The organism is Marinobacter sp. THAF197a (assembly GCF_009363275.1).
Taxonomy (GTDB): Bacteria; Pseudomonadota; Gammaproteobacteria; order Pseudomonadales; family Oleiphilaceae; genus Marinobacter.
In genome coordinates, this window is sequence record NZ_CP045324.1 from 1721488 (window position 1) to 1834343 (window position 112856).

Sequence of the window (112856 nt, forward strand, 5' to 3'; positions counted from 1 at the left end):
TGTTCTGCGCCGGCGAGCATGTCGTGGTAGCCGATCAGACCGGTCACTTCACCACTAAAGTTGACCACCGCCAGGTGCCGTATCCGGTGATCAATCAGCAAATCCCGGGCGTGAATCAACGGGTCTTCTTCGTTGACGGTGAGCAGGGGGCGCGTCGCCAGCTCATGTACCGGAGTGTTGCTGGTGTGGCGGGCGATAAAACGCACCATATCCCTTTCTGTCAGGATGCCCAGTTCACCGTCGCCACAAGTCACCACCACCGCATCTGCGTGGTGACGGTGCATCTGGCTGGCTACTTCAGCGAGTGATTGGGTTCCATTGGCCAACAAGGGTGGCCGGGCAACCACGGCCCGGACTTCCCGGAGTCTCAGGTAGGGTTCCAGCCCCTGATTAAGCGCCAGGTCGGTCTGGGACAAGATGCCAACGGGGGATTGATTTTCATCGACGACCAGGAAGTGTCGCTTGCCGCTGTCTCTCAATCTGATGGCTGCCTGGCCGGCGTCCATGGTGCTGGGTAAGGTCAGAACCGGGGAGCTCATCACCGTGCTGACCGGCTGGTTGAACCGGTCGGGGTCAGTGAAATCCAGTGCCAGGGCATCATGTTCTGTCCAGATGCCGATCACCTGGTCCTGTTCCGCGATCAGGATCGAGCTAACGGAGTTTTCCGACATTCGCGCCGCTGCGTCGGCAATACTGGTTTGTGGACTACATTGCAGTAAAAGCCCGCTGTACATGATGCGGGAAATGGGGAGCGGCTGCGCCATGGATAATCCTGTTTTTATCAGCGTTTTATCACCGCTCCAGTTTAGCAACGACCGGCCTCCGCTGCCTTAACTTTCACGTAGCTGCCCGGCGCATCCTCCAGGATGTCAAGCTTGCCGTCTCCGGGCTGCCGCGCTGGCACCTGGGGGCCTTCAAAGTTCGCTATCCAGGTTTTCCAGTGCGGCCACCAGGAACCCGGGTGGTGCTCTGCGGACTTGAACCAGTCGTCGGCGTCCGCCGGCAGGTTGTCGTTGGTCCAGTAACCGTACTTTTCCTTGTAGGGTGGATTGATAACCCCTGCGATGTGTCCGGAACCAGACAGTACGAAAGTGACCTGACCTCCGTAAACCTTGGCGCCTTCGTAGGTGGTTTTCCACTTGGCGATGTGGTCCTGGCGGGCAGACAGGAAGAACGACGGTACCTGAATCTCGGCCAGGTTGATGGACTCGCCAGCCAGGGTGAGGGCATCGGGCTCGACCAGCCGGTTGTGCAGGTACATTTCCCGCAAGTAGTAGCTATGCATTCGAGCGGGCAGGTTGGTGCCGTCGGTGTTCCAGTAGAGCAGGTCAAACGCGGCGGGTTTCAGGCCTTTGAGATAGTTATTGGTCCAGTACGACCAGAACAGATCGTTCTCTCGCAGCAGGTTAAAGGTAAAGGCCATGGCGCGGCCATCCAGATACCCTTTCCTGTCCATGGCGCGTTCAATACCACGAATTGAGTGGTCGTTGATAAATACACCAATACCGCCGGGATCAGAAAAATCCAGCAACGTGGTCAGGTAGGTGGTGCTGACAACAGGCTTGCGCTTTTTTTTCTCGAGCCAGGCCATGGTAGAGCCTAACAGGGTGCCGCCAATACAGTAACCTATGGCGTTCATCCGCTCTTCGCCAGTTGCTTCTCTGACAGCATCCATGGCAGCCAGTGGCCCCAGGGTCATGTAATCTTCCCAGCCTTTGTCCTTTTGCGCTGGCCCCGGGTTGCGCCAGGACACAACGAAAACCGTCTGGCCCTGGTCGACCAGCCATCGGATAAAGGAGTTCCTGGCGGTCAGGTCCAGGATATAGAACTTGTTGATCCAGGGCGGGACAATCAGCAGCGGGCTCTGGGCGACGGTTTTGGTCGTCGGCGTATACTGGATCAGTTGCATCAGCTCATTCTGGTAAACCACCTTGCCTGGGGTCGTGGCCAGGTTGCCGCCCACTTCAAATGCCGAGCGGTCGGTCATGCCCACATTGAACAGGTTCGGGTTCTGGCGCAGGTCTTCAACCAGGTTGCGCATGCCGTCAACCAGGTTCATGCCTTTGCGTTCCCAGGTAATGCGCAGAACTTCCGGGTTGGTCAGCGGGTAATTGGATGGTGACAACGCACTGGTCAGTTGGCGTGCGTAGAACAGCATCTGGTCCCGGCTTGGGCCAGGCAGCCCCTCCATATTCTCAACCCATTGCAGGAAGGCTTTCGAATTGATCAGGTAGGCCTGCTGAAGTACGTCGAACGGCAGATGTTTCTGCCAGTCTTGGGCCAGAAAACGGCGGTCGTCCTGGTCGGGTTCAACAACCGGACCAGCGGGTTTGCCAGTCAGGCGGGCAAGAGTGTAACGGGCCAGGCCCAGGTGCTTTTTGGCCAGGTCAATTTCCGCGCTGGCAAACCGCAACGGGTGAAGCAAAAGGTCTTCAGCCATAGTCCGATAGGCGTCCGACATCTCGCTCAGGGTAGAAAGCTTGGTGTCGTCTACCAGGCCGGTGTCGCCGAGCCATTTTTCCAGCTGTTGCTGGCCCTGGCGGACATTGTCATCGAACGCCTTTACCCACTGGGTTGCGGTTTTACTGACCAAATCCAGACCAAACATGGCGCCTCCTGGCAACAGATATAAAAAGGTCGGAAAGGCACTGCCAATCCGACCGTTGCAGCTGTTAAAACATCAGGCCGCGGATTTGTTACCGCCAGATTTCTGGGCCGGGGCTTTCTCTTTGGCGGTTTCAGGGGCTTCGGCCTCAAACACTTTCTGCACCTGCTCACGGGTCTCGGTGAGATAGTCCTGCCAGGCTTTCCAGTCACTGGTGAACTGTTCGCTAAGCGATTTGAGAGTTTCTGCCTGTTCGGAGGTTACCTGCTTCAGGCCATCCAGGTCGCGTACTTCGGATACCTTGCGGGCCTGATCCATGGCAACGTCGGCATAGCGACGAAAGGCTTCCATCTGCATTTCGGTAGCTTTGCTGAACTGGGCGAACAGGGTTTGGTTCAGGCGGTTGGCTTTTTCGAAAAGATCTGTGCTCATTTAATACAACTCCTTTGTATATGGGATGACTGAGCAGCTAGTCTACCGTATGGGGAATGACACGATTTTGACAGGCGTCAAACCCCGATTCAGCATATTCTCTAGGGTATAGACCAATAACAACCCGCCGGGAGATGGCCATGAGCAATCGTAAATCTGAACTTGAAACCCTGAAGGCCGACCTTGAAGCCAGGCTGGTGCGTTATCAGGCTCATCAGCGCCGGGAGACCGGAGCCCTTGACAAGGATTTTGAAGAGCAGGCTAGCCAGACCCAGAACGACGAGGTGGTGGATTCGTTGGAAGCAGAAACCCGGGCAGAGCTTGTTCAGATTGCCCATGCCCTTGATCGTATCAACAACGGCCTTGGGGACGAGTGCGAGAAGTGTGGTGAGGAAATTGACCCCAGACGTTTGCAGGTGTTGCCCTACACCACAGTTTGTGTAGATTGCGCCGCTGATTGAGCAGGCCAGTTCATCGTCCCAAACCAGGGGGAATACATGACAGCAACGCAGTCTTCGGATAGCAAGCCTCGGGGTTTACCCAAAAGCCAGATTATCGGTTTCTTCCTGGGTGTCCTGTTTCTTCTTATCACTCTTCTGGTGCCGGCGCCGGAGACCATGAGCCCGGAGGCTTGGGCGGCGTTGGGGCTGATGTTGCTGATGGCCACCTGGTGGTCAACGGAGGCCATCCCGATTCCAGCGACCGCATTGCTGCCGATTGTGCTGATTCCGGCCCTGGGGCTGGGGTCTATTGGCCAGGCGACGTCACCTTACGCCAATCCGATTATTTTCCTGTTCCTGGGTGGCTTCACCCTGGGGCTGGCCATGCAGCGCTGGAACCTGCACCGTCGAATAGCCCTGCTCACGCTCAGGGCCGTGGGAGACCAGCCAAAGCGACAGGTGGCCGGGTTCATGTTAGCCACCGCCTTTCTCAGCATGTGGGTCAGCAATACGGCCACGGCCATCATGATGTTGCCCATAGGTTTGTCTGTGGTGGCGATGATGGACAGCTCCAACCCTGAGGGTGTTCGTCGCTATGCAACCGCCTTGCTGTTGGCCATTGCCTATTCGGCGAGTATTGGCGGAATTGCCACCCTGATTGGCACGCCGCCTAATGCCTTGTTGGCAGCCTACCTGAGCGAAAACCAGGGCATTTCCGTGGGTTTTGCCCAATGGATGCTGTTGGGAGTGCCGGTATCTGTGGTCATGCTGGTTCTTGCCTGGTGGTGGTTGACCCGTAAGGATTTCGGTATTGGAGGCTCGGCAGACAGCGGTGAGATGATTCGTGATGAGCTGGCAAAGCTCGGCGCCATGAGCCGGGGTGAGAAGCTGGTGGCCCTGGTGTTTCTGGTAACGGCGGCCGCCTGGATTTTCCGGCCTCTGTTGTCCGCCAGCCTGATGCCGTGGCTCAGCGATACCGGTATCGCGATTGCCGCTGCTGTTGCCATGTTTATTATTCCTGTTAACACCGCCGAGCGGGTGTTTGTGCTGGATTGGGATTCGGCCAACAAGCTGCCCTGGGGTGTGCTCCTGCTATTCGGTGGTGGTCTGGCCATGGCGGGTGTTATCAGTAGCTCAGGGCTGGCGGAGTGGATTGCCCAAAGCCTTGGTGTTGCCGGGGTGTTGCCAACACTTGTCATGATTGTTCTGGTGGCTACCGTCATTATCTTTCTGACGGAAGTGACCAGCAATACCGCCACCGCCGCTGCGTTCCTGCCGCTGTTGGGTGCCCTGGCCATGTCGCAGGGTGTTTCGCCGTTGTTGCTGACGGTGCCTGCGGCCATCGCGGCCAGTTGTGCCTTTATGATGCCGGTAGCGACGCCGCCCAACGCGATTGTGTTTTCCAGTGGCCACATGCGAATTGCCGATATGATTCGAGCTGGTTTTGCCCTGAACATTATTGGCATCATCGTTGTGACCCTGATCAGCTACCTGCTGCTAGGGGTTGTCTTTACCCTCTGATGCGGTAGCTCGCCCATCGGTTTTCCTTCCCCGCGGCCTGTTTCGGATACCTTCCGGAGCCGGCCGGCGTTCGTGGTTCCGTCGAGCCTTGAACCAGTTCTCAGTCCTTCCATGTCAGGCCCCTTCTGCAGCGACAGATTTGAGGCACAGTTATCTTTAAGCCAGTCGCGATTTCGGTATCGTACCGTAACAACATGTAACCCGATAAGTTGCACGTCTAATAAAAACAGGGACTTTCCAAGATGCTGCTGGTGCTGGCCGGATCCATTCTCACGTTCACTATGGTGCAGGAAGCCACCGAGGTTGAGCCGTTTGATCGGGGCACGATTGTTATCCAGCAGAACGTGGACACCAGTCCGGCGCTGCTACGTTCTGATGTTCGGGTCGAGCCTCTGGTTGAACAGAAATTCCGTAACATCGTCCGTCAGGCATACGACTACAGCTGCGGCAGTGCGGCCCTGACAACCGTCCTGAATTTCTATCTGGGCAGAAACCTGTCGGAACGTCAGGTAATGGAAGGATTGCTCCACTACGGTGAAAGTGAACGCATTGTTCAGCGCCGCGCGTTTTCAATGTTGGACATGAAGCGACTGGTCACCGCCCTGGGTTATCCCTCCGGTGGCTTCCGGGCCAAGATTGATGACCTCATGGAGCTGGACCACCCCGCCATCGTTCCCATCGATCATGCCGGTTTCAAGCATTTTGTGGTGCTTAGGACCATTCGTGACGGGCGGGTATACCTGGCAGATCCTGCCGTTGGCAACATCTCCTTCACACTCGATCAGTTCGAAGAGAAATGGGACGACAACGTTCTGTTTATCGTTTTTCCGGGTAGTGACAAGCCGCTGGATAACCTTGAACTCAAAGAAGAAGATCTGCGATTTGTGGATGACCAGACCATGACCCTGCTGGCTTTGCAGCAAATGCCTGTATTCCATGAATCCACCGAAAGACGTATCCAGAATGTGCTCGAACGTCAGAAAAACAATCCGGACGGCAGCGTAGAGAATACCCGAAAACAGCTGTACTACCGCCGCAACTAATTTTCCGGGCGGCAAGCCCGGAACAGGAATAAAACCAATAAAAGTAGGGAGTCAGGATGAATCGTTGGTTAGTGCGAGGCTTTATCCTTGTTTCCGCCTCGGGTCTGCTTCCGGCCATGTCGATGGCCCAGGATGGCAATGTTGATCAGGCGCGGGAAGCGCTGGCCCGTCAGGAAGGCGATGAGGATGCCACAAGGCAGCTGGAGGAAGTGTTCCAGGCGGCGGAAAAGAATTATTCACTGCAGAAAAAGGGCACTCACTCCCTGAACTATTCCTTTGACTACTCCTACACCGGTGACCAGCGCCTGGACCTGGCCATTACCAATGGTTCGGTTCGTAATCTCGATGTTGTGCCCACAGCCACGCACAACTTCACCAACGCTTTCTCCTACGACTATGGCCTGCTGGATAACCTGACCGTCGGCACACGTATTCCCCTGGTGGTGAAATACGACACCGAGGACGAGCTGTCAGTCTATGACTTTGGTGACATCTCCTTCACCGGACGCTGGCAGCCCTTCGCTTACGTGCCGGGCAAGGTATCAACTACCTTCTTTGGAACGCTGACCTCGAAAACCGGTGTCAGCCCCTATGAAATTGACATCAAGGAGCAGCTGTCCACGGGCAGCGGATATTACTCCATCGGCGGTGGCCTCAGCATGTCGAAGGTGTTGGACCCGGTGGTGGTCTTCGGCTCGGTCAGTGCTACCTACAACATTGAAGAGGATGGTCTGGAGCAGGTCCGGGGCGCTCGCCTGCTGACCAAGGTTGAGCCCGGCTTCGGGTTGTCCGGTTCTGCCGGTTTTGCCTATTCGCTGTCTTACGATATTTCCCTGAGCATTTCCGCCCAGCTCAGTTACAGCGATGAAACTGTGCTCACGTTCCGCAATGGCGATCAAGCCGTTGCACAAGACCAGATGACCGGCTTTCTGAGCATGTCCCTGGGTACCCGGGTGAGTGACACCACCATCGTCAACACCAGCCTGGGCATCGGGCTGACCGAAGATGCTCCGGATTTCTCCCTGGGTGTATCCCTGCCCATTAATTTCTCCGGCCTCAAAGAGTGATTGGAGCTGCAGACGATTTAAGGGAAGGGAAGAACTTCATGGCACATTTCAGCCAAAAAAAGCAGCTTCTGGGAGCCGTTATCGCTGCAACCCTGTCCTGTGGTGCACACGCGCAGCTGGCCCAGAACCTTACCATTCATCCCAAAGCTCTGGCTTTGGGAAACGCGGTGACGGCGGATCCCCCCGGCGTCATGGCCATTCATTACAATCCGGCTGGTTTGACGAGGCTGAAAGATCGTCAGCTTGAGGTAAACCTGCTGAGTATCTATCTGGATATCGATGCCGATTTCATCGCGCCGGATGGGTACGAAATCTTCGGTATCGACGGGCTTGAAATCGACCCGAACACGGGTAAACAGCGGGATCCCGTGGCCAATACTCACAGCCACACCAACAACGTAGCGCTCTACGTGCCAGGGTTCGGGATTCTGAAAGCGCCACCGGGCCCAGCAGTTGCGCCGTCTGCGGGCATCAGTATCAATCCTCCGGGGTCAAAGCTGACCTTTGCCAACGCCTTCTACCTGCCGCTGGCCGCCGGTTTCTATCGGGACAAGGACGACCCGGGCCGTTACCAGCCGCAGGCCACGGCATTGCAGCGCACCACCTATCTGTCGCCAAGCGTTGGTTATGAAATCAATGACCAGTGGTCGGTTGGTGCGGGTATTCACCTGTCACACATGGGTATTGCAGCCGATCAGTATATGCGTGCTCCCAACATGTTGTTGGGTGTTGCGGAAGTGCTTCAGGATGCGTTCAACTGTGAGAGTGGCGATGAACCCCTGCAGCCCTGGCTGGCCCTGTGTGGCGGTAACGTGGGGCCCTGGGATGATATTGGTGCTTTGAGCATCAACGTACAGGAAACCATATCGCCAACCTACACCCTGGGTGTGCTCTGGGAGCCGAATGACTGGTTTCGCTGGGGGGCAAGCTATACCTCTGAAGCGGACATGAACCTCAAAGGGACGTTCGAGATCCAGTACACCGACGACTGGTCCGGTTTCTGGCAGAGCGTTAACGGTTCGGTATTGGGGGCCATTACCTCTGCCATTCTGAGCCTGCCATCGGGGGCCCCCCGGGAAGCGGGTAACGTCAGCATGGATCTGGTGTATCCGCAGCATTTCCAGACCGGTATCAGTGTCGATGTTCACCCCAGGCTGACGCTGAATGCCGATGTGGGTTGGACAGATTACGCCCAGTGGGATGCCTTCGTGTTCCGCTTTGACCGTAATCTGGAATTCCTGAACGCCGCGCGGATTCTGTCGCCCGATAACGCGACGCCGAACACCCTTCGCCTGCCGCTGGGCTTCAAGAGTCAGTGGAACTGGGCGTTTGGGGCTGAATTCCATGCGTCATCACGACTGGATCTGCGGGCCGGTGTCGAGATTCGGGACTCAGTCATTCCGGATGACCAGCGCTCGATCATGGCGCCGTTCGGTGGCGCCAACCTCTACAGCATCGGAATGGGGTACAAGTGGGACAAAAACACTGAGATTGATATGAACCTTTCCTACCTGCAGTCCATTGAAACCATTCCGGCCAACACCAGCTGCAACGTGAACTGTGACAACATCACCAACATCATCTATAACCCCTATGCCGGGCTGGATATAAAAACCTCGTTGCGGGTGGTTATGGCGGGGCTGAGCTTCCGGACCAAGTTCTGATTGTTGCTGGCGGGAAAAGGGTATGACAACGGCTCAATTGAAATGCCTGACGGCGTTCATGGCTGCGATGGTGATAACCGGCTGCCAATCGCCTGGAAAGCCTGCGGGGGAACGCGAGGGTTATTTCTCCTGGGTGGATGAGCAGGGCCGTGTTCAATACACCCGCATTCCAGACACCGAAGCCCTGCCAGCATCTTCGCAGACGGAGGGCGCCAGGCACTCCGCCGAGCGCGAGAAACCAGCGCTTGAGCCGGATGCCGAGTATACCCTCGACAGCTATCCCGATGGCGACGAGCTGGACAAAGCCGGCAATCTTCGGCCTGGTCAGCGACAGCCTTATTTCACCTGGCGGGATGCCGATGGCAATGTCCGTGTCAGCTACTATACGCCCGATACCCGTAGCGACGTTGAGAAGGGCTTGATTGCGGCACCTGTGGAGTTGAGCCCGGCGAGCGTTTATCACCCAGGTGAAAGCGCCTATACCGAGCCAGTGGAGGGTTACGATCCGGATGCCTTTGCCATACTGGGCGTTGAGCAGGAACCTGAAGGTGAGTTTGAAGCGTTCAGTCGTCACTGTTGTGGCAGTCTGTCGTCCCGCTCCTCTCAGACCTGGCAAGAGGGGCGTGAATTCAGTGTCAGGCTTGAGGCGTCGTCCCCGGAACATGATTTTGACACCGGTCGCTCGCCGTTCCAGTTGATTGCCTTGCCTACCCGAGCCACCGTGCCGGCCTTTGTGGCCCGATTGAGAAGTTATGATCACAACGGCATGGTTATTCCAAGCCTGGCATTTCTCGACAAGGATTTTCAGCCAGTCCGGCTGGTGACCGATCTGGTCATGGACTACTCACCAGAGACCTGGCGCCGAAGGGGTTACTTGGAGGCCTGGGTGCCGGTGTTCCCGGGCCAGGGCGAGCGCTGGCTGCTGCTTTATACCCGTGAGCAGGATTTGCAGGCTCAAACCGTTGTTGAGACCCGACAGGGCCCGAAGGCGATACCGCACGTCCGGTTCGGGGAGTTTGGTATCGCCACCTTCGAAGATTAACCGCTCAGTCTTCGGGTTTCGACCGGTCCAGCCATTGTTGTGACAGCCAATAGAAACTGCCTTGTCCGGCCGGGTGAGTGCAATTGTAGCGAAAACGCCGGCTTTGCCCGGCTTTGGGAGCCTGAACCCGGACGACGCCGTCAACCACGTCGAAGTCGATACGGCCCTGGCCGGTGGCAAAGCAGGTGAGCCGGTTGGCATCCAGTTTGTCGCCCAGTGGGAAGGTCAGTAAGGGCGGGTTCTTATCCAGAATACCATCTGGCAGGTCTTTGGCAGGGGCAGGGAAGCCTTTACTCAATAGCTTGTCTTTCAGGCTGCCAAGCTGGCCGTACGGATTGGCCATGGGGAACCTGGGCAGCCGTGTCTCGTGAGACCAACGACCAATGGCGCCGGATTGTTGCCCATAGCCGTACCAGCCACGCTCCGCAAGCTTGGCTTCCAGGGCTTCGTCGTACTCCCCGTACGGATAAGCAAACATGGGCTCTTCAACGCCCAGTCTTTCCTTGAGAACCTTCTGGGCAACATCCAGGCTGCGGGTGACCCGTTCTTTCCAGTCTGCTTCGGGTTCATCGATCTTGCGCGCCAGGTGCCCATGGTCTGTGCTGTGGTTGGCAATGGTCACGCTTTCATGGCTACCCAGTTCCCTGAGTTCGTCCCATGTCATGTAGCCCCTTGAACCGATGGCGTCGGTATTCACGAAAATGGTGTAAGGCATGTCAAAGCGTTCGAGAAGGGGAGCCGCTGCGCTATAAACGGATTCATAGGCATCGTCAAACGTGATGGCAATCTGATGGCGGCTATCCAGCTCGCCTGCCAATGCCTGCCGGGTACCTTCCAGAAGGGGCACCACCTCCAGTTCCAGGTCTGCGATCATCTGCAGCTGGGCTTTAAACAGTGACCGGGAGGTACTGGTTGATGCCGGCGTACTGTCGTCCACGTGATGGTATTGCAGAACCACCAGATCCGCTTTTGCGCTGGCGCCCGCCATGGAGAGGGCGGTGATCATCATAAGGAACGTAAACCGTTTGATCATGATCGTCGTCTGTCCTGAATATCGGTTAAATGGATTATGCGTAGTGTGCTTTCAAGACCGAAAAGGCCTCATTAAGTTTCTGGACTGCTTCGGTATTGCCGCCACGGTCAGGGTGAGCCTGCATCACCAGCTTACGAAATCGCTGTTTGATCGGAGAGAAGTGTTCAGGCAGTTCGGTAAAACCGAGTGTTCCGGCAGCCTCTGATACCGCCGGCAGGTCTGGCCGTGTGCGGCACTGCCCACGCCAGAAGTTATCCATCATCTGGTGGATGGTTGCTTCGGGCATATGATACTGGGACAGATCCAGATAGAACGCCCTGAGTTTGTCTTCTTCCCCCGGCAATCCATCACCAGCAACGGTTTGCTGCTTGGTAATGGTCAGGCGCAACGGTGAAATCAGCAGCGACTCCCCACCGGGAGCCAGTTGGTCCCGTAGTCGGTAGAGTACGTGAAAGAGCAGAAAATGCACCGGGTAGAGCTGATCCGGTTCGTGGTAGTTGACACGACCAATCAGTGCCCAGGGTTCTGCCTGAAGCGCCTTGATCAGCTCCAGCTCACTTAATCCGGCTGGTCCCACCTGGCGTAGCTCATGCTCTACCGCCACCAGCAAGTGCTCTGTGTGCTGCTCCAGCCATCGCAGTTCTGAGCTGGCGACAGTGGTATCCGGTTCTGTTGCGGTCACGTCTGGGGAAGTCATCATGACTCCATGGTATGCGACTCAGCCCTGGCTTGAAAGCTCGGCCATGGCGGGTAGCCCGCCCAGGAACAGTTCGGTGGAGAAACGGGCCGCCTTCTCGGCCTCCTGCTGAGCAAGCTCCGGCTCCTGGTGTGTACGCCTGGCCACCACTGTACTGATGTCATAGGCAACACCGAAGAAAGCTGCGCACAGGTACTCCGGGTCGAGATCCGGCAGCAGGCCCCTGGCGATGGCGTCACGCACGTCTTCTTCCAGTGATAACATGGCCAGGCCAAGAATGTCTGAGCCGAAAAGATCCCGCAAGGCGCGTTGGTTCTGGTGTGCCAGTTCATAGATCGCCGGGTCTCTGGCGGTGGCGGAATAGAGTGCCAGGTAGGCGTAGTAGATAAAGTCGCGGGTTGAGCTGGCGGACCGGCGGTAGCGGCTCATGTCTTCATTAAGGTGACCCAGGAAATCCGTCAGAAGTGCGGCAAAGATGTCCTGTTTGCTGGAGAAGTAATTGTAGAAGGTACCTGCCGCCAGGCCGGTTCTGCGGACCATGTCACGGATGGTGGAGTTATCGTAGCCATTTTCGCGAAAGCACTCCCTGGCCGCGACCAGTATGGCATTGCGGTTGCGGATCCGGTTCATTGCCCGTTTTCCGCCAACGTCTTCGCTCATTTTCAACATATCCATGTTGCTATCCTGTCCCTGATACTTTGTGACGCGTATAATTGCCCGCTCACTTATCCTGTGAACGTGCGAGAGTATGTCCCAAGCAATGACCGCCAATCCCGAACTGACCGCTGTTTCTGAGCAGGATCGTCGCCAGAAACTGGAACTGAACAAACTGCAGAAACGCCTGCGCCGGGAAGTCGGGCAGGCCATTGCCGATTTTTCGATGATCGAAGCCGGCGACAAGGTCATGTGCTGCCTGTCCGGTGGCAAGGATTCCTACGCGATGCTGGATATCCTGCTGAACCTGCAGAAAAGCGCGCCGGTCGACTTCGAACTGATTGCTGTGAACCTTGATCAGAAACAACCGGGTTTTCCTGAGCATGTGCTCCCAGAATACCTGAAGTCCCTGAGTATCGAGTATCACATCATCGAAAAAGATACCTACAGTATTGTTAAGGAAAAAGTTCCTGAAGGGAAGACCACTTGCGGACTGTGTTCACGCTTGCGCCGGGGAATTCTCTATAATTTTGCGGAAGAGCACGGTGTCACCAAGATTGCTTTGGGCCACCACCGGGACGATATGCTGGAAACGCTGTTCCTGAACATGTTTTACGGGGGCAAACTCAAGTCCATGCCGCCGGTATTGCACAGTGATGACGGCCGCAATACCGTGATTCGTCCGCTGGCCTATGCCCGCGAGAAAGACATTGCCCGATACGCCTCACTGCGAGAATACCCCATTATTCCTTGTAACCTGTGCGGCTCCCAGGAGAACCTTCAGCGCCAGGTGATCAAGGACATGTTCCAGACCTGGGACAAGCAGCATCCGGGCCGCCTGGAAACCATGTTCCGGGCTTTGTGCAATGTGGAGCCTTCACACCTGGCTGATCCGAATCTATACGATTTCAAGGAAGGCAAGCGGTTGGGGGGCAAGCGCCAGGCGGTGCAGACAGCCAGCCCTGAGCCGGACTACGGCCGATTGGATGTGCTGAATCTCTGAGGGTCGGCTCAGTGCATCAAGGCCTGGAAAGGAAGCGTCCATAATCCGAACAGGATTAGCAGCGCTCCACTGATTCTCCGGAAACCCCGGTTGCCCTGAAGGTTGCGAATCCAGTTGGCGGCGTAACCGGTGGCCAGCATCGATGGCAGGGTGCCAAGACCAAAGAACAGCATGGTGAGGGCGGCAGCGCCAATCGTGGGTTGCAGGGCTGCCCAGCCCAGAGTGCTATAAACCAGACCGCAGGGTAGCCAGCCCCAAAGTGCACCCAGGGCCAGGGCCTGGCCGGGATTGTTGACGGGAATAAAGCGGCGGGTCAGGGGTGCCAGGCGTTTCCATACCGGGGCCCCTACTTTCTCAACAAAGCGGATTCCCTGCCACCATTGGCCCATCGATAGCCCCATAAAGATCAGTAGCAGCCCGGCCAGGGTCATCAACAACAGGGCCGCCCAGCGCCACTGGCCCGCTGCGCTGGTACTGAAAATGGCAATCAAAGCGGCAATCAGCGCGTAGCTTCCAACCCGGCCCAGATTGAAGGCCAGCAACATCACGGTCTGGCGCAGCCGGAACCCTTTGCCCACCGGCAGGGTCATCGACAGCGAGGCACTGATCCCACCGCACATCCCCAGACAATGGGTGCTCCCCAGCAGCCCGATCAGAAACGCACTGGAGTAACTGAGGTAGAGTTCAGGTTGCATTCAGGCTTTGTCTTCCGGATCGCTCTGTTTCGAAGAAGGCTCGGGGTCGGTATCGTCTGAACGGGCTTTATCCTGACGAGCTTCGTCGGGAATCATGTCTTTGTCGTCGTCATAGAGAATCCGGTGCGCAGGGCCTTCCAGATCATCGTATTGGCCGTTCTTCACCGCCCAGGAAAACAGCACGACCCCCAGTGCCACCAGAACCAGCATCAGGGGGACCAGGAACATGACTATCTGCACGATGCGCTCCTAAACGATAAGTAGGTGATTACGGTATCAAGCCGTAGCATGAGAGCCAACTGTATCAGGTTCCTGGCCGGACCTCTTTGAGGATGTGCCAAGCCGCAAGGCATTGAGCACGACCAAAAGAGAGCTGGCCGACATACCGATGGCCGCCATCCATGGGGTGACCAGGCCCGCTGCTGCGAGGGGCAGGGCGGCGACGTTGTAGGCAAGCGCCCAGAGCATATTCTGCCGAATGATCCTGCGGGTCTGCTGGCTTGCCTTGATAGCCTGGAGCAGTTGCATCAGCTGACCATTCATCAGCACCGCATCGGCTTTTAGCTGGGTCAGGTCGGCGGCGGTGCCCATGGCGACCGAGATACCCGCACCGGCCATAGAGGGGAGGTCGTTCAGGCCATCGCCCACCATCATTACTTTGTGACCTTCATCGCGAAGCTGATCGAGCACCGCCAGCTTCTGTTCCGGTGAGGCTTCGCCAATCGCCGTTTTGATACCCAGTGCCTCAGCAACCTGCTGGACATGGGCCGATCGATCACCACTGAGGAGCAGGGTCCGTATTCCGGCTTGATTGAGTGCCTTGATGGCTTGCCCGGCATCTTCGCGGATTTGATCATCCAGTTGGAAGCTGGCAAGCCATTGATCGGCGGTAGCGAGCCAGATTTCCATGCCAGAAGCAATTTCTGCATGGGGGGGCGGAGCGGAAGTGTGTTGCTCAACGAACGCCTTGTGACCGATAAACACGGGCTTGCCATTAAAAGTACCAGACAAGCCTCCGCCCAGATGGTTGTTCACATTCTCCACGGCCACCGATGCACATTCGTGAAAAACTCTGGCGATCGGATGTTCGGAGTGTTTTTCCAGGCCGGCTGCCAGTTTCTGGCAGCTGGCTTGGTCCATGTCACCGAAGGTCTGGCTACCAGTCAGGGTCAGCTCGCCACGAGTCAAGGTGCCGGTTTTATCGAACACCACGGTGTCGATGCTGTACAGGGATTCAAGTGTGTGGCCTTTGGTGGGCAGGAAGCCGAGTTTTCGCAGCCGCATGGTGGCTGAGGTGAGTGCTGTTGGTGTTGCGAGAGAGAGGGCGCAGGGGCAGGTAACCACCAGCACGGACAAAGCGATGTCGAAGGCATTACCGGCGCCGGCCAGAACCCAGCCACCCCAGACAAGGGGCGTCAGTATCAGTACCTGGCGAATAAACTTCCCGGCAATGCGATCTGCCAGGCGCGCCACGGGGGGCTTCTCGGACTGCACCCGGTCCAGTATCCGGAGGATACCGGAAAGCCGGGTTTCTGCACCGGCTTTGACTACCCGGATATCCAGTGGATTCTCGCCGTTAATGCTGCCCGCATGAACGATGTCGCCAGGGCCTCGGGACTCGGGCAGGTATTCGCCGGTCAGGGCTGCTTCGTTTAGTGTGGATTCACCGGACACGATCTCTCCGTCCACCGGCAGTGTCTCGCCCGGGCGTACACGAATAACATCACCAGCTTTGACTTCGTGGGCCGGCACCAGATCTGTCTCGCCATCCCGTACCATAGAGGCGACGGTTGGCTGAAATCCCGCCAGGGCACCGCCTGTCAGGCCTGCGCGGTAACGGGCCTGGACTTCCACATAGCGCCCCAGCAGAAGGAAAAAGGTAAACATGCATACGGATTCGAAATACACCTCTTCGCCACCGAACACGGTGACCCAGGCACTGGCCACATAGGCGAGGCCGATAGCGATGGCCACCGGCACATCCATGGTCAGATGGCGGGTAGTCAGGTCACGCCAGGCGTTCTCGAAAAACGGTCGGGCACTGTACAGCAACACTGGCGTTGCCACGATCAGACTGAACCATCGAAAGAAGCTGACGTATTCCGGAGATAACTCACTGATCAGCTCAAAATAGAGCGGAAACGCCAGCATCATGGTCTGGAACGAACCGGCGCCGGCAACCAGCAGCCGGATCAGCATGGTGCGGTGTTCGGCTTTCAGGGTCTGCTCGGCTTCGTCCGCCTGGTAGGGGCGAGCGGTATAGCCAAGCTGGTGGATGGCAATCAGCAGATCGCTGAGGCGGGTCTTATCCTGTGCCCACACCAGGCGCGCTCTCTGGGTACTGTGGTTAATCGAGAAAGCCTGAACGCCGGGGTGCTGCTTGAGGTGGTTCTCCAGCAACCAGATACAGGCCGCGCAGGTGATGCCGCTGATCAGCAGGTTCGCTTCCTGCCCGCCTTTTACCGGGACGACGAAGGATTTCTGGACCAGCGGGTGGTCCAGCTCCTTCAGGCGATCGGTTTCTGAACGGGTCAGCTCCCGCGGGGTAACGGCGGGTTCTGTTCGAAACTGATAGAAGCCTGTGAGCCCTTCGTTATGAATAGTTTCGCACACAGCCTTACAACCCTGGCAACAGAAGGGCCGGGTTTCGCCATCAAGTTCCAGGGTTATCGGCGGGTGGCCGTCCGCTGGCTCACCGCAATGGAAGCATTTCAGGCCACTCACCCCTGGGTGGAGCTGGTCGCTTTCAGGGCGATTTTGTCGGACGCCGGCAGCCAGAATTCGCCTTTTACACGCCAGTCGTTGTCTGGGCCCTGCAGGTCGTAGTACCAGCGGCCATCCATATCCTCGATCAGGTTACCGGTGTACTCTCCGGCTGCCATTCGACGAAACTGGATGGTGCGATCCCGCTCTGACATGGTCGGGTGGTACAGGTTGAGAACCAGGTACGGGTAGTCTGCTGCGCCTTCGTTGCTTTCCAGAGTCAGGCGTGCAGAGCGCTCGTCCACGGTCAGTCCGCCTTTCAGACCAAGATCCAGGGCTTTCTGGTCCCGTGCGATGGCCATATTGATGCCGCGCCCTTCACGGGAGTAGTCATCCGTCACCATGGAAGGAGAAAGAATGCTGCCCACCGTCAGTATGGTCATACCGGAGATAATTGCAGCGATCGGAAATATCGTCAAAAACCAGAACCAGGGTTGGCGATACCAGGGTGCTACGGGGGTGTTGTCAGTCATTACGCTATCAACTCTTGTCAGTGTATCGGGTCTGCGGCTCACGATATCCTATCGCGGCCTTGGACCAACAAAACGGCTTTCAGTTTCAAGAATAAGTGATGGATCTGTTTCGGACTCCGCATAGAAACGGATGGTGTTATTGGTGTCCGGGATAGATTCGGGCGGAACATCCACGACGGTCGGCAGTGAGCGGATTTCGGAGCTGGCAACTGTGACGTTGGTTGTTGTCAGAATCCGGATGCCTTCAAGCCCCTCAACCGACAGGTTGAAGGTCTGGGGAACTTCCGACATGTTCTGGATTTTTATCGTGTACGAGTTCTCAACGTGGCCTTCGCCGTTGAAGCTGAAAAGCGCGCCACGGTCACGCAGTACGTCCATTTTGGCCGGTACCCGCGTGACCAGAGTGAAAATAATCGCTCCGATCATCAGGGTCAGAACCGCACCGTAGCCAAAGGTCCTTGGCCGCAGAAGCTTCGAGGTCTTGCCTTCCAGCTCGTTCTCGGTGGTGTATCGGATCAGGCCTTTGGGGTAATCCATTTTTTCCATGACTTCATCGCAGGCGTCGATACACAGCGCGCAGCCAATGCATTCATACTGCAAGCCATCGCGGATATCGATACCTGTGGGGCATACCTGCACGCACTGGCCGCAGTCAATGCAGTCACCCAGGCCGACGTCTGCGGGATTGACGCTTTTCTTGCGGCCACCACGGGGCTCACCCCGGTTTGGGTCATAGGAGACAATCCGGGTGTTCGGGTCGAACATGACAGACTGGAAACGGGCATACGGGCACATGTACAGGCAAACCTGCTCGCGCATCCAGCCTGCGTTCAGGTAGGTGGCGACAGTGAAGAACGCCACCCAGAAATAGGCCCACCCGTTGGCCTGAAGGGTGAACAGGTCAATGATCAGTTCCCGGATCGGGTAGAAGTAGCCGACAAATGTCAGGCCCGTCGCCAGTGCCACGAAAAGCCACAAGCCGTGCTTGATGGATTTCTTGGTTATTTTTTCCGGTGAGTTGGGGGCTTTGTCCAGCTTCATGCGCTTGTTGCGGCTGCCCTCAACTTTCTCCTCAATCCACATGAAGATGAAGGTCCAGACAGTCTGGGGGCAGGTATAGCCGCACCAGACCCGGCCAAACAGGGTGGTAATGAAGAACAGGCCAAAGGCACAGATAATCAGCATGCCCGAGAGCAGGAAGAAGTCTTTGGGGAAGAAGGTGACGCCATACAGGTGGAATTCCCGTGCCGGCAGATCAAAGTGAATCAGCGGCTGGCCATCGAGTGTCAGCCAGACAAACAGAAAGTACATGCCCATGAGCAGCGTCAGGCTGACGTTGCGGATCTTCTGGAACGTGCCTTTCACTTCCTTGACGTAAATCTTCTTACGGCTGGCGTAGAGATCGACGGTTTCCGGCTGGTCTTTTTTATTGGGGGGCTCGGAGGAAGGGTCTACCTGGGTGACCGGAATTTCATTGCTCATGGGTATCTCCCGAAAGGTGTCGTGCTGGGAGCGGGCCTCGAGGGTCAGCTGATCTTCTCAAGCCTGCACCCGCGGGGCAGGTGCAGGGTTGAGAAGACCGGGCCGGGATATTCCCGGCCGGTCTGGCTCAGTTTGACAGGCTGTAAACGTAGGCTGCCAGGATCTGGATCTGATCGTCTGTCAGACGGCCTTCCTGAGCTGGCATCTCGTTCTGGCGACCGTGTTCGACGGTCTCCCGGATCCACTCGTAGGTAGAGCCGTACAGCCAGATGTTGTCGGTCAGGTTGGGCGCACCCATTGCGGTCATGCCGGTGCCATCTGCACCGTGACAAGCCGCACAGGCTTGCTGGTAAACAGCTTCACCCGCTTTTGCAGCCTCGGCATCCCGCTCACGACCACTGTAGCTCAGTACAAAGTTGACAACCTGATCAACCTGTTGGCTGGTCATGTTGGGCATAACGCCTTTGGCAGGCATGTTACCCTGGCGACCTTTGGCGATGCTGTGCCAGATTTGCTCGGGTTCACCGCCCCACAGCCAGTCGTCGTCGGTCAGGTTGGGGAAGCCCACCTGGCCGCGAGCGGCAGTACCGTGGCACACCGAACAGTTGTTGGCATACAAGCGCTGGCCAATTTTCATGGCATCTTCGTTCTGCGCCAGCTCCGGGATCGGGGTGTCGCCAAACTGGGCGTAGATTTCACCATACCTGGCATCGGCTTTGGCCACTTCCGCTTCCCACTGGTTGGCAGAGGTCCAGCCCAGAATGCCCTTGAAGTTACCCAGGCCCGGATAGAGAGCCAGGTATCCCAGTGCAAACACACAGGTTGCGATGAACAGGTAAAACCACCACTTTGGCAGCGGGTTGTCGTATTCCTCGATGCCATCGAAGGAATGGCCCATTGTGCGGTCGGTTTCGGTATCGGTCGTCTGGCTTTTGCGGGTGGCCCAAAGCAGCCACCAGCAGCCGAAGATGGTACCGAGCACGATCACGCTGATCCAGATGCTCCAGAAGGTACTCATTGTTTCTTCTCCGTTTTTTCCTGTTCGAGCGTACGCTTGGCTACTTCATCGTCGTCATCGGAGAAGGGTAGCTTTGAGGCTTCCTCATTCGCCTTCTTTCGGTGGGCGCTGAACGCCCACCAAATGATGCCGAGAAAAATCGCCATGATGACCAGCGAGTGTATGCCGCGTAACTCATTAATATCCATGGGATCACCGTTTGTCTGAAATCACAGTACCCAGCTGTTGCAGGTATGCGACCAGTGCTTCGATTTCAAACTTGCCTTCGATGTCTGAGGCAGCACTTGCTACCTGCTCGTCGGTATAAGGCACGCCGAGGGTCTGCAGTGTTCTCATTCGGGCTTCGATGGTGGTGTGCTTCACACGGTTATCAAACAGCCAGGGGAAAGCCGGCATGTTGGACTCAGGCACCACGCTGCGCGGATCGTACAGGTGCTGGCGCTGCCAGGCATCGGAGTAACGACCACCCACGCGGGCCAGGTCAGGGCCGGTGCGCTTGGATCCCCACAGGAACGGGCGGTCATAAACGAACTCGCCCGCCACGGAGTAGTGGCCATAACGCTCGGTTTCCGCCCGGAACGGGCGAATCTGCTGGGTATGGCACACGTGGCAGCCCTCGCGGATGTAGATGTCCCGGCCTTCCAGTTCCAGTGCGGACAGCGGTTCCAGACCATCAACGGGCTGGTTCACGTCCTTCTGGAAGAACAGGGGCACTACTTCGGCCAGAAAGCCGCCGCTGATGACCACCACAATCAGGACGATCATCAGGCCAAGGTTCTTTTCTACTATTTCGTGTCTCATCTGGTCTCTCCCCTTACGCCGCTTGAACGGCAGCGTTGTCCTGTGCTGCGGCTTCTTTCTGGCGTACGGTCATGTACACGTTGTAAGCCATGATCAGCATGCCGGTCAGGAAGATGGCGCCACCAATAAACCGGACGAAATAGCCGGGGTAGGACGCTTCCAGAGATTCAACGAAGCTGTAGGTCAGAGTGCCGTCTTCGTTAACTGCGCGCCACATCAGGCCCTGCATGATACCGTTAACCCACATGGCAACGATGTACAGGACGGTACCAACAGTAGCCAGCCAGAAGTGAACGTTGATCAGCGCACTGCTGTACATGGCTTGCAGGCCCCACAGTTTCGGGACCAGGTGGTAGACCGCACCGATACTGATCATGGCTACCCAGCCCAGGGCACCGGAGTGCACGTGGCCGATGGTCCAGTCAGTGTTGTGGGACAGTGCGTTAACGGTCTTGATGGACATCATCGGGCCTTCGAAGGTCGACATGCCGTAGAAGGACAGGGAGACCACCAGGAAGCGCAGAATCGGATCGGTACGCAGTTTGTGCCAGGCACCAGACAGGGTCATCATGCCGTTGATCATGCCGCCCCAGGACGGAGCCAGCAGGATCAGAGACATGACCATGCCTGCAGTCTGTGCCCAGTCAGGCAGCGCAGAGTAGTGCAGGTGGTGGCCGCCGGCCCACACGTAGGTGGTGATCAGCGCCCAGAAGTGCACGATCGACAAGCGGTAGGAGTAAACCGGACGGTTTGCCTGCTTGGGTACGAAATAGTACATCATGCCCAGGAAGCCGGCGGTCAGGAAGAAGCCAACGGCGTTGTGGCCGTACCACCATTGCATCATGGCGTCAGTGACACCCGCGTACGCCGAGTAGGATTTCCAGGCGGTAGCTGGCAGGGCCATGTTGTTACCGATGTGCAGAACTGCCACGGTAATGATGAATGCGCCGTAGAACCAGTTGGCCACATAGATGTGCGGTGTGCTGCGCTTCATCACGGTACCGAAGAATACCAGCGCGTAGGTTACCCACACGATGGCAATGGCGATATCAATCGGCCATTCCAGCTCTGCGTATTCCTTGGAAGAGGTGATGCCCAGTGGCAAGGTAATGGCGGCCGATACAATGATCGCCTGCCAGCCCCAGAATGTGAACGCTGCCATACCATCGGAGAACAGGCGGGCCTGACAGGTCCGCTGTACAACGTAGTAAGAGGTAGCAAACAGGGCACTTCCACCAAAGCCGAAGATGACGGCGTTGGTGTGCAGCGGCCGCAGGCGACCGAAGTGAGTCCAGGGCAGATCGAGGTTGAGGGATGGCCAAACCAGCTGTGCTGCAATCAGCACACCCAGAGCCATGCCTACAATACCCCATACCACTGTCATGATGGCGAATTGTCTCACCACCTTGTAGTTGTATGTCAGGTTTGCATTTACTGTGCTCATAGCCTTACCAATGGGTTTAGGATGGGGAAATATGCGGGCGCAAGTATGGAGAAACCATTAGGCCTTTGCAATGATTCAGGTCAACTCCTGACATTCGTCAAATCCGCTGGAATCAGCAGTTTGGCCAACAGTTTGCAAGACTTGAACCGCGTTACAAAAGCACCTTGAAGGTTTCTGCTCGGTTGCTAATGATACCCCCTGACAGCGAGGAGTTGAATGTTGTGAACCGGATTAAGACCAAAGGCTACGGTAAAGGGGTCAAAAGAGTCATGTTGCTGGCCCATGGGGCCGGCGCGCCCATGGACTCCCCTTTTATGGAGCAACTATCTGAAGCTTTGGATCGGCAGGGGATTGCAACGGTCAGGTTTGAGTTTCCGTATATGGTTCGGCGGCGGGAAGACGGCCGCAAGCGGCCACCGGACCGAATGCCTGTGTTGCTGGATTCATTCCAGGCCGAAGTGGCGCGGGTGCGAGATGAGGTGGGTGAAGATTGCCAGGTGCTGGTTGGAGGGAAGTCGATGGGTGGTCGGGTTGCCTCAATGCTGGCCAGTGACCATGCTACGGATATTTCCGGGGTTATCTGCTATGGCTACCCATTCCATCCCCCGGGCAAGCCCGATCGTTGGCGTATTGATCACTTTTCGACCGTTGGCTGCCCGATGATGATTGTACAGGGAACCCGGGACCCTTTCGGCAAGCCGGAGGAGGTAGCGGCCCAGGGCGAGATGCCGGGGCTTGCCCGGCTGTGCTGGCTGGATGGCGGAAACCATGACTTTCAGACGCCGGCAAGGCATCCGGACAGCCAGGCAACCCTTATCGAGCGGGCGGCTGGCGAAACCGGCCGATTTGTTCAGGAGTTGCTGGCGGGCTCGGAGCTGCGTTGAGCAAGGGTGGTTGCGTCCCGGCCGGCGGCTTTGGAGGCGTAGAGGGCTTCATCGGCGCGTCGGAACAGGCTGTCTGGCTGCTCTTCGACGCCCAGTTCCGCGATGCCGGCGCTAACGGTGAGGCTGATGGCTGTACCATCGGGAGCGGTAATGCGAGAGTCCCGCACCGCCTCAAGAATGTCCTGGCACAATTTGGAGGCGCCGGTGGCGTCTGTACCCGGTAGCAGCAGGGCAAATTCCTCGCCACCAAAACGGACCGCGACATCCCGTGGTCGCTTGATCTGGTTCTTCAGGCAGGTGGCGATGTGCCTGAGGCATTGGTCACCGAAATCGTGGCCCCAGCTGTCGTTAATCCGCTTGAAATGATCGGCATCAACCAGCGCCAGCGACAATGGCTGGCCGGTTCGACGAGCTTCACGGCAGAGTTCCGGTAACAGGTTATCCATATGCCGGCGGTTGTGCAGTCCGGTCAGGGCATCGTTCAGGCTGAGGGACGCCAGTTTCCGGTTCGCCTGCTCAAGTTCCCGCATGGTATTGCGCAGTTGTGCGGTGCGCTCGTGAACCTTGAACTCCAGCTCTGTGCGTGCCTGGTGCTCAATATCCAGCAACTTCTGATTCAGCAGGCGCCAGCGTTGCACCATGGCATAGTTCAGCAGGATAACCTGACCCCCGACAGCCGCTTGCATCATGACCTCGCGGGCCAGGTAGTCGCCCAGGTAGCCGAAGGCCGCCAGGGCATAGGCCAGGGCACCGACCACCATGATCATCCAGGCAGCGATGTACCAGAAGGCGGGCAGATAGCCCTGGCGCCAGCGGATAGTCGCAATGACCGACAACGCGGCAATCACCACCAGCGCATGGGCTGTGTTGAGCAGGATGGCTTTGGAGTAGGGTAGCAGGAAGGTCAGGGCCAGGAAGCCCACAGCAGACCAGACCAGCCCCCGGAGCACGGATTCTGAAATCGTGCCGGCACTGACATCAAGAAATGACCAGCCAAACAGTGCCATGGCGGCTGAACAGATGACCAGGGTGAGTGGGATCGACAGGTTCGCCAGCTGTGCACTCTCGGGCCAGAAATACTGATTCGCGAAGCCGCCCATGGCAAACAGAAACATCGCCATGGAGCTGATATAGAAAGCGTTATAGAAGTAGTACCGGGTGCCGGAGCTGAAGAATAGCAGCAGGTTAAAGGCGGCCAGAATCAGCAGCGCCCCGTAGAACAGGCCGTGGATCAAGGTCAGGTGATTGCTTTCCGCAATGACCTCTTCCGGTGTCATCAGGGCCAGGGGCACATTCAGCGCCCCGCTGCTGTGAACCCGAATGGTAATGGTGCGCCGTTCGGACGGATCCAGCGTGACCGGTAACAGGTAATAACGGTAATCTATACCCCGGGTGGCAAACGGCAGTGAATCACCTGTGGCCAGTGGTGGTGCGGCCTCGGTGACGACATCCGGGCTGCCTGGCTGATGGCGGTGCTGCCAGAAGGTGATTTCGTCCAGCAGCGGGTAGTTAAGTTTCAGATACCAGAGCGCTCGGTTGGCGCCCGAGTTGTGGACGGTCAGTTGTATCCAGTAGACGGCGTCTGTATGGCTGAACACCAGGTCATGGCCGTTGGCGGGTGTCCAGGGCATATCCGCCGGCAGTTCTGATGCGCTCTGAGCGGCGTGGGCTGGCTCGCCGGGGCGGGCGGAATGGAAGCACAAGTGATGATTAATTGCGCTCCGGGCTTCGGGGTTGGTCGCCTGTAGGATCGGACATGGTTCCGCCGCCATGCTGTAACCGGGCATAATGCCGGCAAAGGCCAGCAGGCCAAGCATCAGCAGGGCGCAGAATCGAGGCGTCATCAACGAAATCCCATGTCGAATGAAGGCGGAAGTGTAGCCAGCGTAAACAAATCCTGCTGTTAAACAGGTTCAAGTTTCTTGTTTGTCAGGGTGTCAGATTCCTGACAATTTTGAATGAAAAGGTGATAGATGCAACAGGTTATGCTGGTGTGCCGCCCGGGATTCGAAGCCGAGGCGGGCCAGGAAGTGACGGATCAGGCAGCCCTTAAAGGCGTGTTTGGTTACTTTCAGCCGGTCAGGAATAGCGGGCTGGTTCGGTTTACCATTGGCAGTGAGGAAAGCCCGGAGGAACTGATGGGCCGCCTGCCGTTGGACGAACTGGTATTTGTCCGGGATTGGTTCGTTATCCTGGGCGATTGCGCGTTGCCAGTACAGGATCGGGTTGGAGCCGTTGTCGGTTTTCTGCGAGATCAGGATTGGAATGGTAGTGGCTGTGCAAGGGTAGAGGTGCGTTTACCGGAGAACAACGAGGACCGGGACCTGGGCAACTTTTCCCGAAAATGGGTAGCGCCGTTATCCAAGGGCCTGCGGGGCGCGGGATTGCTTCAGGAAACGGCGGATGCAAAAACCGGAAAACGGCTGGAAATACTGCTGGCAGACTTTGGCACGGCTGTGATTGGGTACAGCCTCGCTGGTAACCGGTCGCCGTTCCCGGGGGGCGTGCCGCGGCTCAGATTACCCGCCTCGGCCCCCAGCCGCTCTGCGCTCAAACTCGAGGAAGCCTGGAAGGTATTTCTGCCGGAGGATCGCTGGCTCGACTACCTTGGTGGTGGCAGGAAAGCCGTCGATCTGGGAGCCGCGCCCGGCGGTTGGACCTGGCAACTGGTGAACCAGGGTATGATGGTGACGGCTGTTGATAATGGCCCGATGAATCCGGATTTGATGGCCAGTGGGCATGTTGAGCACATTGAGGCGGATGGTTATGCCTGGCGCCCGAAGCGGGCGGTCGACTGGATGGTTTGCGACATAGTCGATAAGCCGCGACGCACCGCCCGGATGGCAGTGGACTGGCTGGCAGACAGGCTTTGCCGTTACACGGTATTCAACCTGAAGTTACCGATGAAGAAGCGCTACGACGAATGGCTGGTATGCCAGGACATCCTGGTGCGTGGTCTTGAGGAGGCGGGCCTGACTTGCCATGTACGGGCCCGCCACCTTTATCATGATCGAGAGGAAATCACCTGTTTTATCGAGCGCCTGGACTAAGCCGGAGTGGCTCAGGGCATAGGGCTTTGCTCAAGAACCGTGATGATTTCATCGCGGTCCATCATGGGCACCAGTTCTGCCATCAGCTCGCGCCGCTCCCGGGAATGGTACCAGCGATCCCAGTCAGCTTCAGAGCGCCAGTTGGCAAGGGTGATACGGTGGTTCGGGTCATGGCTGTCGACCAGCGTCTCACCTGAAATAAAACCGGGTGTACTAACGGCCTGCTGCAGTACCAAACGTGAACGCTCCTCGTAGGCGGTTTCCAGAGACTCTGCGATGTGTCGTTCAATCAAAACCCGAATCATGCAATTGGTCCTTTATTTTCGTTGCTGTAAACAATAATTTAGCACCGGATTCTGAAAATCACGAGAACTGGAGGTGGCTGTTGTGACAACCCTGGAGTTTCAAGCCGAGCTGGACGCTCGAGGGCTGTTCTGCCCGGAACCGGTAATGATGCTGCACACCCGGATCAACGATGTTGGCGTGGGGGAAGTGTTGCGCGTTGTAGCGACCGATCCTTCAACAACCCGGGATATACCCCGTTTTTGTCAGTTCCTGGGCCATGAGCTGCTGAGCCAACAGGAACTGGAAGGGGAATTCCATTTCCTGATTCGCCGTTGTGAGAGCTGAGCACACCGCTCAGCTCTCCCGGGCCACCTTGCCAAGATGGTCAAGGAACTGCCTACGGTTCATTTCCCCGAGCACCCGTGCTTCCTGTAGCTCTTCGCCGTTGGTTCGATAGAACAGAATTGCCGGCGGACCAAACAGCCCGAGTTCATCCAGCAGGGCCTGTTGGTCACGGGTGTTGTCGGTCATGTCGATTTGCAACAGGGTGTAGGGTGCTAACGCCTGGATCACGTCCTGGTCGCTGAACACGTTCCGCTCCATGATTTTGCACGACACGCACCAATCCGCGTAGAAGTCGAGCACAACAGGTTGCTGGTTGGCGCGGGCATCGGCCAGCATTGCGCGAATCTGTTGCGGATCTTCGACCCGCTGGAAGTCTGCATGGCTGGCGCCGCCGCCCTGAACCTGGCCGGCAGATGCGGTAAACGGTGCCAGCGGCCGCAGCGGATCATTGGCGCCGCTGAACGCCCCTGCCAGGAGCGCCAGGCCATAGGCGAACATTACCAGGCCCAGGCCCTTGCGTGTGCGTTCCCAGCCAGCCCTGGCCGCATCAAAAGCACCCAACTGAACGCCTGTGATGGCGACCAGTAGCCCCCACATGGTCAGGCCTGCCCAGGCTGGTACCATCCGCTCGATAAGCCAGATGGCAACGGCAAGCAGCATGACGCCGTAAAAATGTTTGACGGTCGTCATCCAGTGGCCTGAGGTAGGCAGCAGCTTGCGACCGCCGACGGCCACAAGAATCAGTGGCACACCCATGCCAAGCCCAAGTGCAAGCAGGGCAACGCCACCTATGACGGCGTCCTGGGTGGTAGAGATGTAAAGCAGGCTACCGGCCAGAGGCGCAGAGACACAGGGCGAGACAATCAGTGCCGACAATGAACCAATGCCGAAGATACTGATCACCCGGGTGCCGGTCAGCTTCTGGCTGGCATCGTTCAGCGGCTCGCGGATAAACTTGGGTAGCTGAATCTCAAACAGGTCAAACATCGCCAGGGCAAACACCACAAACAGTGCCGCAAAAACACCGAGTACGAGGGGCGACTGGAGTTGTGCCTGCAGGTTGAAACTGGCGCCCAGCAGGCCGGTAATCACCCCAGCGGCGGCGTAGGTAAGCGCCATGCCCAGCACGTAGCTTCCGGAAAGAAGGAGAGCATGGCCTGTCGTGCGGGTGTTGTGGCCTGAGACCATAGTGGAAATAATCGGCACCATGGGCAACACGCACGGGGTGAAGGTCAGCCCCAGCCCCAGCAGGAAGAATACCCCGGCGATCATCCAGATCGACTGGCTGGACAGGAATCCGGCCAGGCCGGTTGCCGAAGAAGTGTTATCTGTCGTGTTGAATGCTCCGCTGCTGGAGCCGCTGCCTGAAGCGGGTGAGGAACGACTGCCCTGGCTATCACCTTTACCCGGATAGTACAGAACGTCCCGCGTCTGCGGCGGATAACACAGACCCGCCTTTGCGCAGCCCTGGTAGGTCACTTGCAGTTCCGCTTCCTGTATACCCTCGGGAAGGATGACCGGCACCCGGGCCTCGACCGGATCGAAGAACACCATCATCTCGCCGAAGTATTCGTCTTCGGTCAGGGTGCCGGGCAGGGAGAACTCGGGCTCGCCAATGCTGACGCCTTCAGTGACCGGAGTAATCTGTATACGGCTTTTGTAGAGATAGTGTTCCGGGGCAATATTCCAGGACAGGACAACGCTGTCGCCTTCCGTGCTGTGGTTGAAGGGCAGCGCCTCGTCTACGGGCAGGAAGCCGTTGTTGCCGCCACCAAACAGGGAGCTTCCTGAGTTGCCAAAGGCCAGGGCGGAGGCCGGAAGCAGGGTAAACAGCAGTGCCAGCAAGGCCACGAGCTGGGAGACCGGGCGGCGCAATCGTTGATGGGAGTCCGGAATAGCTGTCATGAATTCTTCGTTATCCTGGGTGTTTCCAATGGGGGCGGTATCGCGGCTCGTCGCCTTGCTGCCAGTGACATCATTGCCATGGCAAAGTTCCCTCTGGTATTGCCTGCATTAAAGTCGCACAATAGCCAACCGATGAATCACAATCCAGACGATCTTATCATGCTGTTCAACGACCTGTTCCGGGAATCCTTCCGGACCATTCTGGTCAGGGGCAGTGACGAACCGGAGTACCTGCCTGCCAGCGAGCCAGACGGACTTGCCCGGGTAGTGTTTGCCCACGGTTTTTTTGCCAGTGCCCTCCACGAGATTGCCCATTGGTGTATAGCCGGTGAGCATCGGCGCACATTGCACGATTACGGATACTGGTATTGTCCGGATGGTCGCAGCCTGGAACAACAGCAGGCGTTTGAGCAGGTGGAGGTCAAGCCTCAGGCCGTTGAATGGCTGTTTTCCCTGGCCGCCGGCTCTCGCTTTCATATCAGCGTTGATAACCTTGCCGGCAGCGGCGCGGCCAATGAGCAAGGCTTCCGCCAGAATGTGCGCCTGCAGGCCTCCCGGTATCTGGCTCATGGCCTGCCATCAAGGGCTCAGCAATTTTTCGATACACTCAAGTCTTTCTACGGGACTGCCGACAGGGTCCAGCATCACTGGAACCAGGACAAGCGCCGTTTGGCGCCCATGGCAACCGAACACGACCAATCAAGGATAACAGAACCTCTATGACAGCTGACCTAAAACCTACCGGCGATTTACGCTTCAGCGATCTTAACCTGGACAAGCGTCTGCTGGATGCCATCAGTAAAATCGGATTTGAATACTGCACGCCCATTCAGGCCGAAACCCTGCCCTGGACCTTGGCTTGCGAAGACCTGATCGGCCAGGCCCAGACCGGTACCGGTAAAACGGCAGCCTTCCTGATTACTGCGATACAGACTCTGCTGGAAACACCGGTGGATGAAAAAGACCGGTTTGCCTCTGAGCCCAGAGTGCTTGCCCTGGCTCCAACCCGTGAATTGGCGATGCAGATTGCCAAGGACGCAGAGCAGCTGTGCCAGTACACCGGCCACAATGTGGTCACCGTGGTGGGCGGTATGAACTACGACAAGCAGCGTGAGCAGTTGCAGAACGAGATTGTCGACATTCTGGTGGCAACCCCGGGCCGGTTGATCGACTTCCTGGGCTCCCAGGACGTGTTTCTGGACCAGATCGACATCCTGATTCTGGATGAAGCAGACCGTATGCTGGATATGGGGTTCATCCCCGACGTCAAACGTATTATCCGCAAGTGCACTGGCAAAGAAGATCGCCAAACCCTGCTGTTCAGCGCCACCTTCAACCAGGACGTTCTGAACCTGGCGTCCATGTGGACCCAAAACGCAGAGTTTGTTGAGATCGAGCCGGAGCAGAAAACCGCCGAACGGGTAGAACAGACCGTGTATCTGGTGTCTGACGACGACAAACTGCCTGTGCTGGTGAACTACCTCAAACGTCCGGAAGTTGAGAAAGCCATTGTGTTTGCCAATCGTCGTGACCAGTGCCGGGATCTTGAGGAGGATCTGAAGAATCAGGGCGTGAAAGTGTCCCTGATGTCTGGTGAGATCGCCCAGAACAAACGGTTGAAAACCCTGGATCAGTTCAAAAAGGGGCAGATCCAGGTGCTGGTGGCTACCGATGTGGCAGGCCGGGGCATTCACGTGAATGGCGTTACCCACGTATTCAACTACAACCTGCCTGAGAACGCCGAAGATTACGTACACCGGATTGGTCGTACCGGACGCGCAGGCAAGACCGGTGTTTCCGTCAGCTTTGCCGGAGAAGACGACTCTTTTGCCTTACCGGAGATCGAGAAGTACATTAGCCAGAAGCTGAAAACCGCGGTGCCAGACGAAGACTTGATGGTCACCATGGATAACCCGCCGATCACTCGCAAGCGCGGTGGTCGCCGCCCCCAGAGTGGCCGCGGGCCGGCAGGGCGGGGCGGTTCGCGGCCCCGGCGCAACTGAGTCGCGTTGGTGTAGGGCGATTTAGGGTAATGGAGACCAGGTCATGCTGATCGTTGCGGACGAGAACATTCCTTTACTGGACGCGTTCTTCGGTGATATTGGAGAAATACGCCGGGTTACAGGGCGAACGCTGAGCCGTGAGCAGGTGCAGGATGCGGATATCCTGCTGGTTCGTTCGGTGACCCGTGTTAACCGGGAGTTGCTGGAAGGCAGCCGGGTTCGTTTTGTGGGTACTGCGACCATTGGCACGGACCATATTGACCTGGAGTGGTTGCAGGCTCAGGGCATCGGCTTTGCCGCCGCCCCCGGATGCAACGCCAGCAGTGTGGCTGAGTATGTGTTGTCGGTGGTATCGCTGTATGCTGAACGACGGGGGCTGGACGATTGGACATCCCTGACGGTTGGTATCGTTGGCGTTGGTAATGTCGGTGGCCAGCTGGCTCAATGCCTGGAGCGCCTCGGTTTTGAGGTGCGCCTGTGTGACCCGCCGAGGCAGGAACGGGAACCCGGGGCTGAGCCGCCCTTTGTCAGTCTCGCTGAGGCGCTGGAGTGTGACGTGGTTACCCTGCATACGCCATTAACCCGCCATCAGCCCCATGCCACCTGGCACATGGTGTCAGACCCGGAACTGGCTTTGATCGGCGCCGATCAGCTGCTGATCAACGGTGGCAGGGGAGAGGTGGTTGATACCGAGGCTTTGATGCGCCGGCTGGAGCAAGCCGATGCACCGCTGGTGGCCCTGGATGTCTGGGAGCACGAGCCCGGGATAAGTCCTGATCTTGTGGACAAGGTATGGATGGCGACGCCCCATGTTGCTGGCTATAGCCTGGAAGGCAAGATGCAGGGCACGGAAATGGTTTATCGGGCGCTGTGTCAGTTCCTGGGACTGCCCATACGCAAGAAAGCAGGCCAGTTTTTACCTGAACCAGCGGTCAGCAAAGTCTCGTTTACCAGTTCCGCCGAGGAAGATGAGGCCATTCGTACGGCACTGCGGGTCTGTTATGACCCAAGGCGGGATGATGCCAGGCTGAGACTGGCTATGCGGGGAAATCCGGAGCAACGGGCTGTGGCGTTTGACCGCCTGCGCCGGGACTATCCGGTGCGCCGGGAGTGCTCCAGCCTGAAGGTTCAACTCAAAGGGACCAGTAAATCGCTCCAGGACGGTTTCCGTGCGCTGGGCTGCAAACTCAAGATCTGATCAACATTACCTGATTGCACATGCAAAGGGGGCGCCGATAGCGCCCCCTTTTGTTTTCTGTCAAACCCTGGCGTTCTGCAGAGCTGCGATGCGATCTTCCAGTGGTGGGTGAGTCATGAACAAGGCTGCCAGGCCGGCCCGGGCGCCGCGATTAATGCCGAAGGCCTGGAGGGTATCGGGCATTTGATCCGGCACTTCACTTTCCTGCTTCAGGCGAGCCAGCGCGCTGATCATCGCTCCGGTACCGGCAAGCTGAGCTCCAGCGATGTCAGCCCGGAATTCCCGGCGACGGGAGAACCAGAACACAATGGTGCTGGCCAGTATGCCAAGGACAATCTCGGCTGCGATGCTGACCACGAAAAAGCCAATGCCATGGCCGTTTTCGTTCTTGAACACCACCCGGTCGACAAAGGAGCCGATGACCCGGGACGCGAAAATCACAAAGGTGTTCACCACACCCTGAATCAGCGCAAGCGTGACCATATCACCATTGGCCACATGGCCAATCTCATGGCCCAGTACGGCCCGGATTTCATCCTTGTTGAAGCGGTGCAGCAGCCCCTCACTGACGGCCACCAGTGAGTCGTTCTTGTTCCAGCCGGTGGCAAAAGCGTTGGATTGGGAGGCCGGGAAAATCGCCACCTCGGGCATGCCAATGCCCGCTTTCTTTGACAGCTCTGCCACGGTGTCCACCAGCCAGCGTTCGGCCGGGGTTCTGGGCGAGTCGATAACCCGGGCCTTGGTACTCCACTTGGCCATGGGTTTGGAAATCAGCAGCGAGACGATGGCACCCGCAAAGCCGAATACGGCTGCAAACGCCAGGAGCGAGCCGTAATTGATGCCCTGTTGGGCCAGATAGCTGTCAACGCCCAGCAGGCGCAAGGTAAAACTTGCGACCAGGATGACCGCCAGGTTGGTGGCCAGAAACAACAAAATCCGCATAGTCTATTCCCGTGTTAACGATCCCTGAAACTGGTTGCCTGTCTGACCGATATATGTGGTCCGGGTTCACTCCTTCAAGAGCCTTACCTGGATTTAATGCACGCTCCCCGCGCCGGTATCAATGAAGAAGGACGACTGAACGGCCAGGCTGATTCGGCTGGAACTGCCACTCTTGAGGGCCGATCTCAGCAGGTGGATATAGGTTGATAAATCCTTTTGTACGGAGGGAGGCAGTTCCGCTTCAGCGCTGGAGGCATTAAGCTCCCGTATCAACGCCTGGGGCGCCGGGGCACTGAGGCGCACAAACGCCTCGCGGGTCAGAACAGCCTGGTCCAGGGCTTCCTGCCGAATGGTGTCGACGTAGCGCAACAGGCCTTCCTCTGAAAGCCACAGGAGCGCTCCAAAGCAGGCCATGTGCCGTTTACTGTGCAGTCCGAATTCATCCGGCTCGTCTGGCCCGGCGATGTCTTCCACGAACAGGTTGATCCTTCTCGGGAACGCGGCATAAAGCTGGATCAGCGCAATAGCGACGTCCTTGTAGAACTCCTCGACATGTATGTCGGCCATATCAGCTCCGGTTACTGGCGGTAATGCTCCAGGAAATTGCCCAGGCGGCCCATGGCGTCTGCCAGGGTATCTTCCCGGGGCAGGAAAACGACGCGCAGATGCTGTTTGTCATCAATGTTGAAGGCGGAGCCCTGAACCAGCAGGATTTTCTCCTGCAGCAGCAAGTCGAGCACCAGCTTTTCATCGTTGACCACCGGGAAGTGCTTCGGGTCCAGTCTCGGGAACAGGTACAGGGCACCCTGGGGTTTGACACAGCTGACGCCGGGAATGTCGTTGAGCATGCGCCAGGCGGTTTCCCTCTGCTCATAAAGCCGGCCGCCGGGTGCCACCAGGTCGTTGATGGACTGATAGCCACCCAGAGACGTCTGGATGGCCAGCTGTGCCGGAACGTTGGCACACAGGCGCATGTTGGAAAGCATTTCGATGCCTTCGATCAGGTCTCGGGCGCGATGTTTGGCACCACTGATAATCATCCAGCCAGAGCGGTAGCCGGCGGCCCGGTAGTTCTTCGACAGCCCGTTGTAGGTGAAGAACAGCACGTCGTCGGCCAGGGAGGCAACGGAGGTGTGCTGGGTGCCGTCATACAGGATCTTGTCGTAGATCTCGTCTGACAGGATGATCAGGTTGTGCTGCCTGGCCAGTTCGATGACCTGCTGCAACAACTCTTCCGAATACACCGCACCGGTGGGGTTGTTGGGGTTGATCAGCACAATGGCCCGGGTACGGCGGGTGATCTTTTTCTTGATGTCATCAATGTCCGGGAACCAGCCCTGTTGTTCATCGCACCGGTAGTGCACCGGCTTGCCGCTGGAGAGGGTAACGGCAGCGGTCCAGAGCGGGTAATCCGGTGCCGGAATCAGCACTTCATCGCCGGTGTTCAGCAGTGCCTGCATGGACATGACGATCAGCTCACTGACGCCGTTGCCCAGGAAAATGTCGTCGATGTCGACCTTGGCGATACCCCGTTGCTGGCAGTAATGCATCACGGCTTTTCGGGCAGAGAACAGACCCTTGGACTCCACGTATCCCTGGGCCTGGTGCATGTTGTAGATAACGTCTTGCTGGATCTCTTCCGGTACATCCAGCTCGAACGCCGCCGGGTTGCCAATGTTCAGCTTGAGAACCCGATGGCCCTCTTCTTCAAGGCGACGCGCCTCACGCAGAACCACGCCACGAATTTCATAGCACACATTGTCGAGCTTGGCGGATTTGAAATAGTTCTGCATGGGTCGCTGGCGTCCTTAACAAACAGTCTGAAAGAGGTACCGGTAAACGGAAGCATCCTATTCTAGCGGAGGGGAGCCCCGGGGCAACAGGGGCAAATGTGTTGAATTGTGGCCAAATACGGATAGTTTGCGGCGGTTTTTGAAAGTGAACTCTGGATCACTGGCCCATTAAGACTTTCCAGAGTGTGGCTTTGCCAAATTATATTGTGCACAATGTAATTTCACGAAAATCCTCGGCAGGAGTAAACGTATGTCTGGCGAATCCATTTACGATTTCAGTGTTCGTGACATTAAGGGCAATGAAGCCTCCATGGCGGATTACAAGGGAAAGGTCTTGCTGATTGTAAACACCGCTTCAAAGTGCGGCTTTACTCCGCAATTTGAGGGCTTGCAGGCATTGCATGAGCAGCTGGGCGACCAGGGCTTTGAGGTTCTGGGTTTTCCCTGTAACCAGTTCATGAACCAGGACCCCGCTAACGAGGATGCCATCAGTCAGTTCTGTTCACTGAACTATGGTGTCAGCTTTCCGATGTTTGCCAAGGTTGACGTGAACGGGGATGGCGCACATCCGCTGTTCCAGTTTTTGAAGAGGGAAGCCAGGGGCCTGATGGGGTCGGAAAAGGTGAAGTGGAACTTTACCAAGTTCCTGGTCAACCGCGACGGACAGGTAATCCGCCGTTACGCACCCACAGCGAAACCCGCTGACATTCGCGCTGATATCGAGAAGCTGCTCTGAAATGAACGGTGATGATCAGATGCTGGCGCTCGATAACCAGATCTGCTTTGCCCTCTATGCCCTCAATCGGGCCGTCACAGCGCGGTATCGTCCCGTGCTGGCGGAGCTGGGACTGACCTATCCGCAGTATCTGGTGATGCTGGCTCTCTGGGAGCATGGCCCGGTTGGCGAAGCCGCCCGGGTATCGGATATAGGCGCCCGGTTGCGCCTGGACAGCGGCACTCTCACGCCGCTTTTGAAGCGGCTGGAGGAGCGCGGTCTGCTCATCCGGCGCCGGCAGGCAAGCGACGAGCGGGTTGTTCGCCTTAGCCTGACAGGCGACGGCTGGCGGTTGCGTGAACAGGCTCGCGGGGTGCCAGGGCAATTGATGTGCGGCCTGGATGTGGCGCCGGAGCGGTTGGTCGCCCTTCGGCAGGAGCTCAGAAGTCTGCTTGAGGTTCTGGAGCGTTCGGGGCCCAGCGATTGATAACGGCCCTGAGCTCCTCACGCTTGTAGGGTTTGGTGATGTAATCGTTCATTCCGGCTTCCAGGCAATCCTCCCGATCACCCTGCATAACATTGGCGGTCACCGCAATAATCGGCAAGTTTTGCCATTCCGGGTTGCGCCTGATGGCCCGGGTTGCCTCGTAACCATCCATAACGGGCATCTGGCAATCCATAAGAACCAGGTCGTAACGGCGCTTTTGCAACGCCTCCAATGCCCTCTGGCCGTTCTCTGCATGGTCTACCCGATGGCCCAGCTTCTTCAGCAGGCTGCTGGCGACCAGCTGATTGACCTGGTTATCCTCGACCAGCAGCAGGGTGAGTTGGTTCTCGGTTCTCGCGGCCCTGGTTGATTGATCCAGCGGTTGTGAACTGCCGCTGTCCGGCAATCCTGCGGCGGCGCAGAGGCAGTGGTAGAGTTCGGTGCGTCTGAGCGGCAGCGGCAGGATAAACTGACCGGGACGGCCGGAACTGATTGAGCCAGTGCTGTCTGCCAGGATAACGCCCATTCCCTGCCAGTCATCGGCAAAGGCCTTGCACTCTTCGTCGCCAGGCTCTGCGGCCACCAGCAAGATGCCCTTTGGGTGACGGCTGGCGCTTCTGACCGGGATAGCCCAGGCCCGCAGTTGTGATTCAATTGCCAGCCGGTGCGGGTGATCCTGTGGTATGGCCATGGCGACACCTGTTTCGCACAGCCGGGTTGCAGCGGCTTCTGGCAGAGTCGGGTGTGCGGGTTCATGCACCGGCAGGGGCAGGGTGACGGTGAAATGAGTACCGGCGCCCTCGCTGGAATCCACCAGTATCTGCCCGTGCATACGTTCCACCAGTTGGCGGCACAGCGTCAGGCCAAGACCGGTGCCGCCATACAGCCGGGTGGTGTCGGTGTCGGCCTGCGAAAACGGTGAGAAGATCCGGTGCAAGCCTTCTTTGGACATGCCTATGCCGCTATCGATAACCTCCATGCGAAGACTTCCACCGGAGTAGGTGGTGCGCACCCTGACATGGCCATCGTCGGTAAACTTGACCGCGTTACTGAGAAGATTATTGAGGATCTGGCGAGTGCGCGTCGGGTCGCCCAGAAACTGCTCGGGTAGCATCGGGTCGGTTTCATTGACCAGGTTGATGTGTTTGCGGCGAGCTTGTTGGGCGTGAAGAGTTGAGCATTCCTCCACCAGGTCGCGAACGCTGAACGGAATGTTCTCGAGATTGAGTTTTCCGGCTTCGACCTTGGAGATGTCAAGAATGTCGTTGAGCAGGCCCAGCAGGCTCTCACCGGTGTTCAGGGCAATCTCCAGGCGGTTTCTCTGGCCAGCGTCCTGTTCACTTTCCAGTGCCAGCCCGAGCATTCCCAGCACCCCGTTCAGGGGGGTGCGGATCTCATGGCTCATGCTGGCCAGGAAGTTGGCCCGGGCCCGGGCCCGTCGCACCGCGTCTTCCTTGGCACGAACCAACGCCCGATTGCCCCGTTGCAGGGCCTGATTCTTTTCCGAGATCTCCCGGGTTCGATCTTCAACTTCCTGCTCCAGCTGGCTGGAGTAATTTTTCATGGCGCTTTCGGCTGCCCGCAGTTGGGCCACGCTGCCTTCCATGTGTTCAAGGTGCTGGTTGATGATGCCAACCATGGTGCCGATTTCGTCAAAACGATGGTTGGCAGGCACCGGCAGCCGGACCTTTTCCGGGGTGCTGGCCCTGACCCGGCTCAATGCTTCAATCACGTTGAGCATGGGGCGGGTCAGCACGAAATAGAAAATGCCAAGCAGCGCAACCGACAGCACCAGGCTCTTGAACAGTCCAATGACGAATGTGTTGACTGCCCGCTGCAGGAACTGCCAGCCGTAATGCCAGGTATCGATGGTGACAACCAGGTGGCCCAATGGCAGGTCCTGTAACTGGGGTACCTGGAGTTCTGTGCTGAAGACACTGCTGGAACCGAACAGCAGGTCGCTGATCCAGCGGTATCGGGAGATCGGGCTGCTTTGGCTGGCGGCTGACATGGTCTGGCCATCACTGTCCACAATCCGCGCATCTATGGTCGCCGGGTGGCGTAACAGGCCATCCAGCAGTTCCTCGGCCAGCCTCACGTCGATATTGTAGGCAATCTGGGACGCCGGACTGTTACTGATCTCGATCAGTGCCCGTATGTCCTGTTCCATGGCGTCTTTCGCCGAGAAATAGTCGAGGGTGATCTGAATCAGGTTCAGAACCAGGCCAAGAGCCATGGCCACCAGTACGGTGTCGCGGGTAAGGCGGTAGGAAAGTCTGTGCCGGAAGCTCTTTAACACGGTGAATGGTCGTCCCTGTGGCTGGTCAATTGGGTAAAGCGTGTTCCTCAGTCGTCGTAATCAGCCTTTTTCTTCCAGGTGCCATCGTCCTGCAAGAAGTTATCCCATTCCCGGTCTAGCTTTGAGTGGCTTTCGGTTTGTGTGGTGCCGTCGGCCATACTGGCTTCAAGCTCCTTGATGCGCGTTCTGAAGCTTTTGACGGCTTTCATGGCCAGCGGATTATCTTTGGATTTACCCATTTCCGTGCTGGCCAGGTGGTAGGCGTGTATGGCCTTGCGGATCTGGTTCTGCCGGATATGGTCCCGGGCCTGGAAAACGTGAAGGTCGGCGTGGGTTTTGTGCACCAGAAACAGCACATGCTTCAGGTGCTTTTTGGCGCTGGCGGTGTCGAGCCGACCGGCTTTGTGCATGGCCTCAATCATTTTGAACAGGCTTTGAAGCAGTTCTTTGACGTAGGTGGCTTTCTCCGGGGAGTCGATTCTGACCGATGCCCGGTTATCATTGTTCTCCAGTACCTGTTTCCTGGTCTGTTTGATGGTGTCGAGCCATTCGCTGACCGGTTGCTCGGACTTAAGCGCGGCCAGATCGTGACAGGATTCCTCCATGCGCTTGAGCAGCAGCAGCTTGAGATCGGGAGACAGGTACTGGGCCGGAATCTCCGAGAACAGGCGGTAGGCGCGGTTGTATTCGTCTTCCCGGGCGGTCATCTTGCGAACCCGCTCAATCCGCGCCTTTTCACGCATCTGACTGATAACGATAACGACCAGTGAGACGGTGACGATCGCCGCGAGCAGCAGCACAATGGTGATGGTATCCATGGTGTCGGTAATGGCTCCGGATTACAGTGAACGGACCGCCTTTGGGGGCGCGCCTCTAATTGTCAGATATTATTGGGTAACGCCCTGAAAGCCTAGCAGAAATCTGGACAATCGTCCGTTTCCGGTTGTAAGTACAGGAAATACTTCATTCATTTAATGAATTGTGGGATTGCTGTATATTGGTCTGGTGAATGTATAGGCGGGCCAGACCGGTGCCGCCACTCTGCTTTCCAGGATGCTTGCATGGACATTTCCCGGGTCGATCTCAATCTACTTGTATACCTTGACGTGCTGCTGCGTGAACGCAATGTCACCAAGGCAGCCAATCATCTGGGCATCACCCAGCCCGCCATGAGCAACGGTTTGCGCCGGTTACGGGATCTGTTTGGCGACCCGTTGCTGGTGCGTACCAGTGAGGGCATGACAGCCACGGAGCGGGCCCGGGAACTGCAGCCGTTGGTCCGTGGCATTCTCTCGGACATCGAACAGGCGGTGCAGGAGAAAACCCCCTTTGCTGCCCAGGAGAGCCAGCGGGTATTCCGCATCATGGCCAGTGACTACGCGGAATCCTGTCTGATGCCCAGGGTATTGCGGCGGATTCGCCAGGAGGCGCCCCACGTTACCCTGGACGTGCTGACCCCCAGCGACGTGAGCTTTCTGGATGTGGAGCAGGGCCGGCTGGATATGGCCATCAACCGTTTCGACAAGATTCCCCAGTCGTTCCACCAGAAAACCCTGTGGATCGAGTATTTTGCCTGCCTGATGAATGCCCGTAACCCCATCCTGAAGGAACCGTTTACCCTCGATACCTACCTCGATGCCAGCCACATCTGGGTCAGTAAAACCGGCTTCGGCGTGGGCGTTGGGGTGAACCCCAAGGACGTCCAGAGACTGGGCTGGGTAGATGAAGCCCTGGGGCGAATGGGGCGCAAGCGACAGATCTCGGTATTCACCCGGCATTATCAGGTGGCCATGTTGCTGGCGGAGCAGCATGACCTGATCGCCACGCTGCCATCTCGTGCGGCCTGGCTGCAGAAAGACAATCCGAACCTGGTGGTAAAGGTACCACCGTTCGAGATTCCGCCGTTCGAGCTGAAAATGGCCTGGAGTCCGTTACTGCAGCACAACAGCGATCATCAATGGTTGCGAAAGCTGATTGCCGAGGTGGCGGAAGAAGTGGACGAGGAGTTTGCGCCCTTCGGTGCCAGATTTGAGTCTCCCCAGGCTACCCCGGGGCTGCATTCAGAGCGGTAGTTCCCGAAGTTCCAGCGAGCCCCGGCCAGCATCCCACATGCGCTGGAAGGTTTCCTCCATGAGCTTGACCCGGCCCGGGTTGGCAAAATTGGCGAAGCCTTCGGGCTTATTGAAATCGTGGCGGTACAGTACGCCCTCGCGGTCTGCCAGCAGGAACGGCTGGTTCTCCATCGGATAATCGGTGTTGACCAACCGTAGTTCAATCCGGCTGGTGAGCCGTCGCATCAGCTCAACCAGTTGATGCCGGCGTTTAACCAACGGCTTGTCATCGTGAATCAGGATGCGCACTTCGCTCAGCCGGTGCCGGCGAGCCACCGCAGAGATCAGTTCCCGTAGCGGGTAGCGGTCATAGAGGCCGTGATCAAGCACGTCGTCATACAGCCAAATGCGTTGGCCGGCTTGCGCTACCAGTGAGTCCATCAATTCCAGCATGGTGCCCTCATCGCCGAACAGCCAGCTTTTGGAATCCTCGCCAAGAATCAGTGGCTTCGCGCGTTGATCACCTGGTTGACTGGCCAGCGTGGGAGCCAGGCAGCGCATATCCAGGTGGGGAATGCCAGCGTCATCATAGATATCCGAGCAGATGTGAAAGCCGAAGCGTTGGTAGAACCCGGTGGCGTGCTGCTGGGCGGAGAGTTTCAGTTCCTGGAAGCGACCAGCGGATTCGGCCAGCAGGTGTCTGAGCAGGGCATCACCAGCCCCCTGGCCACGATACTCCGGTAACACCGCCATACGACCGATATAACCGGTCTCTTCAAGCGTGGAGAACAGGCGAGCGGTAGCCACTGGGGTGTTGTTTTCATCCACGGCCAGGTAGTGGTCAGCAATCTCGTCGGTGTCGTCCCACTCCAGCTCCGGTGGCACCTGCTGTTCCTCAACGAACACCCGTTGGCGGATGTCTCTGATGGATGAGGGCGCCAGTTGCCAGCTGTATTTTCGGAATCTCAGGTTCATGGCTTACTCGAAGTACACTGAGCCCTGGTTGTACAGAGTGGTGAGCAGGCCAAGCAGGGCCTCGTCGCCGGCATATTCTGCCAGAGCGCCCATGTTGATCCGGGCGCCGGCACAGAGCAGCGGTGCCAGTGGCCGGGCATCGCCTTTCAGGAGGTATTGCTCGCCATCCACAAACAGGGCAGTTTCACTGTCCATTTCATGATAGGCGAAGCGGGAACCTTCGTTCCAGCGCAGTTGCTCGCCGGCGCGGATGGCTTCAGCCAGATCTTCTGCTTCTGCGGGTTCATCCGCCGGCACCACAATATCCATGCTCTTGGGGGCGGTGGCGAACTGGCCGAACCAAAGGGCCAGGTTGCGGCGATCGCCCAGTTGCTCACGGATGACAGTATCCAGGCGGTTGATCACTTCCGGGCCGATGGTGCCGGGGTTGTCCTGTACTCGAAGGTCCGGGTCGTCCAGGTGCTCGGCAGCTTTTTCTTTCTGGCTGAGAAAATCGGTAAAACTGGTGAGAATGTCATCGATGGTCGGGGCCCGAAAGCCCACGGACAGAGTAATACAGTCGTCTTCCGCCACGCCATGGTGGCCGATGCCCGGGGGCAGGTACAGCATGTCACCCGGGGCCAGGGTGACGGTTTCCTCGCCATCCCAGCTGCTCAGGATGCGCAGTGGGGTGCCTTCTACTCTCGGCGAGGTATGGTCACAGTGGCCGCCGAACGTCCAGCGCCGGTGGCCCCGGGCCTGCAACAGGAAAACATCATACATGTCGTAGTGGGGGCCAACGCTGCCACCTTTCGGGGCGTAGCTGGCCATGATGTCATCCAGACGCCAGTTGGGAATGAAGCGGAAGTTGTCGAGCAGGTCGGCAATCTCCGGTACCCAGTGGTCCAGGCCCTGAACCAGTAAGGTCCAGTCCTGTTCCGGCAAGTCACTGAAGCGGTCCGGGCTGAAAGGACCGTTGTGCAGTTGCCAGGGTTTACCGGCATCGTTCTCGATCACGATGCGCGATTCTACCGTTTCCTCACAGGCTAGCCCGGCCAGTTCGTCCGGACTGACCGGACACTGGAAACCGGGAAATGCCTGACGGATAACCAGCGGCTTCTTCTGCCAGTAGTCCCGCAGAAATTCAGAAGCTGTTAGTCCGCCAAGCATGTCCATGGTGTTGCTCCAGGTTAAATGTTGCCGGCCTGTTCGACGGCATTACCAATGTAGGTGTCCGGCGTCAGGGCGCGCAGTTCGGCCTTGGCGTGCTCCGGAATATCCAGTGTTTCCACGAAATTCTTGATGACTTCCGGGCTCATGGCTTTGCCACGGGTCAAGTCTTTGAGCTTTTCGTAGGGTTTTTCGATGTTGTAACGGCGCATCACGGTCTGGATCGGCTCGGCCAGCACTTCCCAGGCGTTGTTCAGGTCTTCGTTGAGGCGGGCCGGGTTGATTTCCAGTTTGCCCAGGCCTTTCAGGGTAGCCTCATAGGCAATCAGGCTGTGAGCAAAGCCCACGCCCAGATTACGCAGCACGGTGGAGTCAGTCAGGTCACGCTGCCAGCGGGAAATTGGCAGCTTGGCAGACAGGTGGCTGAAGAGCGCGTTGGCGATGCCCAGGTTGCCCTCGGAGTTCTCGAAGTCGATGGGGTTTACCTTGTGGGGCATAGTGGAGGAGCCAATCTCGCCGGCCACTGTCTTCTGCTTGAAGTAGCCAAGGGAGATGTAACCCCAGATGTCCCGGTCCAGATCGATCAGGATGGTATTGAAGCGGGCAATGGCATCATACAGTTCGGCGATGTAGTCGTGGGGCTCAATCTGGGTGGTGTACGGGTTCCAGTCCAGGCCCAGGCTCTCAATGAACTCTTCGGCGTTGGCTGCCCAGTCCACATCCGGATAGGCAGACAGATGGGCGTTGTAGTTGCCGACCGCACCGTTGATCTTGCCCATGATTTCCACTTCGCGGATTTGCATCAACTGGCGGCGCAGGCGATACACCACGTTGGCCAGTTCCTTGCCGACGGTGGTGGGAGACGCGGTCTGTCCGTGGGTGCGGGACAGCATGGGCTGTTTGGAATGTTCCTTGGCCAGTTCGGCCAGTTTGTCGACGACTTTGTCCATGGCCGGTAACAGGCCGTGGTCCAGGCCTTCGCGCAGCATCAGCCCGTGAGACAGGTTATTGATGTCTTCGGAGGTGCAGGCAAAGTGAACGAACTCGGTCACCGCGTGCAGCTCGGGCACATCGGCGATCTTTTCTTTGATCAGGTACTCGACCGCTTTGACATCGTGGTTGGTGGTGCGTTCGATGTCTTTGATGCGCTCCGCATCGGCCAGGCTGAATTCGCTGACCATTTTGTCCAGGAAGGCGTTGGCTTCGTCGGAGAATGCTGGCACTTCGGTAATGGCCGGGTGAGCGGCCAGTTTCTGCAACCAGCGGATTTCGACGGTTATCCGGTTACGGATCAGGCCGTATTCACTGAAGATGCTGCGAAATACGCTGACTTTACTGCCGTAGCGGCCATCGACCGGGGAAATGGCGGTCAGGGCGGTGAGTTCCATCGAAAACCTCTCAGTTCATCAAAGAAAAATCGGATCGGGACTATTAAGAAGGCGCTAATGATACACCAGAGGGCGCTGCGAATCAGCGCAGCAACTCCCGGGCGTGCATGATGACCTTTTTGCGTTTGAAGATCAGCTGCCAGCGGTGGCCACCGCTCTGACGCCAGAGCACTGCCGAGCGGATACCGGCCAGCAGCAGGGCTCGGACCTTCGCCGCATTTTCTTCCCGCTGAAGCACCTGGGGGTTGCCGCTGACCTGAATGCGCAGGCGGAACGTGCTGATGGTGTCTGTGTAAATGGACGCCAGATTGCCGATCAGGTTGCTGTGGGTGTATCCGAAGTGGCTGGCGGTATGCCGTGCCTGTTCAATCCGGCTGCCAATCACGTCGAGCATGTCGCCGTCGCGTTTGAGTTTCGACTCGAGATGAACGAGGTTCAGCACGTAGCGCAGTATCTCTACATCCTGTGGGCGGCTCTGTTGCGCCAGCGAGGTGGACAGGGCCTCAAGGCCTTCACGGATGTCGGACAATTCGCCACCGTAAACATCCAGGGTGGACGCTGGGTTGGTGGCGAACAGAGAGCGTATGCAGGTTTCCAGGGACTCGTCACTACAGCTGCCATTATGGGCAATCTGCCGCACCAGTGCTGCTGCCTGGAACAGGCCAGCCAATGCCAGGGTCTGGTCGTGCAGGGATTTGCTCATGCGCGGGCCCCTGCATCGACAGTTCGCTCCAGCCGTGATGGCAGTGGCTCGCCATCCCGCCAGGTTTGTTCGATCACGCCGCCGCCCAGGCAAACATCGCCCTGATAGAACACCACGGACTGGCCGGGGGTGACGGCCCGCTGGGCATCGTCAAAGACCACTTTGACGCCGCCTTCGATAACGGTCACTTCGCAGTCCTGGTCTGGCTGGCGATAGCGGGTTTTTGCTTTGCAGCGGAAGCTCTGGGCGGGCGGCTCACCGGCCACCCAGTCAATGGCACCAGACACCAGGCCGCGGGAAAACAGCAGTGGGTGGTTCTTGCCCTGAACGGCAATCAGTACATTGCGGGACAGGTTTTTTTCAGCCACATACCAGGGCTCATCGCCAAATTCCGCGAGGCCGCCGATACCCAGCCCCTGGCGCTGGCCAATGGTGTGATACATCAGGCCCTGATGTTTGCCGATCACTTTGCCATCCGGTGTTTCGATGTCGCCGGGCTGGGCCGGCAGGTACTGCTTCAGGAAGTCGGTGAACTTGCGCTCCCCGATGAAGCAGATACCGGTAGAATCTTTTTTGTCGTGGGTAACAAAGCCTTGTTCCTCGGCAATACGGCGAACTTCCGGTTTTTCCAGCTCTCCTACCGGGAACAGGGTGCGGGCAATACGGTCACCCGACACCGCGTGCAGGAAGTAGCTCTGATCCTTGTTGGGGTCCAGACCCTTCAGCAGTTGAGCCTTTCCAGTGCCATCATTAAGAGGGCGCTGGCGGGTGTAGTGGCCGGTAGCGATGTAGTCGGCGCCCAGGGTGACGGCATAATCCAGAAATGCCCGGAATTTAACTTCCTTGTTGCACAGGATGTCGGGGTTGGGGGTGCGCCCTGCGCTGTATTCTGACAGAAAGTGCTCAAACACCCGGTCCCAGTATTCAGCCGCAAAACTGGCGGTGTGCAGCTTGATACCAATGGCATCCGCCACTGCCTGGGCATCGGCGAGGTCGGTCATGGCGGTGCAGTACTCAGTACCGTCGTCTTCATCCCAGTTTTTCATGAACAGGCCTTCCACCTGGTAGCCCTGGTCTTTCAGCAGCCAGGCGGCAACAGAGGAGTCCACGCCACCGGACATGCCGACAATCACGCGGGTGTTCTTGGGAGTACTGGAGTCAGGATTCTGGATCATGAGCCTTTCGGTAGCCGGTTGAAAACGGCGATTTTATCATCTTGTGGTGGTTACGTCTGGTCATCCACCACGACATCAAGGGGGAATTGCCGGCCATTTCGGTAATCCTCGATACAGCGCAGCACCAACGGGCTGCGGAGCTTGTCGCCGAGGCCCCGAATTTCTTCAATACTGAGCCAGTGCGGCTGGATAATGCCGGTGTCCAGCTCCGTGGTGACCTGCTTTATCGCGCGGGCGGCGTAGCAAAAGCGGTGATAGGTAACGCCGTTGGCCGGTGCTTTATAGGTGTATACGCCCAAAAAGAACTGAGGCTCCACTTCCCAGCCGGTCTCTTCGAGGGTTTCACGGCGCACCGCATCCAGCACGGCTTCGTTTTCTTCAATGTGGCCCGCTGGTTGATTGAACACCACCTTGTCGTTGCTGATTTCCTCAACCAGCAGAAACTGACCCTGTTCGTTCTCGACCACAACGGCGACGGTGGCATGGGGTTTCCAGGTCATGGTTAACGGGGTCTCCTGTGTCTGAACGGGCGCGATTTGTGGCGGCCGGGTTTCGGTTTGCTGGTTACCGGGCTGTCGGGCAGGTGTACAGCCTCAAGCCGATACTGGCCGGGCGCGAGGTTGTCGAGCGTCCAGTCACCAATCCGGTACCGAATAAGTCTAAGGGTAGGGTAGCCAACGGCTGCTGTCATGCGCCGTACCTGGCGGTTGCGGCCTTCGGTGATGGTGAGCTCAAGCCAGCTGGTCGGAATGGTTTCCCGGTGCCGGACTGGCGGAACCCTGGGCCAGACGGTCGGTTCGTTCATTCGGCGGGCTGTGGCGGGCCGGGTTAACCCATCTTTCAGCTTAACGCCCTGACAAAGCTGCTCAATGGCCTGCTGGGAAATCTCACCCTCCACCTGTACCCAGTAGGTTTTTGGCATCTTGTTGTCGGGAGCGGCAATTCGATGTTGTAGCGGGCCGTGGTTGGTCAGCAGGAGCAAGCCTTCGGAGTCATAGTCCAGTCGGCCGGCGGGGTAGAAGCCCGGTTTCCTGATCCAGTCGGCGAGTGTTGCGCGAGGATTGTTCTGGCGTTCGTCGGTGAACTGGCTTAACACCTGAAATGGCTTGTTGAATAGAATCAGCTCCGCCATGCACGGGGTCCTGTCTCGCTAACGGGTGCTCGAAAGCGGCAAGCGTATAGGATTAACCCCTGTGAAAAAAGCATAAAAAAACGTACCTGCCAGCTGAACTGGCAGGTGAGAGTGATTGGCCAAGGCGCCTTCTCAGGCGTTAACGGCTCTGGGCGGATACCCGTCCCGGCCTGACGATTGGTCCCGTGAGGACGGCTCAGACTGCTTGCCCCCAATTTCAGAAGGCTGTTTCGCCTGGGTTTCGTCAGGAACGATATTGACGGCGTGCACCCCTTTGTCACTGGGCTTTTTCTCAAAGGTGACCGCCTGGCCAGCTTTCAGCGTTTTGTAGCCGTCCATTTGCACCGAAGAGAAGTGGGCGAACAGGTCATCGCTGCAGCCGTCTTCGATGATAAAGCCGTATCCCTTGGCGTTGTTGAACCATTTGACCTTGCCTCTAGGCATGATGAACTCCCCTGTTCCTTTGCTGTCACTCTTATTATTGGAATTGCTGCCTGAGACCCGGACGGGCCGGGTCATAAATGGTGCGATTCGACATGGCAGGTGTCGCCTGCCGTTACATGCCGGTTGCACAGGTTTACATTATTTTACAATGCACCCTAACTGTCGGCCAAACCCGGGCTCGAGTCAAGGGGCAGTAGTCGCCGAATGAGTGGTTCAACAAGGTCCGGAAGCGGTATCATGTCCGTATTGATAAATAACTCACGCTTGAACCGGGCTTTCGCTTGAAAACCGGGTTGCGGGCAACCACATTTAGTCAGGAAACCGAATAACCGGTAAACAGAACCATGCGGACAATTGAGAATTCTCTACTAGTATTTAATCAGGGGGAGGACGAACAGCCCGGGCGTCATGAAGGTGTTAGTGTTGCGCCCGAGAAGCCAGCTCTGAAGCGCCCGGCCCGGTATCGGGTTGTGCTCCTGAACGATGACTACACACCCATGGATTTCGTGGTGGATGTACTGATGAAGTTCTTCGGAATGAACGAAGAAAAGGCGACGCAGGTGATGCTGCTCGTCCATACGCAGGGAAAAGCCGTATGTGGGGTATATACCCGTGACATCGCGGAAACAAAGGCGGCACAGGTGAACCAGTATTCTTCGGAATGCGAGCATCCGCTCCTTTGCGAGATTGAACGTGCGGACTGATAGACGGCGGGGTGGCCCATGCTGAGCAAAGATCTTGAAATTACGCTGAATACGGCCTTCAAAAATGCCCGTGACAAGCGCCATGAATTCATGACGGTCGAGCATTTGTTGCTGGCTCTCCTCGATAACGAATCGGCGGTGGGTGTCCTCAAAGCCTGTGGTGCAGATCTCAAGCGCCTTGAAGATGAACTGGTCGAATTTGTCGACTCCACTACACCATTAATTCCAAGCACCGACAGCGAGCGTGAAACCCAGCCAACGCTGGGATTCCAGCGAGTGCTGCAGCGAGCAGTATTCCACGTCCAGTCCTCTGGCAAGAAAGAGGTAACCGGTGCCAATGTGCTGGTGGCTATCTTCAGCGAGCAGGAGAGCCAGGCGGTGTATGTGCTGAAGAAGCAGAGCATTGCCCGGATTGATGTGGTCAATTTCGTTTCCCACGGTATCTCCCGGGTTCAGGGTGCGGAAGACCAGGAAGGCGCGGACCATGCTGCCCATGAAGAGGCCGGCGAGGAAGGCTCCCAGTCCAGACCGCTGGAAAGCTATGCCACCAATCTGAACGAGCAGGCCCGGCAGGGCCGTATCGACCCGTTGATTGGTCGCGAGCACGAAGTAGAGCGTGTGGTCCAGATACTGGTGCGCCGTCGCAAGAACAATCCGTTGTTAGTGGGCGAGGCCGGTGTTGGCAAGACTGCTATTGCCGAAGGACTGGCCAAGCGAATTGTGGATGGCCAGGTACCGGAGATCATTTCCGATGCGGTGGTGTATTCCCTGGACATGGGCGCCCTGCTGGCGGGCACCAAGTACCGGGGCGATTTTGAGAAGCGCCTGAAGGGCTTGTTGAGTGATCTGAAGAAGCAGAATCACGCCATTCTGTTTATTGACGAGATCCACACCATCATTGGTGCAGGTTCGGCTTCGGGTGGGGTGATGGACGCATCCAACCTGCTCAAGCCCATGCTGAGCTCCGGGGAGTTGCGTTGCATCGGCTCCACCACTTTCCAGGAGTTCCGCGGCATCTTTGAGAAAGACAGTGCTCTGGCACGTCGCTTCCAGAAGATCGATGTGAACGAGCCAAGTGTCGAGGATACCTACCAGATTCTCAAAGGGCTGAAGCCGAGCTTCGAGAAGCACCACGACCTGAAGTACACCGACAAGGCGCTTCGGGTGGCTGCTGAGCTGGCGGACCGCTACATCACCGACAGGCATCTGCCAGACAAGGCCATCGATGTGATCGACGAAGCCGGCGCAAGGCAGCGCCTGCAGCCGGAAGACAAGCGCAAGAAGACCATTGATGTTACCGACATTGAAGACGTGGTCGCGAATATTGCCCGGATTCCGCCGAAGAACGTGTCCACCAGCGACAAGGATTTGCTGCGTAACCTTGAGCGCGATCTGAAAATGGTGGTATTCGGACAAGACCCGGCCATCGAATCTCTGGCCACGGCGATCAAGCTGGCCCGCGCCGGCTTGAAGGCGCCGGAAAAACCGGAAGGTGCCTTCCTGTTTGCCGGCCCCACTGGGGTTGGTAAAACAGAAGTGACCAAACAGCTGGCGAAGGTGCTTGGCATAGAGCTTGTGCGGTTCGACATGTCCGAGTACATGGAGCGGCATACCGTGTCTCGGCTGATTGGTGCGCCTCCCGGTTATGTCGGCTATGACCAGGGTGGCCTGCTGACCGAGGCGGTTAACAAGCATCCGCACTGCGTGTTGTTATTGGATGAAATTGAAAAGGCCCATCCGGAAGTGTTCAACCTGCTGCTGCAGGTGATGGACCACGGCACCTTGACCGACAACAATGGTCGGAAGGCCGATTTCCGTCACGTGATTCTGGTGATGACCACCAACGCCGGTGCTGAGAGTATGGCTCGCCGTTCCATTGGCTTCAGCGAGCAGGACCACAGCACCGATGGCATGGAAGTGATCACCAAGACCTTTACGCCGGAGTTCCGTAACCGCCTGGACGGCATTATCCAGTTTGCCGACCTGCAGAAGGAAACCATCACCCATGTGGTCGACAAGTTCCTGACCGAACTTCAGGCCCAGCTGGATGAGAAGCACGTGGTGCTGCACGTGGACCATGCGGCGAAATCCTGGCTGGCAGAGAAGGGCTACGATGTCACCATGGGAGCCAGACCGATGGCTCGCCTGATCCAGGACAAGATCAAGCGGCCGCTGGCGGAGCAGATTCTGTTTGGCCGGTTGTCGGAGAAGGGCGGAGACGTGTTCATTCAATTGAAGGACGATGAGCTGGTCTTTGACTATGAGGACGAGCCAGCCGAAGCGGTCTGACCGCAATCGTTGGTAATGGAAGCCGCTGTCGGGCTATGCCCGGCAGCGGTTTTTTTGTGGTGCGCCTTGACGGGCGCTGTCTTGGTGCAGGTGGCGCTGGCTGTTAACCGGTTGACCGAAGCAGGCCCCGGCGCCTGGCCGTGCTGTCAATCCATTTCAGGGCAACTTCTGTCAGTTTAAGGCAAAGAATTCGTGGTGATTTGCCACGGTTTGCCAATAACAACGATAAGGAAGCAGCCCAATGAGGACGTTCCGTCAATTCTCCCTTACCCTGGCAGTGATTTTCGGTCTGTTGGTGCTACTGGTTCGCCCGGCACTGGCGGCTACCGAAAGAAAGCAGTTCTGCGTGTTTGATGTGGCCGGCGCTAACGGCTTTGTCTATCAGTTACTTCGTGATTACCAGCGCGGCGCAGTCTCCGCAGGTACATCTCTGGTGATGCAGCCCTACACAGATGAAGACCTGGCCATCAGGGACTTTCGCGAGGGCCAGTGTGACCTGGTGGCACTTACCGATATGGGAGTGCGGCATTTCAACGATTTTACCGGTTCGATCAGCGCCATCGGTGCCGTGCCTTACTATGAAGACTTGCGGGTCTTGCTGCATGGTCTTGCCAGCCCGCGTATCGCGAGGCACCTGAGCCAGGATGGCTATGAGGTGCTTGGTGTGGCGCCCATGGGCGCGGCGTACCTGTTCGTCAATGACCGGGCCATTAACCACGTTGAAGCGCTCAAAGGTAAACGCATCACGGTTTTTGAAGGCCACCATGATGCCCGACATATGGTGGAGTTTGTGGGTGCCGAGCCGGTGCCGGCGAAGATCTCGAACTTTGCCCGGGTTTTCAACTCAGGCCAGGCTGACATGAGCTATGCACCGGCAGCGGCCTGGGAAGTGCTTGAAATGTTCCGTGGGGCAGGCGATCGGGGTGGCATCATTCGCTACCCGGTCGGTCAGGTGACAATACAGCTGGTGGCGCGGGAAGGTGCATTCAGCCCCGAGTTTGTTCGGGAGTCCCGGAAACTGATGGCCCGGCTCTATCCGGATGCAATCAGGGTTATTCGCCAATTCGAGGACCGTATACCAAGTGATCGGTGGGTGGATATCGGTCCGGAGGACATGCGGGAGTATCAGGAAATGCTCAGGCAGGTACGCATAGATCTGCTGTCGAATAAAGGGCAAGAGGCCCAGTTGGCCGCCGCTGTTTATCACGAAGACATGATGACGATTCTGCGCAAGATACGTTGTTATACAAACCCGGGTGCCATGGAATGTTCGGATCAGAACCGCGAATGATGGTCAGCGAACGCCCGACTTATCAGATCTGACAAAAAAGCCCCGCAAAAGCGGGGCTTTTCAGATGTCACTGGAGCATTAACGGGCGCGGTACACAATGCGGCCCTTGCTCAGGTCATAGGGAGTCAGCTCAACCTTGACCTTGTCGCCTGTCAGGATGCGAATGTAGTTCTTGCGCATTTTTCCTGAGATGTGAGCGGTTACAACGTGACCGTTGGCCAGCTCAACGCGGAACATGGTGTTGGGAAGGGTGTCGATAATAACCCCTTCCATTTCAATGACATCTGATTTCGCCATTCAGTAAAAACCTCGTTCGGGAATGCTTTCGGTGATTTTAAATTGCGCAATTCTGCCTGATTTCTTAACGTTTGGCAAAAATCAGTCCAATTGCATCTCTCGCCAGTGGCCGTCGCGCAGGGCTTCAATCGGGGTAAAGCGGGTTTTGTAGTTCATTTTCCGGCATTCTTTGATCCAGTACCCCAGATAAAGATGGGGTAATTCCCGCCGGCGGGCTTCGTCGATTTGCCAGAGCACGGCAAAGGTTCCCAGGCTCCGGTGTTCCAGTTCCGGGGCGAATATGGTGTAGATGGCCGACAGGCCATCGTCCAGCAGATCCACTGCGGCCAGCCCCACCAGTTCACTGTCCAGGGAAATCTCCAGGAACCAGGAGTCTGTTGCGCCCTCTACCAGAAACGACATGAACTGCTCCCGGGAGGGTGGGTACATGTCCCCGTCCTTATGGCGTTCCTCTATATAGTGGGCATAGAGGCGATAGTAGCGCTCGCTGAAGGCGGCTGGCACCAGTCTGCAGCTGAGGTCCTCGTTCTTGCGCAGCACCCGCCGTTGATTGCGATCAGGCTTGAATTCATCCACTTTCAGGCGAACAGGCACACAGGCGTTGCAGTCTTCGCAGTGGGGGCGGTAGTAATGTGAGCCGCTGCGACGAAAGCCAAGGGCCGTCAACTGGCTGTAGAGTTTTTTGTCGATGTGGGCCCGTGGGTCCACAAACATGGTGGTGGCTTCGCGGTCTGGCAGGTAGCTGCAATCATGGGCTGGTGTTGCAAAGAAAACCAGGGTTCTGAGGTTGCTCATTCATGCCTCCGGGCCGGGCCAGCGCCAGGTAAATGTCCAGTCTGGCTGATCCGCTTTCCGATCCACACATGCCCTGAGTATAGATAAAAATTCCGCCCGCGGGATAGCCCTGGCACCCATGCTCAGCAGGTGGCTGCTCTCAACCTGGCAGTCCATCATCTGGTAGTCCCAGGCTGCCAGTTGGTTGGCAAGGTGCACCATTAGCACCTTGGAGGCATTGGTCTCCAGAGAAAACATCGACTCACCGAAGAAGCATCGCCCCAGCGCCAGGCCGTACATGCCGCCAGCCAGCTCGCCCTGTTGATTCCAGATTTCAATGGAGTGGGCGATGCCTTGCCGGTGCAGCCTGGTGTACGCGGTGACCATGTCATCCGTAATCCAGGTGCCCTCGGCACGGGTGTTTGCGCAAAGGCGGATGATCCGGCTGAAACACTGGTCGGCGGTGACCTCGAAGCGACGCTGGTTCAGGGTGCGCCGCAGGCTACGGGATATGTGAATCTCGTTGGGGAAGAGCACGCACCGTGGGTTGGGCGACCACCAAAGGATGGGCTGGTCGTCACTGAACCAGGGAAAGATGCCGTTGCGATAAGCCAGCAACAGTCTCTCTGATGACAGGTCGCCACCCAGGGCCAGCAGACCGTCCGGGTCATCCAGTGCTTCGTCTGCCGGGGGGAACCAGAGCTGATCCGGGTCCAGCCAGGGTAGCGACGTCATGTTGCGATTACCTGGATCAGTCCTGCTGATCCAGGAATTTTTCAGCATCCAGGGCGGCCATGCAGCCAAAACCGGCAGACGTTACCGCCTGGCGGTATACATGATCAGCCACGTCGCCGGCGGCAAACACACCCGGAATGCTGGATTGGGTGGCCATACCGTTCAGGCCGGACTGGATGCGGATGTAGCCGTTGTCCATATCCAACTGGCCTTCAAACAGGCTGGTATTGGGTTTGTGGCCGATGGCAATGAATACGCCGGCCAGTTCAATATCCCGAGTGCTGTCGTCTTCCATGCTCCGGATGCGCATGCCGGTAACGCCGGTGCCATCGCCCAGAACTTCGTCCAGTGTATGGTTCCAGACAATCTTCACATTGCCGTTCTCTGCTTTCTCGAACAGTTTATCCTGCAGGATCTTCTCGGCTCGCAGTTTGTCCCTGCGATGAACCAGGGTCACCTCATCAGCGATGTTGGAGAGATACAACGCCTCTTCCACTGCCGTATTGCCGCCACCGATCACCGCGACTTTCTGTTTCCGGTAGAAAAAACCATCGCAGGTGGCGCAAGCCGACACGCCCTGACCTTTAAACTTCTCCTCGGATTCCAGCCCGAGATACATGGCAGATGCGCCTGTGGCGATAATCAGGGCGTCACAGGTGTACTCTCCGCCATCACCTTTCAGGCGGAACGGGCGGTTGTTCAGGTCAGCTTCGTTGATGGTGTCGTAGATAATGTTGGTTTCGAAGCGTTCAGCATGCATCTGCATGCGCTGCATCAGTTCCGGGCCCTGAACGCCATCGTTATCACCCGGCCAGTTGTCCACATCGGTGGTGGTGGTGAGCTGACCGCCCACTTCAATACCGGTAATCAGTGTTGGGTTCAGGTTGGCGCGGGCAGCGTAGACAGCAGCGGTGTAACCGGCCGGGCCGGAACCAAGAATGATCAGTCGGGAGTGTCGGGTTTCGCTCATGGAATGCTCGCTGATATTTAGGATACAGGTTCAGCCCGGCCGTGCGGACTGTTCATTAATCAAGAAGCCGAAAGGCTACCATGAAATAACCGGGGTGCCATTCGTTTCCGATAATGCGGCCAATTAAGCTTTGCTATATGGGCATTGCGGAATTATTCAAGTACGGAGACGGTGGTCAGCAGCTGCCGGACTCTCTCTTTGCTTTTGCCGGACTCTCCCTGCTCGAGGCGATGCTCGGCAACAGATGGGAAAACCGCCTGGATATCGTCTGGCAACACATGGTTGCGGCCTGCCATCAGTGCCCAGGCTTTGGCGGCCCGGAGCAGACCGAGGCCAGCCCTCGGGGAAAGGCCGTACAGCAGGCCGGGCATGCGACGGCTTTGTTCGAGCAGACGCTGGAGGTAATCCAGCAGGGCCGGGCTGGCAGTGACCTCGTCCACGGCAACTTGCAGTGCCTGCAGTTGGTCGTGGGGGAGGATGGCCTCGAGCCTGTCTGTTAGGGTCTTGCGATCCTCGCCTTCCAGCAGTTCCCGTTCGGCTTTCGGGTCCGGATACCCCAGGCGCAGGCGCATCAGGAAGCGGTCAAGCTGGGATTCAGGCAGCGGGAAGGTGCCGCCCTGTTCGATAGGGTTCTGGGTGGCAATCACGAAAAACGGCGAGGGCAGTGGCCGGGTTTCGCCTTCAATGGACACCTGTCGTTCTTCCATGGCCTCCAGCAGGGCGCTTTGGGTTCGGGGCGAGGCCCGATTGATTTCGTCCGCCAGAACAACCTGGGCGAAGATCGGGCCCGGATGAAAAACCAGGCTGCCGGCCTGCTTGTCATACATGGAATAGCCGAGAACATCAGCGGGTAGCAGATCGTTGGTGAACTGGATGCGCTGATAACTCAGGCCCATGATCTTGGCCAGGGCGTGGGACAGGGTGGTTTTGCCCATCCCGGGAATGTCCTCGATCAGCAGGTGGCCGCGGGCCAGTAATCCGCACAGAGCCAGCCGAACCTGGGTGTCCTTGCCCAACAGTATTTTGTTGAGCTCGGTAACAACGCTGTCCATCTTTTGTTTCATGCAGGCCTCAGTCCCGTACCCGTTTAAGAATGTCTCCGTAGGCATCGATACGACGATCCCGAAGATACGGCCAGATTCGCCGAACGGATTCGGTACGGTTGCGATCAAGGGTGGCTGTCAGAATGCACTCGCTGTGGTCATCTCCCCTGGCCAGGAATTCGCCCTGGGGACCGCAGATGAAGCTGTTGCCCCAGAATCGGATGCCATCTCCCTGGCCGGTGGGGTCCGGTTCGGTGCCAACCCGATTGGGAGCAATAACGGGCAGGTTATTGGCAACGGCATGGCCCCTTTGCACCGTAACCCAGGCTTCCAGCTGCCGGGCCTGTTCTTCGGGGTCGTCGGTGACGTCCCAACCGATGGCGGTGGGGTAGATCAGGATATCGGCGCCGGCCAGTGCCATCAGGCGGGCTGCCTCCGGGTACCACTGGTCCCAGCACACCAGAACTCCGAGCTTTCCGATAGAGGTATTGATCGGGGTGAAGCCGCTGCGGCCGTCATTGAACGTGGCGTCTCCAGGAGTGAAATAGAATTTCTCGTAGAAGCCCGGGTCATCGGGGATGTGCATCTTGCGGTAGATGCCAGCCAGGCTGCCGTCGGTATCAAACACCACGGAGGTATTGTGGTAGACGCCGTTCATGCGCCGTTCGAAGATGGAGCCGACCAGGACAATCTCCAGTTCGCCGGCGAGGTCTGCCAGCCGGTTGCTGGTGGGGCCGGGAATGGGTTCCGCCAGTTCAAAAATGTCTGTGTCTTCTGTCTGGCAGAAATACAGCGTGGCATGCAGCTCTTGCAGCACCACCAGTTGTGCACCGCCCTTGGCGGCTTCACGGATCAGTTTCTCAGACGTGGCGAGGCTGGCAGCCTTGTCATCGGTACACTTTTGCTGGATAGCAGCAATCTTCAGCTGCGGGTTCTCGGGCCGGCTAGTCATAGCGTGACCACTCCTGCGGGAATCTGCATGGTGACACAGTGAAGGCTGCCGTGCTGGTGGATCAGCGGGCGGCAGTTGATCGCAACAATCTCCCGGTCAGGGAAAATGCCGGCCATGATTCGGATGGCTTCCTGATCTTGCGGTACATCGTACACCGGCAACAGAACCGCGCCATTGATGATCAGAAAGTTGGCATAGGTGGCGGGCAGGCGCTCGCCGTCTTCATCATGGATGGCATCCGGCCAGGGCAGGGCGGTCAGTTTGTAGGGGCTGCCATCCTTCTGCCGGAACTCCTGCAGTTCTTCTTCCATGGCCGCCAGTGCACTGTAGTGTTCATCGGCTACGTCCGGGCAAGTCACGTAGCAGATGTGGTCGGGGGCGCAGAATCGAGCCAGGGTGTCGATATGGCTATCCGTATCGTCACCGGCCAGATAGCCATGGTTCAGCCAGAGAATGCGGTCTGCTCCGAGGAGTTCTGACAGCAGCTGTTCGATGGCTGCGCGATCCATGGAAGGATTTCGCGACGGTGTCAGCATGCACTCGCTGGTGGTCAGGACCGTGCCCTGGCCATCGGATTCGATGGAACCACCTTCCAGAACGAAATCCACAGACTGCAAACGATGGCCGCCAAAGACGCCGGCATTCGCCAGATGCTGATTGAGGGCGTTGTCTTTTTCCCACGGAAACTTGCCACCCCAGGCGTTGAACCGGAAGTCCAGCAGGGTGAGGCCGTCGCCGGTGTCGACCGTTATCGGGCCGTGATCCCGCGCCCAGGTGTCGTTAGCGGGTGCCGGGACGGTGATCACACGCCCCGGAAGACCGTTCTCTTCTGCGAAATGGTTCAGTTCCTGGCCGAGTTTCTGCAGCCGTGCCACGAATTCACAACTGATCACCAGATGCTCAAATCGAAGCACCTGGTGAGCAATGTTCAGGAAGACAGGTTCAACCTCGTCCATTATCCGGGCCCAGTCAGTGCCCGGATGAGGCCAGGTCAACATGACTGCGCTCTGGGGCGCCCACTCCGCAGGCAACACTCGCTTGGATGTCACTGTATTTGTCACCTTGGTTCGCAAAAGCCGCCATTCTATCTGACCATTGCCACAACGTCAGGCCATGGGCGGAGAAAATTGAACCTTTGTCCGGAGGGGGATTAGCGGTTGCGCTTGACGACAGTGTGCAGCACCCGGTCGTGTTCGAAATAGACGATAAAATCGGAGTAGTGCCACTGGCTGATAGGAGGCTCACCTACTGGTCCCTGGATATCCTGAGGAGCGCCCCAGCGGTTGCGAACCGAGGTCTGGGTCATGCCGGTGGTCGGCAGGCTGGCCTGGCTGCGATCGGCCTGGCTGCCAACGGGAATTGTCAGCTGTTCGGCGTGCAGGTTGGTTGCCAGGCCGGCAGACATGAGGGACGTCAGTGCCACGGCGGTAATCAGGTTTCGCTTGTTCTTCATTGGGTTCTCCATTAATGCCTGGTTCCCGCGAACGATACCGCAGGACATGGATAAAACGTAATATCCCGAAAAAACGGGCAAAAGTCAGCGTTTTTTCAAAGTTTACTCTTTTTGCCGCTGCCGGATTTGCCAACGCATCACATGGCGGGCAATTTGTTGGCGACTACTGTCGTCAAGTTGAACGAACTCGGTGTGAACCCTTGCTCCGCCCCGATCATCCACCTCTGCGCTCAGAACTTCCGCAATGGCTTGAGGTTGATAGAGTTCCGGTGGCAGGGTCATACGTACCGCAATACGGTCGCCCTGGTTCCAGGCCGGGGTGCTGCTGAAAAACGACAGGCCGCCCTCGCTGAGAGTCACATCCTGCCAGTCCTCCGGTTGCAACGGATTTTGCTCAAAGGCGATAATGCGCGCCAGCGTGTCGAGCTTGCTGTTCATGGATTTGATCAATCCGGTCAGTAGTCGGTCACGTTCCGCCAGGCTGGCGAGGTGTGCTTTTACGTCCTGGTCCAGCCGGCGGAATTCAGCTTTGAGGCTTTCCAGTGGCGATCCATTGAACGGATCATCCTGCTCGCTGTCAGCGTTCCCGGAGAGACGGCGGATTTCAAGACCAATACGGTCCTCGATCCGGAAATACTCGCGTCGGTCGGCTTTGGCATCGGTGATCGGTGGCGTGATAGGCGAGCCTGGCATTCTGTCTCCGGCGGGCTGAAATTTTATTGGTAAAGAGTAGTTTAGCAGTTTCCCGGAGGCTCGCGAGTGATCCGGGGTACCAAACCACGACAGGCCAGAAGGTAGCGACAGGCACCTCCCCATGTTCAGACCCTTATCGTTCTATATCGGCTTGCGGTACACCGCAGCCAAGAGACGTAATCACTTTATATCCTTTATATCCCTGACCTCCATGCTCGGGCTGATGCTTGGCGTGGCGGTCCTGATCATCGTGTTGTCCGTAATGAATGGTTTTGACCGGGAATTGAAGCAGCGCATTCTGGGCATGGTGCCCCACGCCACGATTCAGGGGGCGTCGGGCCCGCTGGAAGACTGGGAAGAGATTGATCGCCGCGTACAGGAGCATCCACGGGTACTGGCGGCCGCGCCCTTTATCCAGGGCCAGGGCATGGTGACAGGCGGTGGTGATGTTCGGGGAGTGATGCTAAGCGGCATTGTGCCCGAGCAGGAAGCCACGGTATCGATCATTGAGAATCACTTCATTGAAGGCAACCTGGATGAACTCAAGCCGGGAGAATTCGGCATTATCATCGGTCGGCTGATGGCCAACAGCCTTAGGCTGCAGGTCGGAGACAAACTGACGGTTGTCCTGCCGGAAGCCTCGGTAACCCCGGCCGGCGTACTGCCCAGGCTAAAGCGCTTTACCGTTAAAGGTATCTTCAGTGTCGGTGCCGAGCTGGATGGCAATTATGCGCTGATTCATATGGATGATGCGGCCCGCCTGATGCGAACCGGCGGCCGTGCCGAGGGCGTGCGCCTGCTGGTGGATGACCTGTTTGCAGCACCGCGCGTGGTCAACCAGGTTGCGCAGGATCTGGGAGGGCGTTACTACGTATCTGACTGGACCCGTACCCACGGCAACCTGTTCCAGGCTATACGGATGGAAAAGACCATGATTGGCCTGTTGCTGATGTTCATTGTGGCCGTGGCCGCTTTCAATATTGTTTCCACCCTGGTCATGGTGGTCACCGACAAAACCGCAGACATCGCGATTTTGCGAACCATGGGCGCAACACCCGGGCGCATTATGCGAATTTTCATCATTCAGGGGGCGGTAATAGGTATCTTTGGCACCCTGATGGGAACCGCGCTCGGAATCTTCGGAGCCCTGAATATCAGTGGCTTCATTTCCTGGCTTGAGGGGCTGATGGGGCATCAATTCCTGAGTGCCGACGTCTACTTCATCAGTTACCTGCCGTCCCAATTGCAGTGGCAGGATGTGGCCATTATCAGTAGTGCCGGAATGGTGATGAGCCTGCTGGCAACGATTTACCCGGCATGGCGGGCATCCAGGGTCGAACCGGCAGAGGCGTTACGTTATGAGTGAAGTAGAAATGACGACCAGCAAGCCTTTGGTAATCGACTGCCGCCAGGTTACCCGAACCTACGACCAGGGCCCCGAGACACTGACGATTTTCTCCGACATTTCCCTGGAAGTGTCGGCAGGCGAAACCGTTGCCATCGTGGGCAGCAGTGGTGCTGGCAAAACCACGTTGCTGAACCTGCTTGGCGGCCTGGACCGGCCGTCATCCGGCCAGATTCATATCTGTGGTGAGGATATTCACCGGTTGTCGGAAGCCGGCCGGGCACGTTTCCGCAATGGCCACCTTGGCTTTGTCTACCAGTTCCATCACCTGTTGCCGGAGTTCACAGCGCTGGAAAACGTGATGATGCCCTGCGCACTGGGCGGTCAGTCGCTGGCTGTGGCCAGGCAGAAAGCCGAAAAATTGCTGGACCGGGTTGGCCTGGGCAAGCGATTGAAGCATAAGCCTTCCGAGCTGTCTGGCGGTGAGCGCCAGCGGGTGGCCATTGCCCGGGCGCTGGTCAACGAGCCCCAATGTGTGTTGATGGACGAGCCAACCGGTAACCTGGACGAGCATACCGGCGAGGGTATCAGGGCTCTGATTGAGGATTTGCGAGAGCAGTCTGGCATTGCCTTTGTTATGGTCACCCACGATATGCGAATGGCGCGGAGCCTCGGCCGGGTGTTGCGACTGGAGCAAGGGCGGTTGGTTCAGGAAGCCTGATTACGGGCCTTCTTGCGGGCTTTTCTTGAAAAGCGCCGAACCTGCCAGTCGGTGCGGATTTTTCGCCGCCAAAGGTACTGGATGATCAGATAGGCGCTGCAACCCGCAGCAGTCGCCACCACAATTGACCCGACATAGAGCGGCACGCCAATCTCCATCAGGCGGCTGCTCAGCCAGGACCAGGAGAGCTGGAATTCAAAAGCCAGCACGGGGCGGTCCAGAATCCAGGCGCCTACTTTGTAGTTAAAGTAGAAGATGGGCGGCATGGTCAACGGATTGCTGATCCAGACCAGGGCGACGGACAACGGCAGGTTGGCATTGATCCAGATGGCCATGCCTGCTGCCGCCGCCATTTGGAATGGCATCGGGATAAAACTGAGAAAAAGCCCGATCAGGAAGGCGCGAGACACACTGTGCCGGTTGATGTGCCACAGGTTGGGTTCATGAAGGATATCGCCCAGAAAGCGCAATGATTCGATGGATTGCACTTTTTCCGGGGAAGGCAGATACCGTTTCATGAACTTCTTGGGCATAGGAAGTTCGGCCTGTTGCTTCGGAATGGATAACTTCCGGCACCCTGAGCGCGCCGGGCTAATGCACTGGAGGACAAGGATTGTCCGGTCTGTTTCATACTCACCAAACGCCTGAACACAGCGTAGTCGGCGCGCCCGGCATTGTCGCGTTCTCGTGCGGCGTTATCTTACTGTATCAACTAACGCTTTTACCACCGCCCTGGTGGCTGTTTTTGGTCGGGCTGCTGATGGTCAGTGCGTCTCTCCTGATCCGTCAGGGCACCATGCGCCGTCTGGTCAGGCTGTTGGCTCTGCTTGTGCTGGGTCTGGCCTGGGCTGGCTGGCATTCTGAAGCGCGCCTGGCGGAGCGCTTGCCGGCGGATATGGAAGGCAAGCGTCTGGAACTATCAGGGTATGTTTGTGAGCTTCCGCAGGCTGGCAGTTTCAGCAGTTTGCGCTTTAGCGTGTGTGTTGTCAGTTGGCACAGCGAAGGCCAACAGGGCGCCACACCGGTACTTCCCCGCAGAGTGCGTCTCTCCTGGTATGGCCGGAATGATCAGGCGCTGCCCGGCCATCGGCTGAGGCTGGAGGTGGTCCTTAAACGGCCGCACGGCAACCTGAATCCCGAGGGGTTTCGTTATGAGGATTGGCTGTTCAGGAAAGGTTACCGGGCAACCGGAAGCGTTCGGGCGGTTGCCCTGGACCAGGATCTTCATTGTGGCTGGCATTGCCGGTACCACGCCTGGCATCAAACGGTCGCTGAGCAGGTTCATCGGCATTTTTCCGATGCCGGTGAATACCCATTGATTGCCTCGTTACTGATCGGCCACCGCGGTTATCTCACGGATCGGCATTGGCAAACGCTTCGAGCAACGGGCACGATTCACCTGGTGGCGATATCAGGGTTGCACTTGGGACTGGTGGCGGTTGGTGCTGGCCTGGTTGCCCGCCGCTTCACCTTGTCAGTGCCGGCGCACTGGCTGGATGAGCGGCGCAGGCGAATCGCAGGCTTTGCGCTGGTTATCCTGTGTTGCCTGTTCTATGCACTGGTTGCGGGGTTTACCGTACCAACCCGCCGAGCCTTGATCATGGTTCTGGTTGGCGGCTGGTATCTGCTTCTGGCCCGCGAGGCCAGTGTCTGGCGACCATTCTGTTCAGCCTTGTTTCTGGTGCTGTTACTTGACCCGTTCGCGCCGCTGGATCAGGGGTTCTGGTTGTCCTTTGGTGCGGTGGCGGTCTTGCTGGCGGTATTCAGCGGGCGCCTGGCAGGCCCCGGCTGGCTCAAGGGCCTGGTATTGGCACAGTTGGCGGTTTTTGCGGGCTTGTGGCCATTGTTGTCCGGGCTTGGGCAGAGCCAACCGCTGGCCGGTTTGGTGGCAAACCTGGTGGCGATTCCCTGGGTATCGCTGGTTGTGATGCCGGTGCTGTTCGCAGGTGCTTTGTTGGTGCTGGTGTCCGGTGGCGCGGTAACGGGTTGGGTAAGTTCGCTGCTTGACGCAGTACTGGGCCCGTTGATGGCCTGGCTGCAGTGGGTGGAGCAACTGGCGGCTCCAGTGTCCGTATTAGCGCCAGAGGCATCACCCTTTTTACTGACATTGTTGGCGGCTGTCGTCGTTCTGTTGCTCCGTTTCCCTGACAGGGTTTTTCGCCTGATGACCGTGGCGTTAGTCGGGGCCTGGGCGGTCACGGTGGTGCTGACAAGGCCTGCCGCCATTAACCCGGAGGTGGTGGAGCCGGAAATTCGTGTCTGGGATGTGGGCCAGGGTCTGTCTGTTCTGGTGCGTGTGGGGCGCAAGGCACTGGTTTACGACACAGGGCCGGAAGTACGGGGTGTGTTTTCGGCTGTTGACTCGACACTGCTTCCGAACCTCCGGGCCCTGGGGATTAACAAACTTGATCGTCTGATAATCAGCCACGGTGACAGTGACCATGCCGGTGGCCTGGTACAGTTGGTACAAGCCGTAGATGTGGAGCAGATACAGAGCGGTGAGCCGGAAGTCGTGGCCGGGATTCTGGACGAAGTGCCGGGGAAATCGGTAGGACAGTGTCGATCAGAGCCGTTCGAATGGCATGGGGTGGTGTTCGAATTCTGGCAGTCCCAAGCCGAGCGCACCGGAAACGATGCGTCCTGTGTGGTCCGGATTCACCATCCCGCCAGTGGTTCTGACGTGCTGCTTACCGGGGATATCAGTAAACGGGTAGAGGCAGAGATGCTTGCCCCCGGCGCGGTGCCGTGGTTGCGCAAGGCAGTGGATTTCCGCTTGGTGCTTGCGCCGCACCACGGCAGCAAAACATCGTCCTCTGCACCGTGGATCGATCGTGTCGCGCCCGACTGGGTAATCTACACGGCGGGCTATCGGCATAGATACGGCCACCCCCATCCTGATGTGGTGGCCCGGTACCAGCTGGCGAATGCTCGCCCACTCAACACCGCCTGCTCCGGAGAGATCGTCGTTACCTTGAGTAAGCATGGCCCGAAAATCAGTGAGCTACGCCACACTGTTCCGTTTTGGATCCAGGGGCCGGGGCTGACCCGTGACCAATGTAAAATACCGTGACATTCCGGGTGTGGCCTGAACCGGCAGCTATGCTAAAGTAGCGCGGCTTGTAATTAATCAGGGAGATCAAGCGTGTTCGAGCTGTTGAAAGCCGGTGGCATCCTGATGGTGCCCATTGTTGCCTGTTCCATCCTGGCGCTTGCCATTGTTCTGGAGCGATTCTGGACTCTGCGAGCCTCCAGGGTAGCGCCCCCACAATCGATTAACGAACTCTGGCGCTGGATCAAGAAAAAAGAACTGAATGGGCGCAAGCTCAAGGCGCTTCAGGGCTCCTCACCGCTGGGCCGTATACTCGCTGGCGGGCTGATCAACGCCAAGCACGGCCGGGAGATCATGAAAGAGAGCATCGAGCACGAAGCCAGCCAGGTCATCCATGATCTGGAACGCTTCCTGAACCCCCTCGGTACCATTGCCACTATTACACCGCTGCTGGGTTTGCTGGGCACGGTCATCGGTATGATCAAAGTATTTGCGGAAATTCAGCTGGCGGGCGTGGGTAACGCCGGTAATCTCGCTGGCGGTATTTCGGAGGCGCTGATCACCACGGCTGCGGGCCTGAGCGTCGCTATTCCCGCCCTGATTTGTCATCGCTACTTCATTCGTCGCGTTGATGAGCTGGTCGTTAACATGGAGCAGGAAGCCATCAAGCTGGTGGAAGTGGTTCATGGCGACCGTGAAATCGACGTGGAAGGAGCCTGAACACCGTGAAGTTCAAGCGCCAGAGAAGCCAGGAGGTCGGGGTTGACCTGACGCCACTGATCGATGTGGTGTTCCTGTTGCTGATTTTCTTTATGGTGTCCACCACCTTTACCCGGGAAAGCCACCTGCAGGTGGATTTGCCCGAGGCGAGCGGCGAACCGGTTTCGCCCTCTGAGGTAAGGCAGATCGATGTGGTGATCAATGCTGAGGGCCAGTACATCCTGAACGAGAGGACACTGGTCAATAATCGGCGTGAAACCCTTGAGCGGGGTGTCAGGGAATTAGCTGAGGGAGACAACAGCTTGCCGTTTATCATTACGGCCGATGCCAGAACTCCCCATGAATACGTTGTGCGCGCCATGGATGTGGCCGGCCGCCTGGGGTTTGCGAAACTGAGCATAACCACAGAGCGGGAGGCTGAGAATCCGTGATCGATGCAAGGCCGGAACCTCTGAAGGTACCGCCAACCGGAAGCTGGGCAACCTACAAACGATTGCTCGCCTATGTGAAACCCTTCTGGTTCGCGTTCTCCCTGGCGGTGCTGGGGAACATTATCTATGCCGCGGCCTCCACAGGCATGGCGGCTGCCATGGAGTATGTGATCACCGCCATTGAGAATCCGACGGATCAGAACCGGTTGCTGTTGACGGGCCTGATTGTCGGCATTTTCGCCTTGCGGGGTGTGGGCACCTTTTTCAGTCAATACTTCATCAGTTACGTCGGGCGGCAGGTAATCAATGCCCTCCGCAATGATGTGTTCGATCGCCTGATGACACTGCCGTCGCGGTATTATGATGACAATGCTTCTGGCAGGTTGGTGTCCAAACTTACCTTCAATGTCGAGCAGGTGGCCGAGGCCTCAACCAACGCCATCACCATCACCCTCCGCGAAGGCCTGACCATCGTCGGCTTGCTGGGCTTTATGCTGTATACCAACTGGAAGCTGACCCTGGTGTTCCTGACCGTGGGGCCGGTGATCGGGTTGGTGGTGAATTACGCCAGCAAGCGCTTTCGCCGAATCAGCAAGCGCATTCAGGGGTCGATGGGTGATATCACCCACGTGGCCTCAGAATCCATCTCCGGTTACAGGGTGGTGCGAACCTTTGGGGGGGAAGACTACGAACGTGAACGCTTCCGGGAAGTCAGCGACCAGAACCTCAAACAAAGCCTGAAAATGGCCTCTACTCAGGCCATCAGCGTGCCGGTCATCCAGGTGTTGGTGGCTATCGCCATTGCCGCGCTGGTCTGGACCATGTTGTCTCCGGAAATCCGTGGTGAGATGAGTACCGGCCAGTTAATCGCCTTCATTACCGCGGCGACGACCATGGCCAAGCCCATTCGCCAGGTTACTTCGGTGCACGCCAAGATTCAGAAGGGCGTGGCTGCGGCCTATGACGTGTTTGAAACCATGGACGAGCAGCCAGAGGAAGATCGCGGCGAATACACCCCAGACCGTGTCGAAGGCCATATTGAGTTCGATAAGGTGTGCTTCCGCTATCGTGATCAACTGGATAATGTCCTGGACGGTATTTCAGTGAAGGTGCCGGCCGGGCAGAGTGTGGCACTGGTCGGCCGTTCGGGCAGTGGTAAATCGTCTATGGTCAGCCTGCTACCCCGATTCTATGAGTACACCGAGGGTGATATCCGAATCGATGGCAGGTCTCTCAAGGAGTTCTCGCTCAAGGGTTTGCGTTCCCAGATTGCTCTGGTGAACCAGAACGTGGTGCTGTTCAACGACACCATTGCCGCCAACATCGCCTACGGTGCCTTGCGCAACTGCAGTCGTGAAGAAATCCGGGAAGCCGCCGCCAAGGCTCATGCCCTGGAGTTTATCGACCGGATGCCGGAAGGACTGGATACCATGATCGGGGATAACGGCGTGATGTTGTCTGGCGGCCAGCGCCAGCGCCTGGCCATTGCCCGGGCTTTGCTGAAGAACGCCCCGATCCTGATCCTTGATGAGGCCACGTCGGCACTGGATACAGAGTCGGAACGGCATATTCAGGAAGCCCTTGAGACGGTGATGCAAGGCCGGACGACGCTGGTCATTGCCCACCGCCTGTCCACCATCGAAAAGGCGGACCGGATACTGGTGATGGACAAAGGCCATATTGTCGAATCCGGCACGCATGAGGAATTGCTGGCGGCAGACGGCGCCTATGCCCAGTTGCATCAGATCCAGTTCAGCGAGCATGCATGAGCAGCAGCCGCATTGACCGCTTTTGGTATGGCCAGGGCAAGCCCCTGGCCATCCTCGGTCCATTGGCCTGGCTGTACCGGGTGGTGTCTGAATCGAAACGTCGGAAAGCCTGGCAGGCCCGCAATGAAAGCTTGCCCGTGCCGGTCGTAGTGGTTGGCAATATCACCGCAGGTGGTACCGGCAAATCCCCCCTGACCGCCCGGCTGGTGCAACGCATGAAGCAGGACGGCTGGCATCCGGTTATCCTGAGCCGGGGCTACGGCGGCAAAAGCGATCATTATCCTCTGTTGGTAAAAGACACCACGCCGGCATTGGTCTGCGGTGATGAGCCGCTGATGCTGGCGTTGGCCACGGGGTGCCCGGTGGTGGTCGATCCCGACCGTTGTCGCGGTGGGCACTGGGCCCTGGAGCAGGCACTCGGCGACGTCCTGATCTGTGATGACGGCTTGCAGCATTACCGCTTGCCCAGGGATATTGAACTGGCGGTGTTTGATGCCGGCCGGGGCATTGGTAACGGTGCCCTGATTCCGGTGGGCCCCCTGCGCGAACCGGTAACACGGCTCTCGAGTGTGGATTTTGTGATTCTCAATGGAGAAGTGTTCCCGCCGCCGGGTCAGCAGATCGACGAGTTTGCCGGCGTAGCGCATCCTGAGATCCATGCCATGTCACTGCAGCCGGCGTCGTTGGTCAATCTGAACTCCGGGGAGACTCTGGCGCCCTCAGCACTCGGGGGGCGGTCAGTGCGTGCGGTTGCCGGAATAGGCAACCCGGGACGTTTCTTTGACACACTGAGGAGCCTGGGAGCACAGGTCACCGAAGCGGCTTTTCCCGATCATCACCGTTTCCGCCCGGAAGACCTTGGCTCCAGTGCGGGTGAGTGGCTGGTCATGACCGCGAAAGATGCGGTCAAATGCCGGGGCTTTGCACCCGACAACGCCTGGGTATTGACGGTGGATGCCTGTCTGTCGGAACCTTTTGAACATCGCTTTCTGGAACGGCTCAGGGCATGCTCTGGGCAGTTGCATCAACAAAATACTGAGAGAACCAACCATGGATAAGAAACTGTTGGCCATGCTTGCCTGCCCGGTGTGCAAGGGTGAACTCAAGCTCAACGATGCCCGTACCGAGCTGATCTGTTACCAGGACGCCATGGCGTTTCCGATTCGTGAGGGTATCCCTGTCATGTTAGCCGTAGAGGCCCGTACCCTGAGTACCGACGAACGGCTTGATAAGCACTGACACACCCGCCAGCAGGACGCATCAGTATGTCATTTACCGTTGTCATCCCCGCCCGCTACGCCTCCAGCCGGTTACCCGGTAAACCTCTGGCCATGATTGCCGGTAAACCGATGATCCAGCACGTATGTGAACGCGCCCAGGAAAGTCGGGCGAGCAGGGTCGTGGTTGCCACCGACGACCAGCGCATTGAGGCATCGTGCCAGGCATTCGGTGCCGAGGTGGTCATGACGTCACCACACCACGCCAGTGGCACGGACCGGCTTGAGGAGGTTGCCCGAAAGCTGGGGCTGGACCCTGACCACCGGGTGGTTAACGTCCAGGGTGACGAGCCGCTGATACCGCCGGCGTTGATTAACCAGGTGGCCGATAATCTCGACTACTTCCCTGAGGCCAGTATTGCCACCCTGTGCGAGCGTATCCACGACGCCCGGCAGGTATTCAACCCGAACGTGGTGAAGGTGGTGTTCGATAGCCGGGGAATGGCGCACTACTTCAGCCGAGCACCCATCCCCTGGGCGCGGGACTTCTGGCCCGCCAACGCATCGGTGGCTGACGTAGACTTACCCGAGGGCATTGGTTACTTCCGGCACATTGGCATTTATGGCTACCGTGCCAGTGTGCTCAGCCTGTTTGTCAGCTGGCCGCCGGCACCGACAGAACAGGTGGAAGCGCTGGAACAGCTCCGGGCCTTGTATAACGGTGCTCACATCCACGTGGATATCGCTGATCGACCGCCCGCACCGGGTGTCGATACCGAAGAGGATCTGGCCCGGGTGCGGGCTCTGATAGAAGCAGGAGGAAGTTATGCCTGATCAGGTCAGTGTGTTGTTTGTTTGTCTGGGTAACATCTGTCGTTCGCCAACGGCGGAAGGGGTGTTCCGGCAACTGGTCACTGAGCAGGGAATGACAGAACATCTGCACATTGATTCCTGTGGCACCGGTAACTGGCATATTGGTAAGTCGCCGGATGCCCGGGCCATGGCGGCGGCAGACCGTCGCGGTGTTGATATCAGTGACCTGAGGGCCCGGCAGATCAAGGCTGAAGACCTCGACCGGTTTGATTACGTGTTGGTGATGGATAGGCAGAACCTGGCCGATGTCAGGGATATCTGGCATCAGAATGGCGGCACCGAACCTCGCCTTTTTCTTGAGTTTGGTGAGTCCGGCCAGGCCGAGGTGCCGGATCCATACTACGGCGGTGAGGACGGTTTTGAACGAGTGCTTGACCTGATTCACGAAGCCAGTCAAGGCTTACTGGAGGATATCCGGGGGCGATTGGCTTGAATGGCGCGCTGAGTGTCACCGAGCATGCTGATCTGCGTGAGCTGAATACACTCGCGATTGCGGCGCGGGCTCGTTATCTGATTCGGATTTCCGGCGTGGATGACCTCACCGCCGCACTGGCCTGGGCTGAGGCCCGGGAGCTGGACACCCTGATTCTCGGTGGTGGCAGTAACCTTGTGTTTGCCGGTGATTTTGACGGTGCGGTCCTGCACATACAGATTCGGGGCCGGCATTGGGAAAAAGTAAACGGTGACGACGCCGTACTGGTTCTGGGTGCTGGTGAAAACTGGCATGAGGCGGTTTTATACGCTGCCCGCTCGGGTTACCGGGGCATAGAAAACCTGGCGCTGATTCCCGGCACTGCCGGCGCTGCGCCGGTGCAGAACATTGGTGCCTACGGTGTTGAACTTGCCGATACCCTGGTAAGTGTGACAGCGTTGGATCGTGTTACCCGGGGTGTGGTTACCCTGGCCGCCGGCGATTGCCAGTTTGGATACCGTGACAGCCTGTTCAAACGGCAGCCTGGCCGCTACACCATCCTTGAACTTAGACTAAAACTTTCCCGATCCTTGCCATTAAAGCTGGATTACCGGGATCTTCAGGATTATCTCGGGGATACCGATGTCAACGCCCTTACGCCTCTGGAGGTTGCTGAAGCGGTGATGGCGGTGCGGCACCGCAAGCTGCCGGACCCCGCCGTTTTGCCTAACGCGGGCAGCTTCTTCAAGAATCCGGTGATCAATCAGGTGGCGTTTGAAAGGTTGCAGGAGCGCTTTCCTGGTGTGGTGTTTTATCCGGTAGAGCAGGGTGTCAAACTGGCTGCGGCCTGGTTGATTGACCAGGCTGGCTGGAAAGGCTTTCGCAATACCCGGGTGGGTGTTCATAACCGACAGGCTCTGGTGCTGATCAACCACTCGGGGGGCTCTGGTGCCGAGGTGCTGGCGCTGGCTGACGAGGTGCGCCGGTCTGTGCAGGAAACCTTCGGGGTTGAGCTTGAAATGGAACCGGGTGTCGTTGGCGCTCGTTAGCGTGGCTGGTCAGAAACCGCCGGGCTGCCCTTTCAGGCAGCCCAGGGGATGATCGAGCGGCCTTAGAGGCCGCCCTTCGGGGAGGCTTTCACCAGGAACGCCAGCGCTTCTTCCACCGGGATGTCCTGTTTTTCTTCATCGCGGCGGCCCTTGTATTCCAGGGTGCCGGCGGTCAGCCCGCGCTCTGAAATCACGAACCGGTGAGGAATGCCCATCAATTCCATATCGGCGAACTTGACGCCTGGGCGTTCGTTACGGTCATCCAGCAGTACGTCGTAACCCGCCTGGCGCAACTGGCTGTAAAGTTTCTCGCCGGCTTCGGCCACTACCGCATTTTTGTGGGCGTTGAGAGTAACAATGGCCACCTGGAACGGAGCGATGGCGTCTGGCCAGATGATGCCCTTGTCGTCATGGTTCTGTTCGATAGACGCGGCCACAATACGGGAAACGCCAATGCCGTAGCAGCCCATTTCCATGATCACCGTCTTGCCGTTTTCATCCAGAACGGTGGCGTTCATGGCAGAGCTGTACTTGTTACCCAGTTTGAAGATGTGGCCGACCTCGATACCACGGCGGATCTCCAGGGTACCCTTGCCATCCGGGCTGGGATCACCTTCCTCCACGTTGCGCAGGTCTTCCACCCGGCCCAGGGGTACGTCGCGTTCCCAGTTAACGCCGGTCAGGTGGTAGTCGTCCTTGTTGGCACCACACACGAAGTCTGCCAGGTGGGCAGCGCTGCGGTCGACGATCACAGGCACAGCCAGGTTGACCGGGCCGATGGAGCCGGGTTTGCAACCAATGGCCTTTTCGATTTCTTCATCGGTGGCCATGGTCAGCGGCTCGGCAATGCCGTTCAGGTTTTCGGCCTTGATGTCATTCAGGGTGTGATCGCCCCGGAGAATCAGTGCAACCAGGCCGGATTCGCCGTTCTCGTCGGCTTCGCCTTTGACCAGCAGGGTCTTCACGCTGCGCTCTGCCGGCAGGCCGAGGAACTGGGAAACGGCTTCGATGGTTTTCTGGCCTGGCGTGTGCACTTCGGTCATGGTCTCGCCAGGAGCCGGGCGATCACCCGCAGGGGCAATGGCTTCAGCTTTTTCGATGTTGGCGGCGTAATCGCTTTCGGTGCTGAACACGATGGCGTCTTCGCCGGAGGATGCCAGTACATGGAACTCGTGGGAGGCACTGCCGCCAATGGCACCGGAATCCGCTTGCACCGGCCGATAATCCAGCCCGAGGCGATCAAAGATGTTGCAGTAGGTCTGGTGCATAACCTGGTAGGTGTCATCCAGCGAAGCTGAGTTCAGGTGGAAGGAATAGGCATCCTTCATGATGAATTCGCGGGCACGCATAACGCCGAAGCGGGGGCGGCGCTCATCACGGAACTTGGTCTGGATCTGATAAAAGTTAGCCGGCAGTTCCTTGTAGCTTTTCAGCTCGTTGCGGATCAGGTCGGTGATGACTTCTTCGTGGGTTGGGCCAAAGCAGAAGTCCCGGCCGTGGCGGTCATTCATACGCAGCAGTTCGCCGCCGTACTGCTCCCAGCGCCCGGATTCCTGCCAGAGCTCGGCTGGCTGCACGGCCGGCATCAGAACTTCCTGGGCTCCACTCTTGTCCATCTCTTCGCGAACAATTCGTTCCACCTTGCGCAGGGTGCGCAGGCCCATGGGGAGCCAGGTGTAGAGGCCTGCGGCCAGCTTCCGGATCATTCCGGCGCGCAGCATCAGCTGATGGCTGATAATCTCTGCATCTGAGGGTGTCTCTTTCTGGGTGGCAATCAGGTAACGGCTTGCTCGCATCGTGTCTTCCGCTTTATTGAAAAGTGGGGGTTAAGACTAATTGGCAGGGCTTCTGGCCTGCTTCTGCCTTTCTTTGTCGTAAAGTGGACGTTATTGTACGGAGCCTGCTTCACAAGGTACAGATGATGACTGACGAATCTATCGACGTAACACCTCGCCGGCGACCGGTTCAGGCGCGCAGTCGGGAGCGGGTGGGCAATATCCTCAGCCATGCCGCGGCCATTTTTCATGAGAACGGGGTGGATGGCACCAGTATGTCCGCCATTGCCCGGCAATCTGGCATGTCGTTAGCGTCCCTTTACCGCTACTTTCCGAACAAGGCGGCCATCGTTCATGCCATTGCCGAAGGGCATGTCGAGAAAATGGAAACCGCGCTGCGGGAGAAACTGCCCGAGCTGAGCCTGCACGACGCGGTGGATGTGCTGATTGATCAGTTCTACGACTTCTACCGCACCGAACCGGCGTACTCGGCAATCTGGAGCGGCGTGGAGTCCATGCCCGAGCTTCGGGAACTGGATCTGCGGGAACTCTATAGCAACGCCCGTGACCTGGATGCCCGGCTCCAGCAGGAGTATCCGGCGCTGCCGAAAGAGCGCAGCTGGACCGCCAGCCTGTTGTTGCCCCGATCTGCCGGAACCATTCTCCGGCTCGCAGCCACCCTGCCGGACGACCAGGGGCAGCAGTTGGTGGTGGAGTTAAAGTGTATGGCCAGGGCTTACCTGGCAGAGCTGACCCGTCAGGAAAGATAGCCCAGGGGCAGGGCGGTACTGTCGATTACCCTCCGCAGTACAAAGCTGGAGTGCACCCCGCTGACACCCTGAATCCGGGTAATGCGGTTGAGCAGAAACTGGTGGTAATGATCCATGTCTGGCACCACCACTTTCAGCATGTAATCGGCACTCTGGCCGGTGATCAGATAGCACTCCTGAACCTCTGGAAAGACCGCCACCTGTTCCTCGAAAGCGGCAAAGCGTTCCGGTGTATGTCGGTCCATGCCGATCAGAATGATGGCGGTCAGCGACAACCCCAGTTTTTTGTGGTCCAGAATGGTCACTGTGCGCACTATGATGCCCGCGTCTTCGAGCGCCCGCACCCGGCGCAGGCAAGGGGAGGGCGAAAGCCCGACTTTCTCCGCCAGTTGCTGGTTGGTCAGGGAGCCGTCCTTCTGCAATTGTTCCAGGATTTTCCGGTCAGTTTTGTCAATTCTGACCAGTGCCTTGTCATTGTTCGCAATCATGTGCTGTAAATCCTGACTTGTTGGCAATATATGGCTTATGAATAACGGTTTTGGGCTAAAATAGCAACCAAATAGCGCCATATGGGCGTTACACTCTCTCCATTGATACGAACAGCGAAAGGAATGTTCCGTTATGGCCTTTGATCATCGTAAATACGTCGCCTTCAAACCGGTTGCCAAGAAAGACCGCCGCTGGCCGGACCAGGTTATCGAGAAAGCACCCACCTGGTGTGCTGTCGACCTGCGCGATGGCAACCAGTCGCTGATCAAGCCCATGTCCGTTGCCCAGAAGCAGCGCCTGTTCGATTTGCTGGTCAAACTGGGCTTTAAGGAAATCGAGATTGGGTTCCCGGCCGCCAGCCAGCCGGATTTTGATTTCTGCCGCAAGCTGATTGAAGAAAACCGGATTCCGGACGATGTGAAAATCCAGGTGCTGACCCAGGCCCGCCCGGAACTGATTGAGCGCACTTATGAAGCCCTGGAAGGCGCAAAGCAGGCGATTGTGCACGTGTACAACTCCACGTCCACCGTGCAGCGCGAGCAGGTATTTGGTCTCGATCGGGCCGGCATTCGCGAGATTGCCGTTAACGGTGCCACCCTTGTGAAAGAGATTGCGGCCCGTTATCCGGACACCGACTGGACCTTCCAGTATTCCCCGGAGAGCTTCACCGGCACCGAACTGGACTTCGCTGCGGAAGTGATTGATGCGGTCACCGAGGTGTGGCGACCGGATCAGGGGCAGCCGGTGATTATCAATCTGCCGGCTACCGTAGAAATGTCTACCCCTAACGTGTTTGCCGACCAGGTGGAGTGGATTTGCGAAAACATCCGGTATCGCGAGCACATCAGCATCAGTCTGCATACCCATAACGACCGGGGGTGTGCGGTGGCTGCGGCCGAACTGGGCGTGATGGCCGGCGCTGACCGGATCGAAGGTACCCTGATGGGTAACGGGGAGCGCACTGGCAACATGGATCTGGTAACCATGGCCATGAACCTGTATTCACAGGGCATTGATCCGACCCTGGACTTGTCCGGCATGGCGGAAATTACCGAGGTGGTGGAAGCCTGTACCGAGATTTCCACCCACCCGCGTCATCCGTATGCGGGCGAGCTGGTGTTCACCGCCTTCTCGGGCAGTCACCAGGACGCCATCCGTAAGTGCCTGGCCCGCCGTAAGGAGGGCGACGCCTGGAACGTGGCCTACCTGCCCATCGATCCGTTCGATGTGGGCCGTCGCTATGAAGAGGTGGTGCGCATCAATAGCCAGTCCGGCAAGGGTGGCGTTGCTTATGTACTGGAGCGGGACTACGACATTACCCTGCCGCGTTGGTTGCAGATTGAATTCAGTAAAGTGGTCCAGAAAGAAGCCGAGACCAACGGTGGCGAAATTGATTCCCACACCATCCACCGCCTGTTCGAAGACCGCTACCTGAAGGTTCATGAAGACTGGTCACTGCGTTCCTACGATCTGCATCGGGACGAAGAGGGTGTTCGTGCGGAAGTGGTGGTCGGTAGCGACACGTCTCCCGTGACCTTTGAGGGCTGCGGATTGGGTGCGGTTGAGGCGGTGTCTGACGGGCTGGCCAAGCGATTTGGCGTAACGGTGGCGGTAGAGGCATACGATGAGTTTGCTCTGGGCGAGGGCACCAACGCCAATGCCTTGGCCTGTATTCGCCTGACCGCCAATGGTCAGCATTGCAGCGCAGCGGCCCTGGCGGAAGATACCACCTCGGCGACCCTGCAGGCGCTGTTTTCAGCAGTGGCCCAGGCGGTGGGTACGGATATGCCGGCAGCAAAGGCTCCGGAGGCGACGGAAACTGCCTGATCGCCGGGCGGTACCACGCCAGAACGCAAAACAGCCGGCAAATTTGCCGGCTGTTTTGTTTTCCGTCTACCCGTGAGGGGCATCCGGCGGTAAACCTGAACCCTTAGAGAGGGGTTACGTTTTCCGCCTGGGGGCCTTTGGGTCCCTGAGTAACGGTGAACTGCACCTGCTGACCTTCTGTCAGGGTGCGGAAACCGTTGGAGTTGATTGCACTGTAGTGAACGAAAACGTCACTGCCGCCTTCCTGGGCAATAAAGCCAAAGCCCTTGGATTCGTTGAACCACTTAACGTGGCCAGTTTTGGTATCGGACATCGATCTTTCCTGTCTTACTGAAAATTTGCCCTCACGGGACCTTCTTGTTTCGTACAGACGCTGGATCCATACAGATGCGGATTCTGCCAGAAGCAGAAGCCGTTGCTGTTGAGTCATCCGGAGCGTACTGAGGAAGGGGCAACGCGAAGCCTGGGCAGGACGTTGAAGCGCATTCGTCAAATACCGCTGCAGAGGATCACAGCAATTTTCAGTATAGACCGACTTTGGGGGGCGTCAATTGTTTTTTTGGTGATCAGTGCCGGGATTTTAATTGATAAAAAACAACGGGTTGTCATAATGGTGAAACACAACTCTGCCGGTCTTTGAGGCAGAGTTGTGTTGTGATCCCGCATGGAGTGGTGGGGTAGGTCAGCGCACGAACTTCTCGCTGATCTCCTCCAGGATGGCGGGGTCATCAATGGTGCTGGGTACGCTGTACTCTTCACCGTCCGCAATCTGGCGGATGACGCGGCGCAGAATCTTGCCAGACCGGGTCTTCGGTAAACGCTCTACCACCATGGCCCGACGGAAGCACGCTATGGCGCCAATCTTGTCGCGGACCATTTCTACCAGCTCTTCTTCCAGTTCATCCTGGTCTATGGTTGCGCCGTCTTTGATCAGCACCAGGCCGACCGGGATCTGGCCCTTCATGTCGTCGTGGGCGCCTACAACACAGCACTCCGCGACTGCCGGGTGTGAAGCCACCACCTCTTCCATTTCGCCGGTGGACAGGCGATGTCCGGCGACGTTGATCACGTCATCGGTCCTGCCCATGATGAACACGTAGCCGTCGTCATCAATAAAGCCGCCGTCGCCGGAGCTGAAAAAGCCGGGAATCGGATTCAGGTAGCTGCTCTGGAAGCGTTTGTCGTCGCCCCATACGGTCATCAGGCACCCCGGTGGCAGGGGCAGTTTGACGGCTATCTGGCCTTGCTCGCCGGCCGGTACCTGGCTGCCTTCCATATCGACGACCTGCACGTTGAAGCCGGGCGACGGTACCGTCGCCGAGCCCGGTTTGGTGGTCATCATTTCAATGCCTACCGGGTTGCAGCAGATGGCCCAGCCGGTTTCGGTCTGCCACCAGTGGTCGAGAATCGGCAGGCCCGTGTGTTCCTTCAGCCATTCGTAGGTGGGTGGGTCCAACCGCTCGCCGGCCAGGAAAATGCGTTTCAACGAAGAGACATCGTAGCGGCTTAGCTGATCAGCCTCCGGGTCTTCCTTGCGCACGGCCCGGAAGGCGGTGGGCGCGGTGAACAGCATGTTCACCTTGTGATCCTGGACTACCCGCCAGAAGGCGCCGGCGTCAGGGGTTTTTACCGGTTTGCCCTCATACAGGATGGTGGTGCAGCCGGCGAACAGGGGCGCATAGACAATGTAGCTGTGGCCTACCACCCAGCCCACGTCTGACGCCGCCCAGAAGACATCGCCGGGTTTGGCGTCGTAGACCAGTTTCATGCTGTATTTGAGTGCCACGGCATGGCCGCCGTTATCCCGCACCACGCCTTTTGGCTTTCCGGTGGTGCCGGAGGTGTAAAGCACATAAAGCGGGTCGGTGGCTTTCACTGGCACCGGATCTGCTGGCTCCGCATTGGCGGTCATGTCGTTCCAGTCGTAATCCCGTCCTTCCGACAGGTTGGCTGTGACTTGCGGCCGCTGGTACACCACACACAGCTCAGGCTTGTGGCTGGATTGCTCAATGGCCCTGTCCACCAACGGTTTGTATTCAATGACCTTGGTGACTTCAATGCCGCAGGAGGCCGTGATCAGCGCCTTGGGCTTGGCATCCTCAATGCGCACCGCAAGTTCGTGGGCAGCAAACCCACCGAAAACCACTGAGTGGATGGCACCCAGGCGGGCACAGGCCAGCATGGCAATGGCTGCCTGCGGAATCATTGGCATGTAGATAATGACCCGGTCACCCTTCTCGATCCCGCGAGCACGCAGGGCGCCGGCAAACAGGGCTACTTCATCCCGTAATTCGTCATAGGTGAAGTGTTGCTGGCTGTTTGTCACCGGCGAATCGTAAATCAGGGCTGTCTGTTGACCGCGGCCCGCCCGGATGTTGGCATCAAGCGCTACGTCGCTGGTATTCAGAAGGCCATCGGGGAACCACTGGCCGTGACCGTTATCGAGTGCCTGCCAGATGGTGTTCGGGGTTTCGATCCAGTCAATGTTCTGGGCCTGCTCGCGCCAGAAGTCATCCCGTTGGTCGATAGACCGGCGGAACTCGGAGTGGTATGTCATGCTTTCCACCTCAGTTGTGCTGTTATTGTTCTGTGGCTGTTATGCACAACTGTAGGAGCTTTAGAAACAGGGGCTACTAGACCATAGGCGTAGTTGGCCGTTTTTATCCGTTCAATCCCCGTTGGAATTGATCTCCGTCACCTTCGCCGTGACGCTGCCGTGGCCCAGCCGGGCGGTGATGGCGGCGCCTTCGCCAAGCTGGCTGGCGTCACGAACAATCTGATTCTGCTCATCCCTCACAATCGCGTAACCGCGCCCCAGGGTGGCAAGCGGGCTGACAACGTGGAGTGCCTGGGCGTTGTATTGGTAGCGTTCCTGTTGCTGCTTCAGGTAATGGCGGGTGGCCATCTCCAGGCGTTCATGGAGCCGGGTCACCTGGTCCCGGGCGGCGATCAGTGTCCGGCGTGGGGATTGGGTGGCAAGGCGCTGGGTCAGGTGATCGGTTTTTACCCGGGTTTGGGTCAGTCGCTGGGCGATCGCCTTGTTCAGCCGTACGTCCAGCTCATCCATGCGCTGCGCCTTTTCCTGCAATTCCCTGCGTGGGTCCCGCAGCCGTGCAGACAGGTGGCCAAGCTGGGTGTGCAGGCGCTGGGTTAGCCGGCGCGCCGCCTGGCTCAGCCTCAGTTCCTGCTCGTTCAGCCGGCGCAGCCAGTGGTTTTGGTCCGGGGAAACCTTCTCAGCGGCCGCTGAGGGGGTGGGGGCGCGAAGATCGGCTACGAAATCCGCAATGGTGACATCCACTTCATGGCCCACTGCACTGACGGTGGGGATACTGCAGTTGGCAATGGCCCGGGCTACCGCTTCTTCATTAAAGCACCACAGGTCTTCCAGTGAGCCGCCGCCGCGCCCGATGATCAGGACATCGGCCACGCCGTGTTGCTGGGCGCGCTGTATTGCGTTGACGATGTCGGCCGTGGCGGCCTGGCCCTGTACTGCTGTGGGGTAGAGGGTGACGGGGATGGCGGGGCAGCGCCGGGCCAGCACGGTCAATATGTCATGGATGGCGGCGCCCGTGGGCGAAGTCACAACACCAATGTGGCGCGGTGTGGCTGGAATGGCCTTTTTCCTTGCCGGGTCGAACAGGCCCTCCGATTGCAGTTTCAGCTTCAGGGCCTCAAAGGCCTGTTGCAGTTCACCCAGTCCTGCCGGTTCCAGGTGTTCGACAATGATCTGATAGTCGCCCCGGTTCTCGTAGAGTGTGACCTTTCCGCGGATGCGAATCTGGTCGCCTTCACGGGGCAGGGTGCGCAGGCGTTGATTGGCACCCCGGAACATGGCACAGCGCACCTGGCATTTCTGGTCTTTCAGGGAAAAGTACCAGTGGCCGGAGGAAGGTCTTGAAAATCCGGACAATTCGCCCTCCACCCACACCTGCATAAAGCTGGTTTCCAGCAGATGCCGTGCCTGGTGGTTGAGTTCGCTGACCGACAGGGCCCGGGGCCGGGAATCCGGATAAGGGGGTATCAAAGGGCGCGCTCCGTGATTATTCATACGCAATAGCCGAAAGAGAGGGGTAAAAATAACGGAAATTCAAAAAGATGCAACCAAACACCAAAAACCTCGCGGTTTACTGTCTGTTGGCACCACTTTATAATAGATCGATTAAGGATTTTGCCTTGCTGTGCCGCCGCGGGTACAGCATGGAATTTCCAAACTTAGCATGTTCAAAAGGCGGACCCAAATGCTGCGTATTGCCGAAGAAGCCCTCACGTTTGACGACGTTCTCCTCGTGCCCGGATATTCCGAAGTTCTGCCTCATCAGGTGGAGCTGAAGACTCAATTGACCAAAGGCATCACCCTGAATATTCCGCTGGTGTCATCGGCCATGGATACGGTCACTGAAGCCGAGCTGGCCATCGCCATGGCTCAGGAAGGCGGCATCGGCATCATGCACAAGAACATGTCAGTGGAACAGCAGGCGGCTGCCGTACGCAAGGTCAAGAAATACGAGAGCGGCGTTGTTAAAGATCCGATTACCGTAACGCCTGAAACCACCGTCCGTGAGCTGGTCGATATCACCATGGCCAACAGCATCTCCGGGCTGCCGGTTGTGGATGGCCACGATCTGGTTGGTATCGTCACTGGCCGCGATATTCGCTTTGAAAGCCGGATGGACACGCTGGTGCGTGACATCATGACGCCGAAGGAAAAACTGGTCACCGTCAAAGAAGGCGCGAGCCTGGAAGAGATCAAAGAGCTGCTGCACCGTCACCGCATCGAGAAAGTCCTGGTGGTGAACGACGACTTTGAACTGCGGGGCCTGGTCACCGTCAAGGATATCCAGAAAGCCAAAGACTACCCGCTGGCATGCAAAGACGAGCAGGGCCGTCTGCGCGTGGGTGCAGCGGTGAGCACCGGTGGTGATACCGATGCCCGGATTGCAGCGCTTGCCGAAGCGGGCGTGGATGTGATTGTGGTGGATACCGCCCATGGCCATTCCAAGGGTGTGATTGACCGGGTTCGCTGGGTAAAGCAGAACTACCCTGATGTTCAGGTGATTGGCGGTAACATTGCCACCTCGGGTGCAGCGATTGCCCTGGCGGATGCCGGCGCGGATGCGGTCAAGGTGGGCATCGGTCCTGGCTCCATCTGTACCACCCGTATTGTCGCCGGCATTGGTGTGCCGCAGATTTCGGCGGTGTCCAATGTGGCAGCGGCGCTGAAAGAGCGCGGCGTCCCCGTGATTGCCGATGGTGGTATCCGGTTCTCCGGTGATATCGCAAAAGCCATCGCAGCGGGCGCCCACAGCGTCATGATCGGTAGCCTGCTGGCGGGTACTGACGAAGCCCCGGGTGAAGTGGAATTGTTCCAGGGTCGGAGCTACAAGGCATACCGTGGCATGGGATCTATCGGTGCCATGGGGCAGGGTTCCAGCGACCGCTATTTCCAGGACGCCAGCAAAGGCATTGAAAAACTGGTGCCGGAAGGCATTGAAGGCCGTGTGGCCTGCAAAGGCCCCATGCGCAACATCGTGCACCAGCTGGTGGGCGGTTTGCGTGCATCCATGGGTTACACAGGCAGTGCAACCATGGATGAGATGCGTACCAAGCCGGAATTCGTGCGCATTACCAACGCCGGGATGCGTGAGAGCCACGTTCATGACGTGACCATCACCAAAGAAGCTCCCAACTACCGAATCGGCTAAGAACTGTCTGATTTGACGCGGCCCGGTTTCCGGGCCGCGCTGTTTTTTTAAAGCCCGAGGACTCCATGGCTCAGAACATTCACGACCACCGTATCCTGATTCTTGATTTCGGTTCCCAGTACACCCAGCTGATCGCCCGCCGTGTGCGTGAAATTGGCGTGTACTGTGAAATCAAGGCCTTTGACGTAACAGACGAAGAACTCAACGAGTTCAATCCCAAAGGCATCATCCTGGCGGGTGGTCCGGAATCGGTAACCCAACTGGGTGGTCCCCGTGCACCGGAAGGGCTGTTCGACAAAGGCATTCCGATTCTGGGCATCTGCTATGGCATGCAGACCATGGCGGAGCAACTGGGCGGCCGTGTTGCCAGCTCTGAGAAGCGCGAATTCGGCTACGCCCAGGTGAAAGTTCGGGCCAAGGGCCCTCTGCTGCAGGACATTACCGACCACCTGACACCTGCGGGTGAGTCCCTGCTCGACGTCTGGATGAGCCACGGTGACAAAGTGGTTGCCATGCCGGAAGGCTTTGAGCTTTTAGCCTCTACCGAGAGCGCGCCGATTGCCGCCATGCAGGACCTCAGCCGTAACCTGTACGGTGTCCAGTTCCATCCGGAAGTGACCCACACTCTCCAGGGTAAGCGGATTCTCGAGCACTTTGTCCTGAATATCAGTGGCTGTGAGGCCCTGTGGACGCCGGCCAAGATTGTTGATGACGCGGTTCGCCAGATTCGTGAACAGGTAGGTTCCGAAAAGGTTCTGCTGGGGCTGTCCGGCGGTGTGGATTCCTCGGTAACTGCTGCGCTGTTGCACAAGGCCATCGGGGATCAGCTGACCTGCGTGTTTGTGGATAACGGCCTGCTGCGCCTGCACGAAGGCGATCAGGTGATGGACATGTTCGCCAGCAACATGGGTGTGAAAGTCATCCGTGCGGATTCCGAAGACCTGTTCCTGTCAAAGCTCAAGGGCGTTAACGACCCTGAGCAGAAGCGCAAGATCATCGGCAACACCTTTATTGATGTGTTTGATGCCGAGGCCGCCAAGATCCAAGACGTGAACTGGCTGGCCCAGGGCACCATCTACCCGGATGTGATCGAATCTGCCGCTTCCAAAACCGGTAAAGCCCATGTCATCAAATCCCACCATAATGTGGGTGGCCTGCCGGAAACCATGAAAATGAAACTGGTTGAGCCGCTGCGGGAGCTGTTCAAAGACGAAGTTCGCAAGATTGGACTTGAGCTCGGTTTGCCTTACGACATGGTTTACCGCCACCCGTTCCCGGGGCCGGGCCTGGGTGTCCGTATCCTTGGCGAAGTTAAGAAAGAGTACGCGGAAATTCTGCGCCGCGCCGATGCGATCTTCCTGGAAGAGCTGCACCGTGCGGATCTGTACCACAAGACCAGCCAGGCCTTCGCGGTGTTCCTGCCGGTGAAATCCGTGGGTGTGGTAGGCGATGCCCGCCGGTACGAATACGTGATTGCAATTCGGGCAGTGGAAACCATCGACTTTATGACTGCACGTTGGGCGCGCCTACCGTATGATCTGCTGGAAACCGTATCCAACCGGATTATTAACGAGATTTCTGGCGTTTCCCGTGTGACCTACGACATCTCTTCCAAGCCACCCGCGACGATTGAGTGGGAGTAAGTCGAGGCAGGGGATAAGGGATAGTGAACGACACTCCGGAAGATCGGCGCTGGATGGCCAGGGCACTGGAACTCGCCGCCCAGGCCGGGGCAGCCGGTGAAGTGCCGGTTGGCGCCATTGTTGTTCTGGATGGCAGGGAGATTGGGGCGGGCTTCAATGCCCCGATTTCCCACTGCGACCCGACCGCTCATGCGGAAATCAGAGCCCTGCGGGATGCTGCGGCTCGGGTGGGGAACTACCGGTTGGCGGGTGCTACGCTGTATGTAACCCTGGAGCCCTGCACCATGTGTGTGGGCGCTATTGTCCATGGTCGTATCAGCCGGTTAGTGTATGGTGCCGCTGAGCCCAAGGCGGGCGCCGTTGAATCGGCCCGAAGAACCCTTGAAGAGCCGCACCTGAACTGGCGGGTAGAGGTTTGTGGGGGCGTGATGGCCGAACCGTGTGGTCAGGTGATCTCCGAATTTTTCAGCCGGCGCCGTCGGGAAATCCGGCAGCGCCGCCAACAACACTCAGGGAAGGGAAGCACAGACTCATGAAAGTTCTTGTTACCGGCGGTGCCGGATATATCGGCAGCCACGTTGTGCGTCAGTTGGCAGCAGCGGGCCACGACATTGTGGTGTTCGATAACCTCTCTACCGGCTATCGCTGGGCGGTAACCGCCGGAGAGCTGGTGGAAGCCGACCTGGCGGATGAAGACGCGATAGAAGCCGTATTTTCCGCCCATAAATTCGAAGCGGTCCTGCACTTTGCGGCGAACATCGTGGTGCCGGAGTCTGTCGCCAATCCCCTCAAGTACTACAGCAATAACACCCGTAACACTCTGAATCTGCTGAAAGCGGTTGAGCGCCACCAGGTGCCGTACATGGTGTTTTCTTCCACCGCGGCGGTCTACGGCATGCCAGATGAAACGGTGCTGACAGAAGACCTGCCGCTGGCACCCATCAATCCCTACGGCGCCTCCAAGATGATGAGCGAGCGGATGATGATGGACCTGGCGGCGGCCAGTAACCTTAACTACGTTATCCTGCGCTACTTCAATGTGGCCGGCGCCAATCCCGAGGGCTTGCTGGGGCAGGCGACACCGGAGGCGACGCATCTGATCAAGGTGGCCTGCGAATGTGTGACCGGTCAGCGCGACGGTATGAGTGTATTCGGCACTGACTACGAAACCCGCGATGGCACGTGCATCCGCGATTACATCCATGTGGAAGATCTGGCAAAGGCCCATGTGATGGCGTTGGATTACATGGCCGGGGGTGGCGAGTCTCAGGTGCTCAACTGTGGTTACGGCCGCGGTTTTACCGTGCGAGAAGTCATTGATGTGGTCAAGGCGGAATCCGGTGTCGATTTTCCGGTGACGGAAACCGGCCGCCGTGCCGGCGACCCGGCGGCACTAATGGCCGACAACACGCGAATCAAGAATGTTCTGGGCTGGCAGCCGGATTACGATGACCTCAATACCATCGTGCGTACCGCTCTGGCCTGGGAAGCGGTCTGGCAGAAGAAAAAAGCTTCTCGATAACACTCTCAAACAACGATTTTCAGGAACTTTTAAATGAAGATTACGATTTTCAGGAACTTTTAAATGAAGATTACGATTTTCGGAACCGGATACGTGGGCCTGGTAACAGGTGCCTGTCTTGCGGATGTTGGTCACGATGTGCTTTGTATGGATGTGGATCAGGGCAAGATCGAGAAACTGAAGAACGGCAAGATTCCGATTTACGAGCCAGGCCTCGATAGCATCGTTAAACACACCGTGGAAGCCGGCCGCCTGTCGTTCACCACCGACACCGCACAGGCTGTCAAACATGGCACCCTGCAGTTTATTGCCGTGGGCACACCGCCGGACGAAGACGGCTCTGCCGATCTGCAATACGTGCTCGCGGTGGCCAAATCCATCGGTCAGTACATGGACGACTATAAAGTGGTTGTCGACAAATCCACTGTGCCGGTAGGTACCGGTGACAAGGTAAAGGCAGCGGTGCGTGCACAGCTCGACAAGCGCGGCCTGGAGCTGGATTTCGACGTGGTTTCCAACCCGGAATTCCTGAAAGAAGGCGCTGCCATCAACGACTTCATGAAGCCGGACCGCATTGTGGTGGGTACTGACAGCGAACAGGCGGCCGAGCTGTTGCGAGAGGTTTACTACCCGTTCAACCGCAACCACGACCGGATGATTTTCATGGATATCCGCTCGGCGGAACTCACCAAATACGCTGCTAACTCCATGCTGGCCACCAAGATCAGCTTCATGAACGAAATGTCCAACCTGGCCGAACGCCTGGGTGCCGACATCGAAGCGGTACGCCGGGGCATTGGTTCCGACCCCCGCATTGGCTACCACTTCATCTACCCTGGCTGCGGCTACGGTGGCTCCTGTTTCCCGAAAGACGTTCAGGCCCTGGCCCGGACCGCCGGTGATTGCGATTACGAGGCCAAGTTGCTGAATGCAGTAGAAGCCGTTAACTACGCTCAGAAACACGTGCTGTTCGACAAGATCAGCCACTTCTTCCAGGGTGATCTGAAAGGCAAGGTGGTTGCGGTCTGGGGCCTGGCCTTCAAGCCGAACACCGACGACATGCGTGAAGCCTCCTCGCGGACGCTGATGGAAAATCTCTGGAAAGCTGGCGCCACCGTGCAGGCCTTTGACCCGGAAGCCATGGAAGAAACCCAGCGCATCTACGGTGACCACGAAGGCCTGACCCTGTGTGGCACCAAAGAGCAGGCCCTCAAAGGTGCCGATGTGCTGGCCATCTGTACCGAGTGGAAGGAATTCCGTTCGCCCGACTTCGACCTGATTGCCGGCGCCTTGAAGCAGCCAGCGGTGTTCGATGGTCGAAACCTGTACGAACCGGAAATGCTCGAGCGCCATGGTCTGGTTTACTACGCCATTGGCCGCGGCCGTAACCAGTTTCATTCTGCTGGTTGATCGAGAGGGCTGGTGATGTTTCAGCTACACGAAAGGCTCGCGGCAGATACCCACCACCTGGGTTACAGCCGCCTGTGTGAAATCCTGTTGATGAACGACAGCACCTGGCCCTGGATCATCCTGGTGCCGGCGGTGCCGGACATCCGGGAAATCTACCAGCTGAACCATAAGCAACAGGTGCGGTTGCTGGAGGAGTCCTCTACGCTTGGCCAGGGCATGATGGAGCTTTTCGGTGGCGACAAGATGAATGTGGCGGCGCTGGGTAACATGGTGCCGCAGCTTCATTTGCACCACATCGTACGCTTTGAAGGTGACCCCGCGTGGCCCGGTCCTGTGTGGGGTAAGCAGCCTCCTGTGCCGTACACAGGGGAGGAGCTGGAAGAGATTCGTGCCAGGTTAAAGCCCCTGCTGCAATCCCTGGCCTGAATCGGGCTCCGGTTATTCCCGGCCCTGCTGCCATTGCGCCAGGGTTTGGGAGCCTACCAGAATCATTCGCAGCTCGGTTTTGAGCTTGGCTTTCAGTTCGTCCCGTTCCTTCGGCGTGGCGTCCAGCGCTTCTGCACCTTGATTGAACACCAGGGTGACCATGGATTCAGCCACCAGCCTGGCATCCGCCAGGGGCTTGTTCTGTTCATCCGCAAACCGCCCAAGGTCATCTGCCAGTTCCGTTACGAAGTGATCAATCTCGGCCTTGACGGCGGTTCGGAACGGTTTCGATACCCCGGTGCGCTCCCGCAGCATCAGGCGGAAAAGGTTGGAGTTGTTACCCAGATACTCCATAAACGTATCTACGGATGTGGAAATGGCGCTGCCGTCCCGGGCAATTCGCTTGCGGGCCTGGCGCATTAACTGTCGCAGCGCAACACCGCCTTCATCGACCAGTGCCAGGCCCAGTTCATCCAGCTCGGAGAAATGCCGGTAGAAGGAGGTGGGGGCAATGCCCGCTTCCCGGGCAACCTCGCGCAAACTCAAGCTGCCAAAGCCCCGGTCCGCACTCAATTGTGCCAGGGCGGCATCCATCAAAGCCCGTCGGGTTTTCAGTTTTTGTTCTGCTCTGGTGGCCAACGTCTTACTCCATGGTCCGGTCAAACCATGCATTCTAGCCCCCGGTTTTTTGATAGTCATCCCGACGTTCAATATCCTGTCCCAATTCTCTTCCGGGACGCCTGATTTTCAATGTCATTGTGTTTATAATGGGCGGCTTTTCGGCTATGGTCGCTGACATTTGCGGGCGGCCTCAAAAATGCTGCAAGCAAGCTGATGGGGATGGCTTTCCGAAACACGCTGTGAATACATCCATGTACGCTCGGCTCCGCCATCCATGGCTCCGCACGGTTTCGGAAAGCCATCCCCATCAGCTTGCCCAGACGCTTTTATTAAACGCGAACACATTCAGATACAACGGGAACCGATATGCGCAGTCATTATTGCGGTGGGATCAACGAATCCCACATCGATCAGGAAGTCACTCTCTGCGGATGGGTACACCGCCGCCGAGATCACGGTGGGGTTATCTTCCTGGATCTGCGAGATCGGGATGGCATGTCCCAGGTGGTTGTCGATCCCGACACTCCAGAGAGCTTTGCTCTGGCGGAGAAGGTTCGCAGTGAGTTTGTCGTCAAAGTCACCGGCCGCGTACGCCGTCGCCCGGCGGGCACCGAGAACAGCAACATGCCGACTGGCCAGGTGGAGCTGCTGGGTAAGGAAGTGACCATCCTGAACGCCGCTGCCACACCGCCGTTCCCGCTGGATGAGCACGTGGATGTGGGTGAAGACGTTCGTCTGCGCTATCGCTTCATCGATTTGCGCCGCCCGGAAATGATCAACCGTCTGCGTTTCCGTTCCCGGGTAACCAGTTACATCCGCAACTTCCTGGATAGCCGCGGTTTCATGGATGTGGAAACACCGATCCTGACCCGCGCCACCCCGGAAGGCGCCCGTGATTACCTGGTGCCCAGCCGTACCCACGAAGGTTCCTTCTTCGCGCTGCCCCAGTCGCCGCAGCTGTTCAAGCAGATGCTGATGGTGTCGGGCGTTGACCGCTACTACCAGATCGCCAAGTGCTTCCGCGACGAAGATCTGAGGGCAGACCGTCAGCCGGAGTTCACGCAGGTTGATATCGAGGCCTCTTTCATTGATGAAGAGACCCTGATGAAGCTGAACGAAGACATGATCCGGGCGCTGTTCAAAGACGTGCTGGATGTCGAGTTGCCGGAATTCCCGCGCATGCCGTATTCCGAGGCCATGCAGCGTTACGGCAGCGATAAGCCGGATCTGCGTATTCCGCTGGAACTGCAAGACGTGAACGACCTGGTGGAAGGCGTGGACTTCAAAGTCTTTGCCGGCCCCGCGAAAGATCCTAAAGGCCGTGTTGCAGCCTTGCGTGTGCCCAAGGGCGGCGCGCTGACCCGTAAGCAGATTGACGATTACACCAAGTTTGTCGGCATTTACGGTGCCAAGGGCCTGGCCTATATCAAGGTCAATGAGCTTGCCAAGGGTGTCGAAGGCCTGCAGTCGCCGATCATCAAGTTCCTGGGTGACGACGTGGCCATGGCGATCATGGAGCGCGTTGCAGCAGAAGATGGCGACATCGTGTTCTTTGGTGCTGACAAGACCACCGTGGTCAACGAAGCCCTGGGCGCATTGCGCATCAAAGTCGGTCACGACCTCGACATGCTCACCTGTGAGTGGGCGCCGATGTGGGTGGTGGACTTCCCGATGTTTGAGGAGCTGCCAGACGGCAGCCTCACCGCTATTCACCATCCGTTCACTGCGCCGTCCTGCAGCCCGGACGAGCTGGCGGCCGATCCGGCCAATGCGTTGTCCCGCGCTTACGACATGGTGCTGAACGGCACCGAGCTGGGCGGCGGGTCTATCCGTATCCACGATGGCAAGATGCAGGAAACGGTGTTTCGCATCCTGGGTATCGAAGAAGAGGAAGCTCGCGCCAAGTTTGGCTTCCTGCTGGACGCTTTGAAGTTCGGTTGCCCGCCACACGGCGGCTTGGCTTTCGGCCTGGATCGCCTGGTGATGCTGATGACCGGTTCGTCGTCCATTCGGGATGTCATCGCCTTCCCGAAAACCCAGAGCGCCACCTGTCTGATGACCCAGGCGCCGGGTGCGGTAGACGAAAAGCAGCTGAAAGAGCTGCACATTCGCCTGCGTCGCTCAGCCAAGGCGGTTGAAGGTAACAAAGCCGAAGACAAAGAGTGATGCGCAAGCCCGGAGGTTGCCCATGGCGCCTCCGGGCTGAGTCGTTTTGCTCAAGCTATCTCTGAGGGCGCGCGGATGGCCATCATCCTGGGTGTAGACCCTGGCTCACGAATCACCGGCTACGGCATCATTCGTGCGGAAGGCCGCCAGATCGAGTATATCGACAGCGGCTGTATCCGGGTGGGTGAAAAGCCCATGGCGGAGCGGCTGCAAACCATTTTCCACAGCCTTGCTGTGTTGATTGGTGAGTACCGCCCGGAAGAGTTTGCCATCGAGCAGGTGTTCATGGCCCGTAACCCGGATTCAGCCCTTAAGCTGGGGCAGGCCAGGGGTGCGGCGATTGTCAGTGCCGCCAACAGCGGCCTGGCTGTCCATGAATACTCTGCTCGCCAGGTCAAACAGGCGGTGGTTGGTACCGGTGGCGCTGACAAATCCCAGGTTCAGCATATGGTCCAGGCACTGCTGGGTTTGTCCCGCAAGCCCCAGGCAGATGCGGCGGATGCCCTGGCGATCGCACTGTGTCATGCCCACATGAACCAGAGCATACTGAAGCTCGCCGGCACCGGTGGCAAAGCGCGAAGCGGGCGGGTTCGGCAACAATAACAGGCTCAGACAAGCCCCAGGAGGCCTGCATTGATCGGTAGAATCCGAGGCATATTGATAGAGAAGGCCCCCGGCCACGCACTGGTGGAGTGCTCCGGTTTGGGTTACGAAGTAGACATTCCCTACACCACCTTCTTTCACCTGCCGGAAACCGGGCAGGAAGTTACCTTACACACGCATTTTGCGGTCAGAGAAGACGCCCAGAGCCTGTATGGCTTTGCCTCCCGGCTGGATCGCAATCTTTTCCGGCTGCTGATCAAGGTCAATGGCGTTGGCCCCAAACTGGCTGTCGGCATACTGTCCGGCCTGGACGCCCAACAGTTTATACGCTGTGTTGAGGCCCGCGATGTCAGCGCCCTGGTGAAGCTGCCGGGGGTTGGCAAGAAAACCGCCGAGCGACTCCTGATTGATATGGCTGACCGCATTGGCCAACTGGAAGGGCAGTTCACGCCGACGGTACCGGGGGCAGCGGCTCCGGGCGGCTCCACAACTGCGCCGGCCGCAAGTCACGATGCGAGAGACGAGGCCGAGGCCGCGTTGATTGCCCTGGGCTATAAGCCTCAGGAAGCGGCCAACGCCATCAGCAAGGTGGCTGAGCCAGATATGACCAGCGAGGCGCTGATTCGCCTTGCCTTGCGTAATATGATCCCGGCCGGGTAGTTAACTTGCTCCCCGGTCTTTTTATGTGTCGCCCCATGACACCAATGTGTATAGAGCGTAACGTGACTCCAACCATGCCCTTTGTACAATTGGGGCAACTTGAACGTCAGGCCAAACCTGTGGGCACGTTGTTTATTCCCAGCAAGCGGATAATGCCATGATTGAATCTGACCGACTGATCTCGGCAAAGGCCGGTGAATACGAGGAAGTGCATGATCGGGCCATTCGCCCGACGTTGCTGTCTGAGTATGTGGGTCAGCCGACGGTTCGTGAGCAGATGGAAATTTTCATCTCTGCTGCCCGGGGCCGCCAGGAAGCGCTGGACCACGTGCTGATCTTCGGCCCGCCGGGACTTGGTAAAACCACCTTGGCAAACATTATTGCCAACGAGATGGGGGTGTCGATCAAGACCACCTCTGGCCCGGTACTGGAAAAAGCCGGCGACCTGGCCGCTATGCTGACCAATCTCGAAGAAGGCGATGTGCTCTTTATCGATGAGATTCATCGCCTGAGCGCTGCGGTTGAAGAAGTATTGTATCCGGCGATGGAAGATTATCAGCTGGATATCATGATCGGCGAAGGGCCGGCGGCCCGATCCATCAAGCTGGATTTGCCCCCATTCACCCTGGTGGGTGCCACAACCAGGGCCGGTTTGCTGACATCTCCACTGCGGGACCGCTTTGGCATTGTTCAGCGTCTGGAGTTCTACAACACCCAGGACCTCACGCACATCATTCTCCGGTCGGCACGGTTGTCTTCGGTGACCATCGATGAACAGGGGGCGTTCGAGATAGCCCGCCGTTCCCGGGGCACGCCACGCATTGCCAACCGCCTGCTGCGGCGGGTGAGGGATTTTGCCGAGGTTCGCTCCGACGGCCACATCACTGCCGAGATTGCCGATCAGGCTCTGAACATGTTGAAAGTGGACGACCAGGGCTTTGACCACATGGACCGCCGCCTGTTGCTGGCGATGATTGAAAAGTTCGATGGAGGACCGGTGGGTGTGGAAAGCCTGGCTGCAGCCATCAGTGAGGAGCGGGGGACCATCGAAGACGTGCTGGAGCCGTTCCTGATTCAGCAGGGCTTTATGGTACGAACGCCCCGTGGGCGGATGGTAACCTCCAGCGCCTACCGCCATTTTGGTGTGGTGGCCCCGAAAACCGGCGCTGAGGATGACCTCTTTGACTGAAAACGGTACGAAAGAACGCTTTGAATTACCTATCCGGGTGTATATAGAAGATACAGACGCTGGTGGTATCGTCTTCCATGCCAAGTATCTTCACTACATGGAACGGGCCAGAACCGAGTGGGTGCGTAGCCACGGTGTTGGCTTGAGGGCCGGCCTGGAAGACAACATAAGTTACGTGGTTCAGCGCATGAACCTGCACTATAAGGTGCCGGCCAAACTGGACGACCAACTGCTGGTTACTGCAGAGCCCACGGCCTCATCCCGGGTTTGGATGAACTTTCGGCAGCAGGTGCTGCGAGCGGCAGACCGGCAGTTGTTGTGCGAGGCCGATGTGCGGGTGGCCTGCATCGCACTGGATACCGGCAAGCCCAAGAGGTTGCCTGAAAACATGCAAGAGATTCTGAAGAAATCCATTTAGTTTATTGAAAAGCCTACAAACATAGTTGGGAGTGCACAGTGGAAGCGGAACTTTCAGTCTGGTATCTGATTGCCAATGCCGGGGTTTTGGTGCAGTTGGTCATGCTGTTGCTGGTGTTGGCATCGGTGGTGTCCTGGGCTTTGATTTTTCAACGCATTCAGGTGTTCCGGAAAGCGAAGCAGGCGCAGCTGGCCTTTGAAGAACGGTTTTGGTCCGGCATGGATCTGGGGCAGCTCTACAAAGAAGTGAATGCAGATCCGACGCCGTTTTCCGGCATGGAATCCGTATTCCGGGCCGGCTTCAAGGAGTTTTCCCGCCTGCGTCAGCAAAGCCGCGATGCAGACGCCGTCATGGAAGGCACCCAGCGTGCCATGCGGGTGGCTTTTTCCCGTGAGCAGGAGCGCCTGGAAACCCATCTTCCGTTCCTGGCTACTGTGGGCTCAACCAGTCCGTATGTGGGGTTGTTCGGTACCGTGTGGGGCATCATGAATTCCTTCCGGGGCCTGGCGCAGGTGCAGCAGGCAACGCTTGCCACGGTGGCTCCAGGTATCTCGGAAGCATTGATCGCAACCGCCATGGGTCTGTTTGCAGCGATCCCGGCGGTTATAGCCTACAACCGGTTCTCTGCCATGTCGGATGCGCTGCTGAAGAACTATGAAACCTTTGCCGAGGAGTTTTCCAGCATTCTGCATCGCCGTGTCCATAATAGTGACCAGGCTGCCTGATGGCACTCGTCGATAACGGGAGGAGAACGGCATGAGCGGCATGAAAGGTATGGGCTTGATGCCCCAGCAAAAGCGCAAGCCGATGTCTGAGATTAATGTGGTGCCCTACATCGACGTGATGCTGGTACTGCTGATCATTTTCATGGTGACGGCTCCGATGTTAACCCAGGGGGTAAAAGTGGATTTACCCCAAACCACGTCAGACCCGATCCAGCAGGATAAAGACGTTGAGTCCATTACCGTCTCGGTAGACGCCAACGGCGCCTACTACATGGATATCGGTGACCGCAGCAGCGACCCGATGACGCTGGCTGAGGTGCGTGAACAGGTGGCCAATATCCTGTCGCAGCGCACCAATGGTGAGGTGCTGGTGCGTGGTGATGAGTTCGTGGAGTACGGCGTAGTGGTGCGACTGATGGCTGAGCTTCAGGCGGCGGGCGCAACCGGGGTTGGCCTGATAACCGACGCACCTCAGGAAAGGCCTTAACAGGGTGGCATTATTGTTGTGAAGGGTCACGAGCGGGAAACCATCAGTACCGATACGGCGCCCCTGAAATCGCCAGTGGTAATGTCTGTGGCATTACACCTGCTGATTGTCGGGATTGCGCTGGCGGGCTGGTCCTGGACATCGCCGATATCTGAGCCGGAGCCCAGAACCATTTCTGCGCGGCTGGTCAGCCCGGAACCCCGGCCGAGCCCGGTGGTGGATGAGCAGGATCAGCGAGATCGCGAACAGGAGCGTCGTCAGCAACAGGAGCGTGAGCGCCAGCAGCAGGAAGCAGAGCGCCGTCGTCAGCAGGAAGAGCAGGCCCGGCGGGAAGCCGAACGGCAGGCTCAGGAACAGGCGCGGCAGCGGGAAGAAGAGCGCAAGCGCCAGGAAGCTCAGGCTCGTGAACGGGCCGAGCAGCAGGCGCGGGAACAGGAGGCTGCGCGCCAGAAAGCTGAGGCAGAGGCCAAAGAGCGTGAGCGCCAGCGTGCTGAAGAGGAACGCAAGCGTCAGGAAGAGGCAAAGCGCAAAGCCGAGGAAGAGAAGCGTCGCCAGGAAGAGCGTCGCCGGCAGGAAGAAGCGGAACGTAAACGTCAGGAGGAGGCTGCCCGGCAGGAAGCAGAACGCAAACGCCAGGAAGCCGAGCGCCGATTGAGAGAGCAGCAACTCGAAGCCCTGGCCGAAGAATCCCGCCGAGAGCGGGAAGCGGAAGCCCGGCGCCAGCAGGAAGCCGCTGCCGCCCGCGCCCGTGAAGCGCAAATGCTGTCAGAAAGCGAGAAGTACCAGGCGCTTATACGTGAGCGTTTGAGCCAGGCCTGGTATCCGCCGTCGTCAGCCACGGAAGATATGACGGCCAGGGTTCAGATAACCCTGCTGCCCACCGGGGAACTGGTGAACGCCCGTCTGGTCAGCAGTAGCGGGAATACGGCATTTGATAACTCTGTGTTTAGTGCAGTCCGGTCTTTGAGCCGGTACCCGATTCCGTCAGATCGGGATACGTTTGAGCGTTATTTCCGTCAGTTTACTATTGAATTCAATCCGCAACGGTTGCGGTGAGGCCTATGACATTGAACGCACATGACTCATATCGTCAGGGATTTCCCTTTACCACGGCGCTGGCAGCATTGGTTGTTCTCATGCTGCTTGCCAGTCAGGCGAGGGCAGAGCTGCTGATCCGCATCACGGAAGGCGCTGATTCCGCCATACCGATCTCGGTGGTGCCATTTGCCGAAAGCGGTGCCATGCCCGCTGGCGACAAGGTAAGCAGTATTGTGCAGGCAGACCTGACCATGAGCGGCGAGTTTCGTCCGCTTGAGCCCTCCCGAATGCTGAGCCTGCCTTCACAGCGCTCGGAGGTGTATTTCCGGGACTGGCGCCTGCTGGGGCAGCGCTATGTTCTGGTGGGGCAACTCACCCGTTCAGGCGACCGTATTGAAGCCAGATACGAACTGTTTGATGTTAACCGGGAAGAGCGCATCCTGGGTGAAACAGCCGGTGCCCCGGCCAGCAACGTTCGAACTCTCGCCCATCACATCAGTGACCGGGTGTACGAGGCTATTACCGGGGATCCGGGGGTGTTCTCGACCAAGCTTGCCTATGTCACGGTGACCGGAGACGGCGATAACGCCCGCTATCGTCTGCACGTAAGCGATGTAGACGGAAAGCGCTCAAGAATCCGCCTTGAAAGCCGCGAGCCCATTCTGTCTCCCGCCTGGTCTCCGGACGGCAAGCAGCTGGCCTATGTTTCTTTTGAAACCGGCAAGCCTGTGGTGTTTGTCCATGAACTGGCCAGTGGAAACCGTAGGAAGGTGGCGGATTTTCCTGGTCTGAACTCGGCACCCGCCTGGTCGCCGGATGGCAAATCCATGCTGCTGACTCTGTCCAAAGACGGTAACGCAGAGATCTACCGGCTTGATATTGCCTCCGGCAACCTGACCCGGATGACCAACCATTGGGCCATCGACACCGAGGGTGCCTGGGATCACACCGGCCGGGGAATTTATTTCACGTCAGACCGTTCAGGCGGCCCCCAGATCTACCATATGGAAAGAGCGGGTGCCGAACCAAGGCGCATTACCTTTGGCAGCCGATACAACGCCCGGCCAAGACCGGATGCCAAAGGTGAGTATGTGTATTACGTGCATCAAAGGGAAAGGGCGTTCCATATTGCCCGCACGAATCTGAAAAACGGGGAGGAATCTGTCATTACCCGAACCGAATCGGATGAATCACCGAGCGTTTCACCAAACGGACGTTTGTTGATTTATGCCACACAGCAAAACGGTACCAGCGTGCTCACGGTCGTCTCGGCGAATGGCGGGGCGGCTTACAGCCTGCCGGCGTCAGACGGTGATGTCCGTGAGCCCGCCTGGGGCCCTATCGTTCGCTGAACACGTTGTTGTCCAATAAACCAATCACGATAAGGAAGTGCACACATGAAACTGTCAGTACAGACTAAAGCGTTTGCGATGTTGTTGTCCGTGGGCCTGGTAGCTGGTTGTAGCTCCACCGGCGATACCATGGAAGATGGTGCTTATGGCTCTGATGTGGCCGCTATTGATCAGGACGGCGGTTCCACCGTTTATGGCGGCACCGATGGTGATGGCGTTTCTTCCTCTCGTCTGAGCGAAGGAGAGCGTCAGGCCGCGCGTCAACAGGCTGAGCAGGAAGCACTGCGTAACATCACTACGTTCTACTTTGATTTCGATACCTCCGAGATCAAGCAGGAAGCCCGCGACGTGCTGGTTGCTCACGCCCAGTTCCTGGCCAACAATCCACGCCAGAATGTGCGTCTTGAAGGTCATGCCGATGAGCGTGGTACCAAGGAATACAACCTTGCCCTGGGTGAGCGCCGCGCCAATGCGGTTCAGCGCTTCCTGATTGTTAATGGTGCTTCCCGTGGCCAGATCGAAACCGTAAGCTATGGTGAAGAGAAGCCGGCTGTTCGTGGTTCGTCCGAAAGTGCCTGGGCACAGAACCGTCGCGTTGAGCTGGTGTTCAAGTAATCGAAATCAATGATCGGAAGGTCCCATGAGAAAATTGCTCATGGCGACAGTGCTGCTCCCGCTGGGCCTTGGCCTGGCGGGAGTCAGTCTGGCACAGTCGTCTGCACCCGCGTTTCAGAACAATGCCTCTGAGGCTCAGCGTAAGTCGGGTAATAACCAGGCTACGGCGGAACTGTTCTACATGATCCAGCAGCTCCAGAGCGATGTGCGCAGGCTGCAGGGGCAGGTGGAGGAACAGAAGCATCAGATCAGCCGCTTGCAGCAGCAAAGCCGGGATCGCTATGTGGATCTGGATCAGCGGATACTGGACCTGTCCAAGGCTGTTGAGCGCAAGGCCGAAGACACCCGGGAATCAAGCCGTGCAGCTGAATCCGGCCAGGGTGGCCAGCTAACGCCGGCCAGGGTTTACCGATCTCCCGGTGCGAATGAACAGAAAACCTATAACGAAATCATTGATCTGATCCGGAACAAGAAAGACTTTGATACCGCCATCAGTAGGCTGTACGAGTTTATCGATGAATATCCGGAAGGTGACCTTACCGTCAATGCCTACTATTGGCTGGGTGAGGTGTACCTGGCGGAACCCCGTCTCGAGCAGGCCAAGCAGGCATTCACCATTGTCGCTACCCGTTTCAGTGATCATCGAAAAGCGCCAGACTCGGTCTACAAGCTCGGTGTAACACTTGATCGAATGGGCGAAAAAGACGAAGCGAAACGCCGCATGCAGAGTGTTGTGGATAATTATCCAAATACGGGTGCTGCGGATCTGGCCCGGAAATACCTCGAGAAGGCGTGACTCTGATCACAGATTGAACCGCTTGTCTGCTTGTTGATCTGTCCCGGAAAAAAGTTGGGAATTCCCGTAAAAAGGGGTTGATCAGCAAAAAAATATCAGTAATATGTGCGCCTCGTTTGGGTCGTTAGCTCAGTTGGTAGAGCAGTTGGCTTTTAACCAATTGGTCGAAGGTTCGAATCCTTCACGACCCACCAAATTGTGGAATGGTGGTCTTGAGTGCCTTCATTCGCCGGGCAAGCGCCGGCAACCAGTTATGGGTCGTTAGCTCAGTTGGTAGAGCAGTTGGCTTTTAACCAATTGGTCGAAGGTTCGAATCCTTCACGACCCACCAAATAACAAGGCCCGACGCCGGGTTTTGTGGAAAAAAGAGCCCCCAGGGCTCTTTTTTTTTGGCTTCAAGAACCCATCTAGTCAACATGGGCGTAATCATTTTCCGGGTGCCCGGGAGGCTATGTTACAGCCCCATGAAAACACGCCCGGAAGTGATATACTTTCGCGGTAACAGTAACTTCAGAGATCCAGAAATGACACGAGCGCAAGACCGTATCCTTGTTCAGGAACATCTGGCACACGAAGCGGAGCCAAAGGCTCTGAGTGCCAGCGAGAAAGCTGAGCTTGAGGCACGCATCAAGGCGGCCCTCAAAGAGAAGGATGCTGTGCTCGTGGCCCATTACTACACAGATCCGGACATCCAGCGTCTTGCTGAGGAAACCGGCGGCTGTGTTGCCGATTCCCTGGAAATGGCACGGTTTGGTAACCAGCATCCTGCGTCTACTGTGGTGGTGGCTGGTGTCCGTTTCATGGGCGAAACCGCCAAGATTCTGAATCCCGAGAAGCGGGTGCTGATGCCCACGCTGGAGGCTACCTGCTCCCTCGATATTGGCTGCCCAGCGGATGAGTTTTCCGCTTTCTGCGATCAGCATTCGGACCGGACGGTGGTGGTGTACGCGAACACTTCTGCGGCCGTAAAGGCGAGGGCGGACTGGGTGGTGACCTCCAGCTGCGCTCAGGCCATTGTTGAGCACCTGGATGCCAAGGGCGAGAAGATCCTGTGGGCTCCGGACAAGCACCTGGGCCACTACGTTCAGAAGACCACCGGCGCTGACGTCTTATTGTGGGACGGTTCCTGCATTGTGCACGAAGAGTTCAAGCATCGGGGTCTGGAAGATCTCAAGGCACTGTACCCTGATGCCGCCGTGCTGGTGCATCCGGAATCACCGGATGCGGTGGTGGAGATGGCCGATGTGGTTGGCTCAACCTCCCAGCTGATTCACGCGGTCCAGACGCTGCCCAATGAAGAATTCATCGTGGCCACGGATAACGGTATTTTTTACAAGATGCAGCAGCTGGCGCCCAACAAGACGCTGATCGAAGCTCCCACGGCGGGTAACGGCGCCACTTGCCGCAGTTGCGCCCACTGCCCCTGGATGGCCATGAACGGCCTTGAGAACCTGCTTGCGGTGCTGGAGCGGGGCGATCAGGAAGTACTGGTTGACCCGGCCCTGCGTGAAGACGCATTGCGCCCGCTGCGCCGGATGCTGGATTTCACCGCTAACATGAACCTGAAAGCTGCCGGAAACGCCTGACTATCCCCGTTAGCCTCGCCGGGCTTGCAGCCTGTCAGTAATGTCGTTCAGGCGTTCGTTGACTACCTGCCGTTCGGCAGACCCGGCGGGCAGCTTTTCCTGGGCCTGGCGCAACTGGCGTTGGGCGGATTGCAAGTCCCCCATTAGGGCATAGTATTCTGCCCGTGCGCGGTGCACACCCACGATATTCCTGGCCATGCCCTCGGCTTCGGCGAGTCGTAACCAGATCTGTTCCCGTTCCGGCAGGCGCCGGGCCAGGTCCCGCAGCAAGCCGGCGGCGGTATCCCCATTTCCGTCGGCAATCTCGATTTCCGCGAGTGTCCAGGTGATGGGGTAGTTGCGCGGGTTTCTGGATAACGCCTGCCGCAGCAATGTCCGTGCGTCTTCATAACGTTTCTGGTCCAGCATCACGTCGGCCAGGGTCACCTGAAAGGTGATTCTGCCCGGGCTGCTGTCCAGAAGTTCCCGCAGTATGCGCTCGGCCTTTTGGTATTGCTGGTTGCGCTGATAGGCCACGGCCAGCCCGTAGCGAATGGCGTCGTTGCGTTTGGCGTCATCCCTTGCCAGGTAATCCTCAAACGTCTCGACTGCCAGTTGCGCCGACGAGGCGTAACGCACCTGCAGGCGGCTACGAACCAGATGATACTCCTGGCCATCCCGGATGCGTTCGTCGGGATACTGCTCCGCCCGGTTACGGCTGTCGGCGACCCGGTTCTGGGTTAATGGGTGGGTCGATAGGTACTCGGGCATCTGATTACCCTGTAACCGGTTCTGTCTCATCATGATTTCGAACATTTCCGGCATGCCGCGCGGGTCGAGGCCGGCGTTGGCCAGAATCTCCATGCCCACCCGGTCGGCCTCCTGTTCATGGGCCCGGCTGTAGGCCAGCATGTTCTGGATTGACAGGGCCTGGGTGCCGGCGATGGCGGCAATGCCAATATCGGATTGGGTCACCGCGGACAGCACGATACCGGCGATCATCCCGGCCAGTGTCAGCGGTGCGCTGGTTTCCTGTTGTTCCATGCGGCGGGCAAAGTGGCGCTGGCTCAGGTGCGCCAATTCGTGGGCCATGACTGAGGCAAACTGTTGCTCCGTTGCAGCGTTCAGAAACAGGCCGCCGTTCACCCCCACGATGCCGCCTGGCACGGCAAAAGCGTTGAGGGCAGGGCTGTCGATCAGAACCAGCTTCAGTTCCCGGTTATCCAGCGGGGCAGACGGCACCAGTTTGTAGGTAATGGCGTGCAGGTAGTCGTATATCAGCGGGTCTTGTATCTGGGGTGCGGAGCGCCGGATAGACGCCATCACTTGCTGGCCGATTTCCGCTTCCTGCTGGCCGGAAATGAGGCCAGCGCTGCCGCCTATACTGGGCAGGCTGGATTCCTGGGCATGGCTGAACCCGCCGGAGAGCAGCAGGGGGATTGCCAGAGCAAGCGTGGTCAGGAAACGGCAGACAGGATTCTGGCGATCAGTTCGATTCATGGATTTCAGTCACACCCGTGGGGATTTGCCACTTTGACATCAGCATAGCCCGGAAAGTTCTTGTCTGTATTACGAAGACTTGAGATGCAATAGGGTAACACCCCCGGCATAATGCCTGCTCGATTATTGGATAAATGGTAATGGTGTTCGCTTAACATGGCTGATCGAATTCTGGATGCCTCCGGGCTGCGTTGCCCGATGCCACTTCTCAAAACCAAGCTGGAACTCAACGCCATGAATGCCGGGCAAGAGCTTGAAGTGATTGCAACGGATTCGGGCTCTGCCCGGGATATCCCGGCCTGGCTTGGAATGTCTTCTCATACTTTGGTCAGCCAGTCAGAGCATCACGGCGAATTCCGTTTCGTGATAAAGTGCGGCGGTTAATCTTCCGGAGTTGTTCATGGTCAGAATTCTGCGCGGTCTAGCCCACAAGTATTTTTCTGATGAAGAAGCAGTGATTCTGTTTCTGCTTCTGGTTACCGGTACGGTTTTTGTCATTCTGTTCGGCGCCATGCTGGCACCAGCGATCGCGTCGTTGATTATCGCGTTTATCCTTCAGGGCCTGGTTGCCAAGCTGCACAAGATGGGTGTGCCCGAACTGGTGGCGATCATCAGCGTGTTTGTGGTGTTCCTCGGTGTTCTGGTCGGGTTTATTTTCGGGCTGTTGCCACTGATCTGGACGCAGGTCAGCAACCTGGCCGGTGAAGCGCCTCGAATCATTCGCGAGCTTCAGTCTTACCTTGAGCTCCTGCCGGAGGAATATCCTCATCTGATTTCCATGGAGGCAGTAGACACCATATACCGCCAGGTATCGGCAGAGGTCGCTCATATGACCCAGGTACTGGTCTCGTTCTCTCTATCAAGCATTCCAGACCTGGTGGCACTGCTGATCTACATGGTACTGGTGCCGATACTGGTGTTCTTTTTCATGAAAGACCGACGTGTGCTGGTCGCTTCCATCGGCCGGATGCTGCCTCCCCAACGTCCGATGATGGTTCGTATCTGGCAGGAGGTGAACCTGCAGTGCGCCAATTACGTGCGGGGCAAGGCGGTTGAAATTCTGATCGTTGGCGTGGTCACTTACGCCGCTTTCAAGCTTCTGGGCATGCCCTATGCGGCGTTGCTTTCGTTGCTGGTAGGCTTGAGCGTGGTGATTCCCTACATCGGCGCCGCCGTGGTCACCATTCCGGTCGCGGTGATCGCCCTGTTTGCGTTCGGCTGGAGTTCCCACTTCATCTGGGTGATGGTGGTATATGGCATCATTCAGGCGCTGGATGGCAATGTGTTGGTGCCTATCCTGTTCTCGGAGGTTAACAACCTGCACCCGGTTGCCATTATCGTGGCGGTTCTGTTCTTCGGCGGCATCTGGGGGTTGTGGGGCGTGTTCTTTGCGATTCCGCTGGCCACCATGCTCAAGGCGGTGTTTGCTGCCTGGCCGGTGAAGGAATCCGAGCCCTCACCGGCGGCATCAGAGTAGGTCAGAGTGCCTTGACGGCTTCCAGGACCTCGTCGGCGTGGCCGTTCACTTTAACGCCACGCCACTCCCGTTTCAGGTTGCCGTCCTTGTCGATCAGGAAGGTACTACGCTCGATACCCAGGTGCTCCTTGCCGTACAGTTTTTTCAGTTTGATCACATCAAACAGCTTGCACAGGGCCTCGTCTTTGTCCGAGATCAGGTGGAACGGAAACTGATGCTTGCTCCGGAAATTGGCGTGAGCCTTGAGCCCGTCTCTGGATACACCAAAGATTTCGGTATCAAGCTCGCTGAACTGAGGCATCCTGTCCCGGAAATCCTGGCCTTCGTTGGTACATCCGGGTGTGTTGTCCTTCGGGTAGAAGTAGATGACGACGTTTTTACCCCGGAGGTCGGCCAGTCTGATAATCTGATCGTCGGTCGCCTCGGCTTCAAAATCGGGCACGGGTTGGTTCAATGCTACGGATGACATGACATCTCCTTTAATTCCCTTGTGTCAGTTCGAGCCCAACATTACCATATCGCTTTTATTCGGACGGAGTTTTTATGATTACGGGTAGCCTTGTCGCGCTGGTCACGCCCATGCATCCAAACGGTGACATTCACTGGGAGGATCTGGACAAGCTGGTGGACTTTCATATTGAAAACGGCACGCACGGCATCGTTGCTGTGGGTACCACCGGCGAATCCGCAACGCTGGACCCCGAGGAGCATTGTCGGGTTATCGGCCACATCATAAAACGGGTCGATGGCCGGATTCCTGTTATCGCCGGCACCGGTGGTAACAGCACTCGGGAAGCCATAGAACTGACGTCCGAAGCCCACAAACTGGGGGCGGACGCCTGCCTGTTGGTAGTGCCTTACTACAACAAGCCAACCCAGGAAGGTCTCTATCAGCACTTCAAAGCCATTGCCGAGGCCGTGCCGGGCATGAGTCAGATGCTTTACAACGTGCCTGGCCGCACTGCTTGCGACATGCTGAATGAAACCGTGCTTCGCCTGGCGGATATTCCCAATATCGTGGCGATCAAAGACGCTACCGGGAACATTCCCCGCGGCGCCGAGCTGATCGAAGCCCTGGACGGCCGCCTGGCGGTCTACTCCGGTGATGATGCGACCGCAGCAGACCTGATGCTGGCCGGCGCCAAAGGCAACGTGTCTGTCACCGCTAACGTGGCACCCAAAGCCATGTCACAGTTGTGTGAGGCGGCGATCAAAGGTGACGAAGCCGAGACTCGTCGTTTGAATGACCTGCTCATGCCGCTGAACCGCAAGCTGTTCCTGGAAGCCAACCCGATTCCGGTTAAATGGGCACTGCATCGCATGGGGATGATCGGTGAGGGCATTCGCCTGCCGCTGACGCCGCTGAGCGAGAAGTTCCACGCCGAGGTGGAAGACGCACTTAAGGCCTCAGGTGTTCTCTGAGGCCAACCGATTCCCGTTTTACCGGAGTAACTCGATGCAGGTTCCTGGAAGAGCCCGTAACACCAAGACATTCCTGTTCCGGCCGTTAGCCGGGCTCCTGTTGGCCAGCACCCTGGTTGGGTGTGGCATCCTGGAAGACCGCTCCCAGCGATACGTTCACGCGCCGGAGGGCGAGCCAATCAACGTGCCCGAGGGTGCAGACGATTCCAGGTTGAGCCAGATCATGCCGGTTCGGAGCATCAATACGGATGATTCACGCCGGTTGTTTCCGTCTTCCATCCCGCGCCCACCGGACATGACCTCGGAAATTCTGGATCAGAACTACGTGATCGAGGAACTGGATGGTCGTGTCTGGCTTCTGGTCAACGAAGTGCCCGGCCGCTTGTGGCCGGTCGCCAGTGCCTGGATGAACGATGCCGGCCTTGGCGTGGCCTACGATAACCCCCAGTTGGGTATCCTCCAGAGTGAACTGGCCAACTTCAGCAAGCGCAGCCGTGACATGCTGGGGCTGGCTGATGACCCGGTCGCTCAGGAGCCCCGGGTGCTTTTGCAGATGCGATTGGCTCCGGGCATTCGACGCAAGACCACCGAAATCCGGCTACGGATTCTGGAACTTGAAGATGCGCCTGACGGGCTCGTTGCCTGGCAGTCGGATCAGGAATCCGACACCCGCGCCCAGGGCAGGAAAGAAGCGCTGTTGGCCGAGCTTGGTGAATTCATGAAGCAGCGTGAAGACAGCAAGTCGTTCTCACGGGCGGCATCGGGCATGATTGCCCAGCCATTGGTGAGGCTGCTGTCTGAAGATGACCAGGCGGTCGCTGTGCGCGTTGAGCTTGATTTCGGCCGCACCTGGGCGGAAGTGAACCGTTCCCTTGAGGAGATTGGCGCAGACATCCAGGACCTTAACCGGAGTGAGCGTTGGTTCCACGTGGACTTCCGTACCGAAGACGAACGCACCCCGGGCTGGTTCTCCTGGTTCAGCAATAAGGCTGAACCCCGCCACACCCATACCGTGAACATTGAACAGCGTGAAGACGCCCTGTTTGTCACAGCTGAGAGGCTGGACAGCTATACTGGTGAGTACAGCGCGTCAGACCTGCTCACACAACTATTTGAACACCTGTATTGATTCGGGGCGGCCGGCAAGGCCGCTGTCCGATTTTGGAGATCTAAATGGAAAAGCGCGAAGAGCTATACGCGGGCAAAGCCAAATCGGTATTCCGCACTGACGACCCGAACCGTTTCGTACTGGTGTTCCGGGATGACACCTCAGCCTTTGATGGCGAGAAGAAAGAACAGCTGAACCGAAAGGGCATGGTGAACAACAAGTTCAATGCCTTCATCATGGGCAAGCTCGAAGCAGCAGGCATTCCGACCCACTTCGAGGGCCTGTTGTCTGACACTGAATCCCTGGTGAAAAAGCTCGACATGATTCCGGTTGAGTGCGTGGTTCGAAATATCTCGGCCGGCAGCCTGTGCCGTCGATTGGGCGTGGAAGAAGGCCAGGAGCTTAACCCGCCGACCTTCGAACTGTTCCTGAAGAACGACGCCCTGCACGACCCCATGGTGAACGAGTCACTGGCGGTCAGCTTTGGTTGGGCCAGCGCTGAGGAACTGGCGCGCATGAAAGAGCTCACCTACAAGGTGAATGACGTACTCAAAGCCCTGTTTGATGACGCCGGCATGTTGCTGGTGGACTACAAGCTGGAGTTTGGTCGCAGCGAAGGCCAGATTGTTCTGGGCGATGAATTCAGCCCGGATGGCTGCCGAATCTGGGATAAGGAAACCCGTAAAAAGATGGACAAAGATCGCTTCCGCCAGGGCTTGGGTGAAGTGATCGAAACCTACGAAGAAGTAGGGCGTCGTCTGGGTATCCAGTTCGACTGAATATAAAAACCGACAACAACGGGTGTGATATGCGTAAATTGATGATGGTAATGGGCGCGAGCATGCTGGCTGCCGCTCCAGTGGTCTCCGCGGATATTCTGGGCGTAGGCGCCACGGTTGGCTACTGGGATGCCGACTATTCCGGCGAGGCGTCCAAGGGCAACGACCGGGTAGATCTGGAGCGGGACCTCAACCTCAGCAGCGATTCCAATGCCAATCTCACCGCGTATTTCGAACACCCGGTTCCGGTGCTGCCAAATGTACGTCTGGCTTATACCCGCACGAAGCAGAGCGGTAATGGCCAGCTGGCCACGGATTATGATGGCGTTTCCGGTGATATTCGATCAGAACTTGAACTGGAACAGCTGGACGTCACCCTGTACTACGAAATCCTGGATAACTGGGTGAATCTGGATCTTGGCCTGACCGTTCGGGATTTCTCTGGCGAGTTACTTGTTCAGAACAGGAGCGACACTAGCCAGTTCTCTGAAACCAAGGCCGACGCCGTGTTACCCTTGGTATACGTAGCCGCCCGTTTTGACCTGCCATTCACCGGCGTTTCTGTAGGTGGTGACGCCAACGCCATTACCTACGATGGCGACTCGGTCTATGACTTCAACGTGTATGGCCAGTATGAAATGTCGCTGCTGCAGTTGCGGGCAGGCTATCGCCAGATTTCTCTCGATTATGACGATGGCGACGACAACCTGGATATCGAACTCAGCGGCCCCTTTGTCAGTGCCGGTCTGAGATTCTGAGTAATAACCAACCGATCAGGGAGATGGACTCTTGAAAATCCTGGTTACCGGCACTGCCGGTTTCATTGGCTCACACCTGGCGCATCGCTTGCTGGATCGTGGTGACGAAGTCATTGGTGTAGACAACGTCAACGACTACTATGATGTCAGCCTCAAAGAGGCGCGCCTGGCCCGGCTGGTGAACAAGCCCGGTTTCACGGAAGTTCGCCAGGATGTGGCCGACCGTGCCGCCATGGAAGCTCTGTTCCGAGAGCACAAGCCCGAGAGGGTAGTGCACCTGGCGGCCCAGGCCGGCGTCCGTTACTCCCTTGAGAATCCCCACGCCTACGTGGACGCCAACCTGGTTGGCTTCATGAATATCCTGGAAGGCTGTCGCCACAACGATGTAAAACACCTGGTGTATGCCTCCAGCAGTTCAGTATACGGCGCCAACGAAACCATGCCGTTCTCAGTGCATGACAACGTTGACCACCCGCTCAGCCTGTACGCAGCGTCGAAGAAAGCCAACGAGCTGATGGCCCACACCTACAGCCACCTGTACAACCTGCCCACCACTGGCCTGCGGTTCTTCACCGTATACGGCCCATGGGGCCGGCCAGACATGGCGCTGTTTATCTTCACCAAAAAGATCCTGGCCGGTGAGCCCATTGATGTGTTCAACCATGGCCATCACCGCCGCGATTTCACCTATATTGATGATATCGTTGAAGGCGTTATCCGCACCCTGGACCATGTGGCAGAACCCAACCCGGACTGGTCTGGCGAGAAGCCGGACCCTGGCACCGGCAAAGGCCCTTACCGCATCTACAACATCGGCAGTAACAACCCGGTAGAGCTGTCCCGCTTCATTGAAATCATTGAAGAGCGTGTGGGCAAGAAAGCGGAAAAGAACCTGCTGCCACTGCAACCGGGAGACGTGCCGGCAACCTATGCTAATGTTGACGATTTGATCACAGACGTAGGCTACAAACCGGACACCACGGTGGAAGAGGGTATCGCCAACTTTGTGGACTGGTATCGGGATTTCTACAAGGTGTAAAAGCCGGGTTAGCGTCAGTACAAAAAAAGCCAGCGCAATACGCTGGCTTTTTTTGTTGGTACCCTGACTATTCAGACACTCACACCGCCACTGACGCCACGGGGCGCCTGCGATAACGTGTAAAGATTCCCAACAGTCCCAGGCCAATCAGTGCCAGGGAAGATGGCTCCGGTACTGAGGCAGAGGGCTGGCAAGCCGGATTTGTCGGATTAAGTTGGCAGAAATCCAGGGTTTCCTGGAGCTTGGCGTTGGCGAAGTCCGTGACGAACTGCTGCACGATGGTCTGATCGCTGGTGTTAAACAAGTTGAGATCGAAAACCTGTCCTCCATGGCCAGTAATAAGATCAGAATAGGAAGCGATGGTACTGGTACGCCGCAAAACGCCGTTGTAAAGAGCGTTGTTGTCAGTAAGGAGCCCGTCGAGCAGGGACTCCGAGACGGCTTCGCCGCCAACGCTGCCCCTTGCGGCGGTATCGCCATTGGAGGGCTCATCCGTCAGAATGATGATGTTCTTAACTGCATTGCTTCGGAACGAAAACAGGTCGGTCTGGTTGTCCAACGCGTTGAGTGCAAACGCCGTGGCGGTGTAGCCAGGCTCAATGCCTCCATTGATTTGTAGCCCTTGGGCTGCCGCAGCAAAGCTGGTTGGGTCGGTCAGATCGGTGACCATGCGGGGAACTATCGACCTATCTCCGTAACCGACTAAACCATAACGGGCATCTACCTGGCCCGTGCCAGTCAGGATGCTGGCAAACAGCCCGATGTTATCCCGAAGGTTACTCTGTACGGTTCCCATTGAACCCGACTCATCGACTACAAACACTATATCACTGAGTATCGGAGCGGCATGAGCCGGGGCGATAGCGGCCGCTGCTGATAGTATTAAACCTGAAAGAAATCGTTTGAGTTTCATCGTTGTCACCTCATCCAGATTGAGTATTGTGGACGGGCATCCATACCGTACTGCTCTATCGGCTGACCCCCGACGGGTACACCTATGCAGGCATCAGAAAACCTTGCATAGCATGTGCCACAAGACTTAACGCAAGCCTAACGCGCTGTGATGTCGGGATATTCTTCAGGTTCTGGCTGAAAAGCCCAGATATGACGCATCTGATATGTATAGAAAGCTGACATTGTTTTGCGGGGGCTGTAACCAACAGCGTTAGTCAGTTTTCCGCGAAGGGGCGCTGAAGTTTCTTGCTTTCCCGGTCAGTGGGCAAACAAACTGAAGCTGAACGGCCTTCAGGCAAAGCCCGGAGGGGTGGGCGCTGCCGTAAAGCCTGTCACCGACGATGGCGTGGCCAATACCTGCAAGATGCCGGCGAATCTGATGCTTGCGCCCGGTTTCGATAAGCACCTGAACGTCGGTGGTGTTCTCCTCCGGATGAATGGCCAGCGTGGTGACCCGGCTTACGGATTCCTTGCCGTCCAGTGGTGCGTCGATGATCAGGTCATCCGCATTCAGTTGGCCGGTCACTGTCGCTCGGTAGGTCTTGGTGACGGTGCGGCCGGAAAACAGTTTCGACAGGGCGCCAGCTGCTTTGCTGTCGTGGGCTACCAGCATCAGCCCGGCAGCATCGGCGTCCAGCCGGTGTACCAGATAACAGGGCCTGCTCAAGGCAACCTCTGCCAGCCGAAGCAGGCTGCAGTGGTCTCCCCATTGCGAGCCCTGGGCTAACAAACCGTGAGGTTTGTACCAGAGGCTGTAGCGGCCCAGGTCTTCTAGCAGATCAGGTTGTTCCGGCTTGAGGCCCAGCACCTGGTCATCGTAGAACAGTTGAATCCGGGTGCCTGGCTTTAACTCCCGTTTGGCTTTTCGCAACCGAACCTGCTTGCCCTTCTGGGCCCACCAGCAGGCACCTTTGGCCATGGCATCCTTGATTCGCTGCTTGGGGAGCCCTGACGCCTCGGCTAGCGCATCGACGGCAAGTTGTGATTCCGAAACGGTCAGGTCCAGGGTACGTCTCATGGCCGGGGATGGTCGCTCTGGTTAGGATTGGTAAAGTCTGGGATTATAGCCAAAAGCGCAGTCAGTTTATGCAGCAAACCGATACCAAAGGCGATCTTTACGAATGTCCAAACGCTGGTTAACCGGTATTGATCTGGGAGGCACCAAAACGGAAGTGATCCTGCTGGACGAGAACCACCAGGAACACTTTCGGCATCGGGTGCCAACCCCTGCCGGCGACTACCAGGCCACCCTGGCCACCATCAAATCACTGATCGAACGAGCCGAACAACATGCCAGCCAACGCGGCTTACCGGTGGGCATTGGTATTCCAGGAACGGTATCTGGCGTGACCGGGCGCATCAAAAACGCCAATTCCACCTGGCTCAATGGTAAGCCCATGGCGGATGACCTTCGCCAGCTAATCGGCCGACCGGTTGCCCTGACCAACGATGCCAACTGTCTGGCATTATCGGAAGCCACTGATGGTGCAGGGCAGAATGCGGGAGTGGTTTTCGCGGCCATTTTGGGAACCGGTTGTGGTGCTGGTATCAGTGTTGATCGACGGCTGTTGACGGGGCCCAATGGTGTGGCCGGTGAGTGGGGGCATAACCCGTTGCCCTGGACACCGCAGGGAGAGCTGGATGATCGCCCTTGCTTTTGTGGCCGACGTGGCTGCAACGAAACCTTTCTGTCTGGTACCGGCTTCAGCCTGACCCATCGGCTATCATGGGGCGGTGGGGCTTCGGCACAGGAAATAGTTGCCGGCGCACGGAACGGAGATCGCGAGTGCCGTTTGACGTTGGACCTCTATATTGAGCATCTGGCCAAGGGCCTGGCAGCGGTTATCAATCTTCTGGACCCAGACATAATTGTGTTGGGCGGTGGCATGAGTAATGTGCGGGAACTCTACCAAGCGTTACCGGAGCGGCTGCCGCAGTATGTTTTCGGTGGCGAATGCTCCACTCAGGTCCGGCCAGCGATACACGGCGATTCCAGTGGCGTGCGCGGGGCAGCGTGGTTGGCTGCCCAGGAAACAAATCCAGCATAAGGAGAACACGATGCCCGCAATAGGATGGATATTTATCCTGCTCGCCTTTGGCTTGGTTATTGGCAGTCTTCTGCTGTTAAGAGACAGCAGTAACAGGAAAATTCCGGAACACAAGCTGGAAAAGATCCGTAAACGGCAAGCGGAGCTGGAAGAGAAGGAAAAACAGGAAAAGGATGACTGGTAAACAGCAATGGTTCGCGCAGGCATAAAAAAAGCCAGTTCTCACGTTGCGCGTAAGTAACTGACTTTCTTTGCAGAATTGGTAGGACCACCCAGATTCGAACTGGGGACCTCTACCATGTCAAGGTAGCGCTCTAACCAACTGAGCTATGGTCCTGTGTCCTGCAACGGGGTGGAAATATACGGATTTCGTTCCCCTTGGTCAACCTCTTTCAGGCAGTTTTTGCCGGTTTCAGAAAGCCTTTGATGACGCGGCTCAGAGCGCTCCAACGGTTTACCAGCAGTGCCATGAAAATCAGTCCGCAGCCTGCCAGTTGAAGCGCTGACATGGTCTCGCCAAACCAGGCTGCGGCAAACAGGGCCACCCACACCGGTTCCAGCACCAGAATCACCACGCCGTGACTGTGTACCGAAAGGCTCTGTGCATAAGTCTGCAGAAGAAAGCGCCCGGCAGTACCGACAACGGCACTGGCCAGAACCCAAACCATCAGAATGGGCGGTGGGTTGTTGAGGGTTGGTGCCCAGGGCTCGCTGATAGCAGACTCCACGAGGGTAACCAGGCCCACTGTCAGAAGGGCCAGGGCGGTCAGGGGCAGCGCCGGCACCTTGCGTTTCTCGATTGTTTCGCCTCGTTTATTGGTGACCGTTCGCTGATTGGCGGCCCGGGTGTTGAGCGTGAAGTAAAGCGCAAAGATAAACGCGGCCACAACGAAGTAGAGCTGCCCCGGATCTGGCCTGAAGCCGTTTTCAAGGGACAGCAGGGCCAGGCCCGCTACCGCAATCGGTATGGCAAGCCAGGTACTCAGAGGCTGGGATTCACCAAATACCACGCGGGCAATGATTGGCACAATCACAACCCCAAGACTGGTGAGAAACGCGCCTTCACCCATACTGTCGCCGTGGAACAGGCCCAGTATCCAGCAGCTCATGGCGATGCCGAATACCAGGCCTACGCCCATGCTCCGTTTTACCTGGTCGGCATCCAACCGGCGCAGGGCCGGCAGTGCAATCACCGCCAATACCCCACCTGCAATCAGAAACCGGGCCGCCATAAACATTAACGGTGGCATCATCAGTACCGCTTTTTTAGAGAACATCCAGCTGATCGCAGCCAGAAGGGTAACGACGACCAGCAAAAGGTCGGATTTGTGAGCGTCAGACATCAAGTAACTGGCTCCGGTCAGGCAGAGTGAAATGCAAGGAGGGATAAATCTATAGTTTGCGAATTAAAAAAGAAAGCAGCGAAAACCGAGGGGGGGAGGAAGGTGGCTCATCCCTGAGCCCTGCCAACAACCGTGGTGTCAGTTGTTGAGCGTGGTATACAGCAGGTTGGACATGCTGGTCTGGTTGGAGTTGGGGACCTCAACGTACTGGTCACCAGAGCCCCAAAGCTGCCACCAGGCCCGCTGGTTGTAAGTGCGGCTGGCAAAGTCGATCTGTAGACCATTGAGCACAGTGTTGTTCACCACCGGCACGGAGATGTTGCCGGTCTGGGTGTCCTTCACGGCACTGTGGTTGGCGCCTTCGCTCATCAGAATCGGGTAGTGATTGTAATAAAGGCCAGAAGGACCATTTTGCCCGCTTACCTTGCCCGCCAGACTGATACTGTTGGAGCACGAGTCTATGCCGCTGGCGGTGGTGGCGCCGCAGGCGGAATGGGTAGGTACCACGCCGTCATCGGTGCCGGCAATGAAGGGCTTGGTAATGCCACCGTAGGACGAGCCGCCGCCTACAAAGCGCAGCCGGGGAATGGCTGTGGGGCCTACCGACAGGTTGCGGGCGGTGTTGGTTTGCAGATCATTGACTACGCCCAGGTTATCGGGCTGGGGATCAATCCCGGTGAACGCACGCACCGCCTGTTTTACCGGCCAGTTATACCAGCTGTCGTTATAGGCGATACTGACCGCCAGGTCGGCCAGCTCAGTGCCGCCGCCAGCCCCCGCAAGATCCATGACCGCGAGGATTTTCAGCGGTTGCAATCCCTCGGATTGAAGCCAGCGAGCCTGGTTTTCCAGAAGGTGACGGGTAACCAGATCACCGGTGGAATGGGTCACGACAATACAGTAATTATTGCAAAGACCCTGCTGGCTGATTTGTCGAACCTGCTGGTAGGCTTGCTGCGCGATCTCGCCTTCCACCCGGCCGTTGCTGGCCCAGTCGATGCGCGCTTCGGCGCGGTTCAGCCAGTAATCCCGCCAGTAGTCTTCTCCGGCCTGTTTCACCTCTTGCATGTTGGCGGGGGCCTGGGACAGGTTCTCCATCATGAAACCGTGCACCAGGATCACATTGTGGCCCGCCAGTTGGGCCTGCGCCGTTGTGGCGAACAATCCGCCTGCCAACGCTATCGATAATGCAGTTTTACTCAGGCATCTTTTGTTTTTGTTGATCATTGCTTGCTCCGTTTTCCGGTTTTATTGTTGTTTATCAGAACTTGTCGGCCAGCTGCCGTAGCAAAGCTGCCCGTTGCTCTGATTCTGTGTTCACCGCCGGTTCGTCACGCAGGTTGCCAAGATCCGGCGGTGAGAATTCATAGCCTTCGTCCGGGCCGAAGGCGTAATGGGTGCGATCACCAGGGCGGTCCGGCATCTGGCGTAACTGCAGGTTTCGGAGTTGCAGCTGGCCCTCAATGTCCTGGTTAGCCAACACGCTGCCATGGGCCTTGAGCACAAGCGTACCGCTGCCACCGCTCAGGGATTCTTCAGTACTGAGTTGGGCCAGCGCGCGCTGGCCGTTGTATAGCTGGGCGGACAGCGCATAGTAGCCGGCATGGTCCGGATCGAAACGGACCGGGATTACCAGGTCATTGCCGGACACATAGGGTGAGTCGATACCACCGAAGTCGCCGAGATCAGGTTCAATGGAGAGAGACGACACATGCCGGACTGGCCTTCCATCAACCCTGGCCTCCACAATCAGCCGGTATTCGCCTGGCTCATGATCGGAACTGATGGTTCCCTGGTAGTAGCCGCTGTCTTCCGTGGCCGGCAGGTCTGCTGAATCGGCCTTGTCCCTCTTGGTGGCCGACTCAAGAGTTGCCGAGAGGGTATCCCCAAACACCTGTCGGCCACTCAGGGACGCCACCACAAGAATGGGCTCGCCCTGGGTAAAGCGGAATTTGTCGAGTGTCACAATGAAGCTGCCGCCGTCTTCCAGTGGCAACTCCACCGGGTGGTACCGGTTGCCCTGGTAGGCTTCAGCCTGGGCGGTGGTCAATGGTACCGAGTAATCCGGGTAGCGGGCGCTTCGCAGGTAGTCGTCTGCAACGCTGGCGAGCATGAACCCCAGGGCGTTGTCAGAGGGCGCAGGAGCGTTCGAAGCGTTTGCCTCATTAGCCTCTGGCGTGTGATCTCTCGCCATGGCGTTTGCTTCCTGATGATCCTGGTGGCTGCCGAAAGGCAGCCAACTGAACTTACCGTCGTTGTCTGCTGATAACAGCCAGGCAGTACCTGAAACACTGGCCACCACTACGGCGGTGGCCATCAGTGCCTTGTAAGGCATGTAGAATCACCTTCTTATTGTTATTTCATTGCTTTTGGTTAAAGAGTAACCATAGCCAGTTTTGTCGTAACCGGCATAAAACTTGTCCGACAATGCGCCACTTTCACTCTAAAGTGTGATAGACCTCACAATGGCATTAGTCCTTGATCGCCTCAAAGGCAAAACGCAGTACTACCTCGTCGCCGACCATGCCTTCGTCGATGCCATAAGTCATACCCCAATCGCTACGCTTGATCACGGTCGATGCACTGAGCCCGAGTGTGTATTCTTCATGCCCGAAGGGATATACGTCAGCCTTGTTAAGGGTGACATCCACATCCACCGGGTTGGTCTTGCCCAGAAGCGTGAGGTCGCCGGTGACGATGCCTGTGTTATCGCCCGTGCGTTCAAAGCCGGTCACGGTAAAGGTGATGTCCTTGTGCCTTCTGGTGTCGAGGAAATCCTTGTTACGCAGGTGATCATCCCGTTTACCGTGATTGCTGAATACGCTCGTCGCCTTGAAGACCAATTCTCCAGATGACAGCTCGCCGGCCTCTTCGTCATAGACGAATTCGCCTTTTACCTCGCGGAACATACCCATGACCGGCGCGTAGCCGATGTGCATCACTTCAAAGACCATGGAGAAGTGCTCATCGTCCACCTGGAACCTGGTTGGTTCTGCCTGCACCAGCGGCGCGGTGGAGAGCAGGGTGGCTGCCAGGGTTGCG

The 112856-nt window shown here is 57.6% G+C and carries 113 protein-coding genes, 3 tRNA genes and 1 pseudogene (2 of these 117 only partly in view); 61 read left to right on the forward strand and 56 right to left on the reverse strand.

The window, feature by feature from the left end:
* The 3 genes from FIV08_RS07960 to FIV08_RS07970 all read right to left on the reverse strand — a co-directional run.
* Positions 1-764, reverse strand: the 5' portion of a protein-coding gene (locus FIV08_RS07960) for a diguanylate cyclase domain-containing protein (RefSeq protein ID WP_152437936.1). 961 nt of this gene lie to the left of the window's left edge; 764 of the gene's 1725 nt are visible here — the first part of the coding sequence; it begins with the start codon at positions 762-764; its stop codon lies beyond the left edge, outside the window.
* 41 nt (positions 765-805) lie between these two features.
* Positions 806-2608 (reverse strand): PHA/PHB synthase family protein, encoded by a 1803-nt coding sequence (locus tag FIV08_RS07965; protein WP_152437937.1) that lies wholly within the window; start codon positions 2606-2608, stop codon positions 806-808.
* A 72-nt stretch (positions 2609-2680) separates the two neighbouring features.
* The gene (locus FIV08_RS07970) at positions 2681-3037 is read right to left on the reverse strand and encodes a phasin family protein (protein WP_106695544.1); all 357 of its coding nucleotides are present in this window, start codon (positions 3035-3037) and stop codon (positions 2681-2683) included.
* A gap of 140 nt (positions 3038-3177) precedes the next feature.
* Between FIV08_RS07970 and FIV08_RS07975 the strand changes: the two genes are divergently transcribed.
* The 6 genes from FIV08_RS07975 (at position 3178) to FIV08_RS08000 (ending at position 9814) form a co-directional block, all read left to right on the forward strand.
* The gene (locus tag FIV08_RS07975) at positions 3178-3498 is read left to right on the forward strand and encodes a TraR/DksA family transcriptional regulator (RefSeq protein WP_072677541.1); all 321 of its coding nucleotides are present in this window, start codon (positions 3178-3180) and stop codon (positions 3496-3498) included.
* Between the two features lie 36 nt (positions 3499-3534).
* Positions 3535-4998 carry an SLC13 family permease gene (locus FIV08_RS07980; protein ID WP_152437938.1) on the forward strand — a complete coding sequence of 488 codons (1464 nt, stop codon included), beginning with the start codon at positions 3535-3537 and terminating at the stop codon, positions 4996-4998.
* A gap of 242 nt (positions 4999-5240) precedes the next feature.
* On the forward strand, positions 5241-6041 hold the full coding sequence (locus FIV08_RS07985; protein WP_058089514.1) for a C39 family peptidase: 801 nt from the start codon (positions 5241-5243) through the stop codon (positions 6039-6041).
* Positions 6042-6097: 56 nt separating this feature from the next.
* Entirely contained in the window at positions 6098-7108 is a 1011-nt protein-coding gene (locus FIV08_RS07990) for a transporter (protein WP_138436430.1), read from the forward strand.
* Between the two features lie 38 nt (positions 7109-7146).
* Positions 7147-8772: an OmpP1/FadL family transporter gene (locus FIV08_RS07995; RefSeq protein ID WP_152437939.1), complete on the forward strand. Its 1626-nt coding sequence runs from the start codon at positions 7147-7149 to the stop codon at positions 8770-8772.
* Between the two features lie 22 nt (positions 8773-8794).
* Positions 8795-9814 (forward strand): MalM family protein, encoded by a 1020-nt coding sequence (locus tag FIV08_RS08000; protein WP_152437940.1) that lies wholly within the window; start codon positions 8795-8797, stop codon positions 9812-9814.
* Positions 9815-9818: 4 nt separating this feature from the next.
* Here FIV08_RS08000 and FIV08_RS08005 read toward each other — a convergent pair whose 3' ends face one another.
* From FIV08_RS08005 to FIV08_RS08015, 3 genes are read right to left on the reverse strand one after another with little or no spacing between them, the layout of a single operon-like run.
* Positions 9819-10847 carry a polysaccharide deacetylase family protein gene (locus tag FIV08_RS08005; RefSeq protein ID WP_083557557.1) on the reverse strand — a complete coding sequence of 343 codons (1029 nt, stop codon included), beginning with the start codon at positions 10845-10847 and terminating at the stop codon, positions 9819-9821.
* A gap of 34 nt (positions 10848-10881) precedes the next feature.
* Entirely contained in the window at positions 10882-11544 is a 663-nt protein-coding gene (locus FIV08_RS08010; protein WP_152437941.1) for a DNA-J related domain-containing protein, read from the reverse strand.
* Between the two features lie 21 nt (positions 11545-11565).
* Positions 11566-12219, reverse strand: coding sequence for a TetR/AcrR family transcriptional regulator (locus FIV08_RS08015; RefSeq protein WP_152437942.1), 654 nt, complete (start codon positions 12217-12219; stop codon positions 11566-11568).
* A 73-nt stretch (positions 12220-12292) separates the two neighbouring features.
* Between FIV08_RS08015 and ttcA the strand changes: the two genes are divergently transcribed.
* Positions 12293-13201, forward strand: a complete 909-nt coding sequence (ttcA, locus tag FIV08_RS08020; RefSeq protein WP_152437943.1) for a tRNA 2-thiocytidine(32) synthetase TtcA — start codon at positions 12293-12295, stop codon at positions 13199-13201.
* Between the two features lie 8 nt (positions 13202-13209).
* On the opposite strand, the gene FIV08_RS08025 is transcribed toward ttcA, so the two are convergent.
* The 9 genes from FIV08_RS08025 to ccoN form a co-directional block, all read right to left on the reverse strand.
* Positions 13210-13896, reverse strand: coding sequence for a sulfite exporter TauE/SafE family protein (locus FIV08_RS08025; protein ID WP_152437944.1), 687 nt, complete (start codon positions 13894-13896; stop codon positions 13210-13212).
* Positions 13897-14136 (reverse strand): cbb3-type cytochrome oxidase assembly protein CcoS, encoded by a 240-nt coding sequence (gene ccoS, locus FIV08_RS08030; protein WP_152437945.1) that lies wholly within the window; start codon positions 14134-14136, stop codon positions 13897-13899.
* Between the two features lie 36 nt (positions 14137-14172).
* Positions 14173-16620 (reverse strand): heavy metal translocating P-type ATPase, encoded by a 2448-nt coding sequence (locus FIV08_RS08035; RefSeq protein WP_152437946.1) that lies wholly within the window; start codon positions 16618-16620, stop codon positions 14173-14175.
* Positions 16617-17132, reverse strand: coding sequence for a FixH family protein (locus FIV08_RS08040; RefSeq protein WP_152437947.1), 516 nt, complete (start codon positions 17130-17132; stop codon positions 16617-16619). The genes FIV08_RS08035 and FIV08_RS08040 overlap by 4 nt, the downstream gene beginning before the upstream one ends.
* A 48-nt stretch (positions 17133-17180) precedes the next feature.
* Entirely contained in the window at positions 17181-18614 is a 1434-nt protein-coding gene (gene ccoG, locus FIV08_RS08045; protein ID WP_152437948.1) for a cytochrome c oxidase accessory protein CcoG, read from the reverse strand.
* A gap of 127 nt (positions 18615-18741) precedes the next feature.
* On the reverse strand, positions 18742-19632 hold the full coding sequence (ccoP, locus tag FIV08_RS08050; protein WP_152437949.1) for a cytochrome-c oxidase, cbb3-type subunit III: 891 nt from the start codon (positions 19630-19632) through the stop codon (positions 18742-18744).
* Positions 19629-19820 carry a CcoQ/FixQ family Cbb3-type cytochrome c oxidase assembly chaperone gene (locus FIV08_RS08055; RefSeq protein ID WP_058089528.1) on the reverse strand — a complete coding sequence of 64 codons (192 nt, stop codon included), beginning with the start codon at positions 19818-19820 and terminating at the stop codon, positions 19629-19631. The genes ccoP and FIV08_RS08055 overlap by 4 nt, the downstream gene beginning before the upstream one ends.
* A 4-nt stretch (positions 19821-19824) precedes the next feature.
* Entirely contained in the window at positions 19825-20433 is a 609-nt protein-coding gene (gene ccoO / locus FIV08_RS08060) for a cytochrome-c oxidase, cbb3-type subunit II (RefSeq protein ID WP_058089529.1), read from the reverse strand.
* A gap of 13 nt (positions 20434-20446) precedes the next feature.
* On the reverse strand, positions 20447-21877 hold the full coding sequence (ccoN, locus tag FIV08_RS08065) for a cytochrome-c oxidase, cbb3-type subunit I (protein WP_152437950.1): 1431 nt from the start codon (positions 21875-21877) through the stop codon (positions 20447-20449).
* A gap of 221 nt (positions 21878-22098) precedes the next feature.
* On the opposite strand from ccoN, the gene FIV08_RS08070 reads away from it, so the two are divergent.
* Entirely contained in the window at positions 22099-22761 is a 663-nt protein-coding gene (locus FIV08_RS08070) for an alpha/beta fold hydrolase (RefSeq protein ID WP_228715512.1), read from the forward strand.
* Here the strand turns inward: FIV08_RS08070 and FIV08_RS08075 are convergent.
* The gene (locus FIV08_RS08075) at positions 22728-24605 is read right to left on the reverse strand and encodes a sensor domain-containing diguanylate cyclase (protein ID WP_152437951.1); all 1878 of its coding nucleotides are present in this window, start codon (positions 24603-24605) and stop codon (positions 22728-22730) included. The genes FIV08_RS08070 and FIV08_RS08075 overlap by 34 nt on opposite strands.
* Positions 24606-24734: 129 nt before the next feature.
* Here FIV08_RS08075 and rlmM point away from each other — a divergent pair, with 129 nt between their 5' ends.
* The gene (gene rlmM / locus FIV08_RS08080) at positions 24735-25811 is read left to right on the forward strand and encodes a 23S rRNA (cytidine(2498)-2'-O)-methyltransferase RlmM (RefSeq protein WP_152437952.1); all 1077 of its coding nucleotides are present in this window, start codon (positions 24735-24737) and stop codon (positions 25809-25811) included.
* Between the two features lie 11 nt (positions 25812-25822).
* Here the strand turns inward: rlmM and FIV08_RS08085 are convergent, their stop codons facing one another.
* A complete protein-coding gene (locus FIV08_RS08085) occupies positions 25823-26116 on the reverse strand; it encodes an antibiotic biosynthesis monooxygenase family protein (protein ID WP_058089532.1) in 294 nt (97 codons plus the stop codon).
* Positions 26117-26198: 82 nt separating this feature from the next.
* Between FIV08_RS08085 and tusA the strand changes: the two genes are divergently transcribed.
* On the forward strand, positions 26199-26441 hold the full coding sequence (gene tusA, locus FIV08_RS08090) for a sulfurtransferase TusA (RefSeq protein ID WP_072677524.1): 243 nt from the start codon (positions 26199-26201) through the stop codon (positions 26439-26441).
* 9 nt (positions 26442-26450) lie between these two features.
* On the opposite strand, the gene dsbD is transcribed toward tusA, so the two are convergent.
* Positions 26451-28346 carry a protein-disulfide reductase DsbD gene (dsbD, locus tag FIV08_RS08095; protein ID WP_152437953.1) on the reverse strand — a complete coding sequence of 632 codons (1896 nt, stop codon included), beginning with the start codon at positions 28344-28346 and terminating at the stop codon, positions 26451-26453.
* On the opposite strand from dsbD, the gene FIV08_RS08100 reads away from it, so the two are divergent.
* The 3 genes from FIV08_RS08100 to pdxB are packed head-to-tail and all read left to right on the forward strand — an operon-like array spanning position 28323 to position 31547.
* Positions 28323-29069: an elongation factor P hydroxylase gene (locus tag FIV08_RS08100; protein WP_416376910.1), complete on the forward strand. Its 747-nt coding sequence runs from the start codon at positions 28323-28325 to the stop codon at positions 29067-29069. The genes dsbD and FIV08_RS08100 overlap by 24 nt on opposite strands.
* Positions 29066-30349: a DEAD/DEAH box helicase gene (locus FIV08_RS08105; RefSeq protein ID WP_152437954.1), complete on the forward strand. Its 1284-nt coding sequence runs from the start codon at positions 29066-29068 to the stop codon at positions 30347-30349. The genes FIV08_RS08100 and FIV08_RS08105 overlap by 4 nt, the downstream gene beginning before the upstream one ends.
* Positions 30350-30392: 43 nt before the next feature.
* Positions 30393-31547 carry a 4-phosphoerythronate dehydrogenase PdxB gene (pdxB, locus tag FIV08_RS08110; RefSeq protein WP_152437955.1) on the forward strand — a complete coding sequence of 385 codons (1155 nt, stop codon included), beginning with the start codon at positions 30393-30395 and terminating at the stop codon, positions 31545-31547.
* Positions 31548-31607: 60 nt separating this feature from the next.
* Here the strand turns inward: pdxB and htpX are convergent, their stop codons facing one another.
* The 3 genes from htpX to FIV08_RS08125 form a co-directional block, all read right to left on the reverse strand.
* Positions 31608-32489 carry a protease HtpX gene (gene htpX / locus FIV08_RS08115; RefSeq protein ID WP_072677521.1) on the reverse strand — a complete coding sequence of 294 codons (882 nt, stop codon included), beginning with the start codon at positions 32487-32489 and terminating at the stop codon, positions 31608-31610.
* A 93-nt stretch (positions 32490-32582) separates the two neighbouring features.
* The gene (locus FIV08_RS08120; RefSeq protein WP_152437956.1) at positions 32583-33056 is read right to left on the reverse strand and encodes a hypothetical protein; all 474 of its coding nucleotides are present in this window, start codon (positions 33054-33056) and stop codon (positions 32583-32585) included.
* 11 nt (positions 33057-33067) lie between these two features.
* Positions 33068-34282 carry a pyridoxal phosphate-dependent aminotransferase gene (locus FIV08_RS08125; RefSeq protein WP_061330984.1) on the reverse strand — a complete coding sequence of 405 codons (1215 nt, stop codon included), beginning with the start codon at positions 34280-34282 and terminating at the stop codon, positions 33068-33070.
* A gap of 250 nt (positions 34283-34532) precedes the next feature.
* On the opposite strand from FIV08_RS08125, the gene FIV08_RS08130 reads away from it, so the two are divergent.
* Together FIV08_RS08130 and FIV08_RS08135 are read left to right on the forward strand one after the other, a co-directional pair.
* Positions 34533-35018: a glutathione peroxidase gene (locus tag FIV08_RS08130; RefSeq protein ID WP_152437957.1), complete on the forward strand. Its 486-nt coding sequence runs from the start codon at positions 34533-34535 to the stop codon at positions 35016-35018.
* Position 35019: 1 nt separating this feature from the next.
* Positions 35020-35484 carry a MarR family winged helix-turn-helix transcriptional regulator gene (locus FIV08_RS08135; protein WP_061330986.1) on the forward strand — a complete coding sequence of 155 codons (465 nt, stop codon included), beginning with the start codon at positions 35020-35022 and terminating at the stop codon, positions 35482-35484.
* Here FIV08_RS08135 and FIV08_RS08140 read toward each other — a convergent pair.
* On the reverse strand, positions 35438-37720 hold the full coding sequence (locus FIV08_RS08140; RefSeq protein WP_152439621.1) for an ATP-binding protein: 2283 nt from the start codon (positions 37718-37720) through the stop codon (positions 35438-35440). The genes FIV08_RS08135 and FIV08_RS08140 overlap by 47 nt on opposite strands.
* 110 nt (positions 37721-37830) lie before the next feature.
* Positions 37831-38601, reverse strand: a complete 771-nt coding sequence (locus tag FIV08_RS08145; RefSeq protein WP_152437958.1) for a hypothetical protein — start codon at positions 38599-38601, stop codon at positions 37831-37833.
* Positions 38602-38844: 243 nt separating this feature from the next.
* Here FIV08_RS08145 and FIV08_RS08150 point away from each other — a divergent pair, with 243 nt between their 5' ends.
* On the forward strand, positions 38845-39855 hold the full coding sequence (locus FIV08_RS08150; protein ID WP_058089869.1) for a LysR family transcriptional regulator: 1011 nt from the start codon (positions 38845-38847) through the stop codon (positions 39853-39855).
* Here the strand turns inward: FIV08_RS08150 and FIV08_RS08155 are convergent.
* The 8 genes from FIV08_RS08155 to FIV08_RS19930 form a co-directional block, all read right to left on the reverse strand.
* Positions 39844-40809 carry a GNAT family N-acetyltransferase gene (locus tag FIV08_RS08155; RefSeq protein ID WP_152437959.1) on the reverse strand — a complete coding sequence of 322 codons (966 nt, stop codon included), beginning with the start codon at positions 40807-40809 and terminating at the stop codon, positions 39844-39846. The two genes, FIV08_RS08150 and FIV08_RS08155, sit on opposite strands and share 12 nt — an antisense overlap.
* A gap of 3 nt (positions 40810-40812) precedes the next feature.
* Complete coding sequence (locus FIV08_RS08160; RefSeq protein ID WP_152437960.1) at positions 40813-41964, reverse strand: cupin domain-containing protein; 1152 nt, start codon at positions 41962-41964, stop codon at positions 40813-40815.
* A gap of 14 nt (positions 41965-41978) precedes the next feature.
* Positions 41979-43346 (reverse strand): adenylosuccinate lyase, encoded by a 1368-nt coding sequence (gene purB / locus FIV08_RS08165; protein ID WP_152437961.1) that lies wholly within the window; start codon positions 43344-43346, stop codon positions 41979-41981.
* 82 nt (positions 43347-43428) lie between these two features.
* The gene (hflD, locus tag FIV08_RS08170) at positions 43429-44049 is read right to left on the reverse strand and encodes a high frequency lysogenization protein HflD (protein WP_072677513.1); all 621 of its coding nucleotides are present in this window, start codon (positions 44047-44049) and stop codon (positions 43429-43431) included.
* Positions 44046-45224, reverse strand: coding sequence for a tRNA 2-thiouridine(34) synthase MnmA (mnmA, locus tag FIV08_RS08175; RefSeq protein WP_152437962.1), 1179 nt, complete (start codon positions 45222-45224; stop codon positions 44046-44048). Before mnmA ends, hflD begins: the two co-directional genes overlap by 4 nt.
* Before the next feature lie 50 nt (positions 45225-45274).
* On the reverse strand, positions 45275-45724 hold the full coding sequence (locus FIV08_RS08180) for an NUDIX hydrolase (RefSeq protein ID WP_058089549.1): 450 nt from the start codon (positions 45722-45724) through the stop codon (positions 45275-45277).
* A 2-nt stretch (positions 45725-45726) separates the two neighbouring features.
* Positions 45727-46356 (reverse strand): pseudouridine synthase, encoded by a 630-nt coding sequence (locus FIV08_RS08185; protein WP_152437963.1) that lies wholly within the window; start codon positions 46354-46356, stop codon positions 45727-45729.
* Between the two features lie 132 nt (positions 46357-46488).
* On the reverse strand, positions 46489-46800 hold the full coding sequence (locus tag FIV08_RS19930) for a cold shock domain-containing protein (RefSeq protein ID WP_058089870.1): 312 nt from the start codon (positions 46798-46800) through the stop codon (positions 46489-46491).
* 344 nt (positions 46801-47144) lie between these two features.
* Between FIV08_RS19930 and clpS the strand changes: the two genes are divergently transcribed.
* The 3 genes from clpS (at position 47145) to FIV08_RS08205 (ending at position 51084) form a co-directional block, all read left to right on the forward strand.
* A complete protein-coding gene (gene clpS, locus FIV08_RS08195; RefSeq protein WP_061330994.1) occupies positions 47145-47504 on the forward strand; it encodes an ATP-dependent Clp protease adapter ClpS in 360 nt (119 codons plus the stop codon).
* A gap of 18 nt (positions 47505-47522) precedes the next feature.
* The gene (gene clpA / locus FIV08_RS08200) at positions 47523-49793 is read left to right on the forward strand and encodes an ATP-dependent Clp protease ATP-binding subunit ClpA (protein ID WP_058089552.1); all 2271 of its coding nucleotides are present in this window, start codon (positions 47523-47525) and stop codon (positions 49791-49793) included.
* Positions 49794-50034: 241 nt separating this feature from the next.
* Positions 50035-51084 (forward strand): putative solute-binding protein, encoded by a 1050-nt coding sequence (locus FIV08_RS08205; RefSeq protein WP_228263825.1) that lies wholly within the window; start codon positions 50035-50037, stop codon positions 51082-51084.
* Positions 51085-51162: 78 nt separating this feature from the next.
* Here FIV08_RS08205 and infA read toward each other — a convergent pair whose 3' ends face one another.
* The 9 genes from infA to FIV08_RS08250 all read right to left on the reverse strand — a co-directional run bounded on the left by infA (position 51163) and on the right by FIV08_RS08250 (position 58001).
* A complete protein-coding gene (gene infA / locus FIV08_RS08210; protein WP_058089554.1) occupies positions 51163-51381 on the reverse strand; it encodes a translation initiation factor IF-1 in 219 nt (72 codons plus the stop codon).
* Positions 51382-51462: 81 nt separating this feature from the next.
* Positions 51463-52176, reverse strand: a complete 714-nt coding sequence (locus FIV08_RS08215) for an arginyltransferase (protein ID WP_152437964.1) — start codon at positions 52174-52176, stop codon at positions 51463-51465.
* A complete protein-coding gene (aat, locus tag FIV08_RS08220; protein ID WP_072677508.1) occupies positions 52177-52890 on the reverse strand; it encodes a leucyl/phenylalanyl-tRNA--protein transferase in 714 nt (237 codons plus the stop codon). It abuts the gene before it with no gap.
* Between the two features lie 16 nt (positions 52891-52906).
* On the reverse strand, positions 52907-53860 hold the full coding sequence (gene trxB / locus FIV08_RS08225) for a thioredoxin-disulfide reductase (RefSeq protein ID WP_152437965.1): 954 nt from the start codon (positions 53858-53860) through the stop codon (positions 52907-52909).
* Positions 53861-54012: 152 nt separating this feature from the next.
* A complete protein-coding gene (locus FIV08_RS08230) occupies positions 54013-54924 on the reverse strand; it encodes an AAA family ATPase (protein ID WP_152437966.1) in 912 nt (303 codons plus the stop codon).
* Positions 54925-54931: 7 nt separating this feature from the next.
* Positions 54932-55855 (reverse strand): carbon-nitrogen hydrolase, encoded by a 924-nt coding sequence (locus FIV08_RS08235; RefSeq protein WP_152437967.1) that lies wholly within the window; start codon positions 55853-55855, stop codon positions 54932-54934.
* Positions 55852-56904, reverse strand: a complete 1053-nt coding sequence (locus FIV08_RS08240; RefSeq protein WP_152437968.1) for an agmatine deiminase family protein — start codon at positions 56902-56904, stop codon at positions 55852-55854. The genes FIV08_RS08235 and FIV08_RS08240 overlap by 4 nt, the downstream gene beginning before the upstream one ends.
* A gap of 101 nt (positions 56905-57005) precedes the next feature.
* Positions 57006-57308: a hypothetical protein gene (locus FIV08_RS08245; protein ID WP_152437969.1), complete on the reverse strand. Its 303-nt coding sequence runs from the start codon at positions 57306-57308 to the stop codon at positions 57006-57008.
* 102 nt (positions 57309-57410) lie between these two features.
* Complete coding sequence (locus FIV08_RS08250) at positions 57411-58001, reverse strand: PilZ domain-containing protein (protein ID WP_061331002.1); 591 nt, start codon at positions 57999-58001, stop codon at positions 57411-57413.
* Positions 58002-58122: 121 nt separating this feature from the next.
* On the opposite strand from FIV08_RS08250, the gene FIV08_RS08255 reads away from it, so the two are divergent.
* Both FIV08_RS08255 and FIV08_RS08260 read left to right on the forward strand, forming a co-directional pair.
* Complete coding sequence (locus tag FIV08_RS08255) at positions 58123-59367, forward strand: lipoprotein-releasing ABC transporter permease subunit (protein WP_152437970.1); 1245 nt, start codon at positions 58123-58125, stop codon at positions 59365-59367.
* Entirely contained in the window at positions 59360-60067 is a 708-nt protein-coding gene (locus tag FIV08_RS08260) for an ABC transporter ATP-binding protein (RefSeq protein WP_152437971.1), read from the forward strand. The genes FIV08_RS08255 and FIV08_RS08260 overlap by 8 nt, the downstream gene beginning before the upstream one ends.
* Here the strand turns inward: FIV08_RS08260 and FIV08_RS08265 are convergent.
* A complete protein-coding gene (locus FIV08_RS08265; RefSeq protein WP_072677501.1) occupies positions 60055-60600 on the reverse strand; it encodes a DUF2062 domain-containing protein in 546 nt (181 codons plus the stop codon). The genes FIV08_RS08260 and FIV08_RS08265 overlap by 13 nt on opposite strands.
* A gap of 80 nt (positions 60601-60680) precedes the next feature.
* Between FIV08_RS08265 and FIV08_RS08270 the strand changes: the two genes are divergently transcribed.
* The 9 genes from FIV08_RS08270 (at position 60681) to murB (ending at position 69587) form a co-directional block, all read left to right on the forward strand.
* A complete protein-coding gene (locus FIV08_RS08270; RefSeq protein ID WP_172972260.1) occupies positions 60681-63137 on the forward strand; it encodes a DNA internalization-related competence protein ComEC/Rec2 in 2457 nt (818 codons plus the stop codon).
* A gap of 72 nt (positions 63138-63209) precedes the next feature.
* Complete coding sequence (locus FIV08_RS08275; RefSeq protein WP_058089566.1) at positions 63210-63836, forward strand: MotA/TolQ/ExbB proton channel family protein; 627 nt, start codon at positions 63210-63212, stop codon at positions 63834-63836.
* A gap of 5 nt (positions 63837-63841) precedes the next feature.
* Positions 63842-64267 carry an ExbD/TolR family protein gene (locus tag FIV08_RS08280; protein ID WP_058089567.1) on the forward strand — a complete coding sequence of 142 codons (426 nt, stop codon included), beginning with the start codon at positions 63842-63844 and terminating at the stop codon, positions 64265-64267.
* A complete protein-coding gene (gene msbA, locus FIV08_RS08285) occupies positions 64264-66036 on the forward strand; it encodes a lipid A export permease/ATP-binding protein MsbA (protein WP_152437972.1) in 1773 nt (590 codons plus the stop codon). The genes FIV08_RS08280 and msbA overlap by 4 nt, the downstream gene beginning before the upstream one ends.
* Positions 66033-67094, forward strand: coding sequence for a tetraacyldisaccharide 4'-kinase (gene lpxK / locus FIV08_RS08290; protein WP_072677499.1), 1062 nt, complete (start codon positions 66033-66035; stop codon positions 67092-67094). Before msbA ends, lpxK begins: the two co-directional genes overlap by 4 nt.
* Positions 67087-67275 (forward strand): Trm112 family protein, encoded by a 189-nt coding sequence (locus FIV08_RS08295; protein WP_011785222.1) that lies wholly within the window; start codon positions 67087-67089, stop codon positions 67273-67275. Before lpxK ends, FIV08_RS08295 begins: the two co-directional genes overlap by 8 nt.
* Before the next feature lie 26 nt (positions 67276-67301).
* A complete protein-coding gene (kdsB, locus tag FIV08_RS08300) occupies positions 67302-68087 on the forward strand; it encodes a 3-deoxy-manno-octulosonate cytidylyltransferase (RefSeq protein ID WP_152437973.1) in 786 nt (261 codons plus the stop codon).
* The gene (locus FIV08_RS08305) at positions 68080-68559 is read left to right on the forward strand and encodes a low molecular weight protein-tyrosine-phosphatase (RefSeq protein ID WP_058089572.1); all 480 of its coding nucleotides are present in this window, start codon (positions 68080-68082) and stop codon (positions 68557-68559) included. Before kdsB ends, FIV08_RS08305 begins: the two co-directional genes overlap by 8 nt.
* Positions 68556-69587 carry a UDP-N-acetylmuramate dehydrogenase gene (gene murB, locus FIV08_RS08310; protein ID WP_072677496.1) on the forward strand — a complete coding sequence of 344 codons (1032 nt, stop codon included), beginning with the start codon at positions 68556-68558 and terminating at the stop codon, positions 69585-69587. Before FIV08_RS08305 ends, murB begins: the two co-directional genes overlap by 4 nt.
* 62 nt (positions 69588-69649) lie before the next feature.
* Here the strand turns inward: murB and FIV08_RS08315 are convergent, their stop codons facing one another.
* Positions 69650-71383, reverse strand: coding sequence for a proline--tRNA ligase (locus FIV08_RS08315; RefSeq protein WP_152437974.1), 1734 nt, complete (start codon positions 71381-71383; stop codon positions 69650-69652).
* Between the two features lie 125 nt (positions 71384-71508).
* On the opposite strand from FIV08_RS08315, the gene FIV08_RS08320 reads away from it, so the two are divergent.
* The gene (locus FIV08_RS08320; RefSeq protein ID WP_058089575.1) at positions 71509-72132 is read left to right on the forward strand and encodes a TetR/AcrR family transcriptional regulator; all 624 of its coding nucleotides are present in this window, start codon (positions 71509-71511) and stop codon (positions 72130-72132) included.
* Here FIV08_RS08320 and FIV08_RS08325 read toward each other — a convergent pair.
* Positions 72120-72620, reverse strand: coding sequence for an Lrp/AsnC family transcriptional regulator (locus tag FIV08_RS08325; RefSeq protein WP_083557556.1), 501 nt, complete (start codon positions 72618-72620; stop codon positions 72120-72122). The genes FIV08_RS08320 and FIV08_RS08325 overlap by 13 nt on opposite strands.
* Positions 72621-72753: 133 nt before the next feature.
* Here FIV08_RS08325 and leuA point away from each other — a divergent pair, with 133 nt between their 5' ends.
* On the forward strand, positions 72754-74448 hold the full coding sequence (leuA, locus tag FIV08_RS08330) for a 2-isopropylmalate synthase (RefSeq protein WP_152437975.1): 1695 nt from the start codon (positions 72754-72756) through the stop codon (positions 74446-74448).
* Between the two features lie 103 nt (positions 74449-74551).
* On the opposite strand, the gene FIV08_RS08335 is transcribed toward leuA, so the two are convergent.
* The 3 genes and pseudogenes from FIV08_RS08335 to xseA all read right to left on the reverse strand — a co-directional run bounded on the left by FIV08_RS08335 (position 74552) and on the right by xseA (position 78496).
* The gene (locus FIV08_RS08335; RefSeq protein WP_058089577.1) at positions 74552-74761 is read right to left on the reverse strand and encodes a cold-shock protein; all 210 of its coding nucleotides are present in this window, start codon (positions 74759-74761) and stop codon (positions 74552-74554) included.
* Positions 74762-75130: 369 nt separating this feature from the next.
* Positions 75131-77020 (reverse strand): annotated as a pseudogene (locus FIV08_RS08340) (propionyl-CoA synthetase); the annotation flags it as partial.
* A 96-nt stretch (positions 77021-77116) separates the two neighbouring features.
* Positions 77117-78496 carry an exodeoxyribonuclease VII large subunit gene (gene xseA, locus FIV08_RS08345; protein WP_152437977.1) on the reverse strand — a complete coding sequence of 460 codons (1380 nt, stop codon included), beginning with the start codon at positions 78494-78496 and terminating at the stop codon, positions 77117-77119.
* A 190-nt stretch (positions 78497-78686) separates the two neighbouring features.
* Between xseA and guaB the strand changes: the two genes are divergently transcribed.
* From guaB to FIV08_RS08375, 6 genes are all read left to right on the forward strand, one after another.
* Positions 78687-80150 (forward strand): IMP dehydrogenase, encoded by a 1464-nt coding sequence (guaB, locus tag FIV08_RS08350; protein WP_072677490.1) that lies wholly within the window; start codon positions 78687-78689, stop codon positions 80148-80150.
* 65 nt (positions 80151-80215) lie between these two features.
* A complete protein-coding gene (gene guaA / locus FIV08_RS08355; RefSeq protein ID WP_152437978.1) occupies positions 80216-81793 on the forward strand; it encodes a glutamine-hydrolyzing GMP synthase in 1578 nt (525 codons plus the stop codon).
* Positions 81794-81816: 23 nt separating this feature from the next.
* Positions 81817-82329, forward strand: coding sequence for a tRNA adenosine(34) deaminase TadA (gene tadA, locus FIV08_RS08360; RefSeq protein ID WP_416376911.1), 513 nt, complete (start codon positions 81817-81819; stop codon positions 82327-82329).
* A complete protein-coding gene (gene galE, locus FIV08_RS08365) occupies positions 82326-83315 on the forward strand; it encodes a UDP-glucose 4-epimerase GalE (RefSeq protein WP_152437980.1) in 990 nt (329 codons plus the stop codon). Before tadA ends, galE begins: the two co-directional genes overlap by 4 nt.
* Before the next feature lie 63 nt (positions 83316-83378).
* A complete protein-coding gene (locus FIV08_RS08370; protein ID WP_152437981.1) occupies positions 83379-84725 on the forward strand; it encodes a UDP-glucose dehydrogenase family protein in 1347 nt (448 codons plus the stop codon).
* A 15-nt stretch (positions 84726-84740) separates the two neighbouring features.
* A complete protein-coding gene (locus FIV08_RS08375) occupies positions 84741-85151 on the forward strand; it encodes an HIT domain-containing protein (RefSeq protein WP_152437982.1) in 411 nt (136 codons plus the stop codon).
* 12 nt (positions 85152-85163) lie between these two features.
* Here the strand turns inward: FIV08_RS08375 and fabR are convergent, their stop codons facing one another.
* Positions 85164-85790 carry an HTH-type transcriptional repressor FabR gene (gene fabR / locus FIV08_RS08380; RefSeq protein ID WP_072677487.1) on the reverse strand — a complete coding sequence of 209 codons (627 nt, stop codon included), beginning with the start codon at positions 85788-85790 and terminating at the stop codon, positions 85164-85166.
* Between the two features lie 348 nt (positions 85791-86138).
* Between fabR and aspS the strand changes: the two genes are divergently transcribed.
* The 14 genes from aspS to nadA all read left to right on the forward strand — a co-directional run bounded on the left by aspS (position 86139) and on the right by nadA (position 97407).
* Positions 86139-87938, forward strand: coding sequence for an aspartate--tRNA ligase (aspS, locus tag FIV08_RS08385; RefSeq protein WP_152437983.1), 1800 nt, complete (start codon positions 86139-86141; stop codon positions 87936-87938).
* 75 nt (positions 87939-88013) lie between these two features.
* Entirely contained in the window at positions 88014-88541 is a 528-nt protein-coding gene (gene ruvC, locus FIV08_RS08390; RefSeq protein ID WP_058089589.1) for a crossover junction endodeoxyribonuclease RuvC, read from the forward strand.
* Between the two features lie 30 nt (positions 88542-88571).
* Positions 88572-89201 (forward strand): Holliday junction branch migration protein RuvA, encoded by a 630-nt coding sequence (gene ruvA / locus FIV08_RS08395; protein ID WP_152437984.1) that lies wholly within the window; start codon positions 88572-88574, stop codon positions 89199-89201.
* 157 nt (positions 89202-89358) lie between these two features.
* Positions 89359-90390, forward strand: a complete 1032-nt coding sequence (gene ruvB / locus FIV08_RS08400; protein ID WP_152437985.1) for a Holliday junction branch migration DNA helicase RuvB — start codon at positions 89359-89361, stop codon at positions 90388-90390.
* Positions 90374-90808 carry a tol-pal system-associated acyl-CoA thioesterase gene (ybgC, locus tag FIV08_RS08405; RefSeq protein ID WP_072677484.1) on the forward strand — a complete coding sequence of 145 codons (435 nt, stop codon included), beginning with the start codon at positions 90374-90376 and terminating at the stop codon, positions 90806-90808. Before ruvB ends, ybgC begins: the two co-directional genes overlap by 17 nt.
* Positions 90809-90846: 38 nt before the next feature.
* Complete coding sequence (tolQ, locus tag FIV08_RS08410; RefSeq protein WP_058089593.1) at positions 90847-91533, forward strand: protein TolQ; 687 nt, start codon at positions 90847-90849, stop codon at positions 91531-91533.
* Positions 91534-91573: 40 nt separating this feature from the next.
* Positions 91574-92020 carry a protein TolR gene (tolR, locus tag FIV08_RS08415; protein WP_058089873.1) on the forward strand — a complete coding sequence of 149 codons (447 nt, stop codon included), beginning with the start codon at positions 91574-91576 and terminating at the stop codon, positions 92018-92020.
* A 75-nt stretch (positions 92021-92095) separates the two neighbouring features.
* A complete protein-coding gene (tolA, locus tag FIV08_RS08420; protein WP_152439623.1) occupies positions 92096-93076 on the forward strand; it encodes a cell envelope integrity protein TolA in 981 nt (326 codons plus the stop codon).
* Positions 93077-93081: 5 nt separating this feature from the next.
* A complete protein-coding gene (gene tolB / locus FIV08_RS08425) occupies positions 93082-94410 on the forward strand; it encodes a Tol-Pal system beta propeller repeat protein TolB (RefSeq protein ID WP_152437986.1) in 1329 nt (442 codons plus the stop codon).
* A gap of 45 nt (positions 94411-94455) precedes the next feature.
* Entirely contained in the window at positions 94456-95025 is a 570-nt protein-coding gene (pal, locus tag FIV08_RS08430) for a peptidoglycan-associated lipoprotein Pal (RefSeq protein WP_152437987.1), read from the forward strand.
* A gap of 25 nt (positions 95026-95050) precedes the next feature.
* A complete protein-coding gene (gene ybgF / locus FIV08_RS08435; protein ID WP_152437988.1) occupies positions 95051-95821 on the forward strand; it encodes a tol-pal system protein YbgF in 771 nt (256 codons plus the stop codon).
* Between the two features lie 118 nt (positions 95822-95939).
* Positions 95940-96015: transfer RNA gene (locus FIV08_RS08440), tRNA-Lys, on the forward strand.
* A 61-nt stretch (positions 96016-96076) separates the two neighbouring features.
* Positions 96077-96152, forward strand: a tRNA-Lys gene (locus FIV08_RS08445).
* Between the two features lie 193 nt (positions 96153-96345).
* Entirely contained in the window at positions 96346-97407 is a 1062-nt protein-coding gene (gene nadA / locus FIV08_RS08450) for a quinolinate synthase NadA (RefSeq protein ID WP_152437989.1), read from the forward strand.
* Between the two features lie 9 nt (positions 97408-97416).
* Here nadA and FIV08_RS08455 read toward each other — a convergent pair whose 3' ends face one another.
* A complete protein-coding gene (locus tag FIV08_RS08455) occupies positions 97417-98886 on the reverse strand; it encodes a M48 family metalloprotease (RefSeq protein ID WP_152437990.1) in 1470 nt (489 codons plus the stop codon).
* A 156-nt stretch (positions 98887-99042) separates the two neighbouring features.
* Between FIV08_RS08455 and FIV08_RS08460 the strand changes: the two genes are divergently transcribed.
* Together FIV08_RS08460 and FIV08_RS08465 are read left to right on the forward strand one after the other, a co-directional pair.
* Positions 99043-99270: a sulfurtransferase TusA family protein gene (locus FIV08_RS08460; RefSeq protein WP_058089598.1), complete on the forward strand. Its 228-nt coding sequence runs from the start codon at positions 99043-99045 to the stop codon at positions 99268-99270.
* A 16-nt stretch (positions 99271-99286) separates the two neighbouring features.
* Positions 99287-100363, forward strand: coding sequence for an AI-2E family transporter (locus FIV08_RS08465; protein ID WP_152437991.1), 1077 nt, complete (start codon positions 99287-99289; stop codon positions 100361-100363).
* Position 100364: 1 nt separating this feature from the next.
* On the opposite strand, the gene FIV08_RS08470 is transcribed toward FIV08_RS08465, so the two are convergent.
* Entirely contained in the window at positions 100365-100832 is a 468-nt protein-coding gene (locus tag FIV08_RS08470; RefSeq protein ID WP_152437992.1) for a peroxiredoxin, read from the reverse strand.
* Between the two features lie 74 nt (positions 100833-100906).
* Between FIV08_RS08470 and dapA the strand changes: the two genes are divergently transcribed.
* From dapA to FIV08_RS08495, 5 genes are read left to right on the forward strand one after another with little or no spacing between them, the layout of a single operon-like run.
* Entirely contained in the window at positions 100907-101785 is an 879-nt protein-coding gene (gene dapA, locus FIV08_RS08475) for a 4-hydroxy-tetrahydrodipicolinate synthase (RefSeq protein ID WP_138436384.1), read from the forward strand.
* Positions 101786-101819: 34 nt separating this feature from the next.
* The gene (bamC, locus tag FIV08_RS08480) at positions 101820-102914 is read left to right on the forward strand and encodes an outer membrane protein assembly factor BamC (RefSeq protein WP_152437993.1); all 1095 of its coding nucleotides are present in this window, start codon (positions 101820-101822) and stop codon (positions 102912-102914) included.
* Positions 102915-102958: 44 nt separating this feature from the next.
* Positions 102959-103672: a phosphoribosylaminoimidazolesuccinocarboxamide synthase gene (purC, locus tag FIV08_RS08485; RefSeq protein ID WP_152437994.1), complete on the forward strand. Its 714-nt coding sequence runs from the start codon at positions 102959-102961 to the stop codon at positions 103670-103672.
* A gap of 29 nt (positions 103673-103701) precedes the next feature.
* A complete protein-coding gene (locus tag FIV08_RS08490; protein WP_152437995.1) occupies positions 103702-104430 on the forward strand; it encodes a TIGR04219 family outer membrane beta-barrel protein in 729 nt (242 codons plus the stop codon).
* Positions 104431-104461: 31 nt separating this feature from the next.
* Positions 104462-105469 carry an NAD-dependent epimerase gene (locus FIV08_RS08495; protein ID WP_152437996.1) on the forward strand — a complete coding sequence of 336 codons (1008 nt, stop codon included), beginning with the start codon at positions 104462-104464 and terminating at the stop codon, positions 105467-105469.
* Between the two features lie 79 nt (positions 105470-105548).
* Here FIV08_RS08495 and FIV08_RS08500 read toward each other — a convergent pair whose 3' ends face one another.
* Both FIV08_RS08500 and FIV08_RS08505 read right to left on the reverse strand, forming a co-directional pair.
* Positions 105549-106382: a vWA domain-containing protein gene (locus tag FIV08_RS08500; RefSeq protein ID WP_228715515.1), complete on the reverse strand. Its 834-nt coding sequence runs from the start codon at positions 106380-106382 to the stop codon at positions 105549-105551.
* A 252-nt stretch (positions 106383-106634) separates the two neighbouring features.
* On the reverse strand, positions 106635-107441 hold the full coding sequence (locus tag FIV08_RS08505; protein WP_152437997.1) for an RluA family pseudouridine synthase: 807 nt from the start codon (positions 107439-107441) through the stop codon (positions 106635-106637).
* 103 nt (positions 107442-107544) lie between these two features.
* Here FIV08_RS08505 and FIV08_RS08510 point away from each other — a divergent pair, with 103 nt between their 5' ends.
* The gene (locus FIV08_RS08510) at positions 107545-108471 is read left to right on the forward strand and encodes an ROK family protein (RefSeq protein WP_152437998.1); all 927 of its coding nucleotides are present in this window, start codon (positions 107545-107547) and stop codon (positions 108469-108471) included.
* Between the two features lie 10 nt (positions 108472-108481).
* Positions 108482-108655, forward strand: a complete 174-nt coding sequence (locus tag FIV08_RS08515) for a DUF2897 family protein (protein ID WP_152437999.1) — start codon at positions 108482-108484, stop codon at positions 108653-108655.
* Positions 108656-108731: 76 nt separating this feature from the next.
* Here FIV08_RS08515 and FIV08_RS08520 read toward each other — a convergent pair.
* The 5 genes from FIV08_RS08520 to FIV08_RS08540 all read right to left on the reverse strand — a co-directional run.
* Positions 108732-108808, reverse strand: a tRNA-Val gene (locus FIV08_RS08520).
* A gap of 55 nt (positions 108809-108863) precedes the next feature.
* Positions 108864-109814, reverse strand: coding sequence for a DMT family transporter (locus tag FIV08_RS08525; RefSeq protein ID WP_152438000.1), 951 nt, complete (start codon positions 109812-109814; stop codon positions 108864-108866).
* Between the two features lie 138 nt (positions 109815-109952).
* Positions 109953-111041 carry a hypothetical protein gene (locus FIV08_RS08530; RefSeq protein ID WP_061331044.1) on the reverse strand — a complete coding sequence of 363 codons (1089 nt, stop codon included), beginning with the start codon at positions 111039-111041 and terminating at the stop codon, positions 109953-109955.
* Positions 111042-111075: 34 nt separating this feature from the next.
* The gene (locus FIV08_RS08535) at positions 111076-112149 is read right to left on the reverse strand and encodes a hypothetical protein (protein WP_152438001.1); all 1074 of its coding nucleotides are present in this window, start codon (positions 112147-112149) and stop codon (positions 111076-111078) included.
* Positions 112150-112285: 136 nt separating this feature from the next.
* Positions 112286-112856 carry the 3' portion of a YceI family protein gene (locus FIV08_RS08540; protein ID WP_152438002.1) on the reverse strand. It continues 20 nt past the right edge of the window, so the window shows 571 of its 591 coding nt (coding positions 21-591); its start codon lies off the right edge, out of view; it ends in the stop codon at positions 112286-112288.

Bases quoted from the DNA above. Each gene is read 5' to 3' on its own strand.
- FIV08_RS08470 (WP_152437992.1), bottom strand. From the start codon at position 100,832: ATGTCATCCGTAGCATTGAACCAACCCGTGCCCGATTTTGAAGCCGAG.
- FIV08_RS08150 (WP_058089869.1), top strand. From the start codon at position 38,845: ATGGACATTTCCCGGGTCGATCTCAATCTACTTGTATACCTTGACGTG.
- FIV08_RS08375 (WP_152437982.1), top strand. From the start codon at position 84,741: ATGTTTCAGCTACACGAAAGGCTCGCGGCAGATACCCACCACCTGGGT.
- tolB (WP_152437986.1), top strand. From the start codon at position 93,082: ATGACATTGAACGCACATGACTCATATCGTCAGGGATTTCCCTTTACC.
- FIV08_RS08530 (WP_061331044.1), bottom strand. From the start codon at position 111,041: ATGATCAACAAAAACAAAAGATGCCTGAGTAAAACTGCATTATCGATA.
- nadA (WP_152437989.1), top strand. From the start codon at position 96,346: ATGACACGAGCGCAAGACCGTATCCTTGTTCAGGAACATCTGGCACAC.
- purC (WP_152437994.1), top strand. From the start codon at position 102,959: ATGGAAAAGCGCGAAGAGCTATACGCGGGCAAAGCCAAATCGGTATTC.
- infA (WP_058089554.1), bottom strand. From the start codon at position 51,381: ATGGCGAAATCAGATGTCATTGAAATGGAAGGGGTTATTATCGACACC.
- FIV08_RS08105 (WP_152437954.1), top strand. From the start codon at position 29,066: ATGACAGCTGACCTAAAACCTACCGGCGATTTACGCTTCAGCGATCTT.
- galE (WP_152437980.1), top strand. From the start codon at position 82,326: ATGAAAGTTCTTGTTACCGGCGGTGCCGGATATATCGGCAGCCACGTT.
- FIV08_RS08230 (WP_152437966.1), bottom strand. From the start codon at position 54,924: ATGAAACAAAAGATGGACAGCGTTGTTACCGAGCTCAACAAAATACTG.
- FIV08_RS08265 (WP_072677501.1), bottom strand. From the start codon at position 60,600: ATGCCCAAGAAGTTCATGAAACGGTATCTGCCTTCCCCGGAAAAAGTG.
- tolR (WP_058089873.1), top strand. From the start codon at position 91,574: ATGAAAGGTATGGGCTTGATGCCCCAGCAAAAGCGCAAGCCGATGTCT.
- trxB (WP_152437965.1), bottom strand. From the start codon at position 53,860: ATGAGCGAAACCCGACACTCCCGACTGATCATTCTTGGTTCCGGCCCG.
- FIV08_RS08525 (WP_152438000.1), bottom strand. From the start codon at position 109,814: ATGTCTGACGCTCACAAATCCGACCTTTTGCTGGTCGTCGTTACCCTT.
- FIV08_RS08000 (WP_152437940.1), top strand. From the start codon at position 8,795: ATGACAACGGCTCAATTGAAATGCCTGACGGCGTTCATGGCTGCGATG.
- FIV08_RS08135 (WP_061330986.1), top strand. From the start codon at position 35,020: ATGAACGGTGATGATCAGATGCTGGCGCTCGATAACCAGATCTGCTTT.
- ccoG (WP_152437948.1), bottom strand. From the start codon at position 18,614: ATGAGCAATGAAATTCCGGTCACCCAGGTAGACCCTTCCTCCGAGCCC.
- FIV08_RS08055 (WP_058089528.1), bottom strand. From the start codon at position 19,820: ATGGATATTAATGAGTTACGCGGCATACACTCGCTGGTCATCATGGCG.
- FIV08_RS08335 (WP_058089577.1), bottom strand. From the start codon at position 74,761: ATGTCCGATACCAAAACTGGCCACGTTAAGTGGTTCAACGAATCCAAG.
- FIV08_RS08125 (WP_061330984.1), bottom strand. From the start codon at position 34,282: ATGCAGAACTATTTCAAATCCGCCAAGCTCGACAATGTGTGCTATGAA.
- htpX (WP_072677521.1), bottom strand. From the start codon at position 32,489: ATGCGGATTTTGTTGTTTCTGGCCACCAACCTGGCGGTCATCCTGGTC.
- aat (WP_072677508.1), bottom strand. From the start codon at position 52,890: ATGACGTCGCTACCCTGGCTGGACCCGGATCAGCTCTGGTTCCCCCCG.
- FIV08_RS08260 (WP_152437971.1), top strand. From the start codon at position 59,360: ATGAGTGAAGTAGAAATGACGACCAGCAAGCCTTTGGTAATCGACTGC.
- FIV08_RS08075 (WP_152437951.1), bottom strand. From the start codon at position 24,605: ATGACGCCTCGATTCTGCGCCCTGCTGATGCTTGGCCTGCTGGCCTTT.
- FIV08_RS08235 (WP_152437967.1), bottom strand. From the start codon at position 55,855: ATGACTAGCCGGCCCGAGAACCCGCAGCTGAAGATTGCTGCTATCCAG.
- FIV08_RS08320 (WP_058089575.1), top strand. From the start codon at position 71,509: ATGACTGACGAATCTATCGACGTAACACCTCGCCGGCGACCGGTTCAG.
- xseA (WP_152437977.1), bottom strand. From the start codon at position 78,496: ATGAATAATCACGGAGCGCGCCCTTTGATACCCCCTTATCCGGATTCC.
- FIV08_RS08465 (WP_152437991.1), top strand. From the start codon at position 99,287: ATGGTCAGAATTCTGCGCGGTCTAGCCCACAAGTATTTTTCTGATGAA.
- bamC (WP_152437993.1), top strand. From the start codon at position 101,820: ATGCAGGTTCCTGGAAGAGCCCGTAACACCAAGACATTCCTGTTCCGG.
- FIV08_RS08025 (WP_152437944.1), bottom strand. From the start codon at position 13,896: ATGCAACCTGAACTCTACCTCAGTTACTCCAGTGCGTTTCTGATCGGG.
- ruvB (WP_152437985.1), top strand. From the start codon at position 89,359: ATGATTGAATCTGACCGACTGATCTCGGCAAAGGCCGGTGAATACGAG.
- FIV08_RS07965 (WP_152437937.1), bottom strand. From the start codon at position 2,608: ATGTTTGGTCTGGATTTGGTCAGTAAAACCGCAACCCAGTGGGTAAAG.
- FIV08_RS08325 (WP_083557556.1), bottom strand. From the start codon at position 72,620: ATGATTGCGAACAATGACAAGGCACTGGTCAGAATTGACAAAACTGAC.
- guaB (WP_072677490.1), top strand. From the start codon at position 78,687: ATGCTGCGTATTGCCGAAGAAGCCCTCACGTTTGACGACGTTCTCCTC.
- FIV08_RS08305 (WP_058089572.1), top strand. From the start codon at position 68,080: ATGCCTGATCAGGTCAGTGTGTTGTTTGTTTGTCTGGGTAACATCTGT.
- FIV08_RS08010 (WP_152437941.1), bottom strand. From the start codon at position 11,544: ATGACTTCCCCAGACGTGACCGCAACAGAACCGGATACCACTGTCGCC.
- FIV08_RS08085 (WP_058089532.1), bottom strand. From the start codon at position 26,116: ATGATTCGGGTTTTGATTGAACGACACATCGCAGAGTCTCTGGAAACC.
- FIV08_RS08040 (WP_152437947.1), bottom strand. From the start codon at position 17,132: ATGACTGACAACACCCCCGTAGCACCCTGGTATCGCCAACCCTGGTTC.
- FIV08_RS19930 (WP_058089870.1), bottom strand. From the start codon at position 46,800: ATGCCTAGAGGCAAGGTCAAATGGTTCAACAACGCCAAGGGATACGGC.
- FIV08_RS07995 (WP_152437939.1), top strand. From the start codon at position 7,147: ATGGCACATTTCAGCCAAAAAAAGCAGCTTCTGGGAGCCGTTATCGCT.
- FIV08_RS08250 (WP_061331002.1), bottom strand. From the start codon at position 58,001: ATGCCAGGCTCGCCTATCACGCCACCGATCACCGATGCCAAAGCCGAC.
- FIV08_RS07980 (WP_152437938.1), top strand. From the start codon at position 3,535: ATGACAGCAACGCAGTCTTCGGATAGCAAGCCTCGGGGTTTACCCAAA.
- FIV08_RS08370 (WP_152437981.1), top strand. From the start codon at position 83,379: ATGAAGATTACGATTTTCGGAACCGGATACGTGGGCCTGGTAACAGGT.
- FIV08_RS08505 (WP_152437997.1), bottom strand. From the start codon at position 107,441: ATGAGACGTACCCTGGACCTGACCGTTTCGGAATCACAACTTGCCGTC.
- pal (WP_152437987.1), top strand. From the start codon at position 94,456: ATGAAACTGTCAGTACAGACTAAAGCGTTTGCGATGTTGTTGTCCGTG.
- aspS (WP_152437983.1), top strand. From the start codon at position 86,139: ATGCGCAGTCATTATTGCGGTGGGATCAACGAATCCCACATCGATCAG.
- FIV08_RS08205 (WP_228263825.1), top strand. From the start codon at position 50,035: ATGAGGACGTTCCGTCAATTCTCCCTTACCCTGGCAGTGATTTTCGGT.
- FIV08_RS08145 (WP_152437958.1), bottom strand. From the start codon at position 38,601: ATGGATACCATCACCATTGTGCTGCTGCTCGCGGCGATCGTCACCGTC.
- FIV08_RS08490 (WP_152437995.1), top strand. From the start codon at position 103,702: ATGCGTAAATTGATGATGGTAATGGGCGCGAGCATGCTGGCTGCCGCT.
- dsbD (WP_152437953.1), bottom strand. From the start codon at position 28,346: ATGACAGCTATTCCGGACTCCCATCAACGATTGCGCCGCCCGGTCTCC.
- dapA (WP_138436384.1), top strand. From the start codon at position 100,907: ATGATTACGGGTAGCCTTGTCGCGCTGGTCACGCCCATGCATCCAAAC.
- FIV08_RS08500 (WP_228715515.1), bottom strand. From the start codon at position 106,382: ATGAAACTCAAACGATTTCTTTCAGGTTTAATACTATCAGCAGCGGCC.
- leuA (WP_152437975.1), top strand. From the start codon at position 72,754: ATGGCCTTTGATCATCGTAAATACGTCGCCTTCAAACCGGTTGCCAAG.
- FIV08_RS08455 (WP_152437990.1), bottom strand. From the start codon at position 98,886: ATGAATCGAACTGATCGCCAGAATCCTGTCTGCCGTTTCCTGACCACG.
- ttcA (WP_152437943.1), top strand. From the start codon at position 12,293: ATGTCCCAAGCAATGACCGCCAATCCCGAACTGACCGCTGTTTCTGAG.
- ccoO (WP_058089529.1), bottom strand. From the start codon at position 20,433: ATGAGACACGAAATAGTAGAAAAGAACCTTGGCCTGATGATCGTCCTG.
- ruvC (WP_058089589.1), top strand. From the start codon at position 88,014: ATGGCCATCATCCTGGGTGTAGACCCTGGCTCACGAATCACCGGCTAC.
- FIV08_RS08510 (WP_152437998.1), top strand. From the start codon at position 107,545: ATGTCCAAACGCTGGTTAACCGGTATTGATCTGGGAGGCACCAAAACG.
- FIV08_RS08140 (WP_152439621.1), bottom strand. From the start codon at position 37,720: ATGGCTCTTGGCCTGGTTCTGAACCTGATTCAGATCACCCTCGACTAT.
- ccoN (WP_152437950.1), bottom strand. From the start codon at position 21,877: ATGAGCACAGTAAATGCAAACCTGACATACAACTACAAGGTGGTGAGA.
- guaA (WP_152437978.1), top strand. From the start codon at position 80,216: ATGGCTCAGAACATTCACGACCACCGTATCCTGATTCTTGATTTCGGT.
- FIV08_RS07990 (WP_138436430.1), top strand. From the start codon at position 6,098: ATGAATCGTTGGTTAGTGCGAGGCTTTATCCTTGTTTCCGCCTCGGGT.
- FIV08_RS08130 (WP_152437957.1), top strand. From the start codon at position 34,533: ATGTCTGGCGAATCCATTTACGATTTCAGTGTTCGTGACATTAAGGGC.
- FIV08_RS07970 (WP_106695544.1), bottom strand. From the start codon at position 3,037: ATGAGCACAGATCTTTTCGAAAAAGCCAACCGCCTGAACCAAACCCTG.
- FIV08_RS08160 (WP_152437960.1), bottom strand. From the start codon at position 41,964: ATGGACATGCTTGGCGGACTAACAGCTTCTGAATTTCTGCGGGACTAC.
- FIV08_RS08185 (WP_152437963.1), bottom strand. From the start codon at position 46,356: ATGGCGGAGCTGATTCTATTCAACAAGCCATTTCAGGTGTTAAGCCAG.
- FIV08_RS08100 (WP_416376910.1), top strand. From the start codon at position 28,323: ATGGGAGTCCGGAATAGCTGTCATGAATTCTTCGTTATCCTGGGTGTT.
- FIV08_RS08215 (WP_152437964.1), bottom strand. From the start codon at position 52,176: ATGAGCAACCTCAGAACCCTGGTTTTCTTTGCAACACCAGCCCATGAT.
- FIV08_RS08535 (WP_152438001.1), bottom strand. From the start codon at position 112,149: ATGCCTTACAAGGCACTGATGGCCACCGCCGTAGTGGTGGCCAGTGTT.
- ybgF (WP_152437988.1), top strand. From the start codon at position 95,051: ATGAGAAAATTGCTCATGGCGACAGTGCTGCTCCCGCTGGGCCTTGGC.
- rlmM (WP_152437952.1), top strand. From the start codon at position 24,735: ATGCAACAGGTTATGCTGGTGTGCCGCCCGGGATTCGAAGCCGAGGCG.
- ccoP (WP_152437949.1), bottom strand. From the start codon at position 19,632: ATGAGTACCTTCTGGAGCATCTGGATCAGCGTGATCGTGCTCGGTACC.
- purB (WP_152437961.1), bottom strand. From the start codon at position 43,346: ATGGAACTCACCGCCCTGACCGCCATTTCCCCGGTCGATGGCCGCTAC.
- mnmA (WP_152437962.1), bottom strand. From the start codon at position 45,224: ATGATCCAGAATCCTGACTCCAGTACTCCCAAGAACACCCGCGTGATT.
- clpS (WP_061330994.1), top strand. From the start codon at position 47,145: ATGCGGACAATTGAGAATTCTCTACTAGTATTTAATCAGGGGGAGGAC.
- FIV08_RS08295 (WP_011785222.1), top strand. From the start codon at position 67,087: ATGGATAAGAAACTGTTGGCCATGCTTGCCTGCCCGGTGTGCAAGGGT.
- FIV08_RS08315 (WP_152437974.1), bottom strand. From the start codon at position 71,383: ATGCGAGCAAGCCGTTACCTGATTGCCACCCAGAAAGAGACACCCTCA.
- FIV08_RS08255 (WP_152437970.1), top strand. From the start codon at position 58,123: ATGTTCAGACCCTTATCGTTCTATATCGGCTTGCGGTACACCGCAGCC.
- FIV08_RS08155 (WP_152437959.1), bottom strand. From the start codon at position 40,809: ATGAACCTGAGATTCCGAAAATACAGCTGGCAACTGGCGCCCTCATCC.
- hflD (WP_072677513.1), bottom strand. From the start codon at position 44,049: ATGAGCAAATCCCTGCACGACCAGACCCTGGCATTGGCTGGCCTGTTC.
- FIV08_RS08005 (WP_083557557.1), bottom strand. From the start codon at position 10,847: ATGATCAAACGGTTTACGTTCCTTATGATGATCACCGCCCTCTCCATG.
- FIV08_RS08180 (WP_058089549.1), bottom strand. From the start codon at position 45,724: ATGACCTGGAAACCCCATGCCACCGTCGCCGTTGTGGTCGAGAACGAA.
- lpxK (WP_072677499.1), top strand. From the start codon at position 66,033: ATGAGCAGCAGCCGCATTGACCGCTTTTGGTATGGCCAGGGCAAGCCC.
- pdxB (WP_152437955.1), top strand. From the start codon at position 30,393: ATGCTGATCGTTGCGGACGAGAACATTCCTTTACTGGACGCGTTCTTC.
- FIV08_RS07985 (WP_058089514.1), top strand. From the start codon at position 5,241: ATGCTGCTGGTGCTGGCCGGATCCATTCTCACGTTCACTATGGTGCAG.
- kdsB (WP_152437973.1), top strand. From the start codon at position 67,302: ATGTCATTTACCGTTGTCATCCCCGCCCGCTACGCCTCCAGCCGGTTA.
- FIV08_RS08460 (WP_058089598.1), top strand. From the start codon at position 99,043: ATGGCTGATCGAATTCTGGATGCCTCCGGGCTGCGTTGCCCGATGCCA.
- FIV08_RS07975 (WP_072677541.1), top strand. From the start codon at position 3,178: ATGAGCAATCGTAAATCTGAACTTGAAACCCTGAAGGCCGACCTTGAA.
- ybgC (WP_072677484.1), top strand. From the start codon at position 90,374: ATGACCTCTTTGACTGAAAACGGTACGAAAGAACGCTTTGAATTACCT.
- clpA (WP_058089552.1), top strand. From the start codon at position 47,523: ATGCTGAGCAAAGATCTTGAAATTACGCTGAATACGGCCTTCAAAAAT.
- FIV08_RS08245 (WP_152437969.1), bottom strand. From the start codon at position 57,308: ATGAAGAACAAGCGAAACCTGATTACCGCCGTGGCACTGACGTCCCTC.
- FIV08_RS08515 (WP_152437999.1), top strand. From the start codon at position 108,482: ATGCCCGCAATAGGATGGATATTTATCCTGCTCGCCTTTGGCTTGGTT.
- FIV08_RS08120 (WP_152437956.1), bottom strand. From the start codon at position 33,056: ATGGCCGACATACATGTCGAGGAGTTCTACAAGGACGTCGCTATTGCG.
- FIV08_RS08015 (WP_152437942.1), bottom strand. From the start codon at position 12,219: ATGGATATGTTGAAAATGAGCGAAGACGTTGGCGGAAAACGGGCAATG.